Raw genomic sequence first — 113166 nt, forward strand, 5'->3', positions numbered from 1 at the left:
GGCGGTCGAGATCGTTCTGATCGGTGTACGAGGCACGCGGGGTGATCGGTGTGACGTACACCTTGATCCCGGCCTCGCGGAGCCGCCGGAAGACCGTGTCGTAGCTGTCGAGGATCGCGGCCGCCGTGCAGCCGTTGGCCAGGTCGTTCGTGCCGTAGTAGTAGATGACGCCCGTGACGCCGTGCAGCGCCAGCACATCGCGGTCCAGCCTGGCCGGCCCGTCCAGGCCCGCGAGCTCGCCGGGGGTGCGGGGGCACGCGTCGGAACTCGTCGTTCCGCTGATCCCCGCGTTGGCCACCGCCAGGCGGATGTTCGGCGGGAGTTCATCGGTGATCCGCCGCGCCAGCACATCGGTCCACCGCCGGTTCGTCCCGGTCTCCGTGCATCCGGGGCCGCAGTGGGTGCTGCCCACGCCGTCCACGACGGAGCTGCCGAAGGGCACGACCGTCCCCTTGAGGGCGGGGTTGCGGACATCGACGGCGCTGACCAGGAGGGTCGAGGTCACCGTCTCCGTGTAGGGGGCACCGGAGCGGTCGTCCGTATGGTCGCCGGAGTTCACCGGCGTCAGATAGTTGTCGCGCAGCCCCGTCACATGCTGTCCCGGGACGACCGGCCCGGGGACGAACATGCTGACCGCCACGTTCTGTTGAGGGTGCGTCAGCAGCCGGGTGGCGTCGCTCCACACCTCGCCGCCCGGCGGGATCGTGACCGCGCGTCGGCCCTTGAAGGTGACCGGTACGGTGCCGCCGACGATCGCCGCTCCCTCCCCGCCGCGGCCCACGGTGACGCCGTCGACCGTGAGCGGCGTCCTGCCGAAGGTGTTCTGGACCCGGATGCGCAGTGCGTCGCCACCCTGGCTGAGGTGGGTGATCATCCGTACGGACTGGTGGGTCAACGTCCTGGTGGCGAGGGCCTGCTGGGACTGGGCCCAGGAGGTGAACCAGGAGCGTCCGGCCTGCGCGGCGCCGCTCGCGGACGCTGGCCCGGACTCCGATAGGGCCGTCGACACGGAGGAGGACGCGGAAGAGGAAGAGGACGAGAAAGAGGACGCGGAAGACATGGCGGAGGGCACGGAATCCGTGAAGCCGGCCATGGTGAGGACGAGGGCCATCGAGACGACGACGCGCTTCACGTCGCTGGTGCGCGGTCTGAACATCGGCGCGATTCCTTCCCGGTCCGCGGCCGGGAAGGCCACGCTGCGTGACATGGGGGAGTACCGAGGGCGGCGCGTGACTGTCGGGACGGCTGGGATCAAACCACCTGATCGTCCCCGAAGAGGCTCCGCCGCGCCAGCGTCGTGACAGGATCCGCCGCGACGGCCGCCTGCGGAGGCCCGCCGGGCCGTGTCGGTTACTGTCCATGCGGTCATCACATGAATGGGTACGGGTGGCGCGGCAGGCCCGCGCTCCCGAACGAGACCACGAGGAGCGCCACATGGGCGTGCACGACTTCGACGTCACCACCGCGGACGGCACCAGCCGCCGGCTCGCCGACCACGCGGGGCGTGTCCTGCTGATCGTCAACGTCGCCAGCAAGTGCGGACTGACGCCGCAGTACGAAGGACTGGAAGCCCTTCACCGCGAGTTCGGGGCGCGCGGTCTCGATGTCCTCGGCTTCCCCTGCAACCAGTTCGGCGGCCAGGAGCCGGGCACCGACGCGGAGATCCAGGAGTTCTGCTCCGTCACGTTCGACGTCACCTTCCCCGTCTTCGGGAAGGTCGACGTCAACGGCCCCGGGGCGGCACCGCTCTTCGCCCATCTGCGGAGCGAGGCGCCCGGCGACTTCGGCCCCGCCAACGGCTTCCTGTACGAGCACGTCAAGAACAGCCGGCCCGAGGCGATCGGCACCGACGAGGTCAAGTGGAACTTCACGAAGTTCCTCGTCGGCAGGGACGGTGGCGTGCTGCGCAGGTACGAGCCCACCGTCACGCCCGAGGAGATCCGCGCGGACCTGGACGGGCTCCTGCTCCCCGCCTGAGCCGAGGGCCCCGAACCCCGGAAATCAGAAACTCCGAAACAGCGCCTTCACACAGGAGGCGTCGGCGGGAAACAGGCCGTTCCTACCCTTCCACGTCATGGATACGGGCCTGTATACGCCGCCGGACACAGGGCCCGCCGTACCGGACGGTGCGGCGGCGCCCCCGCACCGTGAGCGGGTTTACGCACGGCTGCGCGAGGACCTGCTGGCCGGCCGGATCGGGCCGCGCGAGCGGCTGGCCGAGGTGCGGCTGGCCGACCGGTTCGGGGTCTCCAGGACGCCCGTACGCGAGGCGATGGCGCGGCTGCTGGCCGACGGTCTGATCGAGCGGGCCGACGGGGGGTTCTTCCCGACCGTGCCCAGCCTCACGCAGTTGCGGGATCTGTACGAGCTCAGGGCCACCCTGGAGCTGCGCGGCATGGCGCGGGCCGTCGAGGACGGCTCCGTACGGCACGATCCCGGCCTCCTCGACGCGGAGCTGCGGCGCTGGTACGCGCTGCGGGCGGACCCTCCGCCGCCGGATGCCCGGTTCGTGGTGCTCGACGAGGAGTTCCACACCGCCCTCTCCCGGGCCTCCGGCAACCCGGCGCTGACCGAGGCCCTGGTGACGGCCTCTCAGAGGATCCGTCGGGTACGGATGTACGACTTCCTCAGCGAGGACCGGGTCGCGTCGACCATCGCCGAGCACATCGAAATCATGGAACTGGTGCGGGACGGCCGCCTCGACGAGGGATACCGGGCGCTGCACAGCCATGTCGGTGGCTCCCTGGCCGCCGTGATGGAGCGCGCCGAACGGGCCCTGACCCAGATGGCCCTCCACGCGGACCGTATCTGACCCCGCGCCCCCCCACACATCGCCCCAGCCCCAGCCCCAGCCACACCCGTACCCGTACCCGCAACCGCACCCGCACCCGCACCCGCACCCGTCCGCTCCCCGCATTTCCCCGCAGCACCCCGCACCACCCCCCACCCACCTCACTCTCCCCAGGAGGCGCGGCATGAGCAGCGAGCCACAGCTCATAGCTCCCACCAGTGACCAGGAGCCACCCACCGCACGGCCGGGCGGCGATCAGGCGGCCGGCGAGACGCTGGAGGACTACACCCTCCGGTTCGCCCCGCGCAGCTACCGCCGCTGGACGCCGATGGTCGTGGCGACCACCGCGCTCGGCGGGATCGCCTATCTCGCGGACTTCTCCATCGGCGCCGGTATCGGCCTCACCCACGGCACCGGCAACGCGCTGGCCGCGATCGCCGTCGCCGCGGCCGTCATCTTCATCACCGGTTTCCCGCTCGCCTATTACGGCGCGCGGTACAACATCGACCTCGACCTGATCACCCGCGGCTCCGGTTTCGGCTACTACGGGTCCGTCCTGACCAGCGTCATCTTCGCCAGTTTCACCTTCATCTTCTTCGCCCTCGAAGGCTCGATCATGGCGCAGGGGCTGAAACTCGGCTTCGGACTGCCGCTGTGGGCGGGGTACCTGGTCTCGACGCTCATGGTGATCCCCCTGGTCATCTACGGGATGAAGGCGCTCAGCAAGCTCCAGGTGTGGACGACTCCCGTGTGGCTGCTGCTGATGGCGGGGCCGCTGATCTATCTGATCGTCACCGACCCCGGCACGGTGGACCGCTGGCTGGCCTATGCGGGGACCGACGGCGACGGGGGCGTCAACACCGCCTCCGTGCTGCTGGGGGCCGGGGTGTGTCTGTCGCTGATCGCGCAGATCGGCGAGCAGATCGACTATCTGCGCTTCATGCCGCCCCGGACCGACGCCAACCGCCGCGCCTGGTGGACGGCCGTGGTCATGGCCGGTCCCGGGTGGGTGGTGCTGGGCGCGCTGAAGCAGGCGATGGGCGTCTTCCTGGCCGTCTACATCCTCTCCGAGGTGGGCCCGGTGGCGGCCACCGAGCCCATCCAGCAGTTCCGGGGCGCCTTCGACGCGATGATGCCGTCCTGGCTGGTGGTCCCGCTGGCCGTGGTCCTCGTCGTGATCAGCCAGATCAAGATCAACGTCACCAACGCCTACTCGGGCTCGCTGGCCTGGACCAACTCCGTCACCCGGGTCTCGAAGCACTACCCGGGCCGGATGGTCTTCGTCCTGGTCAATCTGGCGTTCGCGCTGATCCTGATGGAGGCCGACATGTTCAGCTTCCTCAACAGCATCCTGGGCTTCTACTCCAACTGCGCCATCGCCTGGGTCGTCACCGTCGCCACCGACATCATGATCAACAAGTATCTGCTGAAACTCTCCCCGCACGCCCCCGAGTTCCGCCGGGGCATGCTGTACGCCGTCAACCCGGTGGGCGTGGTCTCCTTCGTCGCCGCCTCCGGGCTCTCCATCGCCATGTACTTCCACGCGCTGGGCGACACCCTCCAGCCGTACTCGCCCGTCGCCGCCGCGCTGATCGCCTTCGTCCTCACCCCGCTGATGGCCGTGGCCACCAAGGGCCGTTACTACCTGCGGCGCGCCGACGACGGGATCGACGAGCCGCTCCTGGACGCCGAGGGCAACCCCAGCGGGACCGTCCACCCGTGCCATGTCTGCCGCCAGGAGTTCGAACGGCCCGACCTGGCCGCCTGCCACACCCATGGCGCGATGGTCTGCTCGCTGTGCCTGAGCACCGACAAGATCGGCGACCACGTCCTTCCCGCCGACCCGGTGGCCGGACGGGCCGGATAACCCGGGGACGTCCGGGTGAACGCGGTCAGCTCTGCCCCGCCTCTCAGCGCTCCCGGCCGTTCCCGGGGCGCACGGTGGGGGCGGGGGTGAAGGTCACCGGGAGGGTCGTCAGACCGCGCGCCCACGGGGAGGGCCGCCGCGTCAGCGATTCGGCGGGGACGGCGAGGTCGAGATCGGGGAGCCGGTCGAGCAGCACCTCGATGGCCGTACGGGCGATGACCTCGGCGATCTCCTGCGCCGGGAACGGACAGCGGTACTCACCGTGCCCGAACGAGAAATAGGCGTTGTTGCCACCGGTGAGCGCCGAGCCGTGGGTGCGTACCTGCGGATCGTTGTTGGCGGCGGCGATCCCGAGGAGCAGCATGTCGCCCGCCTTGACGGGGCGGTTGCCGAGGGTGGTGTCGCGGGTGGCCCACCGGCCCACGGCGTTCTGCGCGGGGGTGTCCTCCCAGAGGACCTCGTTCATGGCGTCGGCGACGCTGTGCCGGCCGCCGGAGAGCGACGTGGCGAAACGCTCGTCGGTGAGCATCAGCCGCAGCGAGTTGCCGATCCAGTCGGCGGTCAGTGTATGGCCCGCGATGACCAGCACGATCAGGTCGTGAAGGGCCTCCTCCTCGGTGAAGCCGGCGGTGTTGCGCAGCAGCCGGGAGGCGACGTCCGGAGGACCCGCGCCGTCCTTCTTCCCGTCGAGGAGCGAGGCGGTCGCTTCAAAGAGGTATCGCTGCGCCGCCTGGGCCAGTTCGCCGCCGTCGGCCAGATCGATCGCGGCGGCGGCGAGACCGGGCCCCTGGTCGTCCGGGTAGCCGTAGATCCTGGCGAGGACCCGGACCGGGAACGGCATCGCGTACCGGGGGATGATGTCCGTACCGCCCTCGGCGCAGAAGCCGTCGATCAACTCGTCGGCGAGCTGTTCGGCGAAGCGTCGGAGCATGAACGGGTCGACCGCCTCCAGTGCGTCGCTCACCATCGCGGCCCGTTCGCGGTGGCGCTCACCGGTCGTGTAGAGGATGGACGGCTGCCCGCGGCCGATCAGCGGCGCCAGCGGCCAGTCCTCGGGGACGCGGTCCCACTGGTTCCACACTTCGGAGTCGCGGCTGAAGAGCACGGGGTCGCCGGTGACCTGGTGCAGTTCGCGGTAGCCGAGGACCAGCCACGCGGGTATGCCGCCTTCCAGGAGTACGGGGGCCACGGAGCCGTGGTCCCGCCGCATCTCGCGGTAGAGACGGCTGGGTTCGGTCTGGAAGCGAGGGCCGCTCAGCGGCACGGCGGAGTCCGCGTGGTCCCCAACGCCCCGGTGCGCGGGGCACCCGGGCGGTGGGGCGGTCGCCCCGGCGTTCCGGGCGGTGGGTTCGGCCGGTGTCATCGCTGTCGTGCCTCCGAGGTCGGGTACGTCGGAGGCGGTACGCCACCGGCCGGTGCGACCAGCGGTTCAGGGGCCGGGAGGCCGGTTGACGCTGATTCGCACGGTCATCGTGGCCCTCCGTGTGTCCCCGGCACTATAAGGGGTCCCCGTTTCCGGCCAGGGGGGATCTCGGAGGGACCGGACCATTCCTGGCGACCGGCGACCGGCGACCGGCGGCGCGCGCTACGCCGTCGCCGCCGCGGCGGCCCGGCCCGCCTGACGGCCGGAGAACAGGCAGCCACCGAGGAACGTGCCCTCCAGGGACCGGTATCCGTGCACCCCGCCCCCGCCGAACCCGGACACCTCACCGGCCGCGTACAGCCCGGGGACCGGTGTGCCCGACGCGTCCAGCACCCGGCCCAGGAGGTCGGTCTGGAGCCCGCCGAGGGTCTTGCGGGTGAGGATGTTGAGCCGTACGGCGATCAGCGGGCCCGCGCTCGTGTCCATGATCCGGTGGGCGGAGGCGGTACGGCTGAGGGTGTCCCCGGGGTAGGCGAGGGCGTTGCGGATCCCCATCACCTGGGCGTCCTTGGTGTACGGGTTCTCGATCTCGCGGTCCCGCGCGTCGATCTGGCGCTTCAGGCCGGCCAGGTCGATGAGGTTGTTCCCGGTCAGCCGGTTCATGCCGGCGACCAGTTCGGGCAGGGTCGTGGCGACGACGAAGTCGACACCGTTCTTCTTGAACTTCTCGATCGGCTCGGGGGTCTGCCAGATGCGCGAGAGGAGCTTCAGGATGTCCTTGTTGGTCAGGTCCGGGTTCTGCTCGGAGCCCGACAGGGCGAACTCCTTCGCCAGGATCTTCTGGGTCGTCACGAACCAGGAGTAGTCATGGCCGCTCGCGGTGATCGACTTCAGGGTGTTGAGGGTGTCGTAACCGGGGAAGTCGGGGGCGGAGAAGCGTTTGCCGGTGGCGTCGAACCACAGGGACGAGGGTCCAGGCAGGATACGGATGCCGTGGTCGGGCCAGATCGGGTCGTAGTTGCGCAGGCCCTCGGTGTAGTGCCACATCCGGTCGGGGTTGACGATCCGTCCGCCGGCCTTCTCGGTGATGGCGAGCATCCGGCCGTCCACGTAGGCGGGCACACCGGTGATCATGTTCTTGGGCGGGGTGCCGAGGCGGGCGGGCCAGTTCCGCCGTACGAGATCGTGGTTGGCGCCGATCCCGCCGGAGGTGACGATCACCACCGGGGCGCGGAGTTCGAAGTCACCGACCACGGTGCGGGAGGTGGCCTTGCCGCGGGGGGCGGTGCTCGGCTCCAGGACCGCTCCGCGTACACCGGTGACGGCGCCGCCGGTCCGTACCAGCTCGTCGACCCGGTGCCGGAACCTGAACGTCACCAGGCCGGCGTCGACCGCGGCCCGTACCTTCTTCTCGAACGGCTCGACCACGGCCGGTCCCGTGCCCCAGGTGACATGGAAACGGGGCACCGAATTGCCGTGCCCGTCCGCGAGGCCGCCGCCGCGCTCGGCCCAGCCGACGATGGGGAACCAGCGCACGCCCAGCCCGTACAGCCAGGACCGCTTCTCCCCGCCGGCGAAGTCCACGTACGCCTCGGCCCACTGGTGCGCCCAGTGGTCCTGGCCGCGCGGGTCGGACACGCCCCGGTCGAAGCCCGCCGCGCCCTGCCAGTCCTGCCAGGCCAGTTCGGGGGAGTCCTTGATGCCCATGAGCCGCTGCTCGTCGGAGTCCACGAAGAAGAGGCCGCCGAACGACCAGAACGCCTGCCCGCCCAGATTGGACTCGGGTTCCTGGTCGAGGAGGAGTACCTTCCGCCCGGCCGCGGCCAGTTCCGCCGTCGCGACCAGCCCCGCCAGACCGCCGCCGACGACGATCGCGTCCGCGTCCGAGGACGCGGCTGAGGCGGCGAAGGCAGGCAGGGGCTGGGAGAAGGCGGCGGCGCCGGCGATCACCCCGCCCGCCACCGTGAGCGCGTGACGTCGGCTGAACAGGGCCGGGTCCGCGGGCTTCTCCGACTTCTCCGTGCTCTCCGGCTTCTCCATGGGGGGCCTTCCGAAAGGGGACGCGGGGGAGGTGTTGCCACGATGGCCCTGCTGTTACCGTGCGGTAGCTCACAGATAATCAGGTCGCCACAGAAGTGCGGTAGTAGCCGGGAGCCAACGCATCCGCCCCGTCGTTGTGGCCCGGCGACAGTGCGCCGCGACGGTGCGCCACGACAGCGCTCCGCGACCGTGCTCCGACGGAGAAGGGCGAGGCTCATGACGGTCACCCATCAGCGCGAGCCGGTCACCGAGATCCTGCGGGCCATGGCCGTCGACCCGGCCGTCTGCGGCGAACTCGTCCACGCGGCGCGGAGCCGTTCGCCCGAGGTGGCCGACCTCGCCGAGGCGGAGAGCCACCGGCATGTGTCCGCCCTGGTCACCGCCGCGGGCCAGTGGTTCGCCACCCTCGACCGGGTCGAGGAACAGAGCTTCGCCGCCGCCCTGCTGCTCGGCGCCGACCGGGCCGGCCAGGCCGTCCCGGTGACCGCCGTCCTGCGCGGCGTGCAGGCCGCCCTCACCCGCGCGGTGGAGATCACCGTCGACCGGAGCAGGGCCGCCGGGGTCCCCGACGGCCTGGTGCTCTCGGCGGTCCTGCTGCTCAAGGAGTACGGCGACGCCGTCGAGCGCCATGTGGTCCACGGATACCGCACCGCCGAACAGCGCGTGCCGCACCCGGCGGGCGGGGTCCGGGCGCGAGCGCTGCGACAGCTCCTGGCGGGCGGTCCGCCGCCGTCCGCCGAGGAGTTGGCGCGGGCCGGCATCCGGCCGGACAGCGCGCGCCACTGCCTCGTCGCGGACGCCACGGGCCCCGCGCGCGGCCTGTTGCTCGCCTCTCGGTCCGTCGCCCCGTGCGGCGACTTCCTGCTGGTCGAGGGGCGTCTGGTGGGGTTGTGCCCCCGGCCGCCGCGCGGCGAGGAGATCCCGGCGGGCGCCCTCGCCGTGGTCTCACCGGCCGTACCCCCGGACGCCCTGCGCCCGGTGTACCGGCTCTGCGTCCGCGCCCTGGACATCGGCGGCCGGCGCGGATGGCGCGGAGTGTACGAACTCACCGACCTCGCCGCCGAGATCGCCCTGGCCGACCAGCCACTCCTGGGCGCCTACCTGACCCGCGAACTGCTCGGATCCCTTGATCCCTCGGACGACTTCCACCGTCAACTCGCCCTCACCGCACTGACGTTCCTGGACCACGGGCGGCGACTCGACCAGACGGCGGCGACCCTGTTCACCCACCCCAACACCGTCCGCTACCGGCTCGGCAGGCTCCAGCAGATCACGGGGGAGTCGCTGACCGACCCCCGGCACGACGGCCGGCCGGGGCCGCTGGCCACCCTGCACTGGTGGTGGGCGCTGACCACCTGGCTGAGCCCGCCCCCGGACACCCGGTGAGGGGTCACGGACGCCCGGGGGAAAGCCGGCCGAGAGAGTCGAGCGCGTCGCGGGCGGCCGTGGTCCAGTGCGGGGCGCCGGCCTCCCGCGCGACCGCCAGCGCCCGCCGGTAGTGGTCCGCCGCCCGTTCACGCTCCCCGCACGCGAGAGCGAGGTCGCCGAGGTGCCGAGCCACCGGGCCGAGACAGAGCAGCCCGCTGGCCGCCCCCGCCAACTCGCCCTCGGCGGGCCGCAGTCGGTCGTACGTACGCGCCATCACCGGCCGGTCCCCGACCTCGACGGCGGCCCGGGCGAGCAGACACAGCCGGGCCTCCAGGAGCAGATCGGCGGGTGATTCGGGAACGGCGCGCACGGCGGCCCGGGCCGCGTCGCGGCGGCCCCCGGCGAGCAGGGCCAGCGGACGGACCCAGGGCGCGTACGGACCCCACTCCGCGTCCTGGTCCACCTCCGCCCGCCCGTCCGCCTGGAGGCGCAGACACAGCAGCGCGAGCGGGAGAACGCCCTCCGCCAGGCCCGGCATACCGCTGCCGGCCAGGGCCCGGCCGCCCGCACGGTACCCGGCCTCCGCCTCCTCCCGCCGCCCCGCGACGGCCTGCCGCAGAGCGGCGTACCACTGGGTGAACACGCCCGCGAGAGGGATGCCGTACCGCTCCGCGAGCCGGTCGGCGGCAGCCGCGTGCTCGTCGGCCGCGTCGAAGTCGGCGAGCGCGGAGCGGGCCTGGACAAGGATCAGACGGCCCAGCACCTCGAAGGTCACCAGGCGGTGCCGGGCGGCCAGTTCGACGAGCTCCGTGCCGATCCCGGCGCGTTCCGGCGCCAGACCGGCCCGCTGGAAGGCGTGCAGGAAGCGGCCGTTGAGGGCGAGGCCGAGCAGCGCCGGGTCGCCCAGACGGCGCGCGAGGGCCTCCGCCTCCCGCGCCGCCCCGGGGCCCCGGTCGACGGGGACACCGCGCAGCTCCTGAGCGAGGGTGCCCAACAGCCGTGCGCGCCGCGCGACTTGGTCCTCGGGCAGCGCGGTCAGGGTGCGCTCGATCGTCCCGGCGATCCGCCGGGACAGCTCCTCGTCGTCGTTGCGGGTCCAGATCGCGGGCACGTCGAAGGCGCCGAGCACCTCGGCGGTGAACGCCGGATCGCCCAGCGCCTCGGCCGTGGCGACCGCCTCCGCGCGGTGCGTCCGCGCGGACTCCAGGCCTCCGGTCACGGCCAGTGCGCGCACCATGCCCATGACCGCCTCCAGCCGGCCGCGTACGTCGTCCCCGTCGCCCCGGTCATGGGCGGCGACCGCCTGCCGCCACAGCCGTACCGCCTCGTGCGGGGCGAACCCCCGCTCCGCCCGCACGGCCGCCGCCCGGGCGTAACGGGCGGCCCTGGCCGCCGTGGCCCGGGTCCCGGCACGGCCGAAGTGATGGGCGAGGGAGGCGGTGTCGTCGGGGCGCAGGCGCTCGACCGCCTCGGCGACCGCCGCGTGCCAACGCGCCCGGCGCGGCCCGGAGATGTCGTCGTACAGCGTGTCGCGCACCAGGGCATGGGCGAACCGCGTCCGCCCCGGCCCCTGTTCGGCGAGGAACCCCGCGACCAGCGCGGACTCCAGCGCGTCCAGCACCACGTCCTCGTCCGTCCCCAGGGCCATCAGCACCTCCACATCGACGTCCGGGCCGGCCAGCGCCGCCTGCCGCAGCACCGTCCGGGCCGGCCCCGGCAGCCGCGCCACCCTGTGGCGGATGACGTCCCGCACCCCGGCGGGTACGGCGTCCAGCGCCGCGCGCCCCTCGGCGTCGACCAGCCGCGCCAGTTCCCGTACGAAGAAGGGGTTGCCGCCGCTGCGCCGGTGGATGACCCGCGCGGTCCGGGCGTCCACGTCCCCCTGGACGACGGTACGGACGAGGGCGTCCGTGGCCTCCTCGGGCAGCCCGCCCAGGTACACCCGGACCGGTTCCGCGCGGGCGAACCCGGCGAGCGCGTCGGTCAGGCCGGGGAAGATCTCCGTGGCCCGGTAGGTGCCGACGAGCAGGACAGGACCCGCGACGGACTCCGCGACCAGGGCGGACAGTAGATCCAGGGTCTCCTCACCCGCCCGGTGCAGATCGTCGAGGACCAGGAGTACGGGACCCCTGTCCGCCACCGTACCGAGATACGAGAGCGCCGCCCGGTGCATACGGAAGCGGGCGGCGGCCCGGGCCGAGGCCGACGCGCCGTGCGTACCGGCGCCGTCCGGGACATCCGGGACATCCGGGACATCCGGCGGGGGGCCGGCTCCCGAGGCGGCCAGGGCGGTCACGATCCGGGACCACGGCCAGCCGCCCGGCGCCCCGTCGTGTTCCGGGCAGGCGCCCCACGCCGTGGTCCACCCCCGCGTCGTCAGCGTGTCGGTCAGCGCCTCGGCGAGCGCGGTCTTCCCGGCGCCGGGATCGCCGGAGACCAGGGCCAGGGCGAGCCCGCCGCGCCGTACGGCCGTCGCGGCGGCCTCCTCCAGCAGGGCCAACTCCCGGGCGCGGCCCACGAACGGCCGTCCGTACGGCGCCGCCGTGGCCCGAGGCGGCACTCCATGCGGGGCGCGCGGTGTCACCCCGGGCGGGGCGCCGCTTCCGCCTCCGGTCGCTCCGGGCGTCATGAGACGGGGGTCCTGGGCGAGGATGCCGGCCTCCAGTGCGCGCAGCCCGGGGCCCGGGTCCACGCCCAGCTCCCCGGCCAGCGTCCGCCCGGCCCGGCGCAGTACGGCGAGGGCGTCGCCCTGCCGGCCCGAGCGGTACAGCGCCAGCGCCCACAGCCGCCAGGCGTCCTCGCGCAGCGGATGGGCCCCGGCGTGGGCCGCCAGATCCGGTACCGCCTCGGCGGCCCGCCCCAGCTCCAGCAGCGCCTGCGCGCGCCGCTCCACGGCCAGCAGCCGCAGTCCGTCCAGGCGGGTGATCTCCCCGCGCGCCCACCCCTCGTCCGTGAACTGCGCGTACGCGGGACCGCGCCAGAGCGCCAGCGCCCGGTCGAGACGGGTCAGCGTCTCCCCGGCCTTCCCCGTCGTCAGCAGCGAACCGGCCGCGCCCGTCACCGCCTCGAACCGCCAGGCGTCCACCGCGTCCGGGGCCGCGCGCAGCGCGTAGCCGGGGGAGACCGTCACCAGCAGCCGCGCGGGGGCGCGGGGCGGCCGGTCGGGCTCCAGGGCGCGGCGCAGCGCGGAGACGAACGTCTGGATCGCCCCGGCCGCGCCGTCCGGGGGCCGCTCCCACAGGTCACCGGCGAGCCGGTCCACGGGGACGACCCGGCCCCGCGCGATCAGCAGCCGGGCCAGCACCGCCCGGTGCCTGGGCCCTTTCAGGGCGAGCGGTCCGTGCCGGTCCGACGCCTCCAGCGGGCCCAGCACCCCGAAGGTCACCTCCGGTGGGGCCGCCTCGCTGGTCATCCCGCCAATGTAGCGGGCCACCGCCCGTACGCCCTGGTCAGCGGTTGGTCAGCGGTTGCTGACCGGTTGCTGATCGGGGGCCCGCAGGCTGGCCCCGTACACGCCGACCCCGTACACAGCTCACCGAGCGGAAAGGGCCGCACCATGGAGCCCCAGCCCCAGCCCCAGCCCCGGATCCCCGGATTCGACTACCAGCGCGTCACCGTCGCCGAAGGCGTCTCCCTCAACGTCGCCGTGGGCGGCTCAGGAAGCCCCGTCGTGCTGCTGCACGGCTTCCCCCAGACCCATCTCATGTGGCGCCACGTCGCCGCCGACCTGGCCGCCGACCACACCGTCATCTGCCCCGACCTGCGGGGGTACGGAGACAGCGACAAGCCCACCGACACCGACGGGCTGACCTACTCCAAGCGCACGATGGCCGCCGACACCGTCGCCCTCGCCCGTGCGTTCGGCCACGAGCGGTTCGCCCTGGCCGGCCATGACCGGGGCGCCCTGGTCGCCGTACGCGCCGGTCTCGACCACCCCGACGCGGTCACCCACCTGGCCTCGCTGGACGTCCTGCCCACGCTGGACATGTGGGACGTCCTGCACGGCACCTCCGCCGCCGTCGGCTTCCACCTCTATCTGATGGCGCAGCCGCCGGGCCTGCCGGAGGTGCTGATCGGCGCCGCCCCCGACGCCTTCTTCGGCCACTTCCTGGACATCTGGGCCCGTGACCCGGAGGCGATCCCCGCCGACATCCGCGCCGCCTACCTGAAGGCGTCCCGTGAGGCCGTCGTCCCGATCGTCGCCGACTACCGGGCCTCGGCCGCCGTCGATGTCGCACACGACCGGGCCGACCGCGCGGCCGGCCACCGGCTGCGCATGCCGGTGACCGTCCTCCAGCAGGACTGGGGCGCGGCCCTCGGCTTCGACGCCGCCGCGCTGTGGGAGGCGTGGGCCCCCGATCTGGATCACTCCTCCGTCGCCCTGGGCCACTTCATGGCCGAGGAGGCCCCGGCCGAGGTCGTCAAGGCGCTGCGGGCCCTCCTGGCCAGGTAGGTCCTCCGCGCGGATCCGCGCAACAGCACCGTAGGGAGGTGGCAATGTGCGGGAAACGAATTCAACAGAAAGTTGATTCGCTCCCGCCCGCCACCATCCACTCCGGAGGCACCCGTGTCCCAGGGAACCGCTCCGTCCCCCCATCCCGTCGACCGGATGCTGCCGCCCGGCAAGCTGGGGCTGCTCGGGCTCCAGCATGTACTGGTGATGTACACGGGCTGCGTGACCGTGCCGCTGGTCTTCGGTGCGGCGGCGAAGCTCGACACATCCACCATCGGGCTGCTGATCAACGCCGATCTGCTGGTGGCCGGTCTGATCACGCTGCTCCAGGCGCTCGGCGTCGGCCGGATCCTCGGCGTACGCCTGCCGGTCGTCGCGGGCGCCACGTTCACCGCCGTGACCCCGATGATCCTGATCGCGGGCGAGTACGGCATGCAGGCCGTCTACGGGTCGATGATCGCCGCCGGGGTCTTCGGCCTGCTGGTCGCGGTGCCCTTCGCACGCGCCGTACGGTTCTTCCCGCCCCTGGTCAGCGGGTCCGTCATCACCGTCATAGGGCTCTCGCTGATAGGCGTCGCCGCCGGCCTGATAGCGGGAGCGGACCCGACGGCCCCGGACTACGCCGCTCCGAGCCATCTCGCGCTCGCGGGCGGCATCGTCCTGTTCATCGTGCTGATCGGCCGCTTCGGCCGGGGCTTCCTCGCCCAGTTGGGCGTGCTGCTCGGCCTGGTCGGCGGAACGGCCGTCGCGGTGTTCATGGGGCTGACCGACTTCTCCACCGTCGGGGACGCCGACTGGTTCGGGGTCGCCGCGCCCTTCCACTTCGGCGCCCCGGAGTTCCCGGTCGCTGCCGTCATCTCGATGTGCGTGGTGATGCTGGTGACGTTCACCGAGTCGACCGCCGACATGCTCGCCGTCGGGGAGATGACGGGCCGCCCGCTCACCTCCCGCGACCTGGCCAAGGGCCTGGCCGCCGACGGGGTGTCCGGTGTCCTCGGCGGGGTCATGAACGGCTTCCTGGACACCGTCTTCGCCCAGAACGTGGGGCTGGTCGGCATGACCAGGGTCCGCAGCCGTTACGTCGCCGCCGTCGCCGGAGCCATCCTGATCCTGCTGGGCCTCGTGCCCAAGCTCGGTGAGGTCGTCGCCTCCCTGCCGGGCCCGGTGATCGGCGCGGCGGGGCTGGTCATGTTCGCCACCGTCACGGCCGTGGGCATCAACACCCTGCGCAAGGTGCCCTTCGACGGCACGAACAACCTGCTGATCGTGGCCGTGTCCATCGGTGTCGGCATGCTCCCGGTCGCCGCCCCGACGATCTACCACGCCTTCCCGAACTGGTTCCAGATCATCGCCGGCAGCGCCATCACCAGCGCCACGCTGACGGCGTTCCTCCTCAACCTGCTCTTCCACCACACAGGCGTCAGGGGCACCCCGGACGGGACCGCTCCCGTACCCGAGGAGGAGACCACCGGGCGGGTGACCGACCCCCTGACGGTACGGGCGCCGGCGCGGCCGGGGGAGCGGGGGTGAGGAGGATGCTGATCGCGTTGGCGGCGACGATGGCCCCGATGCTCGCCCACTCCGCGGCGTGCAGTGTCTGGCCCAGCACGATCCCCCCGACCACCGCGGCCAGCACCGGGTTGACGCTCATGAAGAGCCCGAACGTCCGGGCCGGCACCCGCCGCAGGGCGAACAGGTCCGCGAGGAGCGGTACGGCCGAGGAGAGCACCCCCGCGATCACCGCGCACCCCACCGCCCCCATGGACGGCGGACGGTGGATCACGACGGCGAGACCGACGGGCAGGAACAGCAGCCCGGAGAGCCCGGCGGCGGCCGCCGCCCCCTCGGTGCCCGGCACCCGCCGCCCCACGGTGCGGTTGAGCAGGATGTACGAGGCCCAGCAGGCGGCGGCCAGCAGCCCGAGGCCGATGCCGAGGTAGTCGGTGGTCGGCCGGGGACGCATCAGGGTCGCCACGCCCGCGGTGGCGAGCACCGCGCAGAGTATGTCCACCCGGCGGCGCGAGGACGCCAGCGCGATGGAGAGCGGCCCCAGGAACTCCAGGGTGACCGCCAGCCCCAGACCGATCCGGTCGACGGCGCTGTACAGCGACAGGTTCATCGTCGCGAACACCACCGCCAGCAGCAGTACGGGCCACCACTGGTGCCGGGTGAACGAGCGCAGCCGGGGCCGGCCGACGGCCAGCAGCAGGATCGCGGCGACGTACTGACGTACGGCCACGACACCCACCGGGCCCAGGACGGGGAAGGCGAGCGCCCCGACCGCCGCCCCCGTCTGATTGGACAGACCGCTGCCGAACATGGTGGCGACACCGGCCGTACGTGTGGTTGCTGACGACATGAACCGATCGTCCGCCCGCCGGCCTCTTACGTAAAATGAATGAACGAGACAACTTATGCGCGAATGTAATAAGTGAGTGAGCGAGCGGACGAGGGCCCGGATGAACGTGGAACTACGACAGCTCCGCTGTCTCGTCGCCATCGTCGACGAGGGCAGCTTCACCGGCGCCGCCACGGAACTGGGCCTCTCGCAGCCGGCCGTCTCCCGTCAGCTCGCCGCTCTCGAACGCGAACTCGGGGTGCTGCTGATCCGCCGTACCACCCGCGAGCTGACCCCGACCGCGACCGGGCTGCGCGTCGTGGCGCACGCCCGGCGGGTGCTCACCGAGGTGGACGACCTGGTCGGCGAGGCCACCGAGGGCCACGCCCAGCTCAGGATCGGCTATGCCTGGTCGGCGCTGGGCCGCCACACCCTGGCGTTCCAGCGCCGCTGGAGCGGTACCCGCCCGGAGACGCGGCTCCATCTCGTACGGACCAACTCGGCCACCGCCGGCCTGGCCGAGGGCGCCTGCGATCTCGCCGTCGTACGCAAACCGCTCGACGGCGACCGGCGCTTCGACTCCGTCATCGTGGGCCTGGAGCGGCGCTACTGCGCCATGGCGGCGGACGACCCGCTGGCCAGGCACCGCTCGATCCGGCTCGCGGACATCGGCGGACGCACCCTGCTCGTCGACCGCAGGACCGGCACCACCACCACGGAGCTGTGGCCGCCGGAGTCCCGTCCGGTGGCGGAGGCCGTTCACGACGTCGACGACTGGCTCACCGCCATCGCCACCGGCCGCTGCGTGGGGGTGACGGCGGAATCCACCCGCGACCAGTACCCGCGCCCCGGCGTCGTCTACCGCCCGGTCCGCGACGCGGAGCCCATCGCCGTACGCCTCGCCTGGTGGTCGGACGCGCCGCACCCCGCCACGCGGGCCGCGATCGAACTGCTCACCGATCTGTACCGGACGGACTGAGCACGGGCCCGGGCACTCGTGGCCCGGGCCCGTGCTCAGTCCGTCCGGCGCCTCAGTGGTCGGCGCAGCAGGGGGTCGGGTCCGGCACCTCGAAGGGGACCAGGACCCCGCCCGCCGCCTCCATCACCGTCAGGACCAGCCGCCCCTCCCGCCACTCGGGCCGGAGATGGTCCCGGGTCAGGATCCGGCGCGCGCCGTCCGGCGGCCCGGCCGCGCCGAGCAGCGCCACCTCGTCCACGGCGGACACCGCGAGCAGTTCGGCCACACCCACCGTGCCGGTGAGCGCGCCCGCGCCGGGGAAGAGAACCGCCCGGCCCGCGCCGTGGAGCGTCCGCTCGGCCACCGCGTGCGCCGCCCCCTCGGCCAGCTCCGCCGGGCCGTGGCGCCGCTCACCGAAGGCGAGCCCGAGCGCTTCCGGCTCCGTACGGCGGGTCAGCGCCCACCACGCCTCGGTGGCTGTGGCCGCGTCCGGCAGGGTGAGCGAGAGCGCCAGGTGCGGCCGTCCGGCGCGCACCGCGTGCGTACCGACCGACGCGGTGTCCGGCAGGGCCAGTTCACCGGCGAGCGCCCGGGCCAGGTGATCGGCGTCGCCCAGACCGGCCGTGGCCGCGTCGACACCGATCACCGTCGCCGCTGTCATGCGGGCAGCACCCAGATCGGATTGGAATAGAACCACAGGTCGCGCCACGGGTCGGCGTCGCCGACGACGTCGAGCGCGGGCCCCGCGGGGTCGACGGAGGCACCCCGCGCGCCGACCGCGGAGCGGTTGCCGTCGGTACCGCGCAGCCGGACGTAGAGCGGCCGGTCCACCCGTCCCAGGGAGTAGGTGAGCCGGACGGTGCCGGTCGACTTGTCGACGTCGTACGACGAGACGACCTTGGCGGTCGGCGCGGTGAACGTGTCCTTGTCCTTCACCTCGCCCGTCATATCGCCCTGGATCACATCCACCCGGGCCAGCTTCGGCACGAACTGCGCCCAGTTCGCGCCGGCCGCGAGCGCGATGTCGACCGTCAGTGTCACGTTCGTGCCGCGCCGTACGTGCAGGGCGCCGCCCAGCGTGGCCCAGCGCCCGCCGCCCGCGACCCGGGCGTCGAGGCCGCTGATCAGACCGCCGTGGTCGACCCAGACGCGCCCGGCGCGGATGCCGTCCATGACCGCCGCGTACGAGAAACCGTCGGAGCCCACGTGCGTACGGCTGTACTGGCCCGGCCAGAAGTCGCCCTCGGTGAGGTCGAGCCCGCCCCGGTAGACCGGGTCGGTGTGCTTGCCGTTGGCCGTGAAGTCGGAGTCGGGGCCGCCGCGCTTCGCCGTGTCCGCGTACACGTTGTGCGAGTCGGAGTTGGCGGTGATCCACCACGGCCTGCCCTCGGCGAGCAGGCTGTCCCACAGACCGCCCACCGTGGCGGTCATCCAGTCGAACCCGCCCCAGGTGCGGTAGCTCTCCAGCGGATAGCCGGCGAAGGAGCCCGCGCCCGGGCTGCCGTCGTACAGCCCCCGCGCGCGGCCCATCCCGGTCGGCGCCGCGATCCCCGCGGCCTGGTGGCCCGGCGCACCCTCGAACCCGACGGCGATCTGGTGGTTACGGGACGTGGCGTCACGCCAGGCGCGGATCTCGTGCGGGGAGTCGATGCCCTTGCGCGACGGGTGGTTGGCGAGCATCAGGGCGTCCCGCACCTTGCGCCGCTGGACCTGCTCGGAGAGGAACGAGAGGCCGGCGATGGCCAGTGCCTCGTTGGCCGGGGTGGAGTCACCGGCGCCGCGCACCGAGCCGTCGAAGGAGGTCTCGAACTCCTTGAGGACCGCGACCTCGTTCCGGCCCGGGTGGACGAAGACCGTGCCGTGCTCGGCCGCCGGGATGTTCCACTCAAGCCCCTGGAAGACCAGCGTGTCGTCGTACGCGGCACGGGCCTCCTTGATGTCCGGGTTGACCTTCTCCACACCGATCTTGGCGTGTGTCCCGGAGCCGTGGTCGGTGATGACCATCCAGTCCAGGCCATGCTTGGCGCCCTGCCGCACCTGGTCGACGACCCGGTACTTGCCGTCGCTGCTGTACTGCGTGTGGATGTGGTGGTCACCGGCCAGCCACAGGAAGCCGCCCTTGCGGTTCGTACGGGAGCCGCCCGGTCCGCCCCGGCCCGTGGCGTACGCGGGGGAGCCGGCCACCGCGCCGCCCGCCACACTGCCCGCGGCGAGCCCGGCGCCCAGCAGCCCCGTGTTGCGGAGCATCGAGCGGCGGGAGAGCTGGTCGGGGGTGAGGGCTTCGTCGGGCACCGAGGTGTCGAGCGCGGGCGGCAGCGCCGTGCTCGCTTCGTGCGCGTGGGAGTGCGCGTGCGAGTGAGGGTGGTGGTGCCCGTGGCCCATGGAAGCTCCTGTGTCCGGTTGTTGCCGTTGTGACAGAGAGGTTCCGGGTGAAACATGAACAGTGGGCGATCCAGGGATGATCAGTGGGCGGCCGCCGTACGGCGGGATGACGCGCCCCGCGGCTCCGGACACCCGAATCGGCAACTGCCCTTGTGCGGCAGGCCACTTGACCGTACATGATGACCCTCCGCAGGACCGTTGCCCGTACCTCGCGCACCCGTACCTTTCTCGCCCCCGCACCCTTCTCACCCCCAGGAAGGCCCCCACATGCGTACTCCGATACGGAGACTGGCCGGCGTCCTCGCCGCCGGCGCGCTGGCGCTCACCGGCCTCGCCGTCACCCCGGCGACCCAGGCCGCCGCGGCCCCGGCGGCCGACTCCGGCACGCTGAAGGTCCTCACGTACAACATCGCCGGGCTCCCGCTCGGCCTCGGCCAGAGCGACCCCGAGACCAACACTCCGCTCATCGGGCAGCGCCTGGGCCCGTACGACATCGTCAACGTCCAGGAGGACTTCAACTACCACGCCTCGCTGTACGCCAACGACACCCACCCGTACCGCACCGCCACCAGCGGCGGCGCCGCCTTCGGCGACGGCCTCAACACCCTCTCCGACCACCCCTTCGAGGACTTCGAGCGCGTCCGCTGGAACGACTGCACGGGCACCGACTGCCTCACCCCCAAGGGCTTCTCGCTCGCCCGGGTCCGGCTCGCCGAGGGCGTCTTCGTGGACCTCTACAACGTCCACACCAACGCCGACACCACGGACGCCGCGCTGGCCGCCCGGCGCGCCAACATCGTCCAGCTCTCGTCCTTCATCCGGACGTACAGCGAGGGCAACGCCGTCGTCGTCATGGGCGACACCAACACCCGCTACACCCGCACCGGCGACAACATCCGCACCCTCGTCTCCGAGAACGGCCTCACCGACGCCTGGGTGAAGCTGGTACGCGGCGGCTCCGCCCCTGCCCTCGGCAGCGACGCGCTGGTGTGCGACACCGTCGCGCCCACGCAGACCTGCGAGGTCGTCGACAAGGTCCTCTACCGGAGCGGCCCACTGGTCGGTCTCGACGCCACCACCTACACCAACGCGTGGCGCGCGTTTCTCGACGGCGCGGGCAAGCACCTCTCCGACCACTACCCCCACGCCGTCGACCTCACCTGGTCACAGCCCGCGAACCGCCGTGCCTCCGACTTCTTCGGCGGCCCGCACGGCACCGCGTTCAACGACGCCCGCGCCCTTCCGGCCACCCCCGCGCCCCGCACCCTCACCCTGCGCGGCGGAGCCCGGCTCGACGCGGTCGGCCTCACCCTCGACGGCGGTACGGTGCTGAGCCACGGCGGTACGGGCGGCACCGCCTCCTCGCTCACCCTGGCCACGGGCGAACACCTCACCTCGGTCAAGCTGACCCAGGGCCAGAAGGACGGCCGTACGCGGATCTTCTCCGCCGCGTTCACGACGGACCGGGGCCGCACCCTCGCCGCCGGCACCGCCACCTCGGACGCGGTGACCTACACCGCGCCGTCGGGGTGGCGGATCGTCGGCTTCACCGGCCGCTCCGGGGACGGGATCGACAAGCTCGGCGTCGTCTACGCGCCCCAGTAGTCGTGCGCCAGTAGTCGCGCTCACGTCGTCGCGCTCACGTGGTCAGGAGCCGGCGGCCGGGTCCTCCGCCGTACGCAGCCGGACCCGGCGGACCGGGACGAACGCCGCGGAGTCCACCGACGCCCGGGTCCTGGCCGCCGCCAGGCCGTCCCGTACCGACGCGTCGACGTACACCCCGTCGGCGCGGCCCAGGGGCAGCACCCGGATCTCGACGCCGTGCTCGACGGCCTCCGCGGCATGCCGGCGCAGCCCGATGTCCCACTCCGGGCCGTACCAGAAGTGGTCGGCGACGAGGCGCCCGTCGATGTAGGCGCGGGCCACGTCGCCGGTGTACGTGAGCCGCAGCAGCACCTCTCCGCCCTCGTCGAACGCCGCGCGGGGGACGGCGATCCGGTGGACCGCCGCCTCCGCGAAGTCGGCGTCCACCGGCGCCGAGGCGCGGCGGTGCGGGCCGCCCTCACGGGCGGGCGGCGCCACGGCCTCGGCGCGTACGCACGCGACGGCGGTGGCCCCGACCCCGGCCTGGGCCACCGATGCCGTCCAGGTGGTGAAGACGCCGTCGGCGCGGGGCCCGGAGAGGCCCGTCCTACCGTCCGCGGGTGTGTGGAGCCCGGCGGCGGGCGCGGGCGCCAGGGAGAGGGAGACGGTCTCCGCCTCGGTGGGGACCCGCAGTTCGCCCCCGTCGGCCAGCACGGCGTCGTCGCAGAGCACCAGCCGCTCCGCGTTCCAGATCCGGACCCGCTGGAGACGGCGCCCCTGCTCCTCGGTGAGGAAGAGCAGCCGGACAGGACCCTCGGGCCCGGTGACGGTCACCACCGCGTCCGTCCCGGGCCCGGTGACCGTCACCACCGCGTCCGTCCCGGGCTCGGGGATCCCCACCACCGTCCGGCCGTCGCGCGTGGCGCTCGCGGCCGACGCCGACACCGAAGCCCCGGCGGGCAGCGGGAACTGCGGGGCGATCCCCGCCGTGGCGGCGAACACCGCGGTCGCCACCCCGTCGATCTCCAGCCGGGTCAGCGGCTGCGCGCTCACCCAGTCGAGCCGTACGCCCGGCCCCGCCTCGTACCCGAGCGGCCACACGAAGTGCGCGCCGGACGGCACGGTCACCGGCGTGGCCGGAACCTGTCGCGTACAGCCGTCGAGTTCGACGCGGAAACGGATCCCGTGGTGGTCGGGAAGGGGTTCGTGGGGCTGGTGGTTGTTGACGAAGAGGAAGCCCTCCGTACCGTTGGAGCGCACCGCCCAGCGGAGCGTGGACCGGTCGTCGAGGCCGGCCGGACACGTGTCGGGCAGCCGCAGCGGCATGTCCGCGAGCCGCGCCCCGGAGTCCTGGATCAGCAGATGCTGCGCGCGCAGCGCGTGGAACGAGGGGCGCACCTGCCCGAACTCGCCCAGCGGCGCCTGGAAGTCGTAACTGACCGACGGCAGGTCGTTGGGGTAACCGGTGGCGTGCGACTCCTGGTTGGGCAGCGCGAGATCCAGCCGCTGCGAACAGCCGTGGTACAGGTAGTACCCCTGCCAGACCGAGCCGCTGCCGAGCTTGGCCAGCGCCAGCGCGGAGACGTCCGCGGTCCGCACCAGGGGCCGCCGGTGGTACGCGACGGCCATGCCCGAGCCGAGCTCACAGGTGAGGTAGGGGTAGCGCCGGTCGTCCGGCGCCCCGTGGCTCGCCCGCGTCGCGGAGCGCAGATCGGCGCCGATGGTGGGGTCGTCCCTGACCGGGGTGAAGAAGTAGTGCCGGCGCATCTCCCGCGCCCACCCGTCGTGCGCCTCCGCCCAGAACGCCTCCGGGTAGCCGCCGTACACCGGCAGCAGGACATCGCGCGGGAGGTCGGCGGCGTCCCACCCCGTGGCCGTCCACAAGGGGGCGGCGATGCCCGCGGCCTCCGCGGCGCGGCGCAGCGTCGCCAGATGCGCGGGTGCGTCGTACAGCTCGTTCTCGATCTGTACGGCGATGACGGGGCCGCCCTCGTCGTACGAGAGGCCGCGCAGCTCCCGGCCTATCCGGGCGAAGTACCGCTCGACGAGCGCCAGATAGGCCGGATCGTCCGTGCGCGGGACGCAACCGGCGCCGTCGAGCCAGTCCGGGAAGCCGCCGCCCCGGCACTCACCGTGCGACCAGGGGCCGACACGGACGGCGACGGATAGCCCGAGGCCGCCGCAGAGCAGGACGAAGCGGCGCAGATCACGGCCGCCGTCGAAACGGAAGGTCCCGCGGCTCTCCTCGTGCTGGTTCCAGAAGAGGTAGGTGGCCACGGTGTCCACCCCGCCGGCCCGGATCTTCAGCAGCTCCTCGCGCCACTCGGCGGCCGGATAGCGGCTGAAGTGGAATTCCGCCATCACCGGAAGCCAGGGGACCCCGCCCCGCAGGATCCTGCGGCTGTCGGGGACCAGGGGTCCGTGGACGCCGTCGCCGTCGCCCTCCGGGCTGCCCATCGACAGGTGGCCCGACGGTCCGGGCGGGGGAGCGTGCAGGTCATGGGCGTGCAGTGACAACACGACGAACGGCTCCTGCGTCGGTGGACGGCGGGGAAGATCGCTTCATGGTCGGCACGGCTCAGGGCCGTGTCAAGAAGCACTCCTCACTCGGGCCCACCACGGGGGGAGCGGCACATCTGGCCAGTATCAGTCTTTCCTGATCCGCTGCTCTGTGATCCAGGTGTGATGTTCATGTGATCCACCTCGTCTTCAGATCGCCGCCACAGGGTGTTACGTTTCTCGATGTCACGAGTCCCAGCGACAAGCCCCGGCTTGCTGGGCGGCAACCCTCCTTTCTGCGGTGGGGTGCCCCGGGTGATGACACGGCTCCACGCGCACACCGATGTGCCGGGAGCAAGCGCGGACCTGTCAGCCAGGTCCAGTACCTGGGACGGGAGCACGAGATGACAGCGGACGCGGTGCCTCACAGAGCGTCGTCATGGTGCCCCGTCCAGCGGCCCCCGCTCGACGAGCGGCCGGCGAACCATCACCCACGGGCCGGCGCGCCGTACGACGCCACCCCGCACCGAGGAGCCCTTCCCTCATGAGACCTGCCCTGTCACGCCCTCGCGGGCGACGCTCCCTGCTCGCCCTCGCCTCGGCCGTCACCGTCCTCGCCGCCGTCGCCGGCTGCGGTGTCGACACCGGCGGCTCCGGAGACGGCGGGTCCGGTGCCAAGGGGGAGCAGATCACCGTCACCGCGTTCGCCGGCCCCTGGGGTGAGCTCTTCAAGAAGTCCTTCGTCGCACCCTTCGAGAAGGACACCGGCATCAAGGTGAACCTCGTGTACGGGGCCGACTCGGCCTGGCTCACCAAGCTCCGCGCCGCGGGCGGCAAGGACGCGCCGTTCGACGTCGTCGCCCTCACCCCCGGCTCCCTGCACCAGGCGGTCGGCGGCGGTCTCCTCCAGCCGCTCAAGACCGGCGACCTGAAGAACTGGAAGCAGCTCGACCCGGTGCTCACCCAGCAGTCCACGGTCGACGGCTCCTCCTACGGCGTACCGCTGACCACCGGCTCCAACGGTCTGCTCTACCGCACCGACAAGATCAAGCAGGCGCCCCGGGACTGGACCGACATCTTCGACAAGAAGTACTGCGGCCATGTCGCGCTGCCCCCGCTGACCTACAACGCGGGCCTGGAGTTTTTCTCCGCGCTGGTCTCCCAGGACGGCGGCAAGCTCTCCAACCCCGCCGACGTCGACAAGGCGTTCAAGAAGCTCGCCGCGCTCAAGGGCTGCGTCTCGGCGTACCCGGCGGACGCGGGCAGCGTCTCCACCGTCCTGCAGAACGGCGACGCCTGGATCGTGCCCTTCTGGGACGGCCGTGCCTTCGCCATGGCCGAGGAGGGGCAGCCGATCGGCTTCAGCTACCCCGCGTCCGGCGCCGTCGGCGCGCTGACCTCGTACTACGTGCCCAAGGGCAGCGCGCACACCAAGGCCGCCTACACGTTCCTGAACTACCTCAGCGCCGCCCAGCACCAGAAGCCCTTCGCCGAGGGCACCTTCTACGGCGCGGGCAACGACACCATCGACTACAGCCCCGGCTTCAAGGACAAGGTCAAGTACGGCGAGGCCGTCTACAAGACCTTCACCTGGGTCGACTACAAGACGGCGACCCCCAAGCTGAACGAATGGCAGCAGCGGTGGAATCAGATCTTCAAGTGACCGGGAAGCGGCACGACACCGGCGGCGGGACCGCCGCGCACATCGACATCGAGGGTCTGGCCGCCGGGTACGAGGGGCAGCGCATCCTCGACGTCGACCGGCTCTCGATCCGGCGCGGCGAGTTCCTGTCCGTCCTCGGCCCCAGCGGCTGCGGCAAGACGACCCTCCTCAACAGCCTGGCGGGGTTCGTCCGCCCCACCGCGGGCCGGATCACCCTGGACGGCACCGACCTCACCGACGTCCCCACGCACCGCCGGGGGCTCGGGCTGGTCTTCCAGAACTACGCCCTCTTCCCGCACATGACCGTCGCCGGGAACGTCGCGTACGGACTCAAGGTGCGCCGCACCGAGCGCGCCGAGCGGGACGAACGCGTCGCCGAGGCGCTGCGCCTCGTCGGCCTGGAGGCGTACGCGGACCGCAGGCCGAAGCAGCTCTCCGGCGGCCAGCAGCAGCGCGTCGCCGTGGCCCGCGCGCTGGCCACCCGGCCCGCGGTGCTGCTGCTCGACGAGCCGCTGTCCAACCTCGACGCCAAGCTGCGCCGCGAGATGCGGGTGGAGCTGCGGGAGCTCCAGCAGCGCCTCGGCATCACCATGGTCTTCGTCACGCACGACCAGGAAGAGGCGATGTCGCTCTCGGACCGGATCGCCGTGATGAACGGCGGCCGGGTCGAACAGCTCGGTACCCCCACCGAGGTGTACCGGACGCCCGCGACCCGCTTCGTCGCCGAGTTCATCGGCGCGGCCAACATCCTTCAGGGCACCGGCGCCCCCGACGGGACGCTCCACCTGGGCGGGGTCGGGCTGGACTCCGGCCTGGCCACGCTGCCCGACGGGGAGACGGTCACCCTCGCCGTACGCCCGGAACGCGTCACGGTCCGCGCCGTCGAGGCCGACAGCGACAGTGACAGCGGCGCCGGTGCTTCGGCCACGGCCGAGCGCGGCTCCGGGATCGTCGGCTACCGGGCGTTCACCGGTGAGGCGTGGCAGGCGCAGATCGTCGTCGCCGAAGGCGTCGTGGTCAACGCCAGGACGGCCGAGGAACCCCCGGCCGTCGGCGCGCGCGTCACCTTCGGCTGGTCCGCCGCCGACGTCATCGTCCTCGGGCCCGCGGAGGGCCCCGGGGGAGGCGCCGCGGCCGGGGGAGCGGCCGAGGCGGTCGCCGGGGACGCCACGAAGAAGGAGGCGACGCCCGGATGAGCGCGCCCGCCGCCCGCGCGCCGCGCCGGCTGCGCGGGCTGCTGCCCGTCACGCCGGTCGTGGTCTTCCTGCTGGCCCTGTTCGTGGTCCCGCTCGTGCGGGTCCTCGCGCTCAGTTTCCATCCGTCGGACGCCAACGGCTACCCGCTCGACGGCTACTCGTTCACGCAGTACCGCAGGGTCTTCACCGAGTCGTTCTTCTCCGAGTCCCTGTGGCAGAGCCTGTTCACCTCGCTGCTGGTCACCGTCCTGTGCGTGCTGCTCGGCTTCCCCGCCGCGTACGCGCTGGCCCGCGCCCGCAAGGGAGTGGTGCGCACCCTGCTGTTCGTCGCGGTCGTCTCCCCGCTGCTCACCAGCGTGGTCGTCCGCAGCTACGGCTGGGTCGTGCTCTTCTCCGCCAACGGCGTGGTCAACCGGACCCTCGTCGGCCTCGGCATCCTGGACCAGCCCGCACCGCTGCTGACCAGCTACGTCGTGGTCGTCGTCTCCGTCACCCATGTCCTGCTGCCGTTCGCGATCCTGCCGCTGACGACCGCGCTGGGCGGCATCGACGACAATCTGGCCCGCGCCTCGCGGAGCCTGGGCGCCGGGCCCGTACGCACCTTCTGGAAGGTCACGCTGCCGCTCAGCCTGCCCGGCATCACGGTGGGCGCCACCGTCGTCTTCCCGCTGGCCATGGGCATCTACATCACCCCGCTGCTGGTCGGCGGCGCCAACCAGCCGCTCGCCGGGCTGCGCGTCTACAGCCAGATCACCAGCGTCTTCGACTACCCGGTGGCGGCGGCGCTCAGCCTCACGCTGCTCCTGCTGACCCTGGTGGGCGTCTCCGCCCTCGGCACCGGATTCCGCTTCTGGGAACGGAGACTCCATGGCTGACCCGGCCGTCGACCGTACGCACGACCACCCCGCCACCGACGCCCCGTCCGCGCGGAGTGGCGCGAGGACCGCCGCGCCCACGAAGGGGGGTCCGCCGAGGGGGAAGGGTGCGGGCCGGGGCTCCGTGCTGCTGCGCCGCGCCGGGCGGACCGCGGTGGCGCTGCCCGCCGTCGCCGTCTTCCTCTTCCTGCTGGCGCCGCTCGCCGTCCTGGCGCTCAGCTCCCTCAACTCCACCAGCTCCCTGAGCTTCCCGCCCAGCGGGCTCTCCCTGCGCTGGTACTCCGAGGTGCTGTCCTCCTCCGACTGGCTGGTCTCCTTCCGGCTCAGCGGGGTCCTGGTGCTGCTCGTCGTCCTCACCACCGTGACCATCGGCACGCTCGCCGCGTACGGCCTGGTCCGCGGCGACTTCCCCGGCCGCGGCCTGCTCTCCGGGCTCGCCCTCGCGCCGCTGATGGTCCCCGAGATCATCATCGGTCTCGGCCTGCTCTACTACTTCCAGGGCCTCGGACTGGTCAACACCCTCCCCGGGCTCTGGCTGGCGCACTCCCTGGTCGCCCTGCCCTTCGTCATCCGTACGGTGATGGTCAGCGCCCAGGCGCTCGACCCGACCCTGGAACGCGCGGCGGCCACGCTCGGCGCCGGGCGGGCCCGTACCTTCCTCACCGTCACCCTGCCGCTGCTGCGCCCCGGCATCCTCGCCGGAGCGGTCTTCGCCGCCGTCACCTCGCTCGGCGAGGTCGCGGTCTCCGCGCTGGTCTCCGGCTCCAACACCACCACCGTGCCGGTCCGTATCTTCTCGGCCGTCCAGTTCCAGCTCGACCCGTCGGTGGCCGCCGTCTCCACGCTCCTGATGCTGGTCAGTGTGCTCGTCCTGGTGGCCGTCGACCGGTTCACCAACTTCTCGGAGGTGCTCTAGACCGTGCCCGCTGACCCCACCGCCGCAGCCCCCCGCGCCCGCGTCGGGATCGATGTGGGCGGCACGTTCACCGACTTCGTCCTCGCCGTCCCCGGCGAGCGGAGCGCTCCGCTCCACCACAAGGAGCCCAGCACCCCCGGCGATCCGGCGCGCGCCGTCGCCGACGGGCTCGCCGCCGTCCTCGACCGGGCCGGGCTGCGCCCCACCGATCTCGCCGCCGTCACCCACGGCACCACCATCGGGCTGAACGCGATCATCCAGCGCCGCGGCGCCCGGATCGCCCTGGTCGTCACCGAGGGCTACCGGGACATCCTGGAGATCGGCCGCAGCCGCATGCCGTCCTCCTTCGACCTGCACGCCGCCAAGGAGGAACCGCTCGTCCCCCGGGACCGGATCGTGGAGATCCCCGCGCGGCTCGGCCCGGACGGCCGCCCCGTACGCGTCCCCGACGACCGCGAACTGGCCAGGGTCGCCGAGGAACTGCGCGCCACGGACGCCGAGGCCGCCGCCGTGCTCGTCCTGCACGGCCACACCGACCCCGCCTTCGAGGCGGAGGTCACCCGGCGGCTCGCCGCGCTCGTCCCCGAACTGCCGCTCACCTCGTCGGCCGCGATCTGGCCAGAGGTCCGCGAGTTCGAACGCGCCCTCGTCACCTGCCTCAACGTGTACATCCAGCCGCTGATGCGCCGCTACTTCGACCGGCTCGAAGCGCTCCTCGACGGCCTCGGCGTCACCGCCCCCGTCTACATCGCCGGGTCCAACGGCGGCTCCCTCAGCCTGCGTTCGGCCGCCGAGCGCCCCATCGAGACCGTGCTCTCGGGACCGGCCGCCGGCGTCACCGCCGCGACCCGGCTCGGCCGCGCCGCCGGGATCAGCCGGCTCGTCACCTTCGACATGGGCGGCACCAGCAGCGACATCGCCGTCGCCGTCGACGGCGAACCGGAGTTCGCCACCCACACCACCATCGGCGGACTCCCGCTGATCCTGCCCGTCGTCGCGGTCAACGCCATCGGCGCGGGCGGCGGCTCGGTCGTACGGGCCGACACGTACGGAGCCCTCAAGGTCGGCCCCGCGAGCGCCGGCGCCGACCCCGGGCCCGTCGCCTACGGCCGCGGCGGCACCCGCCCCACCGTCACCGACTGCTATCTGCACACCGGCGTCATCGACCCCGCCACCTTCCTCGGCGGCCGGATGACCCTCGACGCGCCCGCCGCCGCCCGCGCCCTGGGCCTGGTCGGCGACGAACTCGGGTTCGCCACCGCCGACCCCGGCGCGGCGGCGGACCGGGCGGCCGACGGCGCGCTGCGGGTCGCCACCGCGGGCATGGCCGTGGAGCTCCAGAAGACCCTCGCCGGACGCGGCCTCGACCCCGCCGAGTTCACCCTCGTCCCGTTCGGCGGCGCGGGCCCCACCCACGCGGCCGTGCTCGCCGAGGAGGTCGGCATCCGCGAGATCGTCGTCCCGCACGCCGCCGCCACCTTCTGCGCGCTCGGCGCGGTCGGCGCCGACCTGCGCCGCGACTTCGCCCGCAGCCTGCGCCGCGACCTCGACGACACCACCGTCGCCGCGCTCCGCGACATCCTCGCCGGACTGGAGGAACGCGCCCGTACCTGGCTCGCCGAACAGGGTCCGGAGACCGCGCCGCCCGTCCTCACCCTGGCCGCCGACATGAGCTACACCGGCCAGGCGTACGAGCTGCGCGTGGAGCTGTCCGGCGAGCCGACCCTGGCCGCCCTCACCGAGGCGTTCCACCAGGAGCACGAGCGGCTCTACGGCTTCCGCGACGCCACCGCCGCCGTACGGCTCGGCACCGCCCGCCTCGCCATCAGCGCCGCGGGCCCCGATCTCGCCACCGTTCCCGCCGAGGCCGCCGCGGACGACCCGCCGCCCGCGCCCGTCGGCCACCGCACCGTCCTGCTCGCCGGGGACCGCGTCACCGCGGACGTCCACCGGCGCGACGGGCTGCGCACGGGACACACCCTCGCGGGACCGGCCGTGATCGAGCAGGACGACACCACCGTGCTCGTGCCGCCCGGCTGGTCGGCCACCGTCGATCCGCTGGGCAACCTCCGGCTCCGGCACTCCTGACCACCACAAGGCAAGCCACGGCAAGGCAAGGACGCACCCGACCATGAAGCTCGACCCGGTCACCCTGGAGATCATCGGCAACAAACTCGGCGCCCTCACCGAGGAGATGTGCCTCACCCTCCAGCGCACCAGCCGCTCGCTGTACGTCAAGGAGACCGCCGACTTCTGCTGCGCGCTCGCCGGACCCGACGGCGCCTTCACCGCCTACCCGCGCGGCATCGGCGTCTCCGGCTTCGTCGGACTCGACGTCCGTACCGCCGTCGACCACGTGGGCCCCCTGGAGCCCGGCGACGTCATCATCACCAACGACCCGTACACCTCGGGCGGTCTGGCCACCCATCTCACCGACATCCAGCTCATCGAGCCGTACTTCCACGACGGCGAGATCATCGGCTACGGGTGGGCGTTCATCCACTGCTCCGACATCGGCGGACGGGTCCCCAGCAGCCTGGCCCCCACCAACCACGAGATCTACCAGGAGGGTCTGCGCATACCGCCGGTCAAGCTCCTGCGGGCCGGTGAGCCCAGCCGTGACATCGCCGCCCTCCTCCAGGCCAACAGCCGCACCCCCGAGGCCAACGACGGCGATCTGCGCGCCATGCTCGCCGCCCTGCGCACCGGCCGCGAGCGGCTGGCCCGGGTCGTCGCGCAGCACGGCGCCGCCGATGTCGCCGCCGCCCACACCGACCTCGTCGACCACACCGCCGACAAGGCCACCGCCGCGCTCGCCACCCTGCGGGACGGCAGCTACCGGTTCACCGACTACCTCGATGACGACGCCGTCTCCCCGGTGCCCGTCCGGATCTCCGTGACCGTCACGCTCGACCGGGGCGCCCTGCACCTCGACTTCACGGGCACCGACCCCCAGGTCGACGCCGCGTTCAACATCGCCAGCCACGGCCGCGCCCACGCCTGGATCACCACCCGCGTCCTCGCCCTGATCTGCACGCTCGACCCGGGCATCCCGCTCAACGGCGGACTGATCAGGCCCGTCTCCGTCACCGCCCCCGAGGGCTCCGTCGTCAACGCCCGGCCGCCCGCCGCCGTCGGCATCCGGCACGCCACCGCCTCCCGCGTCAACGACGCGCTCGGCGGGGCGCTCGGTCTCGCCGCGCCCGAGGTGATGCCCGCCGCGAGCAGCGGCCTCGTCGTCCCCGTCGTCGTCGCGGAGAGCGCGCCCGGCGGCGGACAGAACGTCCAGGTACTCGAACCCATGGTCGGCGGCACCGGCGCCCGTGACGGCGCGGACGGCGTCGACGGCCGCGACAGCGGCATCTCCAACCTGGCCAACAACCCCGTGGAGACCGTCGAGACCGAGATCGGCGCGGAGATCGTCCGCTACGCGCTGCGCCCCGACTCCGGTGGCCCCGGCCGCTGGCGCGGCGGCTCCGGCCTCGAACTCGTCTTCCGCGTCCTCGGCGACGACTCCCGACTGCTCGCCCGCGGGCTGGAGCGGATGCGCTTCCGCCCCTGGGGCACCGCGGGTGGCGGCCCGGGCGCCCCCGCCGAACTCGTCATCAACGAGGGCCTGCCCGGCGAACGCCGGCACACCAAGATCGACATGGTCGCTCTGCGCCGCGGCGACACCGTCACCCTGCGCACCTCGGGCGCGGGCGGTTACGGAGACCCTTTCACCCGCGACCCGGGGGCGGTGCTCGGCGACCTCCGGCGCGGACTGGTCACCGAGCGGGCCGCGGCGGCCTCGTACGGGGTCGCCGTCACCACCGGACCCGACGGCCGCCCCGTACTCGACGAGGCCGCCACCGAGGAGCTGCGCCGCACCCCGCCGCCGGCCCCGCTCACCGGGGCCGGCCCCGAGCGCGCCGCCTGGGACGCGGTCCACGACACCGAGGCCGCCGACCGTCTGATCGCGGCGCTCTTCCGCCTCCCGCCGTCGCGCCGCTACGCCCGCCGGGCCGCCGTCCACACGGCCGTGCTCGACGTGCTCCCCGAGGGCTTCCCCTCCACCGCCGCCTCCGCCACGGAACTGGCCGAGGCCCGTACCGTGCTGCGCCGCCACACCGACGCGCTGGAGAAGGAAGGCGCGATCTGATCCGTTCCGCCGGTCCGCGCCCGCGGACAACTGTCGCTATGCTGCGGCCCCAAGCGCTCATTCGAAGCAGTCAAACGAACAAGCGCGGGGTACGGGGAGCGGCGGCGGTACGGCAAGGGGGCAGGCGGACATGCGGGAGCCGGTCGAACTAAGGCGGCAACGGATCCTCGCGGCGGTGGAGTCGCGCGGCGCGGTCAGGGTCAGCGTGCTCGCCACCGAGCTGGAGGTCTCGGTGGTCACGGTGCGGCGGGACGTCGAGGAGCTGACCCGGGCGGGCAGGCTGCGGCGCGGCCACGGCGTGGCGCGCGCGGTGCGGACCGTCGAGGAGACGGAGGCCGCCCCGGCGGCGCGCAGGACGGAACAGCCCGCCGAGGGCGGCGCCGTCGCCCTGGTGGTGCCGGAGCGCCACTCGTACCTGTACGAGGCGGCGTACGGCGCCAGGCCGGTGCTGGAGGAGGCCGGGTTCCGGGTCGCCCTGCACATCGCCCCGCAGGTCCCCGGCGCCGAACGGCCGCTGGTGGAACGGGCGCTGGCGGACGGGGCGCGGGGGCTGCTGATCGCCCCGAGGTGGCGCAGCGCGGCGGTCGAGGAGGCGGACCACGGCTGGCTCGCCCAGGTGGGGGTGCCGACCGTCCTGATGGAGCGGCGGCCCCGCCCCGGCAGCGCGCTGCACGCCCTGGACGTGGTCTGTTCCGACCACTGGTACGGCGTGCACCTGGCCGTCGACCATCTCGTCGCCCTCGGTCACCGCCGTATCGTGCTGGCCGCCCGCGACGACAGCCCCACGGCGCGCAGCGTCCGCGCGGCGTTCGCCGACGTGGCCGCCGCCCGGCCGGAGGTGACGGACTGGTCGGTGGCGCTCTCCTCGCCCGACGCGGTGGCGGTCCCCGTACCCGCGTCCCCGGGTACGGAGGCGGCTCCGCACGACCGCACCCCGCTGGACCTCGCGGGGCTGCTGCGCGAGCGCGGCGCCACCGCGGCGCTGCTGCACGGCGACGTGGACGCGCTGATGCTGGTCCAGGGCCTCGCGGAACAGGGCGTACGGGTGCCGCAGGACTGCTCCGTGGTCGCGTACGACGATGTGGTCGCCGCGCTGGGCTCCACCCCGCTGACCGCGGTGGCCCCGCCGAAGGCCGAGGTGGGCCGGGCGGCGGCCGAACTGCTCGTGCACCGGCTCACCCGGCCGGCGGGTACGGCCGGCCCCGTGCGCAGGATCGACCTGCTGCCGGAGTTGAAGGTACGCGGCTCGACCCGGCCTCCGGCGGACACCCGGCCTCCGGAGGACACGTGGGCCCAGGCGCCGGCGTCGGCCGACGAGCGGGCCGACGAGCGGACCCGGACCCCGCCGCCGATCCCCGTACAGAAGTGAGCGTTTGACCGTTTCAACTTTCTTCTGAGCGATCTATTGACCAATTGTGATCAGCCGATCAGGATTCCCCGTGTCTCGAACCGGAGCCGCGGGAGGCCCCCATGCCTGGTCGACAGAGCCGTCGATCCGTGCTGGCCACGATCGCCGCACTGCCCCTGACAGGCGCCCTGGGCGCCTGCACCGGGGGCGGCGCGGACAGCCGATCGGGCAGCACGAGCACCACCAGCGGAAAAGCCACGCACCTCACCTTCTGGTCCGCGCTGCGCGGCAGCCAGCAGGTCGTGGACGCCTTCAACAAGACCCATGACACCATCCAGGTCGACTTCCAGCAGATCCCCGGCGGGGACGCCGGCGGTTACGCGAAACTCAGCAACGCCGCCCGCGCGGGCAACGCCCCGGACATCGCCACGCTCGAATACCCCCAGCTCCCCGGCTTCGCCATCGACGGCGTCGCCCGGGACATCACCGGCCTGGTCAGCGACGGTCTGCGGGCCAAGCTGCTGCCGCAGGCGCTGAGCCTGACCACCTTCGAGAAGCGGATCTTCAGCCTGCCGCTCGACGTCGAGCCGATGGTGATGCACTACCGCGTCGACCTCTTCGAGAAGTACGGGCTCGACATCCCGCGCACCTGGGAGGAGTTCGAGTCCCTCGCGAGAACGGTGCGCCGCAAGGCCGAAGGCCGCCGCCTCGTCCTCTTCCCCACGGACGGCTTCACCCAGTTCGCCGCGTACTCCTGGCAGGCCGGCGCCCAGTGGTTCGACACCGCGCGAGGCGCCTGGAACGTCTCGCTCGCCGACGCGCCCACCCGCCGCGTCGCCGCGTACTGGCAGCGGCTGATCGACGACGACCTCGTCTTCACCAACGCCGTCAACAGCAGGCAGAGCGACGCCCAGATCGGCAACGGCCTCGTCCTCACCCGGCTCACCGGGGCCTGGGACGCCGGTGCGCAGATGAACGCGCGCCCCGGCCAGAAGGGCCTGTGGGCGATCGCCCCGCTCCCGCAGTGGGACACCGGCCGGCCCGCCGTCGGCACCCACGGCGGCTCGACCTTCGCGGTCACCAAGGACAGCCGCCACCCGGAGGCCGCCATGGAGTTCATCGAGTGGCAGATCTCGCACCCCGACGCGCTCCGCGCCCGGCTCTCCAGCGGCACCAGCAGCCAGTACCCGGCCGCGCCCGGCCTGGTCGCCGTCGGACGTGAGGCGTTCGACCGCGCGTACTACGGCGGCCAGGACATCTACACCCTCTTCGAGCAGCAGGCCCACACGGTCCGCGACGGCTGGATCTGGGGCCCCCGGTCCAGCGCCACCGGGCGCGTCATGCAGGACGGGTTCGCCCGGGCGAGCGGCGGCAAGGGCTCGCTCATCGCCTCGGTGCGCGAGGCACAGCGAGGCACCATGCCGGATCTCAAGGCCCTCGGTCTCGCGACCACCGAGGACAGCTCCTGAGCGAGGACAGCACCTGAGCGAGCGCCGCCCCGCCCCACCCCGCCCGTCCCCGCACCAGAGAGGCAGGTGACCTCCCTCCCATGACCAATCCCCTGACCAACCCCGCGCCCAGCCCGCTCGCCGCCCCCGCGTCCCCGGCGTCCGGCACCACGCCACGGTCCACCGCGAGCGGCGCCCCCGGCAGCCCCGCGACCGCCGCCCGCGGCGGCCGGAAGTCGGCCCGGCGCCGTGAACTCGGCGCGTGCGCCCTCCTGATGGCCCCTTTCTTCGTCCTCCTCGTGACGGTCTTCCTGATCCCGGTAGGGACCGCCGTCCGGCTGAGCTTCTTCAGCGACGACCAGCCCGGCCTCGGCTTCGGCCCGGAACGTACCGTCTTCGTCGGACTGCGCGGCTACGCCGCCGTCCTGACCGACCCCACCTTCCTCGGCGGCCTCACCACCGTCGTCCTGTACTGCGTGATCTACATCCCGCTGATGGTGATCGCCGCCCTCGCGCTGGCGCTGCTGCTCGACTCCGGGGTGGTACGGCTGCGCTCCTGGGCCCAGCTCGGACTCTTCCTGCCGCACGCCGTGCCCGGCATCATCGCCGCCCTCATCTGGCTCTACCTCTACACCCCCGGCATCAGCCCGATCATCGAAGCGTTCGGCAAAGCCGACATCACCATCGACTTCCTCGGCGTCAACACCGTGCTGCCGTCCATCGTGAACATCGCGCTCTGGAGCAACCTCGGCTACAACATGGTCGTCTTCTACGCCGCGCTCCAGGCCGTACCGCGCGAGGTCGTCGAGGCGGCGGTCGTCGACGGCGCGGGACCGGTCCGTACCGCACTCCAGGTCAAGACACCGCTGGTGCGCTCCTCGATCGTGATGGTGGCGATGTTCACCCTCATCTTCGCCCTCCAGCTCTTCACCGAGCCGATGCTGCTCAGCCAGTCCACCCCGATGATCAACTCGCGTTTCTCGCCGAGCATGTACATCTACGACGCGGCGTTCATCCGCAACAACTACAGCCTGGCCGCCGCCGCCTCCGTGGTCCTGCTCGTCTTCACCGTCGCCCTCTCCTACGGCGTCACCCGCTGGACCAACCGCGCCGACGCCCCGGAGGAGGCCACCCGATGAGCACGACCACCACCACCGCCCCGCGCACCCCCCTGCCGGCCGTCACCCGCGGCGGCCCCCCGCGCCCCCGTCTCCTCGGCCGCGCCGTCGTCAACCTCGTCGTCGGCGTCTCCGTGCTCTACACCCTGCTGCCGGTGGCCTGGCTGGTGCTCGCCGCGGGCAAGAACCGCGACGCCCTGTTCAGCAGCGATCTGCTCTCCCTCGGCGACTTCTCCTTCGTGCAGAACCTGAAGGACCTGTTCGCCATGGACGGCGGGCTGTACGGGCGCTGGTACGGCAACAGCCTGCTGTACGCGGTCGTCGGCGCCGCGCTCGGCTCCCTGATCTCCATCGCCTGCGGCTACGCCTTCGACAAGTACCGCTTCCCCCACAAGGAGAAGCTGTTCGGACTCGTCCTCGCCGCCGTGATGGTCCCGCAGACCGTCCTCGCGCTGCCGCTCTACCTGATGGCCTCCGGCGCCGGCCTGGTGAACACCTTCTGGGCCGTCTTCATCCCCGTGCTCTTCAACCCCTTCGGTGTCTACCTCGGCCGGATCTTCAGCCAGGGGTACGTACCGAACGAAGTCCTCGAAGCGGCGCGCGTCGACGGCGCGGGCGAACTCACCACCTACGTACGGGTCGCCCTGCGGATGCTCGGCCCCGGACTCGTCACCGTCTTCCTGTTCCAGCTCACCGCCATCTGGAACAACTTCTTCCTCCCCATGGTGATGCTCTCCGACCAGGACCTGTATCCGGTGAGTCTCGGCCTGTTCACCTGGAACAGTTCCGCCTCCGTCTCCCCGGAGTACTACCCCGTGGTGATCATGGGCTCGCTGCTCGCGGTCCTGCCGCTGATCCTCGCCTTCGCCCTGCTCCAGCGCTTCTGGAAGTCCGGCCTCACCGCGGGCTCCGTCAAGTAGCCGCCCCGGGGAACAGCCGCCCGGCCGGGACCGCCGTCCCGGACCACCCCTACCAGGAGAGAGATGCCCCCCACCCCGACCGCACGCCCCCGTCCGCGCGCCGCGCTCGCCATGTCACCGCGGGCCGCGGCGGCCGTCCTCGATCCGGAGAGCCTGGCCGCCCTCGGCACGGTGTGCGCGCTGACACCGCCGCCCGTCCTCGACGACTTCACCACCGACCGGGCCCGCGCCACCCTCGCGGACGTGGAACTCCTCGTCACCGGCTGGGGCTGCCCGCCGCTGGACGCCGCGGCCCTCGCGGCGGCGCCCCGACTGCGCGCCGTCGTCCACACCGCGGGCACCGTCCGCGGCCATGTCACCGAGGCGTGCTGGGAGCGCGGCATCGAGGTCTCCTCGGCCGCCGCCGCCAACGCGCTGCCCGTCGCCGAGTACACCGTCGCGATGATCCTGCTCTCCGGCAAGCGGGTCCTGGAACGCGCCCGCGCCCTGCGCGCCACCCACGACCGCGGCGACTGGCTGCGGACCCCCGCCGGCCTCGGCAACTACGGCCGCACCGTGGGCATCCTCTCCGCCTCGCTGATCGGCCGGCGGGTGATCGAACTGCTCCGCCCGTACGATCTGACGATCCTGCTGCACGACCCGTACGTGTCCGACGCGGAGGCGACCGCGCTCGGCGCGCACCCCGTCGGACTCGGTGAACTCTTCGCACGCGGCGACGTGGTCAGCGTCCACACTCCGCTGCTGCCCGCCACCCACGGCCTCGTCAGCCGCGAACTCCTCACCTCCATGCGCCCCGACAGCGTGCTCGTCAACACCTCGCGCGGCGCCGTCGTCGACCAGGACGCCCTCACCGACGTCCTGCGCGCCGGACGCGTCCGGGCCGTCCTCGACGTCACGGACCCCGAGGTCCTGCCGCCCGAACATCCCCTCTGGGCCTGCGAGAACGCGGTCATCACCCCGCATCTCGCGGGCTCGCAGGGCAACGAACTGCGCCGGCTCGCCGATCTGGCGGTCGGCGAGGTCACCCGCTGGGCGGCGGGCGACGGCTTCGACCACCCCGTACGACGTGAAAGGCTGGCATTCCTCGCATGACCGAACACCACGGCACCCCCGCCCCCGGCGGACCGGCGTTCGCGCTCCCCGCCGACGACCGGGCGCTGAGCCCGCACACCGGCTACACCCGGGCCCACTGGGAGGCCACCGCCGACGGACTGCTGCGCGCCGCCTGGCGCTGGGCCACCCCCGGCAGCGCCCTGCTCGACCTGCCGGGCCGCCCCTCGGGCTCCGGGGTGCGCTCCGACGGCCTCGAAGGCTACGCCCGTACGTTCCTGGCCGCCGCGTTCCGGGTCGCGGGCGCGGGCGGCAAGGACCCGCACGGCTGGCTCGACCGGTACGCGGACGGGCTTGCGGCGGGGACCCGTACCCCCGGGCGGGACGACACCGAGTCCTGGCCGCTGATCCTCGACCACTACGTACAGGGCCAGCCCATGGTCGAGTCCGCGTCCGTCGCCCTCGGGCTGCGGCTGACCGCGCCCTGGCTCTGGGACCGGCTGGATTCCGGCGTCCAGGACCGCGCCGAGGAGTGGCTGCGCGGCTCCCTGCGCCACACCCCGGCGCCCAACAACTGGTATCTCTTCCCGTACTCGGTGGCCGGGTTCCTGGAGTCCGTCGGCCGCGGCGACGCCGAGACGGCGCGCGCCAGGGAGCGGGCCCTCACCCTGCTGGAGGGCTGGTACCAGGGCGAGGGCTGGTACGCCGACGGCGACAGCCGCGCCTTCGACCACTACAACGGCTGGGCCCTGCACCTCTACCCGATGCTCGACGCCCATCTCGCGGGCGACACCGGGCAGTTGGCGCACCACGGCGCCCGGCTCCGTGCCCACCTCGACGGCTTCTCCCTGCTCTTCGGCGCGGACGGCGCGCCGATACACTTCGGCCGCTCGCTCTCCTACCGGTTCGCGGCGGGCGCGGCGGTCGGCCTCGGCGCCGTCACCGGACACACCCCGCTCGCGCCCGGGGTGTCGCGACGGCTGGTGAGCGGGGCGCTGCGGTACTTCCTGGACCGGGGGGCGACCGGCGACGACGGGCTGCTGAGCCTGGGCTGGCACGGCCCGCACGACGCCACGCTCCAGCACTACTCGGGCCCCGCCTCGCCGTACTGGGCGTCCAAGGCGTTCGTCGCGCTCCTCGCCCCCGAGGACCACCCCCTGTGGACGGCGCCGGAGGAGCCCGCGCCGAGCGAGGGCCCCGACCGGGTGCTGGCCCTGCCCGTACCGGGTCTGCTGGTCCAGTCGACCCGCGCGGACGGGATCGTACGGCTCCACAACCACGGCAGCGACCATGTCCGCCCGCACGAGGGCGAGGCGGGAGTGGCGGACGATCCGCACTACAGCCGGCACGCCTACTCGACCAGGACCGGCCCCACGGCCGCGGCCAACGTCGCGGACAACCAGGTGGTGCTGGAGGTCGCGGGCCGGCTCAGCGGACGTCGCCGGATCCACCCGCTGGGCGCCGGCGGCGGCGACGGCTGGGGCTGGGCGGCCTCCTGGCACCGCCCGGTCTTCACCACGGGCGCGCCCATGGCGCCGGGGCTGCGGGTGGAGAGCGTCACGGTCGCCCGGGGACGGTACGAGCTGCGGGTGCACCGGGTGGTGGGCGCCCCGCCGGGCGCCCGGGTCCGGCAGACGGGCTGGGCGACAGGACCCGACGAGGACGTACGGTCCGACCTGCACGGGCTGTACGGCTGGGAGGCGGCCCCGGCCGAGCGACGGGCCCCGCAGGGAACGGCGTTCACCCGCTGGGCGGTGGTGCCGGAACTGACCGCGCCGGCCGAGGGCACGGCGCTGTTCGCCGCCCTCGCCACGCTCACGGCGGAGCCCGACGCGGCCCCGCCGGCCGGTGCGGTGAGCGGAGTGACCGTGGACGGGGGGACGGTCGAGGTCCGGTGGACCGACGACGGTTCGCGGACCCGGATCGCCTTCGACCCGCTGACGGTCGACCACGGCTGAGCAGGTCCCCCCGTCCCGTACCTGCCTCGCCCCGTCCCGCCCGGCCGTGTCACCGGCCGGGCAGGGCGGGGGAGTTACGGGGAGTCAGGCGTTGACGAGATCGAGGTAGCGGGCCCAGTCCCAGTACTTCCCGGGGTCGGTGTGCGTGGCTCCCGGCACCTCGCTGTGCGCGATGATGCGCTCCCGTGTCCTGGGGATGCCGTACCGGGCGCAGACGGCGGCGGTGAGCGCCGCCGACGAGGCGTACAGCGCGTCGGTGAAATAGGCGGGCTGATCGACCCACCCCTCGTGCTCGATACCGATGCTGCGGGTGTTGTAGTCCCAGTTGCCGGCGTGCCAGGCGACGTCCTTCTCCCGTACGAACTGCCCGACGTACCCGTCCGCGGAGGCCACCATGTAGTGCGCCGAGACCTTCTTGGCCGGGTTCTGGAAGATGTCCCTCGCGTCCGGGAAGGTCTCCTGCGTCACATGGATCACGACGAAGTCGACGGAGTACTGCGTGGGGCGCGAGGCGACGGTGTAGTTGGACGTGCTGGCCGGGATCCAGTGGGTCGGCGGATAGGCGACGGCGGCGCGGTGGCCCGCCGGGCCGGCCGCCTCCGCCGCGCCGGCCGCCGGGGCGTGCGCGGCGCTCGCGGCGGTGAGTCCGAGGGCGGCGGCGCCCAGATACGTACCGGATCTGAGCAGCGAGCGGCGGGACGGGGTGGGGCCGTGGGCTTCCATGGAAGTCTCCCGAAATCCTTGTGCCGTGGGGGGAATTGACGCGCGTAGCGGGATTCCCCTCCATGCTGACCGGCCGACAGGTGCATGCCAATCACTCGATGGCAAAGAAAGAGAACACCGGTCGGTCTGGACCTCTGGCAGGCGCTGCGCGTCCCCGGGCGCGGTGCGGCGGACCGGCCCGCGCCCACCCTGCCGGGACCCTGCCCGCCGCCGGCGAACGCCACGCGGCCGGCGCCCCACGATGGCCCGTACGAGGGTCCGGGCGCCCCCATGTTCGTATCGCACCCGGACTCGTCGCGATACGTAATACTCTCCCTATGGGATCGAGGATTACGCGCCCGAGGGGCGGAGCGCGCGGCGCGGCCGTGGAGATCAGACGGGCGACCGCCGGGGACGCCAGGCGGCTCACCAAGCTGGTCCGGGGCTCCCACGCCTACCGGGGCCCCTACGCCTCGATGGTCGCCGGATACCGGGTGGGCCAGGACTACATCGAGACCCACGAGGTCTACGTGGCCACCGGCGAGGACGGCCGGGTGCTCGGCTTCTACGCGCTCGTCCTCGACCCGCCGGAGCTGGACCTGATGTTCGTCGCGGACGACGCCCAGGGCCTCGGCATCGGGCGCCGGCTCGTCGGGCATCTCACCGGCCGGGCGCGCGAGGCGGGGCTCGACGCCGTACGGGTGGTCGCGCACCCGCCGGCCGAGGGCTTCTACCGCAGCGTCGGCGCCCTGCGGACCGGCACCGTGGCCGCGCGCCCGCCCGCCGTGCCGTGGGACCGCCCCGAGATGGTGCTCCCGGTCGGCCCCGGCGACGGCGTCACGGCACGGGAGGGCCGGTGATCGCCGTCCCGTCCGCCGCGTAGGGCCAGGCGTTGATGACGCATCCCCGCAACCCCTTGATCTGCTGCATCATCGCGGGAGCGGGCTTTCCGGCGCCCGGGCAGGTCTCGTGGTTGTGCCCGAGGTAGTGGCCGACCTCGTGGTTGACGATCAGCGCGCGGTAGGACGGTATGTCGCGGGCGTAGGCCGGGGTGGCCAGCCGCCAGCGCTTGAGGTTCACCATCACATGCCGGCCCACATTGCAGTTGACCTCGCCGCCGGTGTCCAGGTTGTACTCGCCGCAGACCCGGTCGACGGTGTCCGGCGTCGCGAGCTGGACGACGAAGTCGGCGGTGTCGCCCGCGATCCGCCGGAATCCGGTGGCGCCGTCGGCCGTCCAGCCGCGCGGGTCCGCCAGGATCTCGTCCACCTCCGAGGCGACCGCCTCGGCGGACTCCTTGAGCCCGTTCTCGACGGAGACGGAGTAGGTCACGATCCGCCCGCCGCCGACCGAGCCGGTACCCGCGCCCGCCGTGGAGAACGTGCCAGGACCGGACTTCGGGATTCCGTTGGACGACGTCGACGAATCCGAGGAATCCGACGACTCCGACGACTTCGCGGACTCCGATGTCGGCGGCTTCGCCGAGGGATCGGTGTCCGCGCCGGCTTCCGGTGTCTTCCTGGCGGAGGCAGACGCGGAGGGTGCGCCGGGCGAGTCCGTGTCCGCGGGTGAGGACGCCTTCTGCCGCGCGCTCGCCGTGGACTCGCTCCCGCCGCCGACGAGTTCCGTCACGAAGAGGCCGACGGCCGTCAGCGCGGCGAGCGCGGTGAGTCCCGCGACGAGCGGTGCCTTGCGGGCGGGCCCGGCGTGGGCGGATCCTTTCGAACGGCGACGCCTGCCGCGCGGCCGGGCATGGGAAGAGCGAGGGGTCATGGAAGAAGAGGCTGTGGCGGCGGTGTGCGCAAACCTGGACCAGGAGATAACGAATGCGTAACGCCCCGGTGGGGGAGGTTTCATATGATCGTCGCGTAACAATCGCCCCGGCCGGCCCCCGCGCGGCGGGCACGCCACCCGGACGTACGGATACTGTCGGCATGCCACGTGTCCTGCTCATCGAAGACGACCCCGCCGTACGCGAGGGCGTACAACTCGCCCTCCGCCGCCAGGGCCACGACGTCGAGGCCGTCGCGACCGGGGAGCTCGGCCTCGAACAGCACCGCCGGTTCCGTCCCGACGTCGTCGTCCTCGACCTGATGCTGCCGGGGATGAGCGGCCTCGACGTGTGCCGCAGGATCAGGGCCGGCAGCCAGGTGCCCATCATCATGGCCACCGCGCGCGGCGACGACGTGGACGTCATCGTCGGACTGGAGGCGGGAGCCGACGACTATGTCGTCAAACCCGTCCAGGCCCGCGTCCTCGAAGCCCGGATCCGGGCCGTACTGCGCAGGTTCGGCGTCCCCGCCGACACCGACGCCGCGCGGATCGAACGCCACGGGGACCTGGTCATCGACCGCGCCGGACTCGACATCACCCTCGGCGGCGAGCCCGTCTCGCTCGCCCTGTCCGAGATGCGGCTCCTGCTCACCCTCTCCGCCTCGCCCGGACAGGTCTTCAGCCGCCAGCAACTCCTCGAAGCCGTCTGGGAACACAGCTACCACGGCGACATCAGGCTCGTGGACGCCTGCGTGAAGCGCCTGCGCTTCAAGATGGCCGAGCCCTCGGGGGCGCCGCGGTTCGTCCAGACCGTACGCGGCTTCGGCTACCGCTTCCGGTCCCCCTGAGCCCTGGGCCTCCGGGCCCAGAGCCTCCGAGCCCCGCGCGTCCGAGCCCCGAGCCTCCAACTCCCGAGTCCCGAGCCCTGATCCTGAGACCTCCCGATGAGACTCCCCGGAATGCCCCCCCTGATGTCCCGGATCCGCCTGATACCGCGGGTCCGCGGACTGCGCGTCCGCCTCGTGGTCGCCTTCACCCTCGTCGCCGTCGCGGGAACCCTCACCAGCGGTGCGCTGACCTTCCGCGAGGCACGCACCGGCGTGCTCCAGCAGAGCCAGGACACCGTGGTCAAACAGTTCCGCGAGGGGGTGAACGGCTCCGCGCCCGGGCTCAGACTGCCCGCCGAGCGATCGGAGTTGGAGTGGTTCACCGACGAAGTGGCCAAAGCCGGCCGCTCCGAGGGCTGGCGGGTCCTGACCGTCTACCGGAACGTACGCGTCACCTCCTCCCCGGACGACACCTTCGGCGAACTCACCCCCGAACTGAGCCGGGCGGCGCTCACCGAGTCCGCCACGGTCTTCCAGCGGGTCCCCACGGAGAACACCTCCGTCCTCGTCGTCGGCCTGCCCGTCACCTACGGCACCCCCGAGAGCGGAGCGCGCCACCACTCCGGCCTCGCCGTCTTCCTGATCGTCTCGCAGAGCGACGAGGAGGCGTACGTCAACGCCCTGGTCTCCGCCGTCCAGCGGGCCACGCTCCCCGCGCTCGGCCTCGCCGTGCTCCTCGCCCTGCTGGCCGCGCGCGGCGTGCTGCGTCCCGTACGGGAGCTGCGGCGCGCCGCCCGGTCCATGGCCGAGGGCCGCTTCGACACCCGGCTCGCGGTCCACGGCTCCGACGAACTGGCCGACCTCTCCCGTACGTTCAACGAGACGGCCACCGCGCTGGACCACTCCGTCGCGGAGCTGCGCCGGATGGAGGCCCGCGCCCGCCACTTCGCCTCCGACGTCTCCCACGAACTGCGCACCCCGCTGGCCGCCATGGCGGCCGTCACCGACGTGCTGGACGAGGACGCCGACGGGCTCGACCCGGACACCGCCACCGCCGTACGCCTCATCAGCCAGGAGACCCTCAAACTCGCCCGGCTCGTCGACGACCTCATGGAGATCTCCCGCTTCGACGCAGGGGCGGTCGAACTCCAGTGGGACGACATCGACCTCGCCGAGTCCCTGCGCCGTACGCTCGCCGCCCGCGGCTGGACGGAGACCGTGGAGACCGAACTGCCGCCCCCGGACGCCCTGCGCGGCCGGGTCGACGCGCGCCGTCTCGACGTCGTCGTCGCCAACCTGGTCGCCAACGCGCTGCGCCACGGCGAACGCCCCGTACGGCTACGGCTGTACGCCTCCGACGGGTGGGCCGTCGTCGAAGTGACGGACAGCGGCCCCGGCATCCCCGACGACGTCCTGCCGCATGTCTTCGAACGGTTCTACAAGTCGGACACCGCCAGGACGCGCACCGAAGGCAGCGGTCTGGGGCTCGCCATCACGGCGGAGAACGTCCAGTTGCACGGAGGCACCGTCCGGGCCGCGAACCGGCCGGAGGGCGGCGCCGTCTTCACCGTCGAGATCCCGCTGCCGACCGACCCGGCCGAGCCGTTCCCCGTACCCCGTGACCGCCGTCCGGAGGACCGATCATGACCCCGACACCCCGGCGGCGCCCGGCCGCCGCGCTGCTGCTGGTGCTGGCCGCGCCGCTCCTGCTCGCGGCCGGCTGCCGGATCCCCGGCACCGGCGTCGTCCAGGCAGGCGAACCGGCCACCGGCGTGCGCCCCGTGGTCCTGCTCTACCTCGTCAAGAACGACGCCCTGTATCCGGTGGCGCGCTCCGCCGATGTCACCTCCACCGATGTCGACACGGCCGTCTCCCTCGCGTTGCGCGGCCCCCAGCCCGCCGAGACACGCGGCGGGGTGACCACCGAGCTGCCGCGGTCCGACATCCGGCCGCGGGTCGTCGTGGACGGAGACCGGATCTCGGTCGAACTGCCGCGGCAAGGCCCCCTCACCCCGCTCGCCGTGGACCAGCTCGTCTGCACGGTGGCCGCCGCCCGGGCGCTGGAGGCCCCGGACGCGGCCCCGGCCGTGACCGTCGTCGACCGGGCGGGGCGGCGTACGGTCACGGCCGCAGAGGCCCGCTGCCCCACCGGGGACAGCTCCTCCGACGCGTTCCGGCCCGAGGAGACCCCGGCCCCGAAGACCGAGGAGCCCGCGGCCCCGGAGGCCACGGGGTCCCCGGTCCCCGAGACCACGGAGCGCGAACCCTCGGTGCTGGGGGCCCCGCCCCCGGCGGGCGCGGCCCCCGGCGAGGGCGGGTCCTACTGACCCAGCAGGGTGTTCATCCGGGTGATCTCGGCGGTCTGCGAGGTGACGATGGCGCCGGCCATCTTCCTGGCACCCTGGTGGGCGCCCCGGGACTGTTCGGTCCTGGCCATCTCGACCGCGCCCTCATGGTGCTCGACCATCATCCTCAGGAACGCGGTGTCGAAGGTCTTGCCGGACGCCTTCTCCAGCTCCGCCATCTCGTCGTCGGCCATCATCCCGGCCATGGAGTGGCCGGAGTGTTCCGCGCCTTCCGCCGCCGGCGCGTCCTTCGCGGGTACGTCCTCGCCCCAGGCCGTGAGCCACTCCGACAGGGTCCTGATCTCCGGGTCCTGGGCCTTCCTGATCTCGGAGGCGAGTGTCCTCACCTCCGCGGACGAGGCCCGGCCGTCGGCGAGATCGGCCATCTCCACCGCCTGCCGGTGGTGCGGGATCATGCCCTGGGCGAAGGACACGTCGGCGGCGTTGTGCGCCGAAGCCGACGTGGAACCCGACGGCGAGCCGGACGGGGCCGCGCCGTGGCCGGAGTGCTTGGCGGTGGACGCGTCCTGCCCACCGCAGGCCGCGAGAACCAGGACGGCGCCCACGGCGGCGGCAGCGGCGGCGGCCCGGCGACGGGCCGGGAAACGGTACGAGGTCATGCTGGAACAACTCCTGTGCGTGAAAAGGGACAGAGGCATGCCGGACGCGGGCACGCCTATATGCGCAGGAGTTGCAGTTCGCTCAGTGAGGGAGGGGCCCGGTCGCCCGGCGCCGCCCCCGGGCCCTGGCGCGCGACGACCGCCGGAGTCCGCGTGACGGCGGACGGGCCCGGCAGCAGCGGCGCGCCGAGCGCGGGACCGGTACTGGTACCGGCCGCGGCACAGGTGGCGTCCGCGTGGTCCATGTGCCCGCCGCCGTCATGGGCGGGCGGTGCGCAGACGGGGGCCTCGGCCGCCGTGGCGAGGGCGGAGGCGGACGGCGGCGCGGCGTGCGCGCCCAGGGCGGGGACGGGCCCGAGGCCGTGCATGGCCAGCAGCCCGGCCGTCACCGCAAGCACCAGCGCCAGCAGGACACGCACCCCGAAGGGGCCGTGCTCGCTGTGCGGGGGCCGTCTCATGGGGCCATCGTAGCCACAGCCCCGTGGCCGTCCCGAGGCGGTGCGCACCCGGCGGCGCGGCGCGGGTGACGGAGCGTCAGCCCCGGGGGCCGTGTCACGCGGACCGGTCCGTCTTCTTCTCCCGCGACAGCAACCACAGCAGATACACCCCGCCGAGGGCCCCGGTGACGAGCCCCACCGGGATCTGGAAGGGGGCGAGCACCCGCTGCGCCAGCAGATCGGCGGTCGCCAGGATCAGCGCCCCGGTCAGCATGGCCGACCCGATCGGGGGACCGGGGGAGCGGGTGATCCTGCGGGCGAGCTGCGGGGCCGCCAGCGCGAGAAAACCGATCGGGCCCGCGACGGCGACGGCCGTACCGGCGAGGGCGACGCCCATCAGCAGACAGAGCACCCGTATCCGCGTGACGTTCACGCCCAGCGCCCCCGCCGTGTCGTCGCCCATCTCCATGAGCCGCAGCGGCCGGCCCAGCGCCAGGGTCGCCACCGCGAGCACCGGCAGCGCGAGCGCCAGGGGTGTCACCTGCGGCCAGGAGACGGCGTTGAGGCTGCCGAACGTCCAGGCCTTCGCGCTCTCCGCGGACTCCAGATCGGCGCGCGTGAGCAGGAAGTCGTTGACCGAGGAGAGCATCGCGCCGACGGCGATCCCGGCGAGGACCAGCCGGTTCCCGGAGACCCCGCGCGACGCGGTGAACGCGTAGACCACGACCGCCGTGCACAGCCCGCCGAGCACCGAACCGGCGCCGACCCCCACCCCGGCCGAGCCGCCGCCCGCCAGGATGACGACGAGGGCGCCGCTGGTGGACCCGGTGGTGAACCCGATGACGTCCGGGCTGCCGAGCGGGTTGCGCGACAGGCTCTGGAAGAGCGCCCCGGACAGTCCGAGCGCCGCCCCGACGAGGAGCGCCGCGCAGACCCGCGGCAGCCGCTGGCCGACCACGATGAACCGGTCGGTGGCGGAGCCGCCCCCGGTGAACAGGACATCGGCGATGTGCGCGGCATCGATCCGGTACGTACCGGTGAACAGGGTGAGCGTCCACACCGCCACGCAGCACACCAGCAGCAGGGCCAGCACGGCGGCCGTACGGCCCGAGTAGCGCAGGGTGATCCCGCGCGGCAGCCGCGCCACCCGCGTGGCGGCGGTCCGGGGCGCGGCGCTCACGCGGTGACCTCCCGGCGCCGTACGACCAGCCACAGCAGCGCGGGAGCGCCGATGAACGCGGTGACGATGCCCACCTCGATCTCCCCCGGCGGCGCGATCACCCGCCCCGCGATGTCACTGACGAGCAGCAGGATCGCGCCGCCCGGCAGCGCGAAGGCCAGCAGCCAGCGCAGGTCGGGCCCGAGCAGCAGCCGCAGCACATGCGGTACGACCAGCCCGACGAAGCCGATCGGACCCGCCGCGGCGGTCGCGGCGCCGCACAGCAGCATGATCGAGACGAACCCCGCGGCACGTACCCACGGCACCCGCAGCCCGAGCGCGGCGCCCGCCTCGTCCCCGAGCGCCAGGGCGTTGAGGGACGGGCCGAGCACCAGCGCGACGACGATGCCCACCAGCACGAAGGGGACGGCGGCGGTCAGCGCCTCCGTACCGCGGTTCTCCAGCGATCCGACCACCCAGAAGCGGTACGAGTCGAACGCGGAGGAGTCGAACATGGTGAGGATGCCGGTACAGGCCCCCAGGCTCGCCGACAGCGCCGCCCCCGCCAGCACCAGCCGGGTGTGATGGTTGCTCCGGGTGGCGCCCGAGGTGAGGGCGTACACCAGCAGCGCGGCCAGCACGGCGCCCGCGAAGGCGAACCAGATGTACCCGGACACGCTCGTCACATGGAACGCGGCGATGGCCGTCACCACGGCGAACGAGGCACCGGAGTTGACCCCCACGATGCCCGGTTCCGCCAGCGGATTGCGGGTGATGGCCTGCATGACGACCCCGGCGAGCGCCAGCGCCGCGCCCACGGTGACCGCGAGCGCGGTACGGGGCAGCCGCAACTGCCGGACGATGATGGCCTCCGGGCTGCCGTCGTCGTGGAGCAGCACCCGCCCCACGGTGTCCAGCGGGACACCACGCGCGCCGGTGCCCAGGCTCACCAGGAGCAGCAGGACGACCAGGCCGAGACAGACCACCAGCGCCGCGAACCGCCTGCCGCCCCTCGGCCGCGCGGGTCGCGTCGCACCGGTCGGTGCCGGTTCGGCCGCCGGAGCGCCGGTCCGGTCCGTACCTCCCGATATGTGATCCATCGCATGACTGTCGTCCCTACTCATCCACACTTAGGAGAGCCTAAGCTAATCGATCGTGTACCGCTTCCGTGATCTCCCTCTCACCCGTCTGATCAGCGGCGTTGCCCTGTCGGGCGCCCTGCTGCTCACCGGCTGTTCCACGGCCTCGACCGTGTCGTCGGACAGCAGTCCGACCGGCGAGCCGTCGGCCGCCGCCACCCACACCGCTCCCCGCACCGTGCCCAAGGGCATGGGAAGCGGTAAACCGGACGGCGAGTTCCCGCGTACGGTCGGCCACTTCGAGGGCAGGACCACCATCAAGGCCGCGCCGAAGAAGGTCGTGGTCATCTCCACCGGCCAGGCCGACGCGCTGCTCACGCTCGGCACCGTCCCGGCCGGCTCGACCCGGGGCGACGGGGCCGACCTCGTACCCCAGTACCTGAAGGACGACTTCCCCGAGGACGCCGCCGCGCTGGGGAAGGTCGTCGACGTGGGTTCGCGGGTGGATCCGAATCTGGAGACCATCGCGAACATCAAGCCCGATCTGATCCTGATGAACGTCGCGGGCAAGAACGCCAAGAGCCTCTACAAGGCACTCAGCGCGGTCGGGCCCACCGTCGCCACCCAGGGCACCGGGCTCTACTGGAAGCAGGACTTCCTGCTCGCCGCCGACGGGCTCGGCAAGGCCGACCGGGCGCGCACGTACCTGGACCGCTTCCACACCGACGCCGCCGCGCTGGGCGCCTCGCTCGACAAGCCGGTGACCGTCTCGTTCCTGCGGCTGAACGGGGACCGTCTGCGCGTCTTCGGGGTGCCGTCGTTCACCGGCAGCATCGCCGAGGACGCCGGGCTCGGCCGGCCCGAGAGCCAGCGGTTCGACAAGACCTCGCAGAACATCAGCAACGAGCAGCTCGACCGGGCCGACGCCGACTGGCTCTTCTACGGGGTCCAGGGCGACGCGGCGAAGTCCGCCGAGCTGACCGGGGCGCCGCTGTGGCCGACGCTCTCCGCCGTCGCCGGCAAGACCGCGATCCCGGTCGACGACGACGTCTTCTACCTCAACACCGGCCCCACGGCCGCCCGTGACGTGCTCACCGCCCTCAAGAAGCACCTGACCTGACCCGCGCCTCCTACGAAGGGGCCGGTCCCGTCGGTACGTACCGACGGGACCGGCCCCTTCGCGTGGTCGTACGGGGCGTCAGCCCACGAAGATCTCGGTCACCGACCAGATGGCGAGGCCGAGCATGCACAGACCGCCGATCCGCTGCACGGTCTTCAGCGGGACGCGGGTGGCGATGAACCGGCCCGCGAGCAGGGCCAGCGCGGAGACGGACATCAGCGCGGCGGCCGACCCGATGGCGGTCGACCAGGTGCCGTTGCTCGCGGCGAGGTTGGCCGTGGTGATCTGGGTCAGGTCGCCCCACTCGCTGATGAAGACGGCCATGAAGGCGGTCGAGTAGACCGGCCAGAAACCGGTGACGGTCTTGGGCTCCGTCTCCTCGTCCTCGTCGTCGCCCCCGCCGCGCAGCAGCATGAAGGCGCCGAGGGCGAAGAGCAGGGCCGAGACGAGCTTGACGATCCAGTCGGGCAGCAGCCCGATGAGGCTGCCCGCGCCGATGGCGATGGCGACATGCACGATGAACGCGGTCGACGTGCCGAACCACACGTAGAGCGGACGCATGCGCGTGCCCATGGCGAGGGACGCGAACATGGTCTTGTCGGGGAGCTCCGCGAGGAAGATCAGACCGAAGGCGGTGAGGATCGCCAGGGGATCGAGAGACATTCCGGGTGGCTTTCTCTGGGGGCCGGGCCCGGGTCTTCGCGAAGCGCCGTATCGGAGCCAGGAGGACCACTCGGCCCGGCACGACGGTGGTGCCCGCGGGACGCGGACATGTCAGTGCCTGACCGAAGGTCTCGCCCGCCCGCCTGATCGGCGGGCCCGGCCACCGGGAACCCGGGGGTTCCAGTGTGTCGACGACCGGTTCGCGGGGCTACTCCCCTTCGCAGGCTCCCACCGTACCCCACCCGGGACGCGGGGCGCGTGGCGGCCCGGGCGGGGCCGTACGCGCGAACGGCGCGGCGTACGTGTGAACCGTGCGGCGTACGGGGCCCCGTACGGCCCTGTCCGCTGGCTCGCTCCCCGGGGCTGCCGTGTAGTGGGTCCTGCGGTCGCGTTCGGGCGGGCGCCGTGCTGCCCGTGGGGCGGCCTGATCCGAGGAGTTCTGAATGAAGAGCAACACCAGGGCAGTCACCGCGATGGCCGCGGCCGTACTCTGCGCGGCCGCCCTCGCAGGATGCTCCGGCAGTGACAGCGCGTCGGAGGCTGCCCGGGAGGAGGCGCCCGCAGAGGCCGCCGCCTCCGCGTCCATGTCCATGAGCGCCTCGCCGTCGGCGATGCCCTCCGAGCTGGAGGGCAAGGTGAACGCGAAGGACCTGGCGCCGTACGGGAAGATCCTGGTCAACGGCCGCGAGCGGACCCTGTACCTCTTCGCGGCGGACAAGACGAAGGAATCGACCTGCACCGGGGACTGCGCGAAGGTCTGGCGCCCCGTGCTGGTCACCGGCGCAGTCGAGCCGAAGGCGGGCACCGGCGGGGTCAAGCAGAGCCTGCTGTCCACCGTCACCCGCACCGACAACACCAAGCAGGTCACCTACAACGGTCACCCGCTCTACACGTACAAGGCCGACCAGATGCCGGGAGACGCACGCGGCCAGGACCTGACCGAGTTCGGCGCCAAGTGGTACGTCGTCGACACCGAGGGCAAGAAGGTCACCACCCTGCCGCCCAGCCCGAGCACGAGCCCGAGCGGAAGCATGAGCCCCAGCGGGAGCATGAGCCCCAGCGCCGGAATGAGCGCCGCCCCCAGCCCCAGCGCCAGTTACTGATCCCGCCGACGGGCCCGACAGCTCGGAGAAGCCATGCCGTTCCCGGGCGCCGGGCGCCGGTCGCATCCGGCCGTCGCACTCGCCGCCGTCCTCGTGACCACGCTCGTCGGCTGTTCCGGTGGCGCCGGTGGTGAAACCTCGTCCGCGTCGCCGTCCCCGTCCGCGTCAGCGGGCGGATCGGCGCGGGTGACGATCGACAACTTCGCCTTCGCGCCCGCGGCCCTGACCGTGGCCCCGGGGACCGAGGTCACCGTGGTCAACAAGGACTCGGTCGCCCACACCCTGACCGCCACCCCCGGCAAGGCGTTCGACACCGGGACCATCGGCCCGGGGAAGACGGCCACCTTCACCGCACCGGGCAAGGCCGGCGCCTACCCGTACACCTGCACCATCCACCCCTTCATGAAGGGGAAGCTCACGGTCCGCTGAGTGCGACCGGCCGACGGCAAGCCCCCGCCACCACGCGTACGCGGTGGACGGGGGCTCGGGGTGTCCGGGGTTTCTCGGGTTCCGGGTTTCCCGGGGACTGCGGGTGGGCCGGGTCAGCGGCCCGGGCCGCGCTTGCCGCCGCGGGTGCCCTTCTCGTCCTGGTCGGTGTCGTACTCGATCTGCTCCTTGCGGACCTCCGCGGAGACCTCCCGCTGCTCGGTGACCTTCTCGGTCTCCATGCGGACGCGTTCGACGGGGATGGACTCCTTGCTGATCACCGGCTGGTCGGCGTGGAGCGTCACCTCGGTCTGCGCCTCACCGATCCGCATGTCACGGACGGAGGTGCGGTCCTCGGGCGAGATGGCCTCGTGGACCACCCGGACCTCCTCGTGACTGAGCGGCACGGAGGTGGTGACGTTCTCCGTCACGACGACCTTGCGCAGCCGCGCGTGGCCGACCTCGCGCTCCTCGGTGGTGACGTGGAGCTCCTCCTCGGAGCGGATGAGTTCCTCGCCGTGCTTCTCGCCCGTGCGCATGTCGCCCAGGTCGGCGCCGCGTGTCGCGGACCCGGCCATGGCCGGTCCCCGCGTCCCCTCCGGCGTGGCGGCGCGGCCGGTGGACATGCCCGAACCCGTGGGCATGCCGGTCCCCGCGCGCGTCCGGCCGCCGGCCGCCGTGCCCATGCCCGCGGCGGTGCCGATGCCGCCCGCGGCGGTGAGCCCGTAGTGCTGGTAGAGCTGCTTCTCCTGGCCGGGGTCCAGATGCTCGTCGGCGTCGAGGCGCGGTGCCTCCTTGACCGTGTCCTTGGCGTACGGAACGTGGATGTCCTCGCCGGCGCGCCGGGCGCCGGACAGCGGAACGAGGCTCTCCTTCATCCCGAACAGGCCGGTCCTGACGGTGACCCACTCCGGGTGGCCCGTGCGGTCGCCGACATAGACCTGACCGATGCTGCCGATCTTGTCGCCGTCCCTGTCGTACACGCTCCTGCCGTTCAGACTGCTCGGGTTGTTGAACACGCCTTCGGCTGACATCAGCGATCACTCCTCGCGTGGGGGAAGCGCGTCTGCGGGATGAGGCCCCTCACGGTCAGGCGCGCACGACTCCATCGCGCATCCGTACGGGTCCTTCGGCAACCGGAGGCGGTCGGCGGGACGGTGGCGGCAACGCCCGTTGCCCAGTCCGGACCGCGTTCCCGGGGGTCGGCGCCCCGACCGCGCTATCCGCCATTCGGGTGAACGGCGGGCGGGGCGCGCGGCGGTGAACGGGCGGGTCCGCGCCCCGTCCGCGCGCGCTCCGCCCACCCCCTCCGTCATCCTGGAGACCGACGGCCGATGTGCCGGCCGGACGTGACGTACGGAGAGCGGGCCCATGTCTGTGGAACGTATCGGCCTCGTGGTCCACCAGGGCCGCCCGGCCGCGCTGGAGACCGCGCGTACCGTCCACGCCTGGTGCGACGCGCACGGCGTCCCCTGCACCGAGATCGACGTGTGGCGGGACCACGAACCCCGCCACGGCGGTCAGGAGGAGGCGTCCGCCGCGGGTCACCCCGATCTCGTGGTCACCCTCGGCGGCGACGGCACCTTCCTGCGCGGCGCGCGGATCGCCGCCAAGTGCGACGCCGCCGTCCTCGGCGTCGACCTCGGGCGGGTCGGCTTCCTGACCGAGGTACCGGCGGAGCAGGTCGGCCGCGCGCTGGACGCCGTCCACCAGGACCGGGCGGCCATCGAGGAACGCATGACCCTCACCATGCGCGCCTCCCGTCCGCCGGCGATGCCCTCGGAGGTGGCGGCGCTCCTGCGCCACGGCCGGGGCCCGACACTGCCACCGCCCCATGTACGGGCCGGGGCCACCGGTGAGGGGTGGGGCGTGCCCCTGGACGTCATCGCGCTCAACGACGTCGTCCTGGAGAAGCTCTCCCGGGACCGCCAGATCGCCCTGGGCGTCTACGTCGCGGGCCGGCTGCTCGCCTCGTACTCCGCCGACGCGGTCATCGTCGCCACCCCGACCGGCTCCACCGCCTACAGCTTCGCGGCCGGCGGGCCTGTGCTCTCCCCGCACATGGACGCCGTGGTGTTCACCCCCGTGGCGCCGCACATGACGTTCGACCGTACGGTCGTCGCCGCTCCCGACGAGTCCGTGGCGCTGCGGATCCTGCCGCACTCCGGGGAGGTGGCGGTCAGCATCGACGGCCAGTTGCGCGGGGCGCTGCATCCGGGGGACTGGGTCGGGGTCTACGGGGCCACCTACCGGCTGCGGCTGGTCCGGCTGGGTCCCACCGACTTCTACACCCGGCTGCGCGAGCGGTTCCGTCTCACCGACGCGCCCGCCACGGCGGCCGACGGCCAGGCAGCCCCGCTGTTCCGGCCGGACAGCCCGGTCCCGGACGACCTGGCCCATCTGCGGCTGCCGCCGCCACCGGGGGAGCACGGCGGCTGACGGCCGGTCCGTGGCCGTATGTCCCTGGCCGTACGCCCGTGGCTTACGTCCCTGGCCTTACGGGGTGTGCCGGGCCCGAACTCCGGCCGTCCGGGCGGTCAGTCGAGCCAGTGGCGGCGGCCCAGGGCGATCAGCCGGAGTCTGCGGCGCGCCGCGGACGCCACCTGTGCCTCCGCCTCGACCCGTGCCTCCGCCTCCGGCCCGGTTCCGGGGTGCCGCTCCGCCGCGTGCAGGAACGCGGACGCCGTCATCACCATCTGGTCGACATAGACGTCCGCCAGCATCCGCAGATCCTCCTGACCCCATCCGGCCGACACCGGCTCGGTGGCGAGTGCGGCGGCCACCTCCTCGGAGAAGCGGCGCAGTTGGGCCGAGATGGCCTCGCGCACGGACCGTACGCCGCCGTGCCGCTCGCGGGCGATGAAGCGGACATGGGCGGGGTGCGCGCGGACGTACTCCGCCATCACCCCGACCGTGCGGTCGATCCGTTCCTCGTCGCCGTCGGCGGCGACGAGGACGGTGCCGATCGTCCCGTGCAGGCTGTCGAGCGCCTGCTCGACCAGGGCCACCCCGAGGTCGGCCGGGTCGCGGAAGTGCCGGTAGAAGGCCGTCGGGGCGACACCCACCGCGCGGGTCACCTCCCGCAGCCCGAGGCTGCTCAGGCTCTGCTCCTCCAGGAGCAGCAGCGCCGCGTCCAGCAGCGCCTGACGGGTCTTCTGTTTCTGGGCCTGCCGGACGCCCGGGGTGTGACTCATGCCATTCAGTAAACAACCGTTCTCCGGAAAGGAGAACCTAGACTGGGCAGTCAGTGCACAACTGTTCTCGTAAAGCTGTTACCCGAATCGCTCCACCAAGGAGGCATTTCATGATCTTCCTCGTCGCGGCTCTCCTCCTGATGGGGGTGGTGCTCGGCACGGTGGCCCATGTCCCGCCGCAGGTCGCCCTGTTCGCCGCCGCTGTCATCGGGGGCTGGCTGCTGCTGTTCGCCGCCCGGGAGTTCCGTGCCCGCGGGCGGCGGTACTGATGCCCGCGGAGCGCCGGCGTGACGCCGACGGCATGGCCGTCGCCTCGTTCGTCCTCGGCCTGCTCGGTCTGCTCGTGCTGAACCTCGTGCTCGGCCCCATGGCGATCGTCCTGGCGGCCCTCGCCCTGTGGCGCGGCACCACACGCAGGGGTCGTGCCGCCCTCGGGCTGTTCCTCGGCGTCGCCGACCTCGTCGTCCTCGCCGTGCTGGTCGGTGCGGACGGCACGGTGTCCTGGGGCCTCGCGGGCTGACTCGCCGACCTCCCTCCCTCCCTCGCTCCGACGGCTGCCTGTCGGCCGTCCATCACCGACAAATAAATCCCCCTGGACAAAAAAAGTTGTCGGTGGGATGGTGGAGCCATGTGGGACGTGACGGTGATCGAGGACGCGGCGGCGGCAGCCGCCTCGCTGGACCCCATGAGGGCCCGGCTGCTGGCCGAGCTGGCCGCGGGACCGGCGTCGGCGACGATGCTGGCCGGCCGGGTCGGACTGCCCCGGCAGAAGGTGAACTACCACCTCAAGGCATTGGAGCGGCACGGGCTGGTCGAGCTGGCCGGTGAGCGCAGACGCGGCAATGTCACCGAGCGGATGATGCGGGCCACGGCGGCCTCGTACGTCATCTCGCCGCTCGCCCTGGCGGCGGTCCAGCCGGACCCGGCCCGCTTCCGCGACCAGCTCTCCGCACGCTGGCTGCTCGCGGTCGCCGCCCGGCTCGTACGGGACGTGGGCAGCCTGATCACCGGCGCCGCCACGGCCCGCAAGCGCCTCGCGACCTACGCGCTCGACGGCGAGGTCCGCTTCGCGACCGCGGCCGACCGGGCCGCGTTCGTCGAGGAGCTGACCCGGGGCGTGAGCGCGCTGATGGCCAAGTACCACACCGAGGACGCCGAGAACGGCCGGGACCACCGGATCGTGCTCGCGCTCCACCCCACCGTCAAGACCACCGGCTCCGACACGGCGGAGCCCGTGTCCCCGGTGGCACCCCCCGCCCCGATCGGGGAGGCTTCATGAGCGAGAAGGAGTACGCCACCATGTCCGAGGAATTCGAGATCGTCCGCGAGTTCGAGACCGACGCGAGCCCCCAGGAGGTCTGGCAGGCCATCACCACCGGTACGGCGGGATGGCTGTGGCCCATGGAGTACGAACCGCGCGAGGGCGGCGCCGCCCCGTTCGGCGGCACGATCACCGCGTGGGAGCCGGGGAAGCGGCTGACCGCCCGGGTCGAGGACGTCGAGGGCATCACCCAGCAGACCCGCAACCAGCTCGACCATGTCATCGAGGCGCGCGAGGGCGGCGGATCCTGGGTGCGCTACGTGCACAGCGGCATCTTCGTCGACGACTGGGACAACCAGTACGACGGCGCCGCCAGGCACAACACCTTCTACATCCACACTCTGGGTCAGTACCTGCGGTACTTCACCGGACGCGCCGCGGTCTTCTCCGCCGCCGACGGGCCCGCGGCGGCCGGGGCGCCGGACGCGCTCGACACGGCGAGCCGGGCGCTCGGCCTGCCGGACGACGCGGGGGAGGGCGCCGCCGTACGGGTCGACCTGCCCGGCGTGGGCCCGGTCGACGCCGTGATCGACTACCGCGACCCGTACTTCGTCGGGTTGCGCACCGACACCGCGATGTACCGGTTCTTCGGCAGGAACCACTTCGGCGCGACCGTCGGCGTCAGCGTCCACGACTTCGCCCCCGGCGCCGACGCCGAGCGGACCGGAGACACCTGGCGGACGTGGCTGGACGGCGTGTACGCGTAGGCCCGTGTGCCCCGGCTCCGGCGGCCCCGTCCCGTGGACGTCGGCCGGTGCACCTCGGCCCGTGCACCTCGGACCTGTACGCCTCAGCCCGGCGCCGGGGCGTGCCGGGTGCGGGTCCACTCCCGCAACCCCTCGGCCGGCCAGGTGTTGACGACCCGGTCCGCCGGGACACCGCACTCCTCGGCCCGCGCACAGCCCAGGAGCTGCCAGTCGAGCTGCCCCGGCGCGTGCGCGTCGGTGTCGACGGCGAAGAGGACCCCGGCCGCGACCGCCTCACGCAGCAGCCGCCGGGGCGGGTCGAGACGCTCGGGCCGGCTGTTGATCTCCACCGCCGTGCCGGTCTCGGCGCAGGCGTCGAACACCGCCCGCGCGTCGAACTCCGACTCGGGCCGGCTGCCGCCCGTACCCCGGTCCCTGCGGGTACGGCCGATGACCAGGCGCCCCGTGCAGTGGCCGAGCACGTCGGTGCGCGGATCGCGTACGGCGGCGATCATCCGCCGGGTCATCGAGGCGGCGTCCATCCGCAGCTTCGAGTGGACGGACGCCACCACCAGGTCCAGCCGGTCGAGGAGTTCGGGCTCCTGGTCGAGCGAGCCGTCGGCCAGGATGTCGCACTCGATGCCGGTCAGCAGCCGGAACGGGGCCCATCGCGCGTTCAGCTCCGCGATCACGTCGAGCTGTTCGCGCAGCCGCTCCGCCGACAGGCCGTTCGCCACGGTCAGCGTGGGGGAGTGGTCGGTGAGGACGGCCCACTCATGGCCGAGCGCCGCCGCCGTACGCCCCATCGCCTCGACGGAACTGCCGCCGTCGGACCAGTCGGAGTGCAGATGGCAGTCGCCGCGCAGCGCCGCGCGCAGCGCGTGCCCGCCCTCGGCGAGCGGCGTCCCGGCCTCCCGTTCCAGCCGCTCCAGATACTCGGGTACGGAACCCGCCACCACGGCCTGCACCACCTGTGAGGTCCTGGGGCCGATACCGCGCACCCGGCCGAGTGTGCCGGCCGCCGCGCGCCGCGCCACGTCGTCGGGGTCCATGCCCGCGACGGTCGCGGACGCGGTACGGAACGCCTTGACCCGGTAGGTGTCCGCCCGCGAGCGCTCCAGCAGGAAGGCGATCCTGTCCAGCGCCTCCACGGGATCCATGGGCGCCCCCGGCTGTCGGTGGTGTTCCGTCCGTTCCGCGCCCGGGTCCGTTCCGTACGCGCGCCTTCATTGTCGGTGCGGCGGGCGCGCCGTGCATCTCGCCCGGGCGGGGAACGACACCTCCCGCCCGGGAGAACACGGTGAGGCCCCGCGAACGGAGGACGTCGCGGGGCCTCACACGGGCCGGGTCAGGGGCCGACCAGGTCAGGACGGCGAGTGGTGCGGGTGAAGCTGTGGTGCGGGTGGTGCGGGTGGTGCGGGTGGTGCGGGTGGTGCGGGTGGTGCGGGTGGTGCCAGGGGGCGCTCGGGTCAGCCCTGTGCGGAACGACGCCTGCGCGCGGCCCACATGATGCCCGCTCCGGCGACCAGCACGACACCGGCGGCGCCGGCGATCAGCGGGGTGGAGCTGGAGGCACCGGTCTCGGCGAGGTCGTCACCGGCGGGGCTCGGCTGCGACGACGGAACCGCGGCGGCCGAGGTGCTCGCCTCACCCGACGGGGCAGGCGCCTCGGTGGGGGGCGTGTCCTCGCCGGGCGTCGCCTCGGGGGCCGACTCCGACGGGGCCGGCGGCGAGCTGGGCTCCTGCGGCGGGGTGGACTCCGCGGGCGGCGGGGTCGACTCCTCGCCCTCGCAGACCGGGGCGGTCTTGGTCTCGTCCTTGGAGAACTGGTCGCCGTCGGCGGCCTTCACGACCAGACGGACCGTCAGCTCGCTTTTGTGCGCGGGCAGGTCGAGCTTCTTGCTGAAGTTGTTACGGAAATTCTCCGTGGGCAGCAGGTCCTTGCCGTCCACGGTGACCGTCACGGTGTTCTTGTCGCTTTTGCCGTAGGCGGTCAGGTTCAGACTCACCTCGGAACACGTCACCGACCAGGTCGGCGTGTGCGCGAACGCAGGAGCCGCCGACAGGCCGACGCCGAGGGCGCCGGTCGCCGCGACCGCTATGAAGGCGCTTCTGCGCCGCCATGATCTGCTGAATTGGGTCACAAAATCCTCCGCTATAGCCGCGCCGCCCACGATGACGGCGCGCGCGCACAGTACCGCCATCCGCGCGGGACCCAACAATCGCCCCACCCAACTCACGCTCTCCGCACGCTCCGTGGACCTGCGCGGACGTCGAGGACCGGCCAGGGCGCCCGCGCGGAGGCGGGGCGGGGCGACGACGGCGGCAATCATGATCGCAAACCGGAAGGATGGCCCGATCATGCCGTCATCACTGCTTTCGCCCGTCAATACGGGGATGTGGACCGGTGGGCCGGCGCTTCCTCGCCCTCATTCACGACGACACGTCACGCCGTTGGTAAATATTCCGTCAATAATTGGCCAGGAGCTTTCCGTTGCTCGGGAAACGGCGAATCCCGCCGGGCGGACGGCCGATTGAAGTCGGCTCCCGCGCATTCCCTTCCCCCGTTCGCGGCCGGTTCCCTATCGCCCGCGCCGCATGACCTTTCGCCGTACCCAATGCCAGGCCGCCGTCAGCCGGGGATGACGCTCCCGATCCTCCCGGGAGGCCCGGTCCAGCTCCTCCATCAGCCGCCGGGAGCGATGCTCCAGGTCCAGCTCGTCCAGGATCCGGTCCAGTTCGGCCAGGAGCGCGCCGTGGAGCTGCCACTGCCCCGGGTCGCGCCGCATCTCCGCCAGCAGCAGCCCCGCCAGCCGCTCCCGGCTCGTCCGGGCCGCGTCCAGATCCTCGGCGAGCCGCGCCTCGGCGGTCTCGGCGCTCCGGGTGACATCCGTGGTCACCATGACGGCGAAACTCACCACCGCGTCGGCCACCCCGGCCAGCAGATCCTGCAGCGCCGCCCCCACCTCCGGGGTGAACAGGGCCTCCCGCTCGCGCTCCTTGGCGAGATCGGTGAGTGTTCTGGCCAGCACCCGCAGCACCACCGTGCAGATCTCCAGGGTGTCCAGGCCCGTCCGCAGCACCACCCGGTGCAACAGCCCCTCCTTCACCCGGGGGTTGAGCCGGACACTGTCCTCCGCCTGGCGCAGCGCCGCGTCCACCTCGCTGATGTCGTGGTCCAGCCGGCGTGCCTCGTGCAGCCGCGAAGCGGCGCGCTCCACCGGGACGGCCTCCGTCAGCCCCTCCCCGATCCGCAGCAGAAGCTGGCGCATCCGGCGGGCGAGGCCGTCCATGGACTCGCCCGCGGTGGCGACCCACACCGGCGGTGCCAGCAGGAAGTTGAAGAGCAGCCCCACCACCGCGCCGATCAGTGTCTCCAGCACCCGGTCCCACGCGGTGGACGCCACCCGCGGCACCCCGAGCACGAGCATGGCGCTGATCGCGACCTCGGGCACGAACTCGCTCACCCGCACGATGCGTCCGACGACGAGCGAGGCGAGGATGATCAGCCCCAGACTCCACCAGGTCAGCCCCACCAGCACACTGAACGCACTGGCCACCAGCACGCCGGTCACCACGGCGTTCACCCTGCGGATACCGGTGGTCAGGGTGGAGTAGAGCGTCACCTGGACGACGAGCAGCGCGGTCAGCGGGGCGGTGAGCGGCGCGGGCTCGCTGCTCAGCCACACCGCGACCACATAGGCGATGGTCGCGGCGGCGGTCGAGCGCAGCGTCTGGGCGACGATGGGCTCCCGGCGCCGCTTCATGAGCTCCGCGACCGGTCCGCTCAGGGATACTCCGACATCACGCACGACCCCTTCCTTCCCCCGCGGAGCCCGGCCGGACCCGCGCCGGTCCTCCGGATGGGCCGGGTGGACGAGCGGGCCCGCGACGCGCTCCGGTGACCCGCGGTTGTGCAGGACAGGGAAGGATGGGGTAGACACCTCTTCAACGGGTCGACCGGCATTGGGCCGCGCGGCCGCTCACATCTCCGAACGGTTGTGCATGCCTTCTTCACCGTCCCGCCAGGATCCGGTTCAGGACTCCACCGCGGGCGCCGCGCCGAGCGCGCGGCCACAGCACCACGGCATCTTCCTCGAACCCCGCTACACCGTCGAACTGCCGCCGCACGAGGGCGAGGGCGACGAGGAGGCCCCCGTGGAGAGCTTCTTCGACCGGCCCGCGGCCACCCGACGCCGTACCCTCACCCCGCGCAGAAACTGAGTTGCCCCTCCCGGCAGGCTCCGCCCCGTCACACCGCCCGGACGGGCCAGGTGGTCACCCGGCCCGTCGGCCGTCCGTCCACGACCGCAGGGCGTCGGCCGCCGCCTCGTCGACGGGCCAGACGATCCGGTAGTACTTCAGCGCCTCGTCCTGTGCGACCAGCCGCATCCCCACCGCCGTCATCACGCGCTGCGACGCGATGTTGTCGTGATCGGCGTCCCCCTGGACACGGCTGACCCCGCCGGCCCGCGCGAACCGCAGCAGTCCGCGCAGCGCCTCGGACGCGTACCCCTGACCATGGGCGGAGGGGATCAGGCCGTAGCCGATCGTGACGGTGAGATCCTCGTCGGGGACGCCGTGGAAGCCGAGACCGCCGATCGCGCGTCCGTCCGCGCGGCGGCGGATCTCGTACGCGCCGAAGGGCCGCGGATCACCGGTGATCGAACACGTCGTCAGAAAGCGCCGGGCCCCCGCCATGTCCCCGTCGGTGGGGTATCCGGGCGCCCACCCATCCCCGTCCGCGGGCTCGCCCGCCGCCACCCGCTCGGCTTCGAGCACGCTCAGCGGATGGAGTACCAGCCGCTCCGTCACAAGATCGTCCATGACGGCAGACGTATCACGGGTCCCCGGCGTGCCACAGGCGTTTCACACGATGTGCGGGCACCGGCCGGCCGGCCTTCGCGCCGGTTCGGCAGGCCGTACGTCAAGGGCGCGTCAACGTCCGCCGGGCCCGCGGCAGGGCCCCGTCAGGACCGCGGCAGCCTCCGCCACGACCGGGCCCGCGGGGTGCACGCTGGAGTCGAGGGCCGCCGGCCCGGCGGCCCCGGTTGCGCCGGACCTCCGCACCGGCAGGCACGGTGAGGTGAACCATGCGCTGTCCGCTCCGTGACCGCGTCGCGCTCGGCGCGGCGCTGCTCGCGCCCCTGGCGACCGCGGGGGTGCTGGTGCCGTTCCGTACGGGAGTGGCGAGTACGAATCTGGCGCTGATCCTCGTCGTGGTCGTCGTGGCGGTCGCCGCCCTGGGCAACCGTGTCGCGGGCGCGCTCGCCGCGCTCTCCTCGGCCGTCTGGTTCGACTTCTTCCTCGCCCGGCCGTTCGAACGCTTCACCGTCACCAGCACGCGCGACCTCACCACGGCCCTCCTGCTGCTGGCCGTGGGGCTCGCCGTCTCCCAACTCGCCGCGCGGGCCCGGCGGCTGCGGGTCATGACCGTGGTCGACGCGGGGCTCCTCGCCCGGATCCACGACACCGCCCGGCTGGCGCGGACCACCGGCTCCTCCGCCGCCGTGGTCGACCAGGTCGGCCGTCACCTGGTCGAGATCCTGCGACTGGAGAACTGCCGGTTCGAGTACGGGAGCCTGCTCGGGCACCCGGCGCGGCTGGAGCAGGACGGCACCGTCGTCGTGGACCGCGAGCCCTGGGACCTGGAGGGACGCGGCTGGCCGGCCGGGGAGATCGAACTCCGGGCGGCGGCGGGCGGCCACTACCAGGGCCGCTTCATGCTCCGGCCCACGCCGGGGATCGTCCCCACCCGGCAGATCCGGCAGGTCGCGGTGACGCTCGCCGACGATGTCGGCGCGGCACTCGAAGGGGCGGGCCCGGTCCTGGACTAGAGCGTGTTTCGAGAGTCCCGCCGGGCCTGACGGGTGGCCGCCGGCGTCCGGTCGGCGGCGAGCGCCGCGACGAGCGCGGCGTGGTCGGCCCGGTTCCGGTCGGCGTAGCGCAGCGCGAAGTCCGCCAGGGCGCGGTCGAAGGTGTCCGACCCGCCGAGGTAGTGCGCGATGGCGATCCGGTCCCCGGAGCGGGCGTGTGCCCGCGCCAGGGCCCCGCCGCACAGCTCCGCGTACGTACGCAGCAGGGCCGGCGCCATGCCCTCGACGACGGCGGGCCCCTTCATGTCCCGGAGCCGGCGCCAGTAGAAGTGGCGCCCCTCGGACCCCGTGACCCAGCCGAGGAAGACGTCGCCCGTCGCCTGGAGCAGCCGCTGCCCCGCGACCACCCGCCGGCCCTGGTGGGGGTAGACGCTCTGCTGGACATGCGGTTCGAGCACCGACCGCTCGGCCTCCTTGATCTGGAGGAGCAGCGGATCCCCGGCGTCGCGCCCCTCCAGCAGCACGACGAAGCACCGCGTGCCGACGCTCCCGACCCCCGTGACCTTGCGGGCCACGTCGACGAGGCGGAACCGGTCGAGAAGCACCCGCTGCTCCTCGGGGAGCGTGCTGCGGTAACCGATGAAGATCCGCCGGAGCATCGCGGTGTCGAGGGGGCCGACCGGTTCGAGCAGCGGCGGATCGTGGATGATCCGGCGGTGCCCCTCCGCCGTGCCGGTCAGCTCCTCCACCGCCCGCAGCGTGGTGCGCTGCCGCGACGCAGGCGCCTCGGCGCGCCCGCGCCGGGCCGCCCTGACGAGCGGGCGCAGGGCCGCGGTGCCGATCCGCTCGTACCAGACGGCCAGTTCACCGAGGCGGGCCAGCCGTCGCATCGACGTGCGGTACGCCCCGGCGGCGGCCCGCGCCGCGTCCCGGGCGTCCGACGCCGGGGCGCCCTGGTCGAGGGCGGCGACCACGACGCTCGCCGCGAGCCGCTTCACATCCCACTCGAACGGGCCGGGGAGGGTCTCGTCGAAGTCGTTGAGATCGAAGAACAGGGCGCCGTCGGGTGCGGCGAAGACGCCGAAGTTCAGCAGATGGGCGTCGCCGCAGAGCTGCACGGTCAGCCCCGTACGCGGCTGGGGCGCCAGATCGGCGGCCATCACGGCGGCGGCGCCGCGCAGAAAGGCGTACGGGGACGCGGCCATCCGCTCGTGGCGCAGCGGCACCAGTTCGGGGACCCGGTGCGTGGCCTGCCGGGCCAGGACGGCGAGCGGGTCGAGCCGGTCGGCGCCCGGTATCCACAACCCGTGCGAGGACCGGGACGCGTCCTTGCGGGCCGCCCTGCCGCGCTCCGCCCGGTCGGCGGGAGTGGTCATGACGCCCCTCTCCCCGTGGTCGGTGCCGTGGCACGGCCGGTCAGCACGAGCATCCCGCCCCGGCGGCCGGGCAGCCCGGTGCGACAGCCGTTCGAGTGATCCGGCGGTCCGCGTCGATCCGGGCCGCCGGGCGGTGCGCGGAAACGGTTTGCCCCGTCCGGACATTTTTGCGGTTTCGCGCGCATTCGCGGAACGCGGCGTGTCGGCCCGTGGTGCGTGGCATGCTCGATAAGCGCCCTTACCGGTGACAACACCGCGTGTTCCCGGGGCGATTCGGGGAGGTCGGATGGATCCGGGCCGGAATTCCGCGGACACGACGTCGTCATCGTCTGCCCGTACGAGAGCCAAGGAGACCCGCACGGACCACACCCGCACGGACCAGGACCGTACGGGTCAGGACCGCAGGGCCGCGCGCCGGGAGCGGCTGCTGGCGACCGCGACCGACCTGTTCACCACCCGCGGCTACCCGGCCACCTCCATCGAGCGGATCTGTGCCACCGCCCATGTCTCGATCCGCGCGTTCTACGAGGAGTTCGAGGGCCGTGAGGCGCTGCTGATCGCGCTGCACAACGATGTCGCGCGGGCCGGCATGGAAGCCGCGCTGACGGTGCTCAGCGACCCCGGGATGGAGTCGGCGGGAGCCCGCGCCCGGATCTCGGCCCTCACCCGTGCCTATCTGGACGCCGTCACCGTGGAGCCCATCGCCACCCGGATCGCGTTCGTCGAGGTCATCGGGGCGGGCCGGGCGGTCGAGGAGCACCGGCTGCTGTGGCGGAGCCTGTGGTCCGACTTCCTCAGCGGGGAGGCGGAGCGCGCCGTCGAGCGGGGCGAGGCCGTGCGCCGGGACCACTCCCTCGCCATCATGGCGCTCATCGGGGCGATCAACGAACTGGTGGCGCACTGGGCCCGCGACGCCACCGCGTTCCCCCGGGAGCTGCTGGCCGAAGAGCTCGTCCGCCACGCCCTCGCCGCGCTGGGCATCCCCACCGACGACATCCCCACCGGCGGCATCCCGGCCGACGACATCCCCACCGGCGGCATCCCGGCCGACGACATCCCCACCGGCGGCCCCCTCACGGACGAAGGGAAATGACGCGATGACCGGACTCTGGCACCAGGTGCTCCACACCATGTCCCAGCCAGGGGCGTCCCCCGACGACGACCTGCTGGCGCAGGCCGCCGCGGACATCGCCCTGCGCGACCACCCGCACCCGCCGGCCGACGCCGAGGTGGTCCTGGGGATCGCGCGTACGGAGTTCGCCGCGGTCCTCAGCCCGAGCCAGGCCCAGGCCGCCCTGGACCGGGCCCGCAGACTCTCCTCGCAGCACGGCGCCGCCACCTGAGACCGCGCGGCGCACGGTCCGCCCCCGGGCGGATAGCCTGAGGGCACGATGAACCGTTTGACGACACCCTGGGGCGAGTTCGGCCTCACCCGATTTCCCGAACATCCCCGCGAGACGCTGCGCGCGTGGGACGCCGCCGACGAGTACCTGCTGCGGCACCTCGGGGAAGGGGAAGGCGGACAGGAACGCGACGGCGGACCGGCGGGTCCGGCCGGGCTGTCCGGCACCGTCGTGGTCGTCGGGGACCGATGGGGCGCGCTCACCACCGCGCTCGCCGGCCACCAGGAACGGGACTCCAGCGCCCTCGTACAGATCAGCGACTCGTACCTCACCCAGCAGGCGACCCGCGCCAATCTGCGCCGCGCCGGTCTCGGCACCGACGCCGTACGGCTGCTGTCCACCCGCGACACGCCGCCGGAGCGGATCGACGTCCTGCTCGTCCGCGTTCCCAAGAGCCTGGCCGTGCTGGAGGACCAGCTCCACCGGCTGGCGCCCGCCGTGCACCCGGGAACCCTGGTCATCGGCACGGGCCGGGTGACCGAGATCCACACGTCCACCCTGAAGCTGTTCGAACAGATCCTCGGCCCCACGAAGACCTCCCTCGCCGTCAAGAAGGCCCGGCTGATCTTCTGCACCCCCACGCCGGGGCGGGTACGGACCGCCAGCCCCTGGCCGCGCAGCTACGCGCTGCCCGAAGGGCTCGGCTCCGTGTCGGGCCGTACCGTCGTCAACCACGCGGGGATCTTCTGCGCGGAACGGCTCGACATCGGCACACGGTTCCTGCTGCGCCACCTCCCGCGGAGCCGCGGACCCGAGCGGGTGATCGACCTGGGCTGCGGCAACGGGGTCATCGGCACCGCCGTGGCGCTGGACAACCCGGACGCCACGGTGACCTTCATCGACGAGTCGTACGCGGCGGTGGCGTCGGCCGAGGCCACCTTCCGCAAGAACGTCGACGCCGCGACGCCCGCGGAGTTCGTCCTAGGCGACAGCCTGACCGACGTACCGGCCGAGTCGGCCGATCTCGTCCTGAACAATCCGCCGTTCCACACGCACCAGTCGACGACCGACGCGACGGCGTGGCGGATGTTCACCGGGTCGCGCGCGGCGCTGCGGACCGGGGGAGAGCTGTGGGTCATCGGCAACCGGCACCTCGGCTACCACACCAAGCTGCGCAGGCTCTTCGGCAACTGCGAGACCGTGACGAGCGATCCGAAGTTCGTCATCCTGCGGGCCGTCAAACGCTGAGGCGCGAAACCCGGCCACGCGGTTCCTTCTCGATGCCCTCTCATCTGCGAGGAAGCATCATCTGAAGAATTGTAAATGCGAGGCACTCCGGCCTATCTTGTCGCACATGCAGTCCTACACGATCGGTCAGGCGGCCCGGCTCCTCGGGGTGAGTCCCGACACCGCGCGCCGGTGGGCCGACGCGGGCCGGGTCGCCACCCATCGCGACGAGGGCGGACGGCGTCTCATCGACGGCCGCGCGCTGGCCGCGTTCTCCGTCGAGGTCGCCCAGGGCGGCGCCGACGAGGACGAGGTCGCGTACACCTCCGCCCGCAACGCCTTCCCCGGCATCGTCACCGCGGTCACCCTCGGCGATGTCGCGGCCCAGGTGGAGATCCAGGCGGGACCGCACCGGCTGGTCTCGCTGCTGACCCGGGAAGCGGTCGAGGAACTGGGCCTGGAGGTCGGCGTACAGGCCACCGCCCGGGTGAAGGCCACCAGCGTGCACATCGACCGCGTCTGATCCGTGCCGACCGCGTCCGGACGTCCCGGCGACGCGGCCGGTCCCGGCGCTTTTCGCCGCCCGGCGCCTTTCCCCGCCTCGCGCCCTTCTCCGCCCCACCGCCAAGGAGCCCTCTGATGTCTCTCGCCCTCACCCGCCGCCGCGCCGCCACCGCGCTCGTGACCGCAGCCCTGCTCCTGCCGCTGGCGGCCTGCGGCGGCAAGGACGACGCGTCGGACAGTGGCACCGGAGCCACGGACGGCGCGTCGTCGAGCGGCGCCCCCAAGGCTCAGCTCACCGTGCTCGCCGCCGCCTCGCTCACCGACGTCTTCAAGACGGCGGGCGCCGCGTACGAGAAGGCCAACCCGGGCACGAAGCTCACGTTCTCCTTCGCCGGTTCGCAGGAACTGGCCGCGCAGGTCAACCAGGGCGCCCCCGCCGACGCCCTGGTCACCGCCGACACCAAGACCATGGACGGACTGAGGGGCGACACCGGCACCCCGACGGTCATCGCCAAGAACCGCCTGGTCATCGCCACCGGTGAGGGCAACCCGGAGAAGGTCGAGAATCTGAAGGACCTCGCCGACCCCGAGCTGAAGGTCGTCCTGGCCGCCCCCGAGGTGCCCGTCGGCCGCTACAGCAAGCAGGTGCTGGACGCGCAGAAGATCGATGTGAAGCCGGTCTCGCAGGAGCCGAACGTCCGCGCCGTGCTGAGCAAGGTCGAGCTGGGCGAGGCCGACGCCGGCATCGTCTACAAGACCGACGCCGCCACCGCGACGGACAAGGTCGACGCCGTCGAGATCCCCGACGCGCAGAACGCGATCGCCCAGTACCCGGCCGCCACCCTCAAGACGTCCAAGAGCGCCGACGCCGCCGCCGCGTTCGTCACCTGGCTCAGCGGCCCGGAGGCGCAGAAGATCCTCCAGGCGGCCGGTTTCCAGAAGCCGTAGCGGCAGCAGCCGCCACGACGCGCCGCCACACCGCCGCGCCGCCGCCCGGACCGGTGCGGCGGCCTCGGCGGCGCGTCGTGGCCCCGTCGACCCGTTCCCACCCGATCCCAGCCGTTCCCACCCGATCCAGCCCGGGGAACCCGATGAGCCGCTCCCGTATCCGTGGGCTCCGCGCCCCCGCCGCCCTCGCGCTACCCGCGCTGCTCGCCGTCGCGTTCCTGCTGCTGCCCCTGATCGGGATCCTCGCCAGGACCACCTGGAGCGAGCTGGGCACCCATCTCACCAGCCCCGGCGTGGTCCAGGCGCTGAAGCTGTCGCTGCTCGTCTCCTTCTCGGCGCTCGCGCTCTCGCTGCTGCTCGGCGTGCCGCTGGCCTGGCTGCTGGCCCGGGTGGACTTCCCCGGCAAGACCCTCGTCCGCGCCCTCGTCCTGCTGCCCATGGTGCTGCCGCCGACCGTCGGCGGTGTGGCGCTGCTCCTCGGCTTCGGCCGGCGCGGGCTGCTCGGGCCCTTCCTGGAGGACACCTTCGGCATCACCCTGCCGTTCCACACCTCGGGCGCGGTGGTCGCCGCGACCTTCGTCGCGATGCCGTTCCTCGTCATCAGCCTCGAAGGCACCCTCGCCGGGCTGCGGCCCGCCTACGAGGAGACCGCCGCGTCGCTGGGCGCCTCGCCCGTACGGGTCTTCCTCACCGTCACCCTGCCGATGGTCGCGCCGGGGCTCGCCGCGGGCGCCGCGCTGACCTGGGCGCGCGCGCTCGGCGAGTTCGGCGCCACGATCACCTTCGCCGGAAACCTGCCCGGCACCACCCAGACCCTGCCGCTCCAGGTCTATCTGCTGCTCCAGGACTCGCCGGAAGCCGCCACCTCGGTCTCCCTGCTGCTGCTCGCCATCGCCATGGCCGTCCTGATCGCGCTGCGCGGTCGCTGGACCGGCCATACGGCCGACCGCACACGCGGGCGCGGTCCGCTGCCGGACGGTGACGGTACGGGGGCCCCCGGGAACCCCGCACCGGAGGCGCCGCAAGAGCTGCGAGCGCCGGAAGAGCCGCCAGAGCCGTCGGAGCAGTGGCCGCTGCACGCCGAGGTGAGCGGCTTCAACCGGCTCACCCTGGACGCGGAGCCCGGTACCACCATCGCCGTCGTCGGACCCAACGGCGCCGGCAAGACCACCCTGCTGCGCGCGCTCCTCGGACTCACGCCGCGCGCCCACGCGGAGCTGCGCCTCGGCGAACTGGACGTCACCGCCCTGCCGCCGCACCGCCGAGGCGTCGCCTGGGTCCCGCAGAACGGCGCGCTCTTCCCCCATCTCAGCGCCCTCGCCAACACCGCGTACGGGCTGCGCGCCCACGGCGTACCCCGCGCCGAGGCCCGCCGCACCGCACAGCGCTGGCTCGACCGGCTCGGCGTCGGCCAGCTCGCCCACCGCAAGCCCCACCAGGTCTCCGGCGGGCAGGCGCAGCGCGTCGCCCTCGCCCGCGCGCTGGCCGCCCGGCCCCGGCTGCTGCTGCTGGACGAGCCGCTGGCCGCGCTCGACCAGACCACCCGGGCCCAGGTACGGCACACCCTGCGCGGCCATCTCGACGGCTTCGGCGGGGTCTGCCTGATCGTCACGCACGATCCGGTCGAGGCGGTCTCCCTCGCCGACCGGGTCCTCGTACTCGACGAGGGGCGCGTCCTCCAGGACGCGCCGCCGGCCGAGGTGACCCGGCACCCGCGCTCGCCGTGGGTGGCCCGGATGCTCGGCCGCAACGCCTGGCCCGGCGCCTTCGGCCCGGACGGGTTCGCCCTCGACGCGGGCGGCCGGCTGGTGGTCGCCGAGCCGCTGCCCGACGGCTCGCGGGCCCTGGCGATCATCGCTCCGGAGGCCGTCTCCGTCCACCGGGAGCGGCCCGGCGGCAGCCCGCGCAACGTCTGGCCCGGCACGGTCAGGGAGATCACCGCCCTCGGCAGCAGACTGCGCGTCCTGATCACCTCGGACCGGGCCCCGGACCTGGTCGCCGAGATAACCCCCGAGGCGGCGGCCGAACTCCGCCTGGCCGAGGGGGTCCCGGTCTGGACCGGAGTCAAGGCCACGGAGGTCACCCTCGTACCCCTGTGACCCGTACGCCACCGGACCCTTCACGCCGTACGAGCAGGGGAGCGAGCGTTGTTACTGCGTCAACTGGAGTATCTGGTCGCCCTGGCCAGGGAACGCCACTTCGCCCGGGCGGCGGCGGCCTGCTACGTCTCCCAGCCCTCGCTCTCCGCCGGTATCCGCAAACTCGAACACGAACTGGACGTGCCCATCGTCCGCCGTGGCCGCCGCTTCGAAGGGCTCACCCCCGAGGGCGAACGGGTCCTGCTCTGGGCGCACCGGATCCTCGCCGAGCGCGACGCCCTGCGCCACGAACTCTCCGCGATGCGCGGCGGCCTCGCCGGGACGCTGCGGCTGGGCGCCATCCCCACCGCGCTCACCGCCGCCTCGCTGCTCACCACCCCCTTCGTCGAACGCCACCCGCGCGCCCGTGTCTCCCTCGACTCGCTCTCCTCGCGCGACATCGCCCGGAAGCTGGCCGCGTTCGAACTCGACATCGCCCTCACCTATCTGGACGACGACAGCCTGGGGCAGGTCCGCAGAACCCCGCTCTACGAGGAGCGCTATCTGCTCCTCACCCCGCAGGACGGCCCGCTCTCCGGCCACCCGGTCGCCCGCTGGGCGAGCATCGCGGAGCAGCCGCTCTGCCTGCTCTCCCCGCAGATGCGCAACCGCCGGATCATGGACGAGTACTTCGCCGCCGACGGGGCGCCCGCCGTCGCCCCCGCCATCGAGACCGACTCGGTCGCCGGACTGTACGCGCACCTCACGGCCGGCCACTGGTCCAGCGTCATCTCGCACGCCTGGCTGCACATGTTCGGCGTCCCCGACGGGATGCGGGTGATCCCGCTGGAGCACCCGGCGCACGGCCCCCGCGTCGGCCTGGTCATCGCCGACCGCACCCCCGAACCCGTTCTGGCCAGGGCCCTTCTGGAGACCGCCAGACAGGCCGGCGTACGGGAAGCGCTCGACCGGCTCCTCGACACCCATCTGCGCCCGGCCGCCCCGCCCGGACCGGGGCGGCAGCGGCGCCCGGCCGGGGAGCTCCCCGACGGGACGGCCAGCGCCGGATAGCCGTGTCCTATCCCGCCATAGGAAAGTTCGCTTTGACCGTGGTCACCGGGCCCCGGGAAGGTGGAGACACCTTCCCGCTGCAACGGATGAGGAGCCGCAGTCATGGCAAAGGTGCTGTGTGTGCTGTACGACGACCCGGTGGACGGCCGGCCGAAGTCCTACGCCCGGGACGGCCTTCCCCGTATCGACCACTACCCCGGCGGCCAGACCACCCCGACCCCCCGGGCCATCGACTTCACCCCGGGCGAACTGCTCGGCAGCGTCTCCGGTGAACTGGGGCTGCGCGGCTTCCTGGAGTCCCAGGGCCACACCCTGGTCGTCACCTCCGACAAGGACCGGGACGGGTCCGTCTTCGACCGGGAACTGGTCGACGCCGACGTGGTCATCTCGCAGCCGTTCTGGCCCGCCTATCTGACGGCCGAGCGCATCGCGAAGGCCGAGAAGCTGAAACTCGCCGTCACCGCGGGCATCGGCTCCGACCACGTCGACCTCGACGCCGCCATCGCCAAGGGCATCACCGTCGCGGAGGTCACGTACTGCAACAGCATCAGCGTCGCCGAGCACGTGGTGATGATGACGCTGTCGCTCGTACGGAACTACCTCCCCTCCCACCAGTGGGTCCTGGACGGCGGCTGGAACATCGCCGACTGCGTCGCCCGCTCGTACGACCTGGAGGGCATGCAGGTCGGCACGGTCGCCGCCGGCCGGATCGGCCTCGCCGTCCTGCGCCGTCTCGCCCCCTTCGACGTGGGGCTCCACTACACCGACCGGCACCGGCTGCCCGAGTCCGTCGAGCGGGAGCTGGGCCTCACCTGGCACGCGAGCGCGGCCGACATGGTCCCGCACTGCGACGTCGTCACCATCAACGCGCCCCTCCACCCGGAGACCGAGGGCCTGTTCGGCGACGAGCTGATCGCCACCATGAAGCGCGGCGCCTACCTCATCAACACCGCCCGCGCGAAGATCGCCGACCGGGACGCCATCGACCGCGCGCTGCGCGGCGGACAGCTCGCCGGGTACGCCGGTGACGTCTGGTACCCGCAGCCCGCGCCCGCCGACCACCCCTGGCGGACCATGCCGCACCACGGCATGACCCCGCACATCTCCGGCTCCTCGCTCTCCGCGCAGGCCCGTTACGCGGCGGGCACCCGGGAGATCCTGGAGTCCTGGTTCGCCGGTACCCCCCTGCGCGACGAGTATCTGATCGTCGACAAGGGCGGCCTGGCCGGGGTGGGAGCCCACTCCTACTCCGTCAACAAGACCTGACATTCCTGTCGTTCCGTCAGGAATGTCCTGAAGGGCCCTGTCCGACACGCGATCAGCCGTCCCCGCCGCGCTCCCGGCCGGGGACGGCTGTGCCGTCCCCGAACACGGGCGCGGCACACTGGTGCGGTGTCCACACTTCCTCACCAGGTACCCCACGGATCCACGGCGGGCCACATGGTCGTCTGCGGCGACGACACGCTGGCCCACCGGCTGGCGGGCGAGCTGCGCCATGTCTACGGCGAGCGGGTCACGCTGGTCGTGCCGCCCGTACGGGCCTCCCGGCGCCCGCCCGCCCCGGTCGCGGGGTCCGGCAGAGCCTCGGCCTTCTTCGGCCGGATGTCCGCGGCCATGGCCCGTACGGCGGCGACCCTGCCGGACCCGGCGGGCGACGACCCCGGCGGAGCGGGGAGCGGGCCGCGGGTCCTGGAGACCGACGAACTCGACGAGGACACGCTCGTGGAGGCCGGGGTGACGGAGGCGGCGGCGCTCGCCCTCGTCCACGACGACGACGAGACCAACATCCGGGCCGCGCTCGCCGCCCGCCGCCTCAACCCCCAACTGCGCCTGGTCATCCGGCTCTACAACCGCAAGCTCGGCCAGCACCTCGAAGAACTGCTCGACCAGGCCGCCGCCGTCGCCGTCCCCGGCCTCGACGCGGCGGCGCCGGACGCCACCACCACCGTCCTCTCCGACGCCGACACGGCCGCCCCCGCGCTGGCCGCCACCGCCGTCGCGGGCACCAGCAAGGTCATCCGCGCCGACGGTCTGCTGCTGCGGGCCGTGGAACGCAACCCGCCGGGCCCCGGCCAGGTCGCCGACCCCGGTCTGTGCACCCTCGCCCTGCTGTCGGCCACCACCAACGACCCGGCGGGCACGGAGGGTTCGGAGAACAGCGGTCAGGAGGCGCCGCGGCTGCTGCCCGACGACGAGAGCGCCGCCGCCGCCACCGGCCGCGGTACGGTCGTCCTGGAGGCCGTGTCCCACGCCGGACCCGATCTGCCGCCGAGCCGGCTCGCCGGCCGGGGCGCCCCGCTCGCCTCGCTCTTCTCCCGCCGGCTGCGCTGGTCCTTCGCCGGGATCATCGCCGCCGTACTCGCGCTGGCCGTCGCCTCGTGGATCGCCACCGGCGTCCGCCCGCTGGGCGCCCTCTACCTCACCCTGCTCGATCTCTTCGCCATCGGTGACCCCGCGGTCGGCGAGCCCGTGAACCGGCAGGTCATGCAGCTCCTCGCCATGGTCACCGGGATTCTGCTGCTCCCCGTGGTGCTCGCCGCGGTCCTGGAGGCCCTCGGCACCTTCCGTACGGCCTCGGCGCTGCGCCGCCCGCCGCGCGGTCTGTCCGGCCATGTCGTCCTGCTCGGCCTCGGCAAGGTCGGCACCCGCGTCCTGGTCGGCCTGCGCGAGCTGGGCATCCCCGTGGTCTGCGTGGAGGAGGACCCGGAGGCGCGCGGTATCGCGCTCGCCCGCAGTCTGCGGATCCCGACCGTCCTGGGCGACGTCACCCAGGAGGGGGTGCTGGAAGCGGCCAAGATCGAACGGGCGCGCGCCCTGCTCGCCCTCACCAGCGTCGACACCACCAACCTGGAGGCCGCGCTCTACGCCCGCTCCGTCGCCCCCGACCTGCGGGTGGCCCTGCGGCTGTACGACGACGACTTCGCGACCGCCGTCTACCGCACCCTGCGCGCCGCCCACCCCCGGGCGCTCACCCGCAGCCGCAGCGTCTCCACCCTGGCGGCCCCGGCCTTCGCCATCGCCATGATGGGACGCCAGATCCTCGGGGCGATCCCCGTGGAACGCCGGGTGCTGCTGGTCGCCGCCATCGATGTCGCGGGCCACCCCCGGCTGGAGGGGCGCACGGTCGCCGAGGTGTTCCGGCCCGGTGCCTGGCGGGTCATCGCGCTCGACACGGCGGAGCCGGGGGACCGGGCGCCGGATCTCACGGACACCCGGCCGGGGCCCGAGGGGCGGCGCCCGCCCGGGCTCGTATGGGATCTGCACCCCGGCTATGTGCTGCACGCCGGGGACCGGGTGGTCCTCGCCGCCACCCGGCGCGGCCTCGCCGAACTGCTCGGGCGGCAGTACGCCGCCAGGACCGGGCCCGCGCCGGATCCCGGCCGGCGCGGCTGACCGGGGACGACGGGGCCGACCGGGGATGCGACCCGGCCCGGAGGGCACGAGAATGGGCCCACCGGACGAACGAGGAGGCGGCATGAACGAAGAGTCCGCTGAGCAGCCCTTGATCGAGAGCGCGACCCCGGACCGGCTGCTGCACACCGGAGCCTGCGACGAGGTGACGGCCGAGGATCTCGCACTCGCCTCCGGCCGCGATCTCACCCCCGAGAGCCTGGACTGGGCCCGGCGCCGACTGGCCGAGCGGGGACGGGCGGCCATCGAGGAACAGCTCCCGTGACGAGCCGGCCGCTCCCGTACGGCGTCGGCTGAGAGAAGCGGCCGTACCGGGACGCCCGTACGGGAGCGCCGTACGAGAGCCCCCGGGCCGGTGCGCGTCCATGTGCCCGAGCGCGCCCCACCGTGAAGACGCGGTGGGGCGCGCCGTCACGCCCGGCGCCTCCTTCGTGCCCCGGTCTTCCGGCCCCCTCGCCCCGCCCGTCGCCCCGGTGATCGTGTCCGTAGGCCCGATGTCCTCCCGCTCGTCACCGAACTCCCTTACGCTGCCTCTCTGTTGACATGCCCAAGACATGCATGCCGAGAGGAACCAAGGGATATGGCAAAGCTTCTCCGTACGACCCTGGCGGCCGGCGCCGCCGCCGTGCTCGCCCTCGTCACCACCCCCGCCGGGGCCGCCGACACCGGCCAGTTGTCCTACCCCTCCGGTACCGGGGTCGGTGTCCACAACGCGTACGAGAAGGCCACCTTCCCCTACTTCGCCGACGCCCTGGACTCCGGCGCCGGCATGCTCGAACTCGACGTGTGGACCAACGTGTACGGCGCCTCCTGGCGCGTGTCGCACTCCAACCCGATCGGCAACGACAACAACTGCGTCAACGCGGCCGTCCCGGCCGAACTGCGCACCAAGACCCGCAACCGCGACCTGCCGGGCTGCCTCGCCGACATCAAGGTCTGGCACGACGCCAACCCGGGCCACCGCCCCGTCGTGCTCAAGCTGGAGATGAAGGACGGATTCCAGGGCCAGGGCGGCCGAGGCCCCGCCGCCCTCGACGCGCTGCTGACCGCCAAGCTCGGCGACGCCCTCTACCGCCCCGCCGATCTGGCCGGCGGCCACGCCGATCTCGACCAGGCGGCCCAGGCCGGCGCCTGGCCGACGCGCGCGCAGCTCGCGGGCAAGTTCATCGTCGAACTCATCCCGGGCACGGTGGAGGAGCAGAACCCGCTCGACACCCTGTGGACCGACCGGGAGTACGCCACCTACCTGCGCGACCTCAAGGCGGCCGGCAGGCTGGGCGAGGCCGCGGCCTTCCCCGCCGTCCACAAGGCCGCGGCAGGTGATCCCCGCACCCGGTACACGGACGCGACGATCAGGCCCTGGTTCGTCTTCTTCGACGGCGACGCCGCCACGTACGCGAACGGCACCATCGACACCGCCTGGTACGCCCAGCGGAACTACTTCCTGCTGATGACGGACGCGCACAACGTGGCGCCCGCCATCGACGCCACCAGCCCCACCGAGCAGCAGGCCCGCGACCGGCTGGCGCTGCTGGCGCAGCGCGACGCGAGCCTGATCTCGGCGGACTGGCACACGCTGCCGGCCGTCCTCGCGTCGGTGGTCCCGCGCGGCACGGCGGCCCCGTAGGCACACCGCTCCCGGGGCGGCGGGTCTCTCAGCCCGGCCGCTCCGGGTCCCGGCCGTGGGCCGCAAGCACCGCGCCGATCGTGTCCGCCTCCTGGGCCGTCTTGTCCTCGCGGTAGCGCACCACCCGCGCGAAGCGCAGCGTCACCCCCGCCGGATAGCGGGACGACCGCTGAAGTCCGTCGTACGCGATCTCGACGACCAGTTCGGGACGTACGGTCACGGTGAAGCCGTCGTCCCGCAGCGCCAGTTCCCGCAGCTTGCCCGTCTGCCACTCCAGCATCGCGTCCGTCAGCCCCTTGAACGTCTTGCCGAGCATCACGAACGAGCCGTCGTCCCGCCGCGCGCCCAGATGCAGGTTGGAGAGCCGGCCGGTCCGTCTGCCATGGCCCCACTCGGCGGCCAGCACCACGAGATCCAGGGTGTGCACCGGTTTCACCTTCAGCCAGCCGGCGCCCCTGCGGCCCGCGCTGTACGGCGTGTCGAGCGCCTTCACCACCACCCCCTCGTGCCCCCGGTCCAGGGTCTCCCGGAGGAACGTCTCCCCGGCGTCGTCGGGGACCCCGGAACCGCCCGGGACGACGAGGCGCCGTACCCGCATCGGCTCGGGCACCAGCCGCGCCAGCACCTCGTGCCGGTCCGCGCAGGGCAGATCGAGCAGATCCTCGCCGTCGGCCGCGAGGACGTCGAAGAAGACCGGCGACAGCGGCACCGCCGTCGCGGCCGAGGTGACGTCCGTACGTGACCCGACCCGGCCGGCGACCTCCTGGAACGGCCTCGGCCTGCCCCGCTCGTCCAGCGCGATCACCTCCCCGTCCAGCACGAACCGGTCCCCGTCCAGCCCCAGCGCCGCCGCGCTCACCTCCGGCAGCCGGTCGGTGATCTCGTCGAGCGTGCGCGTGAAGATCCGTACCGTGGACCCGCTCCGGTGCACCTGCACCCGGATCCCGTCCAGCTTCTCCTCCACCACACACGCGCCGAGCCGCTCGACCGCCTCCGCCACACTCGTGGCGCTCTGCGCGAGCATCGGCAGTACGGGATGGCCCACCGTCAGCAGGAACTCCTCCAGCACATGCGGACCCTCCGCCAGCAGCCGCTCGGCCACCGGCTGCAGCGAGCCCGCCAGCATCACCGCCCGCCGTACCGCCGCGGGGGAGGCGCCCGACGTCTGCGCGAGCGCCTCGACGGCGACCGCGTCCAGCGCGCCCTGCCGTACCTCGCCGGAGATCAGCCCCACCAGGAACCGCTGTTCCTCCGCGGTGGCCGCCCCCAGCAGCTCCCGCACCAGCCGCCGCCGCTCCCCCTGCGCGCCGGCCCCGGAGACCGCCGCGAGCGCGGTGAACACGGCGTCGGTGCCGTGCACGGTCAGCGTGGCCCGGTCCGCGGGCGGCGGCGGGTCCTTCAGCGCGTTCCAGCCGACCCCGATCCGCCCCTGGGGCAGCCGCCCCGCCAGATAGGGGATGACGACGGGCACGTCCCGCGGCCCGGCCGTCCGGAAGACACCGGCCAGCAGGGAGATCTTCCGGGTCCGCGCCGAGCTCTCGGCGACCTCCCGGGAGACACGGGCGAGCGGTGCCAGCAGCATGCTGCCATCGTGCAACGCCCGACGCGGCTCCGCCCGTCAGGAGCCCGTCCCGCCGCCCCGGCGTCTCCCCGGCGGCGTACGGCCCCGCCCGCGCCCGGCGATAGCCTGTGCGCACCCCCGGTGGACCACCGGGGCGGTGGCACGGGGCAGGGGAGGCGTGGCGGTGGAGACGACCGGGGCAGGGACGGCGGGGACGACAGGCTCAGCGGCCGGTCCCGGGCTGTCCGGGCCCGACACGTGTCCCGCCCCGTACACACTCCAGGCCAGGGCCGCCATACTGGACGGGCCGGGGAGGGCGCAGCGAGGGTGACGGGGGGACACGGCACGCGATGGCGGACAGCATGCTGATCCAGGGCCGTTACCGGCTGCTCGATCTCATCGGACGCGGCGGGATGGGCGAGGTCTGGCGGGCACGCGACGAGTCCCTCGGCCGGCAGGTCGCGGTCAAATGCCTCAAGCCGCTCGGCCCGCAGCGCGACGACTCCTTCACCCGGATCATGCGCGAGCGGTTCCGCCGCGAGGCCCGGGTCGCCGCTGCCCTCCAGCACCGTGGCGTCACCGTCGTCCACGACTTCGGCGAGTACGACGGGGTCCTCTACCTCGTCATGGAACTGCTGGAGGGCCGCAACCTCAGCCAGCTCCTGGAGGACCACGGGAACGTCCTGCCGGTGGCCGACGTCGTCGACATCGCCGAGCAGGTCGCGGACGCCCTCGCGTACACCCACGAACAGGGCATCGTCCACCGCGATCTGAAGCCCGCCAACATCATGCGGCTCACCAGCGGCGCGGTGAAGATCTGCGACTTCGGCATCGCGCGCCTCGGCCACGACATCGGCTTCACCTCGCGCCTCACCGGTACGGGCATCGCCATGGGGACCCCGCACTACATGTCGCCCGAACAGATCGGCGGCGGCCCGGTCGACCACCGCAGCGATCTCTACTCCCTCGGCTGCGTGCTGTACGAGATCGCCACCGGCGCCCCGCCCTTCGACCTGGAGGACGCCTGGTCGGTGCTGGTCGGCCACCGCGACACCATCCCCGAGGCGCCCAGCGGCCACCGCTCGGAGCTGCCCGCGTTCTTCGACGGGATCGTCCTCGACCTGCTGGCCAAGACCCCCGAGGAGCGCCCCGCCGACGCGGGCGACCTCCGGCGGCGGATCACCGCAGCCCGCGTCGGTACGGGACTCGGCGTCGGCCTCGGCGGCTACGGCCATCCGGCGCTCGGCGGCCCCGGGGCGGTCACGGCCGCGTACTCCCCCGGCGGGTACGGGACGGGGCGCCCCGACGGCGGGCCCCTGCCGTCCTGGACCCGCTCCATGACCACCGGGCACAAGGCGATCGGCCCGGCAGACCTGCGGCCCACTCCGCCCGACCCCACCGCGGGGCTGACCGGCGAGTGGACCACCCCCGCCGACCCGCGCGCCGGGCACCCCCGGCCGGCCGCCACGGGGCGGCCCACCCCCTCGCCCGACCAGCTCGCCGTCCTGACCGGCAGACACAACGCCGGTCTCAGCCTCGGCCGGCTCGGCCGGTGGGAGGAGGCGGGCGAGGTGCACCGCGCGGTCGCCGCCGAGCGCGAGCACGCGCTGGGCCCGGACCACCCGGACACCCTCGGCAGCCGCTACGAGGTCGGCTTCACCCTCAGCAGGACCGGCCGTACGGCGGACGCGCTGCGCGAGTTCACCCGGGTCGCGGAGGGCCGCGAGCGGGTCTTCGGCCCGGACCACCCGGAAACGCTCGCCGCGCGCCAGGAGACGGCGTACGTACTCGGCCAGCTCGGCCGGCACTTCGAGGCCCACGAGGTCTTCGCGGCGGTCCTCGCCTCCCGCGAACGCACCATGGGCCCCGACCACGCCGACACCCTGCGCTGCCGCCACAACCTCGCCTACAACCTCGGCCGACTGGGCCGGCTCGACGACGCCCACCGGCTCGCGGGCGACGTGGCCGCCGCGCGCGCCAGGGTGCTCGGCCCGGGCCACCCGGACACCCTGATCAGCCGGTACGAGGTGGCGTACGCGCTCGGGCAGCTCGGCCGCTGGCCCGAGGCGCTGACCGCCTACCGCGAGGTCGCCGCAGGCCGCGCAGAATCCCTCGGCGCCGACCACCCCGACACCCTCGCCGCCCGCTACGAGGTCGGCATCAGCCTCGGCCGGCTCGGCGAGAGCACGGAAGCGCTGGAGCTCTACCGCGCGCTGGCGGAGGACCGTACCCGGATCCAGGGCGCGCACCACCCCGAGACGCTGCGCGCCCGGCACGGCTTCTGCGTCAACCTCGGACGTCTCTCCCGCTGGGAGGAGGCGCTCGCCGAGTCCCGTGACGTCTGCGCGATCCGCGAACGCGTGCTGGGCGCCGACCACCCCGACACCCTCGTCAGCCGCCGGGAGGTCGCCGTCGGACTGGGCTGGCTCGGCCGCTGGTCCGACGCCCTCTCCGTCTACCGGCAGGTCGCCGACACCCGCGACCGGGTGCTCGGCGCCACCCACCCCGACGCGCTCGCCAGCCGCAACGACGAGGCCCACTGCCTGGAACAGCTCGGCAGGGGAGCGGAGGCGGTGCAGCTCTACCGGCAGGTGGCGGCGCTGCGCCAGCAGCACGGCGCGCGCGGGTACTGACGGCGCGCGCTCCCCGTACCCCCGGGCCTTCGGGTACGTCATCTCCGCGTCACCTCCGCGCCCGGTCTGGCCCCGAGATCATCCGCGTGTTACCAAGGGCCATGCCCGCACACGCCTCGTACGACGCCGTCATCGTGGGCGGCGGCCACAACGGCCTGGTCGCCGCCGCCTACCTCGCCCGCGCCGGACGCTCCGTCCTCGTCCTCGAACGGCTCGGCGCCACCGGGGGCGCCGCCGTCTCCAGCCGCCCCTTCCCCGGGGTGGACGCCCGGCTCTCCCGTTACTCGTACCTGGTCTCCCTGCTGCCCGACACCATCGTGCGGGAGCTGGGGCTGCGCTTCGCCGTACGCAAACGCACCGTCTCCTCGTACACCCCCCTGGGCGACGGCGGACTGCTGGTCGGCGGGGCCCGTACGCGGGACTCCTTCGCCGCGCTGACCGGCTCGGACACGGAGTACGCGGCGTGGCGGGAGTTCTACGCGACGACGGCGCGCGTCGCCGGACGGGTCTTCCCCACCCTCACCGAACCGCTGCCCACGCGCGCCGCGCTGCGCGAGCGGATCGGCGACGAGACCGCCTGGCGGATGCTGTTCGAGGAGCCGATCGGCGCCGCGATCGAGGAGCGGTTCGACCACGACCTGGTCCGGGGCGTCGTCCTGACCGACGCCCTCATCGGCACCTTCGCCGACGCCCACGACCCGTCCCTCGTACAGAACCGCTGCTTCCTCTACCACGTGATCGGCGGCGGGACCGGCGACTGGGACGTCCCCGTCGGCGGCATGGGCGCGCTCACCGACGCCCTGGCCGACGCGGCACGGGCGGCGGGCGCTGAGATCGCCACCGGGCACGAGGCGACCGCCGTCGAGACCGACGGGACGCACGCCGAGGTCACCTACCGGACGGGCGACACCGAAGGCGTGGTGGCGGGCCGGCAGATCCTCGTCAACGCCTCGCCCCAGGCCCTCGCCGCCCTCCTCGGCGAGGAGCCGCCGGAGGCGGCGGAGGGCGCCCAGCTCAAGGTCAACATGGTGCTGCGCCGGCTGCCGCAACTACGCGACCGGTCCGTCGACCCCCGGGAGGCGTTCGCCGGCACGTTCCACATCGCGGAGGGATACGACCAGTTGGCCACGGCGTACGCACAGGCGGCGGCGGGCGCGCTGCCGAGCGCCCCGCCGTCCGAGATCTACTGTCACACCCTCACCGATCCGTCGATCCTCGGACCGGAACCGGCCGCGCGGGGCTACCAGACGCTGACCCTGTTCGGACTCCACACGCCCGCGCGGCTGTTCGCCCACGACAACGACGCGGCGCGCGCGGAACTCCTCACGGCGACGCTCGCCCAGCTCGACGAGCGGCTGGCGGAACCGATCGCCGACTGTCTCGCCCTGGACGAGGACGGCCGCCCCTGCGTCGAGGCGAAGACACCGCTCGACCTCGAACGCGAACTCCGGCTGCCCGGCGGCCACATCTTCCACCGCGACCTCGCCTTCCCCCACACCGACGGCTCCACCGGCCGCTGGGGCGTGGCGACGCAGCACGCGAACGTCCTGCTGTGCGGCGCGGGCGCGGTACGCGGCGGCGGGGTCAGCGGGGTGGCGGGCCACAACGCGGCGATGGCGGCCCTGGGCCGGTAGCCGCCGGCCCGGCCCCGGACCTGGCGGGGGTCAGTCCACCGAGGGCGCCCAGCCGGCCGCCGTGATCCGCGCCGCGTCCTTCCCCCGTGCCTCGTCGAAGAGCGTACGGCCGCTGTCCTCGACCCGCAGGCCGGTCACGTACACGCCCCGCCCCACGTACAGCCGGTCCGTCGTGTACCGCCAGCGCAGCACGGTCTCCCGCCCCCGCCACGCCCCGAGTTCCGCGGTCAGCCGGTGCCAGACCCGCCCCGACCAGCCCGTCACCGAGCCCGCCGGGCGCTCCCGCGGCTCCTGCCCCGCCGTCACGGTGGTGAAGGGCACCGGCCGCCAGCTCCGCCCGCCGTCCCCGGACGCCTCCAGGAACAGGGCGTCGGCCTCCGGTTCCGTGTCCCACCACACGGAGCAGCGCAGCCGTCCGCGCCCGGAGGCCGGAGTGAGCGGGGGCAGGGTGAGCGTGGCCGTCGTCGCGTTCGCCATCCCCCCGAACCAGGCGGTACGGCGTCGGGGCGGCCCGACCGCCACGGCACGCGCCATCCGGTCGGCGGTGGCCACGCGCGGCGCGCTGCCCGAGCGCCAGTTCCGCACCGGATGGACGGAGTTGCCGAGCACGATCAGGAACGAGTCGGTCGTCGGGTCGAGGACGAGGCTGGTGCCGGTGAACCCGGTGTGGCCCGCCGTGGCGGGCGTGGCCATGGCGCCCATGTACCAGTGCTGGTACAGCTCGAAACCCAGCCCGTGGGCATCGCCCGGGAAGGCCGTGTTGAAGTCGGTGAACATCAGCTCCACCGACTCGGGCCGCAGGATCCTCGCCCGGCCGTACACACCGCCGTTCAGGAGCGTACGGGCGAGGACCGCCAGGTCCCAGGCGCGGGAGAAGACACCGGCGTGCCCCGCGACACCGCCGAGACTGTACGCGTTCTCGTCGTGCACCTCGCCCCACACCAGCCCGCGGTCCAGCCCCGACCACGGCGGGCGGGCGTCCTCGGTGGCGGCGATGGAAGGGCGCCAGGACGGGGGCGGGTTGTAGCGCGTGCGGCGCATCCCGAGCGGGTCGGTGATCTCGTCCCGGAGCAGTACGTCCAGGGTGCGGCCGGTGATCCGCTCCAGGACGAGCTGGAGCGAGATCAGGTTGAGGTCCGAGTACCGGTAGACCGTGCCGGGCGGGTCCGCGGGGACCTCGTCCCACAGGAGCTGGAGCTTGCCCTCGTGGGTCGGGGCCGTGTAGAGCGGGATCCACGCGCGGAACCCGGAGGTGTGCGTCAGCAACTGGCGCACCGTGATGTCCCGCTTGCCCGCGGCCCGCGCGGCGTCCGTGCCCGCGAACTCCGGGAGGTACGCGACGACGGGCCGCTCCAGCTCCAGCGCGCCGCGCTCGATCTGCTGGACGGCGAGGATCGAGGTGAAGAGCTTGGAGACCGAGGCGAGATCGAAGACCGTGTCCTCGGCCATCTCGATCCGCCGCCCGGCGGGCAGCTCCACCCCCGTACCGGTCGTCTCGTCGTACGCCGCGTAGCGCACGGCGTGACCGATCGGCCGGTGCAGGGCCACCGTGGCGCCGCGCCCCGCGAGCAGGACGGCGCCCGCGTACCAGGGATGGACGGGGGAGGGGCCCAGGAACGTCTCGGCGGCGGCGACCAGCGCGTCCAGCTCCCGCCGGATCAGCCCGGCCCGCTCGGCGGAGCCGCGGCGCAGCGTACGTCCGGCCGGCCCGGGGCCGTTCGGGGAGGCCTCCCGCGCACGGGCGCTCTCGGCGAACGGGACCGGCGCCACCGCGAACGCCCCGCCGAGGGCCAGCACCCCGCCGCCCAGCCTGCGTCGGCTGATCCGACCACCGGCCGCTTCCTCCGCCATGGAAAGGCCCTCCCCTGAAAGTGTCTTCCGGGATTGAACGTGTCTTCCGAGATCCGGATCGAGTGCTGAAACATTCTTGCGGGACCCCGCCGGTGTCAACCCTCCGGGCCCGGATGGCTCCGGGCGGTCACCGGGCGGACCCACGCCACCTCTGGCAGCGTGAGGCGCATGAGTACGAGCCTCGGCGTCCGGTCCCTGCTGTCCCAGTGGACCGTGGTGGTGCCGCTGCTCGCGGTGGTCGCCCTCGTACTGAGCTGGGGGCGCGGCCTGCCGGGGTTCGCGGTCGGCCTGGTCGCCCTCTGCCTCGCCGGCGCGGTGCTCGCGGCCGTGCACCACGCCGAGGTCGTCGCCCACCGGGTGGGGGAGCCGTTCGGATCGCTCGTCCTCGCGGTCGCCGTCACCGTCATCGAAGTGGCGCTCATCGTCACCCTGATGGTCGACGGCGGCGCCAAGAGCGCCACCCTCGCCCGCGACACCGTCTTCGCCGCCGTCATGATCACCTGCAACGGGATCCTCGGCCTGTGCCTGCTCGTCGGCGCGCTGCGCAGCCGGGTCGCCGTCTTCAACGCCGAGGGCACCGGCACCGCGCTGGCCACCGTCGCGACCCTGGCCACCCTCACCCTCGTCTTCCCGACCTTCACCACCAGCAAGCCGGGGCCGCAGTTCTCCCCGGCGCAGCTCGGCTTCGCCGCCGTCGCCTCGCTCGTCCTGTACGGGCTGTTCGTCGCCGTGCAGACCGTGCGTCACCGCGACTACTTCCTCCCCGTCACGCAGGAGGGCGACGTACAGGAGGAGGACGCGCACGCCCCGCTGCCCACCCGCCGCGCGACCACCCTGAGCCTGGTGATGCTGGTGGTGGCGCTGATCGCCGTCGTCGGGGACGCCAAGGCCGTGTCCCCCACCATCGAGTCGGGCGTCGCGTCGGCGGGGCTGCCGCAGGCCGTGGTCGGGGTCGTCATCGCCCTGCTGGTCCTGCTGCCGGAGACCCTCGCCGCGGTACGGGCCGCCCGCCGCGAGCGGGTCCAGACCAGCCTCAACCTGGCCCTGGGCTCCGCCATGGCGAGCATCGGGCTGACGATCCCGGCCATCGCGCTCGCCATGATCTGGCTGGACGGCCCGCTCGTCCTCGGGCTGAACGCCACCCATATGGTGCTGCTCGCCCTCACCGTGGTGGTGGGCGCGCTGACCGTGGCGCCCGGCCGGGCCACCCTGTTGCAGGGCGGGGTCCATCTCGGGATCTTCACCGCGTTCGTGTTCCTCGCCATCAGCCCCTGACGCCCCGCCGGGAGCGCGCCCTTATGTCGCGCGCGGGCCCCCCGGGCCCCGTAGGTCGACGATCCGCTTGATCTTGCCCACCGAGCGCTCCAGGGTCTCCGGATCGACCACCTCGACCGACACCGACACCCCTACCCCGTCCTTGACGGCCGCGGCGATCGACCGCGCCGCGTCCGCGCGCTGCTCCGGCGTGGCGGACGCCCGCGCCTCCGCCCGTACGGTCAGCGTGTCCAGCCGCCCCTCGCGGGCCAGCCGGAGCTGGAAGTGCGGGGCGACCCCCGGGGTGCGCAGCACGATCTCCTCGATCTGGGTGGGGAAGAGGTTCACCCCGCGCAGGATCACCATGTCGTCGGTCCTGCCGGTCACCTTCTCCATCCGGCGGAAGACCCGGGCCGTGCCCGGCAGCAGCCGGGTGAGGTCCCGGGTCCGGTAGCGGATCACCGGCATCGCCTCCTTGGTCAGCGAGGTGAAGACCAGTTCGCCCTCCGTGCCGTCCGGCAGCGCCTCACCGGTGAACGGGTCGACGATCTCCGGATAGAAGTGGTCCTCCCAGACGGTGAGCCCGTCCTTGGTCTCCAGACACTCCTGCGACACCCCCGGGCCCATCACCTCCGACAGCCCGTATATGTCGACCGCGTCGATCGCGAACCGCTCCTCGATCTCCCGCCGCATCTCCTCCGTCCACGGTTCGGCGCCGAAGATCCCCACCTTCAGGGAGGTGGCGCGGGGATCGACGCCCTGGCGCTCGAACTCGTCCAGCAGCGTGAGCATGTACGACGGGGTCACCATGATGATCTCGGGCCGGAAGTCCTGGATCAGCCGCACCTGACGCGCGGTCATGCCCCCGGAGGCGGGGACCACCGTACAGCCGAGCCGCTCCGCGCCGTAGTGCGCGCCGAGCCCGCCGGTGAACAGGCCGTAGCCGTACGCCACATGGACCGTGTGCCCGGGGCGCCCGCCGGCCGCCCGGATCGAGCGGGCCACCACGTCGGCCCAGGTGTCCAGATCCCGCTGGGTGTACCCGACGACGGTCGGCAGGCCCGTCGTACCGCTGGACGCGTGCAGCCGCCGTACCTCCGACCGGTCCACGGCGAACATCCCGAACGGATAGTTGTCCCGCAGATCGGACTTGGTGGTGAAGGGGAAGCGGGCCAGATCCGCGAGCGAGCGGCAGTCCTCCGGGCGCAGCCCGGCCCGGTCGAAGGACCGCCGGTAGAAGTCCACGTTGTCGTACGCGTGGCGCAGCGTGGACCGCAGCCGTTCCAGTTGCAGTACGGCCAGCTCCTCGCGGCTGAGCCGTTCCGCCGCGTCCAGCAGAGGGTTCATGGCGCTCTCCCTGGTCCGTCCGGCCGCGCCGGCGGCCCCGGCAGCCTGGCGACCGATCATTCGGTTGATCGTCCGGAGCCAGTAACGCAGGAGCGTCCCGCGAGCGTCAAGGGACGCGGCGCCGCTGCGCCCTGACGGGGGGCACGGGGTCCGGACGCCAGGCCGGCGGCCCCCTGCCGCGGTCTGTCCCGCACCGTCGGTGGTGGATAGTCTGGCCCGGGACGACGCAGCGGGAGGAGCAGGACGTGGCTGAGAGCACCACCACCCAGAAGCCGCTTTCGGGCTGGGACAAGCCGGAACTCGATCTGAGCGGCGCGGACTGGCAGTCCAGCAGCCAGGGCGCCGGCGACGTGCAGATCGCGTTTGTCGAGGGCTTCATCGCCATGCGCAACAGCGGCCGGCCCGAGAGTCCTTCGCTGATCTTCAGCCCGGCCGAGTGGCGCGCCTTCGTGGTCAACGCGCGCGACGGGGAGTTCGACCTCACGTGACGTGACGCGATGGCCGGCCGGTCCGCCCGGACCCAGGGCGCCGGGCCCGCGTTCCCGGTCCTCACCCGGCTCCTCCGGAGTGGCGCGAACCCGTACCATGGTGGGATGTCCTTTCTCCGCCGCCGCAGCGCCGCCACACCCGCGGGCCCGGACTTCGACGTCCTGGCCATGGACCCGGGTGACTGGCCCGGCAATCTGGGCGCCGGTCTGCTGCCCGCCCCCGACGGGAGCTGCCAGGGGGTCTTCCTCCGGTACGACCTGTTCGGCGGCCGCGGGCCCGCGATGATCATCGGAAATCTGCCGGAGGGCTCCCCGGCCCGCGAGCTGGGGGAGGGGCAGATCCCCTTCGAGGTGGCACAGCTCCTGCTCGCGCTGGAGAACGACGAGCCGGTCGAGGTCATCGGCGGCGAGGACATGCCGGTGATGCAGGGGGACAACCTGCTGATCGTGCGCCGGCTCAAGCTCTCCGAAAGCCGGATCTCCTGCGTGCAGTTCGACCGCAGCGACAACGTCCTCGTCACCATCGCGAGCTGGGACCGGCCGATCACCGACGATCTCTACGCGCTGCTCAAGCCCCTGCCCGCCGAACTGTTCCAGCAGGGCTGACCCCAGGGGGACCGTCCACTTCACGCCATGCGTGAGGTGGGCCGTCCGCTCTCTTGCCGGATGAGTCATCGGACTTTTAACGTGACTGGCCATGACTCCTGGGATGAGCCGCAGAACCACGATCGCCTCCGTACTGGGTGCAACAGGGGCCCTGGTATGGGGAGTTCCGGCGATGGCCGAGACGCCCGCCGGGGCCGACCCGTCCGATGAATCAACGCTCTGGTACCGGAGCCCCGCCGCCGACTGGGAGCGCGGGTCCCTGCCCATCGGCGGCGGCGCCCTCGGCGCCGGAGTGCACGGCACCCTCGCCACCGAGCGGCTCACCCTCAACGAGAAGACCCTCTGGACCGGCGGTCCGGGCTCCGCGGAGGGCTACCACCACGGCGACTGGACCGAGCCGCGCCCCGGCGCCCTCGCCTCCGTACAGCAGCGCCTGGACAGGGAGGGGCGGCTCGACCCGGACACCGTCGCCGCCGAACTCGGCCAGGCCAGGAGCGGGTACGGCGCCTACCAGGTCCTCGGCGATCTGGAAGTGACCGTGGCCGGGGCGCCGGACGCCCCCGACGCCTCCTACCGCCGCTCGCTCGACATCAGGAACGCCGTCGCCGCCGTCTCGTACAGCCATCAGGGCACCGCGTACACCCGGGAGTACTTCGCCTCCTTCCCCGGCCGGGTGATCGCCGGACAGTTCGCCGCCGACCGTCCGGGCGGGACCGACCTCACACTGCGCTACACCTCCCCGCGCACCGACTTCACCACCACCGCGAGCGGCGACCGGCTCACCGTGCGCGGCGCGCTCCAGGACAACGGGCTGCGCTTCGAGGTCCAGATCCGCGTCCGTACGCAGGGCGGCACCGTACGCGCGGGGGAGGACGGCACCCTCACCGTCAGCGGCGCCGACCGCGCCTGGTTCGTCCTCGCCGCGGGCACCGACTACGCCGACACCGGCCCCGCCCACCGGGGCGAGGACCCGCACACGGCCGTCACCCGCGCCGTCGACCAGGCCGCGACCCGCCCGTACGAGGCGCTGCGCGCCGCCCATGTACGGGACCACCGCGCGCTCTTCGACCGGGTCTCGCTCGACCTCGGCGGCGACCTCCCCGACCTGCCCACCGACCAGCTCCTCGCCGGATACACCGGCGGGAACTCACCCGCGGACCGGGCGCTCGAAACGCTCTACTTCCAGTACGGCCGCTATCTGCTCATCGCCTCGTCCCGCCCGGGATCGCTGCCCGCCAACCTCCAGGGCGTCTGGAACAACACCACCAACCCGCCCTGGTCGGCGGACTACCACGTCAACATCAACCTCCAGATGAACTACTGGCTCGCCGAGGTCACCAACCTCGCCGAGACCACCGCCCCCTACGACCGGTACGTCGAGTCACTGCGCGCCCCCGGCCGGCGCAGCGCCCGCCGGCTCTTCGGCACGGCCGGCTGGGTCGTCCACAACGAGACCAACCCGTACGGGTTCACCGGGGTCCACGACTGGCCCACCGCCTTCTGGTTCCCCGAGGCCGCCGCCTGGCTCACCCAGCAGCTCTACGACCACTACCGCTTCAGCGGGTCCACCCACTACCTGCGCGCCACCGCCTACCCGGTGATGAAGGAGGCCGCCGAGTTCTGGCTCGCCAACCTCAGGACCGACCCGCGCGACGGCACCCTCGTCGTCACCCCCAGTTACTCGCCGGAGCACGGGGACTTTACGGCGGGCGCCGCCATGTCCCAGCAGATCGTCCACGACCTGCTCACCAACACCCTGGAGGCCGCCACCACCCTCGGGGACGCCCCGGCCTTCCGCACCCGGCTCCAGGACACCCTCGAACGGCTCGACCCCGGGCTGCGCGTCGGCTCCTGGGGGCAGCTCCAGGAGTGGAAGGCCGACCTGGACAGCCCCACCGACGACCACCGCCACGCCTCCCACCTCTTCGCCCTCCACCCCGGCCGGCAGATCGAGGCGGGCAGCGCCTGGGCCCAGGCCGCCCAGATCTCGCTGACCGCGCGCGGCGACGGCGGGACCGGCTGGAGCAAGGCATGGAAGATCAACTTCTGGGCGCGGCTGCGGGACGGCGACCACGCCCGCACCATGCTCGCCGAACAACTCGTCCACTCCACCCTCGCCAACCTCTGGGACACCCATCCGCCGTTCCAGATCGACGGCAACTTCGGCGCCACCTCCGGCATCGCCGAGATGCTGATCCAGAGCCACCACGGCCCGATCGAGATCCTGCCCGCCCTTCCCGCGATCTGGCCCGAGGGACGGGTGACCGGGCTGCGGGCGCGCGGCGGCGCCACCCTCGACATCACCTGGTCGGGCGGGCGCGCCACGCGGCTCGTGCTGCGCGCGAGCCGGACGGGGGAGCTGACCCTGCGCAGCACCCTGCTCCCCGGCGGGGAGCGGACCTTCCGCGCCACCGCGGGCCGTACCTACACCTTCCCAGCGCCACCGGACCTGCCCTGACCGCGTGACACGCCGTCCGGTGGCGACGCACCCCCTGCGGAACCCGCCGGTATCCCGCAGGATGGACGCACGTACGGGGGCCGGTGAGCGAAGGGACAGCATGGACAGCAACGCTCTGACGCCCGAGGTCCTGCGGGAGCTGCGCGCGCCGCGCCCGTACCCGGCCGTGTCCCTGACGATGCCCACGCACCGCCGCGACCGCCACAACGAGCAGGACACGGTACGGCTGCGCAACCTCCTCGCGGCGGCGGGCCACCGGCTGGACGCCGACCCGGGCCTGGACCGCAGGACCCGGGCGGCCGTCATGGAGCGGCTCACCGCGGCCGTCGCCGAGGTCGATCTGCGCCACGCGCTCGACGGACTGCTCGTCCTCGCCGACGCCCGCGAGCACCGGATCTGGTACCTCCCGCGCGAGGTGCCCGAGCGCGTCGTGCTCAGCGACACGTACCTCACCCGGAACCTCGTGGCCGCCACCGCGCAGTCCCGGCCGTACTGGGTGCTCGGGATCGCCGCCGACCGGGCCACGCTCTGGAGCGGTTCCGGCGAGTCGGTGCACGAGCACCGTGCGGACGGCTTCCCGATGGTGCCACCGGAGGAGAGCTGGGACGTCGAGCGCGAGGAGCGGGTCGGGAACATCCCGAGCACCTTCAGCGACGAGGAGACCCGCCGCTTCCTGCGCACCGTCGACCACGCCATGGGCACGGTTCTGGGGCGCCGCCCCCGCCCGCTGCACCTGGTCGGCCTCGCCCCCGCGCTCGCCCTGCTGGCGGAGGCCGGCAACGCCACCCACAAGGCCGTCGGACGGCTGGTCAAGGGCGGCCTCACGGACGGCCCCGCGCGCGTCCTGCTGAAGGAGATCGGCCCCGTGGTCGAGGACCACGCGCGCCGCGAGAAGACCGAGGTGCTGAACCGTCTCGAGGAGGCGAAGGGACGGCGCACCTTCGCCGCCGGGCTGGACGAGGTCTGGGAGTCGGTACGGGAGAAGCGGGCCGATCTGATCGCGCTCGAAGAGCACTACCGGCGTACGGTCCGGGTCCAGGACGGCCATCTCGTCCCCGTCGACGAGGCGTCCGCCGCGTCCGCCGCCGATCCCGGCGTACGCGACGACATCGTGGACGAACTGGTGGAGGGGGCGCTCGACGGCGGCGCCCACGTGGTCTTCCTCCCGGACGGCACGCTCGCCGGGCACGACCGGATCGCCGCCGTCCTGCGCTACTGACCGGAAGGTACGGGCGTCACCGGCTCCCCCGTGGCCCGCGACGCCCGTACGCCTCCCGTCCCCCCGTTCCGGCCGCGGTCAGCGACCCGCCGGACGCACCTCGACATCGGCCGCCTTCACAAACGCGACCCGGTGCCCGAACTGGATTTCGTAGTACTGCTCCGTGCCCCGCACCACCCGGTGGGAGGCCGGGTCGAAGGTGGCCGAGTAGTAGTACTCGCCGGGCCCTTTGCCCCCGGTCACGTACCGCTGGCCGGCGAGCAGTTTGTACGGCAGCGGGGAGACCGTCTGGACCGGCACGCCCGCCGGGTACGCCGCCGCCTCCGGGTAGGCCCGCCCGTACACCGGCACCTCAGCGAGTCCGGCCCTCGGCGTCAGCACCGGCGCCTTCGCGCCCACCGCCGCCGGCTTCGCGCGGGGATCGAGGAACCACGCCTTCTGGCCGAGGTACCAGATCGCCGTCCAGTCGCCCTGCCGCCCGGCCACCGCGTACCGCTGGCCCGTCGACGCGCGGGCGCCCGTGTCGTTGACGTCCGCCGTCGAGTCCTGGCCACCGGGGCGCAGCCCGGCGTCCTTCACCAGCGGGGCGTTCTCGTTCGGCGCCGTCCGCAGCCGTACGGCGCCGGAGCCGTGCGGGGCGCACGCCGTGCCCGCGCTCTCGCACCCGGTGTACGGCGGCGTGCTGGCCGCGTAGTCGGGCCGGATCGTCACCACGGAGGGACGGGCGCCCCCGCTCGCCCGCAGCGGCTCGCCCAGCAGCTCGAAGTAGTGCGCCCAGTCCCAGTAGGGGCCCGGGTCGGTGTGCATCCCGGGGATCGTCGACGCGGTCGTGCCGGGCACGTTGTCATGGCCCAGGATGTGCTGCCGGTCCAGCGGCACCCCGTACCTCTTCGACAGATAGCCCACCAGCCGGGCCGAGGCGCGGTACATCGACTCCGTGTACCAGGCGTCCGGCGCCGCCAGGAAGCCCTCGTGTTCGAGCCCCACCGACGTGGCGTTGACGTACCAGTTGCCCGCGTGCCAGGCGACGTCCTTGGTCGGTACGTGCTGGGCGATCAGCCCGTCGGACGAGCGCAGCGTGTAGTGCCACGACACGTACTCCGGGTCCTTGATCAGCTTGAGCGTGGTGTCCCAGGACCCCTCGGTGTCATGGATGACGATGAACTTGATCTTCTGGGACCCCGGGCGGTCCGCCAGATCGTGGTTGCCGTAGTCCCCCTCGCCGAACTCCTCGTACGGAGCCGGGACCCAGGTGCAGGAGACCGTGCGCGGGCACTCCGTGCGCGCCGCATCGCCCGCCCGCAGCCCGAGCCGGGAGAGCTGCCCGGTGTCGGGGGAGACCTCGGGGCGTGCGGTCAGCGCCACCCGCTGGCCGCTGTCCGTGGTGCGCCGCTCACCCGCGCGGATCACGTCGTACACGTCACGGGCGTATGCGGCGGCGGTCGTGGAGTCGTCCGCCCCGGAGAACCGGGCGACCGCGCCGTACCAGTGGGCCGGGTCCGCGCTGAGCGGCTCGCCCAACTCCCGCTGGGCGGCGGCCAGCAGCGCGGCGCCGCCCCGGACATTGGCGGCGGGGCTCGTCCGCAACTCCTCGGCGGACAGCCCGGTCAGCCCCGCCGCGCGGTCCAGGGTGCGCAGCCGCGCGGGCAGTTCGGCGGTGGCCGGCAGGGCCACGCGGGCGGGCGCCGTCAGCGGGCGGGAGGTGTCGCCGCGCGCGTCCTCCGTCCCGTCCGAATGGTGCGGGGCCTCGGCGAGCGCGGTCCTCGCGTCGGTGAGGTGCATCGGGCCGTAGCCGCCGGTCACGCTCGGCGCGCCGCTGTGCGTGTCCCAGCGGGACTGGAGGTACGAGACCCCGAGCAGCACGCTCGGCGGCACCTGGTACTGGTCGGCCGCCGCCGCGAACTCACGCTGCAGGGCGGCGGGTTCCGGCCGCTCCGCGGTGGCGGAGGGACCGGCGGAGACGAGCGGCAGCAGCAGCGCGGCGGACGCCACGACACCGCCGGCCCGCAGCGCGCGCCCGCGGTTCGGTCTCGGCCGTGGGGGGAGAGAACCTTGCAATGCAGCCTCCAGTGACGGGTGGTGCGCTACGTCGTGCCGGTCCGATGCGTCTCCCAGAGGTATCGGCTCCCGGACGATCCGTCAATCGGGCCCCGAAGCAACGATTTCGCACGTCAGCGCGCGTTTCGCGGGGTTTCCCCGCGGCGGCGCCCCGGCCTGCGACGCGTCAGTGGAATGTACCAATGAATGTATACAGCGGGCGTGAGCGGGGGAGGGCCGGCCGCCGGCCCGCGGTCGCCCCGCGGACCTGGACGACCCCGGGAGCGGCGGGCCGGGAACGGCGGGACCCGGTCGGCGAGTGCCGGCCACCGCGGTCAGCGCGTACCGACCGCGGCCCGCACCGCCCGCCGCGCCATCGCGCAGTCGTCGTGCAGCCGCCGCAGCAACAGCCGCTGCTCCTCACCGGTCGGCGCGCCGCCCTGCTGCGCCGCCGCGGACGCGCCGGGGCCCGCCGGGGGCGCCTCCCGCATCGCGCGCTGCGCCGCCGTCTCGTACATCCGGATCTCCCGGGTCAGTACGAGCATCAGGTTGACGAGGAACGCGTCCCGTGCCACCGGCCCGCTGGCCGCGGCGAGCTGGCTGATCTGACGGCGCGCCACCGGCGCGTCCCCGAGCACCGACCAGAGCGTCGCCAGGTCGTACCCGGGCAGATACCAGCCCGCGTGTTCCCAGTCGACGAGCACCGGACCCGCCGGTGACAGCAGGATGTTGGAGAGCAGTGCGTCACCGTGGCAGAACTGGCGCATGTTCTGCCGGGCGCCCGCCAGGCCGTGCAGCAGCTTCTGGAGGTCGCCCAGATCCCGGTCGGTGAACAGCCCCAGCTCGTGGTAACGGGCGATCCGCGACGCGTAGTCGAGCGGCGCGCCGAACAGATCGGCCTGCGGACGCCAGGTGTTGAGCCGGGCGATCGCGCCGAGCGCGGCCCGCAGGTCCGCACGCGGCGGCGCCTCCGTCGGGTGGCGGGTCAGCGCCGCGGCGCGGCCGGGCATCCGCTCGATGATCAGCGCGCAGTTCTCCGGGTCCGCCGCGATGAGCCGGGGCACCCGGACCGGCGGACGGTTCCGGACGAACGAGCGATATGCCGCTATTTCATGACGGAATCGCTCGGTCCAGACGGGTGAGTGGTCCAGCAGACACTTGGCGACCGCGCTGGTCCGCCCCGTGGTCCCGACGAGCAGGACGGACCGGCCGCTGCGGCGCAGTACCTGAACGGGCTTGAACTCGGGGCAGATCCGGTGAACCGCCGTGATCGCCATGCGCAACCGTGCGCCCTGGGGGCCGGACAAGTCGAGTCTCCCGCTGAGCGTCTGGGTGACCGTCCCCGCCCTCAGCCGGGTCCGCCCCGCGTGGGTGGGGTCGAGATACGGTCCGCTGCCCGGGGTGACCGGACGCCCGGACCGGGACGGGGCGGACACGGAGGACGATGCTGTGTACATGGGCGATACAGATCCCTTCGTGTGCCGACGAGTTACGGCGCCTTCCCGCCCCGGCAGCCGTGAGGCACCCTGGGGAGTACGTCCGGTTGCCGGGCCGGGGTGGCGCGTTCCTACTCGACACCGGCGAACGGGTGGCACACCATCTGGCGCACCCTGGCGAACCCTGGCGAATAGTCGCCAGGTATCTGACTGAGCGTTACTGTCAAGTCAGCCGAGAACCTGGGGGCTTGACGTGAGCGGTGAACCCAACACCCGTCTATCGGATCTGTTCGGCCTGGCCGGCTGGTCCAAGGGCGAACTCGCACGGCTGGTGAACCGGCAGGCGGCGGCCATGGGCCACCCCCAACTGGCCACCGACACCTCGCGGGTGAGGCGCTGGATCGACATGGGGGAGACCCCGCGCGATCCGGTACCGAGAGTGCTGGTCACGCTGTTCACCGAGCGGCTCGGTCGTGTCGTGACCATCGAGGACCTCGGGTTCGTACGGAACGGACGCGCGGGGAAACGACGGGACTCCGGGAACGCGGACAACCCCGACGCCCTGCCCTGGGCGCCCGACCGGACGGCAGCGGTCCTCACCGAATTCACGGGAATGGACCTCATGCTCAACCGTCGCGGCATGGTGGGCGCGGGTGCAGCGCTCACCGCAGGAACCCTACTCACCAGTGCCATGAACGACTGGCTGCACTCCGACCCCGCACCCTCCGCCGGCCCGCCACACGCCGACGATCACCTGAACGCCGAACCCGCCGGGTTCGACCGTTACGAGGCCGCCCCCATCGGGTCCCAGGAGATCGAGGCACTGGAGCGGTCCGTCGAGGTGTTCCGTGCCTGGGACGCCGCCCGTGGCGGCGGACTCCAGCGCAAGGCTGTCGTGGGCCAGCTCAACGAGGTGGGCGGCATGCTCGCCTACCGTCACCCCGACCATCTCCAGCGGCGCCTGTGGGGCGTCGCCGCCAACCTCGCCGTCCTCGCGGGCTGGATGTCCCACGACGTCGGCCTCGAACCCACCGCCCAGAAGTACTTCGTCATCGCCACCCACGCGGCGCGTGAGGGCGGCGACCGTCCCCGGGCCGGTGAGGCGCTGTCCAGGGCGGCCCGTCAGATGGTCCATCTCGGCCGGCCCGACGAGGCCCTCGATCTGATGAAGCTCGCCAAGTCGGGCTCCGGGGAGGAGAATCTGCCCCGTACCCAGGCCATGCTCCGCACGATCGAGGCATGGGCCCAGGCCTCGATGGGACGCGGCCAGGCCATGCGCAGAACCCTCGGCGAGGCGGAGGACCTCTTCGTCTCGGACAAGGGGGACGTGCCGCCGCCCTGCTGGATGCAGATGTTCGACGAGGCGGACCTCCACGGTATGGAGGCGCTGGCCTTCCGTACCCTCGCCGAGCACGACCCGAAGGCGGCGGCCATCGCGCAGGGCCACGCCAAGAAGGCGCTGGAGCTGCGCGGCGGCGGACGGCAGCGGTCCAAGATCTTCGACTACATCTCGCTGGCGTCCGCCTGCTTCATCGCGGACGATCCGGAACAGGCCGACCGCTACGCGCGGCTCGCGCTGGTGTCGATGGGGGAGACCTCCTCGCACCGCACCTGGGACCGGCTGCGGGAGATGTACCGGCTCACCGGCCAGTACGCGGGGTACGAGAAGATCGAGGAGCTGCGCGAGGAGATCAAACTCGTGATGCCGAAGAGGGCCGGACTCGGCAAGGCCGACATCTGAGGACCTGAGCCCCCGGACACTCCCTGATCCTCCACGACCTGACGGCCACGACCCGACGGTCACGGCTCCACGGAAGGAATCCACGAAGGCCGGAACCGGCGCTGCTCAGCGCGTTCTCCCGCCGATCCTGGCGGCCATCACACAGGCGTCGTCCGAGCGTCCGGCCATGCCGAACTCCTCGTCGATCGCCCGTACCCACTCCTGCGCGGTACGGTTCCCCGCCATCCGGGGCGCCAGCGCCAGGAGACGTTCCCGCTGCGTCCCGGTGCCGTCACCGTCGCGGGTCAGCCCGTCGGTGTGCAGCACCAGCACGTCACCGGGGAGCAGCCGGATCTCGGCCTGCTCGTACCCGGCACCCGAGGTCGCGCCGAGCAGCACGCCGTCCGGCGGGGTGAGCGCGCGCCCCGTCCCGTCGCGGAACAGCAGCGGGGCGGGGTGCGCCGCCTGCGCCCAGGAGAGCGCCCCGGTCGCCGGCTGGTAGCGGGCGCAGAGCGCGCTGCCCAGCACGGGCTGTTCCGTGATGTTCAGAAGCTGGTTGAGATGGCCCAGCAGGGCCCCCGGCTCGATGCCCGCCACGGCCATCCCGCGCAGCGCGCCCAGCAGCATCGCCGTGGAGGAGGCCGCCGCGACGCCGTGCCCGGTCAGATCGCCCAGCGTCAGCAGGGTGTCGCCGCCGGGGAGTTCGAGCGCGTCGTACCAGTCCCCGCCGTTCAACGGGTTGGCCTCGGACGGCAGATGGCGCGCGGCCAGCTCCAGCGCGCCCGGGCCGTGCTGCGACAGCCGCAGCGCGCCGCGCCACGACGGGACGACGGCCTCCTGCAACTCGGTCACGAGCCGGTGCTCGGTCTGGGCGATGTGCTGTGCGCGCTGGACCGACCGGCCGCTCTCGCGCACCGCGCGCTCGCTCCTGCGCAGGGCGCTGACATCGCGCAGCACCGCCCACAGGGAGGCGGTGCAGCCGTCGGCGTCCACCACCGGCTCGCCCGTCAGATGCACCGTACGGACCTGGCCGTCGGCTCTGACGACGCGCAGTTCGCCGTCGATGGGCTTCCCGTCGATCAGACAGTCCGTCACCATGCCGGTGAGCAGGGCCTGGTCGTCGGGGAAGACCAGCGAGGGCACCTCGTCCAGCGTCATCGGACCGCGCTCCCGCGCCCGGCCGAGGATCTCGTACATCTCCGCCGACCAGTTCACCTCGTCGGTCAGGAGGTTCCACTCGGCGCTTCCGACCCGGCCCGGCGCCGGGGCCGGGCCCTCCGGCGGGTCCTGATGGAGCCCCGTGCCGGTGGTCGCCGTGCCCATGGCACATGCCGGGGGTGTGCGCCACTGTCCCCGCGGGGGATCGTCCGGGGAGGGACGGCCGTCCGGAGCGGCACCGTCCTCCGCGGGGCAGTTCTCGGTGCGGCCGTCCGCCGGGAGACTCTCCGGCCGGCCGGCCCTGAGCTGGTCCAGATGCACGCCCAGATCTTCCAGTTGGTGCACCGCGAGATCGCAGAGCGCCCGCCGCCAGCGCCGCAGGGCCTCGTCGTCGTCCACCGCGCTGTCCTGGCGCACCGCCGCCATGTCCCCGCGCAGCGCGCGGGTCCTGGCGATGAGCGCGTCCACCGTCTCCCGCTCGACAGGCTGCGGGACGGGGTGGTCCGCGAACAGGGGGGACGGCATCTCGTACTCCGATACGGGCGCGGCACGGCCTGGTCTGGATGGTGGACCGTTATGACTGTTGCACAAGCGCCCCGTGCCCGTAAGGCATTTGGCAACACTCGATCCGGTGGTGCTTCTGGCATATGCCGCAGGCTGGTCGATACCCGTCGCGGCATGCGCGGCGGCGGCCCGGGTCCGTCAACGCGCCGCCGGCGGTTCCTCGACGGCCCGCTTCAGGTTGCGCAGCGTGGTGGCGATGTTGCGCCGCTGGAACGCGGCGAAGGTGTGGCCCCGGGTGGCGATCCGGTCGAAGGTGTTCGCCACGAGGTCGGGCCAGGAGCGCCGGTCGTCCGTCCAGGTCTCGGTGACCCGGGTGCCCTCCGGTACGGCCTCGAAGCGGTACTCCCAGGTGGCGATGGGGCCCCGCAGCCGCGGCGTCCGTACGCCGATGGCGTGGACGCGGAAGGCGAACCGCTCGCCGGGGTCGGCGGCGGTCACCGTGCACCGCGTGGTCCAGCGGGCGGGACCGCGCCTGTTGTGGCCGTCGAAGACCGTTCCGACCCTGGTCTCCCCGTCGCCGCCGCGCACGGTGGCCCCGAGGTTCTCCGGACTCCACCGGCCCATCAGCGCCGGTCTGCTGACCTGGGCGTAGACCGCCGCGGGAGGGGCGGCGACGACGACGGAGCCGGAAACGGTGAGGGTGCGCGGCATGGGAACTCCGATCCTGGACCCCGACAGTAACGCGGACGCCGGATACCGGGCGCCGGGGGCGCCGGGCGCCCGGCGGTTCAGACGACGGGTATCCGGTGCAGGCCCACCAGGACGCGCCAGATCCGGGTGGCGATGGTCTCCGGGGTCTCCTCGATCAGCCCGTGCAGCCAGTCGGCCAGCACCCCGGCGAAGGAGGCGGCCACCGCCGAGGCGATCAGATCGGGCTCGGGCGCCCCGGCCAGGGCGCGTTCGGTACGGCTGCGCTCGCGCAGTTCACGGTGGAGCAGCTCGCCCAGCGGGCCACCGCCCCCCGGCCGCAGCAGCGTCCGGTAGAGCGCGGCGTGCGGCACGAGGCCGGTGAAGAACGTGGTCAGCGCGGGCGGTGGCACCCGCGGATCGGGCGTGCCCCGCCAGGCGTGCAGGGCGTCCACCGCGTCCCGTACCACCTCCGCGCACGCGTCGACCGCCAGCGCCTGGAGATCGGGGTAGTGCAGATAGAACGTGGCCCGGCCCATCCCGGCCCGGCGCGCCAGGGCCGCGACGCCGAGCTCTTCGAGCGGGCCCTCCGCGCACGCGTCGAGCAGCGCCTGCCGCAGCCTGGCCCGGGTCCTGGCCGTACGGGGATCGCCCGCCGGATCCCCGGTCATCCCGCCGCCAGGACGACGGCCAGCGCTATCGCGCCCGGCAGCGCCTGGGCGAGCAGGATGCGCCGGTTCGCGGTGATCCCGCCGTACACCCCGGCGACGACCACACAGCTCAGGAAGAAGATCTGCGCCCGGTACCCGGTGGGGTCGGCGGCGATCAGGCCCCAGACCAGGCCGGCGGCGAGAAAGCCGTTGTACAGGCCCTGGTTGGCGGCGAGGGGCGCCGTCGCGCGTGCCATCTCGGCGTCGAAACCGGAGAGTCCGCGCCCCGGCGCCCGCTCCCAGAGGAACATCTCCAGCACCAGGATGTACGCGTGGAGCGCGGCCACCAGGCCGACCAGGACGTGCGCGGCTGTCTGCATGATCGGGAACTCCCGTGGTGGCGACGACTGTTGGACATGTGTCCAGGAATTATAGACACATGTCCAGCAGCGGGCCGTCCAGCAGCGGGCCGTGCGGCAGTGGTCCGTGCGGCAGTGGTCCGTCCAGCGGTGGGCTCATGCCGGCCGTGCGGCGGTCACCAGATCGACTCGACCCACTCCGGGTGGTCGATGAACGGGTTCCGGTTGTGCTGGTACTGGTTGTATATGACGTCGTTGCGGCGCTTCTCGAAGGTGTCCGGCGGGTCCTCGTCGCTCCACTGCTTCAGCACCGACAGCTTCCCCATCGCGGGGCTGGAGCCGTTGTTGACCTTCTCGTTGGGTTCGAGGTCGGGCCAGGAGTCGTCGCCCTCGTACCGGACGGCCATGTAGAGGAGCATCCGGGCGACATCGCCCTTGACCGCGTCGCGCGGCTCGAAGGAGTCCGAGTCGGTGTAGTTGCCCGGCGCGCCGGAGACGGAGCTGCCGCCGTTGTCGAAGTCCTTGTTCCCGCGGATGGAGTTGACCGTGACATCCTCCGGGCGCAGGTGGTGGATGTCCGTGCCGGGACCGGTCGCCTCGCCGAAGCCGCCGTGGGACTTGGCCCAGACGTGCTCCCGGTTCCAGTTGCCCGTGTTGCCGCCGTTGCTCGACTTCGAGATCGACTTGCCCGTGTACAGCTCGATCACGTTCGAGGGGTTCGCGGGGTCCTGGTCGGTGTTCTTGAGCGCCTCCCAGACCGCCGCGTACGAGATCTTCGACTGGTCCTTGACGATCGTGTGCAGGGCGGACTTGAGCGCGGTGCCGGTCTTGCCGATCGCGCTCTGGTAGTACGTGTCGTCCAGTGCTGCCGTGGCCGCGGTGGACGGCACCGTCGCGGTCGCGGCCGTCGTGGCGGCGCCGGACCGGGACGGGGTGGCCGCCGGTGCGGCGGCGGCCGTGGTGGCGAGTACCGCGGTGGCGGCGCCGAGCGCCAACAGCGCGCGCCGGGTGGGGAGATGGCGACGGGACATGGGGGAGCTGTCCTCTCCGGGGGGCCGTCGCGGCACGCGGCCGACAGGGTGGGGGCGGGTGCCGCGTTGGGCATGAGGAAACGGTTCAGCGGGAGTTTTCCACAGCTCCTGTGCGGGCGTGTGAACGCACCGTGTCAGTCATGTGCAGGTCAAGTTGCCGGATGGATCAATGGGTGCCGACGGTGGGGGAGTTGGCGATCGCGCGGCCCCGTTGCTGCTGGTTCGGCGGGATTTGCCGGGCGGGCGCCGCAGGTCTGCGCGCTTTGGTCCATACCAACTCCTTGACGCCTGCCCGCTCCCTGCTTTAAATCAGTGACGGACAGAACCCCCGGGGTGGCCCTTCCCGTACGCCCGCGCGTGCGCCATTCGGTGGTGATTTGTCATGCTCATGCCCCCACATGAAGTGATGTGATGCCCTGTGCGAATCTCCCTGGCACGCCGAGCGGCGCAGTGCGCGCTCGCTCTTCTCTGCTGTACCGGTGTGCTGACGGCGGTGCCCGCCTCCGCCGCCGCGCCCGACGCCGGCGCGGCCCCCGCCGCCGCGGCGGCCGTGACCTTCAACGACGACTTCAACGGTCCCGCGGGATCGGCGGTCGACGGCGGTAAGTGGCAGATCGAGACCGGCGACAACGTCAACAACCACGAACGGCAGTACTACACGGCGGGCAACAACAACGCCGCCCTCGACGGCCAGGGCAATCTGGTCATCACCGCGCGCAGGGAGAACCCCGGCAACTACCAGTGCTGGTACGGCCGGTGCGAGTACACCTCGGCCCGGCTCAACACCTCGGGGAAGTTCACCTCGACCTACGGGCATGTCGAGGCGCGCATGAAGGTCCCGCGCGGCCAGGGCATGTGGCCCGCCTTCTGGATGCTCGGCAACGACATCGGCAGCGTCGGCTGGCCCAACAGCGGCGAGATCGACGTCATGGAGAATATCGGCTCCGAACCCGGCACCGTCCACGGCACGCTGCACGGCCCCGGCTACTCCGGCTCGGGCGGCATCGGGGCCGGCTACACCCTCCCGGGCGGCCAGGCGTTCGCCGACGCCTTCCACACCTTCGCCGTGGACTGGGCCCCCGACTCCATCACCTGGAGCGTCGACGGCAACGTCTATCAGCGCAGGACCCCCGCCGACCTCGGCGGTCGCGCCTGGGCCTTCAACAAGCCGTTCTTCCTCATCCTGAACCTCGCGGTCGGCGGCTACTGGCCGGGCGACCCCAATGGCAGCACCCCCTTCCCGGGCCAGCTCGTCGTCGACTACGTGCGCGTGACCACGGGCGACAGCGGACCCGGCGGTTCGACGGGCACCATCACCGGGCTGGGCGGCATGTGCGTCGACGTGGCCGGGGCGAGCACGGCGAACGGCACGCCCATCCAGCTCCACAACTGCAACGGCGCCGCCGCTCAGCGGTGGACCGTCGGCTCGGACGGTACGATCCGGGCCCTCGGCAAGTGTCTGACGGTGAAGGACAACAGCACCGCCGACGGCGCGCAGTTGCAGCTCTGGGACTGCAACGGCGGTGGGAACCAGCGCTGGGGGATCTCCGGCGCGCAGGACATCGTGAACGTCCAGGCCGACAAATGCATGGACGCCACCGGCAACAGCTCGGCCGACGGCACCCGGCTCCAGATCTGGACGTGCGCGGGCACCCCGAACCAGAAGTGGACCGTCAACCGCTCCTGAGCTCCACAGCCAAGAGGGCCCGGCGGCCCGCCTGAAGAGGCGGGCCGCCGGGCCCTCTCGCGTCCGCCCGGAACCGTACGGACCGCCCGGTTCCATGAGGGCCGGGACCGGTTCCGTGGGAGCGGGGGGCCGGTTCGGGTTGAGGGGCGCTCGGGTCAGGAGGCCGGCTCCACCTCCAGGAAGCGGCGGCGCCGCGGGCCCCGGTAGAGCAGGGCCTCCCAGCCCAGCGGCGTCAGCGCGGCGGCGCACTCCGTCAGGGCGCGTTCCTCCTGTCGCGCGGCCCCGCCGCCGTGCGGACCGAGCCACTCCACCCGTACGGTGCCCTCCCGCTCGCCGGGCGTCACGCGGTACCCCGTGGCGGTCCGCTCGCCGGAGGCGTCCACGGCCGACGCGGTGAAGGGGGCCGCCTCCAGCGCGAGCGCGACCGCCCGGACCGGGCGGCTCCGTTCCCAGGGCGCGGGGGTGGCCGCGGGGTCGCCGGGCCCGGTGTGGGTCAGGCGCCTGATCTGGAGCAGCCCCTCGAACGCGGTCCGCACCTCGGCCGCCCGCTCCTGGGGTGCCGTGGTGACCGGTGGGCCGTCGCCCGTGGCCACCTCGAACCCGCCCGGCCGTTCCGCTCCGCCGTCGACCGTCATCGCCGCTGCCCCGCCGTTCCTCGCGTCGCGTCCGTGGTCCGCCCCGGCTCCCGGGGGACCGTCCGCCCGATGTTCTCAGCCGGACGGGTCCGTGCGGGAGGCGCGCCGCCCCGGCGGACGCGGGCGGGCATGACGAGACCCCGACCGGACGGGGGGACGCCGGTCGGGGTCGTTCGAGGAAGGGTGCGGATGGCGGTCGCCTCGCGGCGGTGGGCTCCATGGGGCTTCAGCCGAACGATCTTCCCCACAGGCTGTTCTCAGGTGGGCCCGGGGACTCAGTTCCACCCACACCCTCACACCCTTCAACGGCGGGCCCGCACGGAATGTTCCCCCGGGCCTCTTCCCCGGAGGTGAAGGGGCCTCCGGGCCTCGCGCCAGGCTCCGCGCCAGGCCTCACGCCGGCCCCGTACGCCACTATGCACCGCGTGTATACGCCGTATGTATAGTGCGAGGCGGTTCATTCGCCACCACCGGTGCCCCTCGGGTGCGCCGGCTCTCCGCCGTGCCGTGAGCGGGCCCGGTGCTGCCCGCGCACGCCCGGTCATGGGGTCGGCCCGCCCCGAGAAAGAGGATTTGTCATGTCTTGGTACACATCGGTGTTCGGGAAGCGTGCCTGTGCCGCCGTCGTGACGGCCACGTCACTGACGCTGATGCTGGGCGGCTGCACGTCGTACGACCGCTACTCCGCCGAGGACGCCAGGAAGGACGCGAAGGAGGGGGCGGCCCTGACGCCGGGCGCCGTCGACTGTGCGAAGGCCCGCTGCATAGCCCTGACCTTCGACGCGGGCCCCTCGGCGTACACACCCCAACTGCTGGACACCCTCAAGAAGGAGAAGGTCCACGCGACGTTCTTCCTGCTCGGCAGGGACCATGTCGTCGAACACCCCGATCTCGTGCGCAGGATCGCGGACGAGGGCCACGAGGTCGCCAACCACACCTGGTCGCACAAGATCCTCACGGAGCTGGACGCCGACGGTGTACGCGAGGAACTCACCCGTACCCAGGAAGCCGTCGAGAAGATCACCGGCCACCGCCCCACACTGATGCGCCCGCCGCAGGGGCGGACCGACGACCGGGTCTCCGAGGTGAGCCGCGAGCTCGGACTCGCGCAGATCATGTGGAGCGCCACCGCCAAGGACTACTCCACGAACGACTCCGCGCTCATCGAGAAGCGCATCCTCGACCAGGCGGACAAGGACGGCATCATCCTGCTGCACGACATCTACCGGGGCACCGTGCCCGCCGTTCCCGGCATCATCGAGACGCTGAAGGAGCGCGGCTACACCTTCGTCACGGTCCCCGAGCTGCTGGCCCCCGGTGTCGCCGAGCCCGGCAAGGTCTACAAGCCCTGACGGGACCCGCTCTGCTGGCGGGGGCGGGGGACCGGCCGTACGGTGAAAAAAGTAAGGGATCTCCAGGAGACCTGTGCGGTCGGACAGGCGGCGTGATGGCGAACAGTGAAGCGGGTTCCGGCAGCCTGATCTGCGGCCATCTCGCGGACGTCGAGGAGGTGACCCCGGACAGCGAGGACAGCTGCCCGGAGTGTGTCGCCCTCGGGGACGTGTGGGTGCATCTGCGGGAGTGCCAGACCTGCGGTCACATCGGCTGCTGCGACTCCTCCAAGAACAAGCACGCCACCGCCCACTACACCGCGTCGGGACATCCGCTCATCCGTTCGTACGAACCCGGCGAGGGCTGGTGGTGGTGTTACGAGGACGAGGTTGTCTTCGAGGTCGAGGGAGTGGGTCCGGAGCGCCCGGCCTGACAGGAACGTCCGCCGACTCTCACCCTCAGGTCCAGGGTGAGAGTCGGCGGACGTGCCCTCTCCGGTCAGCCCGAGGTGACGGTGAAGAGCGCGCCGTCCGGATCGCGCAGTGTCGCCTCCCGCAGTGAGGTCTCCCGTAGTGAGGTCTCCCGCAGGTCCGGCGCCACGTTCCCGGGCGCGACCAGCGCGCCCCCGCCGTTCAGGGCCGCCGCGACGGACCCGGACACCTCGGGAACCCGGAAGTAGACATGCCAGCGCGGCCGCATCAGCGGATCCGGTGTGGCCTGTACGGCGCCACCGCGGATCTTGGCGACGATCTGCCCGTCCTGGCGCAGCACCGCGTGGTCCTCCTCGTGGACGAGTGTGAAGCCGTCCTCCTTCTCCGGCGCCCAGCCGAGGACCTGACCGTAGAAACGGGCGGCGTCCAGGGTGTCGCGCGTCCGCAGCTCCAGCCAGGCGGGCGCACTGCCCCGGCCCACCGTCCAGTCGGAGCGCACCGCGCCCTCCCAGATCCCGAAGGCCGCGCCGTCGGGATCCGTCGCGAGCGCCGCGCGGCCGGAGTGGAAGGCCAGCGGCCCCACCGCGACTGTGGCGCCGCGCTCCCTGATCCTGGCCGCCGCCTCGTCCACGTCGCTCACCGCGAAGTACGGCGTCCATGACACGGCGACCTGGAGCGACGAGGCGAGCGCGCCGATACCCGCGACGGCCATCCCGTCCGAGAGCGCGACGGTGAAGTCCTCGCCCAGCCCCGCGGGCCGGTACGTCCAGCCCAGCACGTCACCGTAGAACGTCTGAGCGGCGGGCAGTTCCCGCGCGAGCAGACTCACCCAGCATGGAGCGCCGGCCACCGTCTGTGAGTCCATTTTGTCCCGCTCCACACCGCTCACTCCGCCCTCGTCAGACACGTCTTGCTCATACGTATTGCCGCTGTTCGGTGTCTCTACTCTGCCAGGCCGCGCGCAACTTGAACGCCGCGCGCGGCCCCAACCGGGAGCAGGCGTACGAGGTCAGGCCGGTGACGTCAGGCGTGTGACGTCAGTCATGTGATGTCAACGGGTGGCGGCGGCGAGGGCCGTGTCGGCCTTCGCCGCGGTTGACTGCCACAGCGTGGTGACCGGCTCCCAGACCCGGACGGTGCCGGAGGTGCCCACGGAGGCCGCGTCGAAGCGCGTGCCGTGGTGCGAGGGATCGCCCGCGACGGTGAGGAACGTGACGGTGCGCGACTCCTCGGCGGCCGGGTCGAGCGTCCGCACCGCGGCGAACGCGGAGCCACCGGCGGCCAGTCGGTACGGGGCGCTCGACGCCGGCGGCACGGGCTGCGCGGCGCCGTCCAGGTCCCCCAAGGTGACGGTGGGGATCCGGTCGACGGTGCAGGCGGCGCCGCCCTTGTTGGTGACGCTGATCCGGACCACGTGCGGGGTGGCGCCCTTGGCCGCGGTCACCGCGACGGCGCCCTCGCGGCAGACGGCGACGGCCGCCGGGGACGCGGCGGGCGCGGCGACGGCGGCCGAGGCGCCGGTGGCGACCGGGAGCAGGACGAGAGCGGTGGCCGCCGGGGCGACGAGGGCAGGACGGATACGCATGGTGTGTTTCCCCGTTTCGGTCGGTCTGTGGGTCTGTGGATCTGTAGACACCTGAACGGCCACGGTGGTTGTGCCGGTCACCGATGTCCGTCACAGAGCCTCCGCGGTCCTGCCGCCCGGATGGCGGTGGCGCCAGAACCAGAACACACCGGTCGAGACGAGCGCCCAGCCGGCCAGCACGGCGAACGGGAAGACGTGCTGCGCGTCCCCGAAGTACACCGCCGTGTGCTGGGCGTTGACGGAGGCGCCCGGCGGCAGCCAGCGCCCGATCTGCCCCAGCGCCGACGGCAGCAGCGGCCAGGACACCGCCCCGCCGGAGGACGGGTTGCCCAGCAGCACCATCAGCCCCCAGGTCGGCAGCATCGCCCACCGCCCCATCAGGGTGTTGAACATGGTGAACACCATCCCGGACGTGAACATGGTGAACGCCAGGATCAGCCACGACTCGACGAACGGCAGATGGAGCGCGCCCAGCCACCAGTCCACCACCGAGGCGATGGCGAAGGCGCCGAGCAGCGCGTACATCACGGTGAAGGCGATGCGTTCGCCCGGGTTGAGCCCCCGTGCGTGGACGCTCAGTTGGATGGCGCCGACAAAACCGATGATCACGGCGGCGAGCGAGATGTAGAAGAGCGCGAGCCCGCGCGGATCCCCCTTCTGGAGCGGCTTGACGTCACTGATCCGTACGGGCACACGGACGGCGCGGCCCACCGCGGGCGCCGTCTCGGCGAGCACCTGCGCCACGGACGCCCCGGCGGCGCCGGCCACGGCGAAGTCGACGCCGGTGCCCCGGAACGTCAGGACCGCGAACACCTCCTGCTGCTCCACCCCGTGGCGGGCGGCGGCGTCCGTGGGATAGGGGTGGAGTTCGAGCGACGCGTTGAGCGCCTTCTCCATGCCGTCCACGAAGGCGCGGGCGTGCGCCGTGTCGGTGGGACCCACCACGGCGGCGGGGATACGGCGCGGTGTCGGGTTCGCCATGTTGTACGTGTACGAGCCCGCGAAGAGGCCGGCCGCCGCCGCGAGGATGAACATCAGCACGACGGCGGGGAGGAAGGGGGACGCGGTGAAGGCGCTCCAGCGCTCCGCCGCCGTCCTCCCGCGCCGGGGCGCGTGGTCGGGATGGGGATCGGGGTCGGGATCGGGGTCGGGGTCGGGGTCGTGATCCACGTCCATGAAAGCACCGTAAACCACGTATATCGGTTGGGCTCAGCGCAGCAGAAGCTGAAGGCCCCCGAGAATCGTCGCCCCGATCACCAGCCGCTCGAAGAGCCGTTGGTCGATCCGGTCCACACAGGCCTTGCCTATGAGGGCGCCCGGTATGACGAACAGTACGAGCGCGGCGTCCAGCAGCAGCGACGGCCCGTCGACCAGCCCGAGCCCCACACTGAAGGGCAGCTTGGACACGTTGACGATCAGGAAGAACCAGGCGGAGGTGCCGAGGAAGCCGAGCTTCTGGAAGCCCGCCGAGAGCAGATAGAGCGACATGACGGGGCCGCCCGCGTTGGCGACCATCGTGGTGAAGCCGCCGAGCACACCGTACGAACGCGCCTTGATGCGTCCGGTGGGAGCCCCGGACGCATCACCCCCCGCGCCGCCGCCGTCCGTACCTTCGCCGTCCGTACCGTCGGCGCCTGCCGCCTCGGCCTTCGCCGCCTCGGCCTCCGACTCCGCCTTCTTCCGTGTGGCGCGCCGCCGCCACACCGTGACCCCGGCCATCAGCAGCAGGATCGCGCCGATCGAGGTGCGGACGGCGGCGTCGTCGGCCCAGACCAGGAAGAGCGTGCCCAGGACGACCCCCGTGGCGACCGCGGGGAACAGCCGCCACAGCGTCGGCCAGTGGGCGTGCCGCCGGTAGGTGAGCACCGCGATCACATCGCCGGCGATCAGAATGGGCAGCAGCACACCTGTCGATTCGCGCGCGGGCAGCACGGCGGCGAACACGGCCAGACTGACCGTGTTCGCGCCGCTCACCGCTGTCTTCGAGAAGCCGACGAGTGTCGCCGCCGCGGCCAGCGCGGCCAGTCCCCACCAAGAGATGTCCATTGCGGCAGCGATGCTATGCCCCGGGCTTCACGGACCGTCGGGCGGGGACGGCGACGGACCGGTCAGACGGGGACCGGCCCCCGGGCCGGCCGCTCCAGCCGGCCGCCCCGCACCAGCGCGCCCACCGCCGTGGCGCAGCCCAGCCCCGTGACGGTCAGCACGGACCAGGGCAGCCAGCGGGCACCCTGGCGCTCCGCGAGATCCCACAGCGCGCCGGTGGCGAGGTTGCCCAGGGTGATGCCCAGGCCGGAGACGGTGTGGTAGAGGCCGTAGTGCGTGGCGACCAGCCGGTCGCCGGAGAGCGCGACCACCGTGTCCATCTCGAACGGGTAGACCACCGCGCTCCCGACGGCCAGCGCGACGACCGCCGCCACCAGCGCGGCGACCAGCCCCCACCGCGCCGGGCGCCCGTCCCCGGCGGGGACCAGCGTCAGCGGCAGGAACGCCAGTCCCATGACAGTCAGCCCCCGCACCAGCGCCCCGTGCGGGCTCCAGCGCCGCGTGGCCCACTCGGTGAGCCGGAGCTGCCCCGCCACCGTCACCACGGCCGAGATCACGAACAGCGCGCCGGTGGCCTTCCCCGCGGCGGGGCCGAGCGCGTCGGACGCCGCCAGCGGCAGCGCCAGATAGACCTGGAACGTCAGCACGTAGGAGCCGATCATGGCGACCGAGAACAGCAGGAACGGCCGGTTGGCCAGCACCTCGCGCCACGGTGCCGTCAACCCCGTGCGCCCGTCCGCGTCCCTCCCGCCGCCCCGGGCCGGCAGCGCGCGCCACTGGAGCGCTGTCAGCACGGCGAAGATCACCGCGGCGACCGCGCACACCAGCCGGAAGTCCGCGGCGAGCAGCAGCAGACCGACCGGTGGGCCCAGCACCATGCCCGCCTGGTAGTAGACGTTGAAGGTCGCGAAGGCGGCGACCCGCCGGTCACCCGCCTCCGCCGCGAGATAGGCGCGCACCGCCGGGTTGAAGAGCGCCCCCGCGAACCCGGTCGCCGCCGACGCCACGATCAGCGCCGGCAGATGGTCCGCCCAGCCCAGCAGCGCGAAGCCCGCCGTACGCAGCAGACAGCCGGCCATGATCGGCGCCTTGTAGCCGAACCGGTCGGCGAGCGTGCCGCCGACGAGGAACATGCCCTGCTGGGAGAGGTTGCGCACGCCGAGCACCAGACCGACCGCCCACGCGGCCAGCCCGAGCCCACCGGCGAGATGCGCGGCGAGATAGGGCATGAGCATGTAGAAGGCCAGGTTGATGGCGAACTGGTTGGCCATCAGCAGCCGCGCCGCGGGGGAGAAGGAGAGCGTGCCCGCCCACAATCCCGCGACCGGGTTCCGCCCCGCCGTCGTCGTACGGGCGCCACCCGACCGTGTTTTCGGCGTCTCCCGCGTCTCCCGCGTCTTCGGTGTCTTCGGTGTACTGCGCTCCCTCATCGGGCGTCCTCCGTCGTACCGGTCAGGCCGTCCGTGCCCGTGTTCCGGGTACGGGCGGGCTCCGCCAGCGGATCCACCACCGTCGTGCACCGCGTCCACCGGGTGACCGTCCGCGCGCCCGGATGCGCGATCTCCTGCGGCTCCTCGGCGGGGCGCGCCCCCAGCAGCCCGTGCTCACGGCAGTACGCGTCGTCGAACACCGTCCCGACGTAGCGCTGCGGACCGTCGGGGAACACCGCCACGATCCGCTCCTCCACCGGCCCCACCCGCGCCAGCCAGCGCGCGACCAGGGCCACCGCCCCCACGCTCCACCCGCCGGTGGCATAGCGGGCCCGCGCCAGCAGCCGCGCCGCCCCGACCGCCTCGGGGGCGGCCACCCAGTGCACCTCGTCGAAGAGGCCGTACGCCACGTTGCGCGGATGGATGCTGCTGCCGAGTCCCCGCATCAGCCGGGGCGCCGCCGGCTGGCCGAAGATGGTCGACCCGGTGGAGTCGACGCCCACCACCCGCAGGGCGGGGAGGCGGTCGCGCAGCACGGACGCGATCCCGGCGGAGTGCCCGCCCGTGCCCACACTGACGACGAGCGTGTCGATGTGTCCGAGCTGGGCCGTCAGCTCCTGGGCGAGCGGCCGGTACGCGGCCACGTTGTCCGGGTTGTGGTACTGGTCCGGACACCAGGCGTCGCGGTGCGCGGCGAGAAGTTCGGCCACCCGCAGCCGGCGGGCCTCCTGCCAGCCGCCCACCGGGTGCGGTGTCCGTACCAGCTCGATGTCGGCGCCGTACGCGGTCAGCAGACCGGTCATCAGCGGCTCCATGCCCGGGTCGGTGACCACGGTGACGGGATGGCCGAAGACCACCCCGGCCAGCGCCAGCCCCAGACCCAGCGTGCCCGAGGTGGACTCCACGATCCGCGCGCCGGGGCGCAGTGTGCCGCGCTCCCGGGCGCGCGCCACCATGTACAGCGCCGTACGGTCCTTGATCCCGCCGGGGTTGTGGCCCTCCAGCTTGGCCCAGAAGCCCCGTCCTGCGGCCGTGAACGGCGCGCCCACCCAGAGGATCGGGGTGTCGCCGACGAGTCCCGCCGGACTCCGCACGGGCGGCGCGGACGGGCAGGGGGGATGGCCGGGGAGGGGGTGTGCGGTGATGACGGGTGCGTCGAGTGGATTCATGTGCGCGCTCTCCTGCGGCCGGACGCGCGCGGCGCCCGGTCCTGGTGATGGTTCACGGAACGGTCGGTGAGCCGTCGGGGCCGTGGACGGCGCGGGCGCGGGCGCGTCGGCGCCCGGCCCGCCGTCACCGGCCCGTGGCCGTCGTCAGTTCCGCCACACCCCGAGCGCCGCGCGCCGACGGTGGTCCGGGTCCGCGCCGGCGGGGGCACAGGCGTGGACCGGGTACGCGGGCGGGGCCACCATGTCCCGTACGGCCGAGTCCGCGGCCAGGGTCCGGTCGGCAGGGGGCGCGGCGGACGCGTCCGTACGCTGCGGCAGCACGCTCGGCTCGTCCGCGTCGGCGCAGGACGCCGCCCCGTGCGAGGCCCGTCCCGCGCAGCCGGCCACCGGGAGCGCGGGCTGCGCGGCCGACGGCTGCCCGGCCGACGGCTGCCCGGCGGACGGCTGCCCTTCGAACGGCTGGGACGCCAGGACCGCCCGGCCCGCCGGGACCCCCGCCGACGGTGCGGCGGAGACCGGACCGTGGGCGCAGCCCAGCACATGCACCAGCGCGGCCAGCACGGCGATCAGCACGGCCCAGGCCCTCGGGCATGCCCTCGGCCCCCTGCTCGCCCCGCCGCACGCACCGCTCATGTCGCGCAGCGTATGTGATCGGTCACCTGTTGTTCTCATCGGCCCCGCCGGGAATCACCCGCCAGGTCGCGCGGAGGCCGCTCCAAGACCCGCCCGAGGGGGTCCGGTGGCGCGCCCGCGTGCGTAGGCTTTCGCGCGGACGGTGACGGAGGGGGCGGGGCCGGTGGTGGAGCCGGTGGTGGAGGACGGCATCGGATGGCTCCTGGAGCCGTACCTGGTCGACTGTGTGACCTTCGCGCGTGACATCGGCCCCGGCGAACTGGTCGCCCGCCTCGGCGCCCGGCCGACCGGACCGGCCGGGCCCGCCTCCGTGGCGGAGGCCCTGGACGCGCTCGCGGCGCCGGGCGTCGACGGTGTGGCCCGGGTCGGCCGGGCGGCGGGCTGGTCCTTCGCCGTCGAGTACGGCGACGCCGTCGGCCCCACCCCGGCCGGTCTGGCCGCCGTCTCGCACGG

Annotated in this window: 97 protein-coding genes and 1 riboswitch (2 of these 98 running past the window's edge); of the genes, 57 read left to right on the forward strand and 40 right to left on the reverse strand. The window is 73.0% G+C overall.

Annotated features, from left to right (window positions below; translation table 11 throughout):
* A protein-coding gene (locus tag ACIBJC_RS07105; RefSeq protein ID WP_399289061.1) for a GDSL-type esterase/lipase family protein crosses the window boundary here: on the reverse strand, positions 1-1156 show its 5' portion. It extends 245 nt beyond the left edge of the window; 1156 of the gene's 1401 nt are visible here — the first part of the coding sequence; its start codon is at positions 1154-1156; its stop codon lies off the left edge, out of view.
* A 278-nt stretch (positions 1157-1434) separates the two neighbouring features.
* Between ACIBJC_RS07105 and ACIBJC_RS07110 the strand changes: the two genes are divergently transcribed.
* The 3 genes from ACIBJC_RS07110 to ACIBJC_RS07120 all read left to right on the forward strand — a co-directional run bounded on the left by ACIBJC_RS07110 (position 1435) and on the right by ACIBJC_RS07120 (position 4658).
* Positions 1435-1977 carry a glutathione peroxidase gene (locus ACIBJC_RS07110; RefSeq protein ID WP_399289063.1) on the forward strand — a complete coding sequence of 181 codons (543 nt, stop codon included), beginning with the start codon at positions 1435-1437 and terminating at the stop codon, positions 1975-1977.
* 97 nt (positions 1978-2074) lie between these two features.
* Entirely contained in the window at positions 2075-2812 is a 738-nt protein-coding gene (locus ACIBJC_RS07115; protein WP_399289065.1) for a GntR family transcriptional regulator, read from the forward strand.
* 163 nt (positions 2813-2975) lie between these two features.
* The gene (locus ACIBJC_RS07120) at positions 2976-4658 is read left to right on the forward strand and encodes a purine-cytosine permease family protein (protein ID WP_399289067.1); all 1683 of its coding nucleotides are present in this window, start codon (positions 2976-2978) and stop codon (positions 4656-4658) included.
* 43 nt (positions 4659-4701) lie between these two features.
* Here the strand turns inward: ACIBJC_RS07120 and ACIBJC_RS07125 are convergent, their stop codons facing one another.
* The gene (locus ACIBJC_RS07125; protein WP_399289069.1) at positions 4702-6021 is read right to left on the reverse strand and encodes a cytochrome P450; all 1320 of its coding nucleotides are present in this window, start codon (positions 6019-6021) and stop codon (positions 4702-4704) included.
* Positions 6022-6243: 222 nt separating this feature from the next.
* A complete protein-coding gene (locus ACIBJC_RS07130; RefSeq protein ID WP_399289071.1) occupies positions 6244-8061 on the reverse strand; it encodes an FAD-binding dehydrogenase in 1818 nt (605 codons plus the stop codon).
* A 216-nt stretch (positions 8062-8277) separates the two neighbouring features.
* On the opposite strand from ACIBJC_RS07130, the gene ACIBJC_RS07135 reads away from it, so the two are divergent.
* Complete coding sequence (locus ACIBJC_RS07135) at positions 8278-9447, forward strand: PucR family transcriptional regulator (RefSeq protein ID WP_399289073.1); 1170 nt, start codon at positions 8278-8280, stop codon at positions 9445-9447.
* 4 nt (positions 9448-9451) lie between these two features.
* On the opposite strand, the gene ACIBJC_RS07140 is transcribed toward ACIBJC_RS07135, so the two are convergent.
* Complete coding sequence (locus ACIBJC_RS07140; protein WP_399289075.1) at positions 9452-12841, reverse strand: BTAD domain-containing putative transcriptional regulator; 3390 nt, start codon at positions 12839-12841, stop codon at positions 9452-9454.
* A gap of 144 nt (positions 12842-12985) precedes the next feature.
* Between ACIBJC_RS07140 and ACIBJC_RS07145 the strand changes: the two genes are divergently transcribed.
* Complete coding sequence (locus ACIBJC_RS07145) at positions 12986-13882, forward strand: alpha/beta fold hydrolase (RefSeq protein WP_399289077.1); 897 nt, start codon at positions 12986-12988, stop codon at positions 13880-13882.
* A gap of 156 nt (positions 13883-14038) precedes the next feature.
* Positions 14039-15412 (forward strand): nucleobase:cation symporter-2 family protein, encoded by a 1374-nt coding sequence (locus ACIBJC_RS07150; RefSeq protein WP_399289812.1) that lies wholly within the window; start codon positions 14039-14041, stop codon positions 15410-15412.
* On the opposite strand, the gene ACIBJC_RS07155 is transcribed toward ACIBJC_RS07150, so the two are convergent.
* On the reverse strand, positions 15303-16241 hold the full coding sequence (locus tag ACIBJC_RS07155; RefSeq protein WP_399289079.1) for an EamA family transporter: 939 nt from the start codon (positions 16239-16241) through the stop codon (positions 15303-15305). The genes ACIBJC_RS07150 and ACIBJC_RS07155 overlap by 110 nt on opposite strands.
* Before the next feature lie 100 nt (positions 16242-16341).
* Between ACIBJC_RS07155 and ACIBJC_RS07160 the strand changes: the two genes are divergently transcribed.
* Positions 16342-17199: a LysR family transcriptional regulator gene (locus ACIBJC_RS07160; protein ID WP_399289814.1), complete on the forward strand. Its 858-nt coding sequence runs from the start codon at positions 16342-16344 to the stop codon at positions 17197-17199.
* A gap of 52 nt (positions 17200-17251) precedes the next feature.
* On the opposite strand, the gene ACIBJC_RS07165 is transcribed toward ACIBJC_RS07160, so the two are convergent.
* The gene (locus tag ACIBJC_RS07165) at positions 17252-17839 is read right to left on the reverse strand and encodes a hypothetical protein (RefSeq protein ID WP_399289081.1); all 588 of its coding nucleotides are present in this window, start codon (positions 17837-17839) and stop codon (positions 17252-17254) included.
* The gene (locus ACIBJC_RS07170) at positions 17836-19560 is read right to left on the reverse strand and encodes a PHP domain-containing protein (protein ID WP_399289083.1); all 1725 of its coding nucleotides are present in this window, start codon (positions 19558-19560) and stop codon (positions 17836-17838) included. Before ACIBJC_RS07170 ends, ACIBJC_RS07165 begins: the two co-directional genes overlap by 4 nt.
* 279 nt (positions 19561-19839) lie before the next feature.
* Here ACIBJC_RS07170 and ACIBJC_RS07175 point away from each other — a divergent pair, with 279 nt between their 5' ends.
* The gene (locus ACIBJC_RS07175) at positions 19840-21165 is read left to right on the forward strand and encodes a jacalin-like lectin (protein WP_399289817.1); all 1326 of its coding nucleotides are present in this window, start codon (positions 19840-19842) and stop codon (positions 21163-21165) included.
* A gap of 42 nt (positions 21166-21207) precedes the next feature.
* On the opposite strand, the gene ACIBJC_RS07180 is transcribed toward ACIBJC_RS07175, so the two are convergent.
* Positions 21208-23664, reverse strand: a complete 2457-nt coding sequence (locus ACIBJC_RS07180; protein ID WP_399289085.1) for a beta-galactosidase — start codon at positions 23662-23664, stop codon at positions 21208-21210.
* 223 nt (positions 23665-23887) lie between these two features.
* A riboswitch (SAM riboswitch) is annotated at positions 23888-24010 on the forward strand.
* Positions 24011-24187: 177 nt separating this feature from the next.
* On the opposite strand from ACIBJC_RS07180, the gene ACIBJC_RS07185 reads away from it, so the two are divergent.
* From ACIBJC_RS07185 to ACIBJC_RS07240, 12 genes are all read left to right on the forward strand, one after another.
* On the forward strand, positions 24188-25306 hold the full coding sequence (locus ACIBJC_RS07185) for a PotD/PotF family extracellular solute-binding protein (protein WP_399289087.1): 1119 nt from the start codon (positions 24188-24190) through the stop codon (positions 25304-25306).
* Complete coding sequence (locus ACIBJC_RS07190; RefSeq protein WP_399289089.1) at positions 25273-26502, forward strand: ABC transporter ATP-binding protein; 1230 nt, start codon at positions 25273-25275, stop codon at positions 26500-26502. Before ACIBJC_RS07185 ends, ACIBJC_RS07190 begins: the two co-directional genes overlap by 34 nt.
* Complete coding sequence (locus ACIBJC_RS07195; protein WP_329825219.1) at positions 26499-27377, forward strand: ABC transporter permease; 879 nt, start codon at positions 26499-26501, stop codon at positions 27375-27377. Before ACIBJC_RS07190 ends, ACIBJC_RS07195 begins: the two co-directional genes overlap by 4 nt.
* Positions 27370-28293 carry an ABC transporter permease gene (locus ACIBJC_RS07200; protein WP_399289092.1) on the forward strand — a complete coding sequence of 308 codons (924 nt, stop codon included), beginning with the start codon at positions 27370-27372 and terminating at the stop codon, positions 28291-28293. Before ACIBJC_RS07195 ends, ACIBJC_RS07200 begins: the two co-directional genes overlap by 8 nt.
* Positions 28294-28296: 3 nt before the next feature.
* Positions 28297-30381, forward strand: a complete 2085-nt coding sequence (locus ACIBJC_RS07205) for a hydantoinase/oxoprolinase family protein (RefSeq protein ID WP_399289094.1) — start codon at positions 28297-28299, stop codon at positions 30379-30381.
* A 43-nt stretch (positions 30382-30424) separates the two neighbouring features.
* Entirely contained in the window at positions 30425-32434 is a 2010-nt protein-coding gene (locus ACIBJC_RS07210) for a hydantoinase B/oxoprolinase family protein (RefSeq protein ID WP_399289096.1), read from the forward strand.
* 130 nt (positions 32435-32564) lie between these two features.
* A complete protein-coding gene (locus tag ACIBJC_RS07215) occupies positions 32565-33803 on the forward strand; it encodes a substrate-binding domain-containing protein (protein WP_399289098.1) in 1239 nt (412 codons plus the stop codon).
* 101 nt (positions 33804-33904) lie between these two features.
* Complete coding sequence (locus ACIBJC_RS07220; protein ID WP_399289100.1) at positions 33905-35251, forward strand: ABC transporter substrate-binding protein; 1347 nt, start codon at positions 33905-33907, stop codon at positions 35249-35251.
* Between the two features lie 80 nt (positions 35252-35331).
* Entirely contained in the window at positions 35332-36369 is a 1038-nt protein-coding gene (locus tag ACIBJC_RS07225) for a carbohydrate ABC transporter permease (RefSeq protein WP_399289102.1), read from the forward strand.
* Entirely contained in the window at positions 36366-37268 is a 903-nt protein-coding gene (locus ACIBJC_RS07230; protein ID WP_399289104.1) for a carbohydrate ABC transporter permease, read from the forward strand. Before ACIBJC_RS07225 ends, ACIBJC_RS07230 begins: the two co-directional genes overlap by 4 nt.
* A 63-nt stretch (positions 37269-37331) precedes the next feature.
* A complete protein-coding gene (locus tag ACIBJC_RS07235) occupies positions 37332-38360 on the forward strand; it encodes a hydroxyacid dehydrogenase (protein ID WP_399289106.1) in 1029 nt (342 codons plus the stop codon).
* A complete protein-coding gene (locus ACIBJC_RS07240; RefSeq protein ID WP_399289108.1) occupies positions 38357-40276 on the forward strand; it encodes a DUF2264 domain-containing protein in 1920 nt (639 codons plus the stop codon). The genes ACIBJC_RS07235 and ACIBJC_RS07240 overlap by 4 nt, the downstream gene beginning before the upstream one ends.
* A gap of 84 nt (positions 40277-40360) precedes the next feature.
* Here the strand turns inward: ACIBJC_RS07240 and ACIBJC_RS07245 are convergent, their stop codons facing one another.
* The gene (locus ACIBJC_RS07245; RefSeq protein WP_399289110.1) at positions 40361-40999 is read right to left on the reverse strand and encodes an N-acetylmuramoyl-L-alanine amidase; all 639 of its coding nucleotides are present in this window, start codon (positions 40997-40999) and stop codon (positions 40361-40363) included.
* Positions 41000-41316: 317 nt separating this feature from the next.
* Here ACIBJC_RS07245 and ACIBJC_RS07250 point away from each other — a divergent pair, with 317 nt between their 5' ends.
* Positions 41317-41838, forward strand: a complete 522-nt coding sequence (locus ACIBJC_RS07250; RefSeq protein ID WP_399289112.1) for a GNAT family N-acetyltransferase — start codon at positions 41317-41319, stop codon at positions 41836-41838.
* On the opposite strand, the gene ACIBJC_RS07255 is transcribed toward ACIBJC_RS07250, so the two are convergent.
* Positions 41816-42751 carry a DUF3152 domain-containing protein gene (locus tag ACIBJC_RS07255; protein ID WP_399289114.1) on the reverse strand — a complete coding sequence of 312 codons (936 nt, stop codon included), beginning with the start codon at positions 42749-42751 and terminating at the stop codon, positions 41816-41818. The genes ACIBJC_RS07250 and ACIBJC_RS07255 overlap by 23 nt on opposite strands.
* Before the next feature lie 161 nt (positions 42752-42912).
* Here ACIBJC_RS07255 and ACIBJC_RS07260 point away from each other — a divergent pair, with 161 nt between their 5' ends.
* From ACIBJC_RS07260 to ACIBJC_RS07270, 3 genes are all read left to right on the forward strand, one after another.
* Positions 42913-43599, forward strand: a complete 687-nt coding sequence (locus ACIBJC_RS07260) for a response regulator (RefSeq protein ID WP_399289116.1) — start codon at positions 42913-42915, stop codon at positions 43597-43599.
* A 111-nt stretch (positions 43600-43710) separates the two neighbouring features.
* Entirely contained in the window at positions 43711-45225 is a 1515-nt protein-coding gene (locus tag ACIBJC_RS07265) for a sensor histidine kinase (protein ID WP_399289118.1), read from the forward strand.
* Positions 45222-45905 (forward strand): hypothetical protein, encoded by a 684-nt coding sequence (locus ACIBJC_RS07270; RefSeq protein WP_399289120.1) that lies wholly within the window; start codon positions 45222-45224, stop codon positions 45903-45905. Before ACIBJC_RS07265 ends, ACIBJC_RS07270 begins: the two co-directional genes overlap by 4 nt.
* Here ACIBJC_RS07270 and ACIBJC_RS07275 read toward each other — a convergent pair.
* The 4 genes from ACIBJC_RS07275 to ACIBJC_RS07290 all read right to left on the reverse strand — a co-directional run bounded on the left by ACIBJC_RS07275 (position 45899) and on the right by ACIBJC_RS07290 (position 49239).
* Entirely contained in the window at positions 45899-46543 is a 645-nt protein-coding gene (locus tag ACIBJC_RS07275; protein ID WP_399289122.1) for a DUF305 domain-containing protein, read from the reverse strand. The two genes, ACIBJC_RS07270 and ACIBJC_RS07275, sit on opposite strands and share 7 nt — an antisense overlap.
* 56 nt (positions 46544-46599) lie before the next feature.
* Positions 46600-47001, reverse strand: coding sequence for a DUF6153 family protein (locus ACIBJC_RS07280; protein WP_399289124.1), 402 nt, complete (start codon positions 46999-47001; stop codon positions 46600-46602).
* 94 nt (positions 47002-47095) lie between these two features.
* The gene (locus ACIBJC_RS07285) at positions 47096-48160 is read right to left on the reverse strand and encodes a FecCD family ABC transporter permease (protein ID WP_399289126.1); all 1065 of its coding nucleotides are present in this window, start codon (positions 48158-48160) and stop codon (positions 47096-47098) included.
* Complete coding sequence (locus ACIBJC_RS07290; protein WP_399289128.1) at positions 48157-49239, reverse strand: FecCD family ABC transporter permease; 1083 nt, start codon at positions 49237-49239, stop codon at positions 48157-48159. The genes ACIBJC_RS07285 and ACIBJC_RS07290 overlap by 4 nt, the downstream gene beginning before the upstream one ends.
* 55 nt (positions 49240-49294) lie before the next feature.
* On the opposite strand from ACIBJC_RS07290, the gene ACIBJC_RS07295 reads away from it, so the two are divergent.
* On the forward strand, positions 49295-50338 hold the full coding sequence (locus ACIBJC_RS07295; protein ID WP_399289130.1) for an ABC transporter substrate-binding protein: 1044 nt from the start codon (positions 49295-49297) through the stop codon (positions 50336-50338).
* A 78-nt stretch (positions 50339-50416) separates the two neighbouring features.
* Here ACIBJC_RS07295 and ACIBJC_RS07300 read toward each other — a convergent pair whose 3' ends face one another.
* Positions 50417-51001 carry a TMEM165/GDT1 family protein gene (locus tag ACIBJC_RS07300; protein WP_399289132.1) on the reverse strand — a complete coding sequence of 195 codons (585 nt, stop codon included), beginning with the start codon at positions 50999-51001 and terminating at the stop codon, positions 50417-50419.
* A gap of 443 nt (positions 51002-51444) precedes the next feature.
* Between ACIBJC_RS07300 and ACIBJC_RS07305 the strand changes: the two genes are divergently transcribed.
* Both ACIBJC_RS07305 and ACIBJC_RS07310 read left to right on the forward strand, forming a co-directional pair.
* Positions 51445-52104, forward strand: coding sequence for a hypothetical protein (locus ACIBJC_RS07305; protein ID WP_399289133.1), 660 nt, complete (start codon positions 51445-51447; stop codon positions 52102-52104).
* Between the two features lie 33 nt (positions 52105-52137).
* Entirely contained in the window at positions 52138-52533 is a 396-nt protein-coding gene (locus tag ACIBJC_RS07310) for a cupredoxin domain-containing protein (RefSeq protein WP_399289135.1), read from the forward strand.
* 113 nt (positions 52534-52646) lie between these two features.
* Here ACIBJC_RS07310 and ACIBJC_RS07315 read toward each other — a convergent pair whose 3' ends face one another.
* Positions 52647-53564, reverse strand: coding sequence for a DUF2382 domain-containing protein (locus tag ACIBJC_RS07315; protein WP_399289137.1), 918 nt, complete (start codon positions 53562-53564; stop codon positions 52647-52649).
* A 337-nt stretch (positions 53565-53901) separates the two neighbouring features.
* Here ACIBJC_RS07315 and ACIBJC_RS07320 point away from each other — a divergent pair, with 337 nt between their 5' ends.
* Complete coding sequence (locus ACIBJC_RS07320; protein WP_399289139.1) at positions 53902-54969, forward strand: NAD(+)/NADH kinase; 1068 nt, start codon at positions 53902-53904, stop codon at positions 54967-54969.
* 98 nt (positions 54970-55067) lie between these two features.
* On the opposite strand, the gene ACIBJC_RS07325 is transcribed toward ACIBJC_RS07320, so the two are convergent.
* Positions 55068-55724 carry a TetR family transcriptional regulator gene (locus tag ACIBJC_RS07325; RefSeq protein ID WP_399289141.1) on the reverse strand — a complete coding sequence of 219 codons (657 nt, stop codon included), beginning with the start codon at positions 55722-55724 and terminating at the stop codon, positions 55068-55070.
* Positions 55725-55834: 110 nt separating this feature from the next.
* On the opposite strand from ACIBJC_RS07325, the gene ACIBJC_RS07330 reads away from it, so the two are divergent.
* From ACIBJC_RS07330 to ACIBJC_RS07345, 4 genes are all read left to right on the forward strand, one after another.
* Positions 55835-55993: a hypothetical protein gene (locus ACIBJC_RS07330; protein WP_399289143.1), complete on the forward strand. Its 159-nt coding sequence runs from the start codon at positions 55835-55837 to the stop codon at positions 55991-55993.
* A complete protein-coding gene (locus ACIBJC_RS07335; RefSeq protein WP_399289145.1) occupies positions 55993-56244 on the forward strand; it encodes a DUF4190 domain-containing protein in 252 nt (83 codons plus the stop codon). Before ACIBJC_RS07330 ends, ACIBJC_RS07335 begins: the two co-directional genes overlap by 1 nt.
* 108 nt (positions 56245-56352) lie before the next feature.
* On the forward strand, positions 56353-57003 hold the full coding sequence (locus ACIBJC_RS07340) for an ArsR/SmtB family transcription factor (RefSeq protein ID WP_399289147.1): 651 nt from the start codon (positions 56353-56355) through the stop codon (positions 57001-57003).
* Positions 57004-57023: 20 nt separating this feature from the next.
* On the forward strand, positions 57024-57752 hold the full coding sequence (locus tag ACIBJC_RS07345; RefSeq protein WP_399289819.1) for an SRPBCC domain-containing protein: 729 nt from the start codon (positions 57024-57026) through the stop codon (positions 57750-57752).
* Positions 57753-57835: 83 nt separating this feature from the next.
* On the opposite strand, the gene ACIBJC_RS07350 is transcribed toward ACIBJC_RS07345, so the two are convergent.
* The 3 genes from ACIBJC_RS07350 to ACIBJC_RS07360 all read right to left on the reverse strand — a co-directional run bounded on the left by ACIBJC_RS07350 (position 57836) and on the right by ACIBJC_RS07360 (position 61498).
* A complete protein-coding gene (locus tag ACIBJC_RS07350) occupies positions 57836-58891 on the reverse strand; it encodes a PHP domain-containing protein (protein WP_399289149.1) in 1056 nt (351 codons plus the stop codon).
* 309 nt (positions 58892-59200) lie between these two features.
* Positions 59201-59875, reverse strand: coding sequence for an LAETG motif-containing sortase-dependent surface protein (locus ACIBJC_RS07355; protein WP_399289151.1), 675 nt, complete (start codon positions 59873-59875; stop codon positions 59201-59203).
* A 438-nt stretch (positions 59876-60313) separates the two neighbouring features.
* The gene (locus ACIBJC_RS07360) at positions 60314-61498 is read right to left on the reverse strand and encodes an aromatic acid exporter family protein (RefSeq protein WP_399289822.1); all 1185 of its coding nucleotides are present in this window, start codon (positions 61496-61498) and stop codon (positions 60314-60316) included.
* 238 nt (positions 61499-61736) lie between these two features.
* Between ACIBJC_RS07360 and ACIBJC_RS07365 the strand changes: the two genes are divergently transcribed.
* The gene (locus ACIBJC_RS07365) at positions 61737-61955 is read left to right on the forward strand and encodes a hypothetical protein (protein WP_399289153.1); all 219 of its coding nucleotides are present in this window, start codon (positions 61737-61739) and stop codon (positions 61953-61955) included.
* Between the two features lie 54 nt (positions 61956-62009).
* On the opposite strand, the gene ACIBJC_RS07370 is transcribed toward ACIBJC_RS07365, so the two are convergent.
* Positions 62010-62558: a GNAT family N-acetyltransferase gene (locus ACIBJC_RS07370; RefSeq protein WP_399289155.1), complete on the reverse strand. Its 549-nt coding sequence runs from the start codon at positions 62556-62558 to the stop codon at positions 62010-62012.
* A gap of 266 nt (positions 62559-62824) precedes the next feature.
* Between ACIBJC_RS07370 and ACIBJC_RS07375 the strand changes: the two genes are divergently transcribed.
* Entirely contained in the window at positions 62825-63568 is a 744-nt protein-coding gene (locus tag ACIBJC_RS07375) for a DUF4118 domain-containing protein (protein WP_399289157.1), read from the forward strand.
* Here the strand turns inward: ACIBJC_RS07375 and ACIBJC_RS07380 are convergent.
* Positions 63565-64923: a DUF2252 domain-containing protein gene (locus ACIBJC_RS07380; RefSeq protein WP_399289159.1), complete on the reverse strand. Its 1359-nt coding sequence runs from the start codon at positions 64921-64923 to the stop codon at positions 63565-63567. The genes ACIBJC_RS07375 and ACIBJC_RS07380 overlap by 4 nt on opposite strands.
* Positions 64924-65209: 286 nt before the next feature.
* Here ACIBJC_RS07380 and ACIBJC_RS07385 point away from each other — a divergent pair, with 286 nt between their 5' ends.
* From ACIBJC_RS07385 to ACIBJC_RS07435, 11 genes are all read left to right on the forward strand, one after another.
* On the forward strand, positions 65210-66016 hold the full coding sequence (locus ACIBJC_RS07385) for a TetR/AcrR family transcriptional regulator (RefSeq protein WP_399289161.1): 807 nt from the start codon (positions 65210-65212) through the stop codon (positions 66014-66016).
* Between the two features lie 4 nt (positions 66017-66020).
* The gene (locus ACIBJC_RS07390; protein ID WP_399289163.1) at positions 66021-66266 is read left to right on the forward strand and encodes a hypothetical protein; all 246 of its coding nucleotides are present in this window, start codon (positions 66021-66023) and stop codon (positions 66264-66266) included.
* A gap of 48 nt (positions 66267-66314) precedes the next feature.
* Positions 66315-67514, forward strand: a complete 1200-nt coding sequence (locus tag ACIBJC_RS07395) for a methyltransferase (RefSeq protein ID WP_399289165.1) — start codon at positions 66315-66317, stop codon at positions 67512-67514.
* Between the two features lie 106 nt (positions 67515-67620).
* A complete protein-coding gene (locus tag ACIBJC_RS07400; RefSeq protein ID WP_399289167.1) occupies positions 67621-68016 on the forward strand; it encodes a molybdopterin-binding protein in 396 nt (131 codons plus the stop codon).
* 116 nt (positions 68017-68132) lie between these two features.
* Complete coding sequence (gene modA, locus ACIBJC_RS07405) at positions 68133-68945, forward strand: molybdate ABC transporter substrate-binding protein (RefSeq protein ID WP_399289169.1); 813 nt, start codon at positions 68133-68135, stop codon at positions 68943-68945.
* A gap of 143 nt (positions 68946-69088) precedes the next feature.
* The gene (locus tag ACIBJC_RS07410; protein WP_399289171.1) at positions 69089-71044 is read left to right on the forward strand and encodes an ABC transporter permease; all 1956 of its coding nucleotides are present in this window, start codon (positions 69089-69091) and stop codon (positions 71042-71044) included.
* Positions 71045-71092: 48 nt separating this feature from the next.
* Positions 71093-72094, forward strand: coding sequence for a LysR family transcriptional regulator (locus tag ACIBJC_RS07415; RefSeq protein WP_399289173.1), 1002 nt, complete (start codon positions 71093-71095; stop codon positions 72092-72094).
* Positions 72095-72196: 102 nt separating this feature from the next.
* The gene (locus ACIBJC_RS07420; RefSeq protein WP_399289175.1) at positions 72197-73360 is read left to right on the forward strand and encodes an NAD-dependent formate dehydrogenase; all 1164 of its coding nucleotides are present in this window, start codon (positions 72197-72199) and stop codon (positions 73358-73360) included.
* A 174-nt stretch (positions 73361-73534) separates the two neighbouring features.
* Complete coding sequence (locus ACIBJC_RS07425; RefSeq protein ID WP_399289825.1) at positions 73535-75487, forward strand: NAD-binding protein; 1953 nt, start codon at positions 73535-73537, stop codon at positions 75485-75487.
* A gap of 82 nt (positions 75488-75569) precedes the next feature.
* Positions 75570-75770, forward strand: a complete 201-nt coding sequence (locus tag ACIBJC_RS07430) for a hypothetical protein (RefSeq protein WP_399289177.1) — start codon at positions 75570-75572, stop codon at positions 75768-75770.
* A gap of 315 nt (positions 75771-76085) precedes the next feature.
* A complete protein-coding gene (locus ACIBJC_RS07435) occupies positions 76086-77132 on the forward strand; it encodes a phosphatidylinositol-specific phospholipase C domain-containing protein (RefSeq protein ID WP_399289179.1) in 1047 nt (348 codons plus the stop codon).
* 28 nt (positions 77133-77160) lie between these two features.
* On the opposite strand, the gene ACIBJC_RS07440 is transcribed toward ACIBJC_RS07435, so the two are convergent.
* The gene (locus ACIBJC_RS07440; RefSeq protein ID WP_399289180.1) at positions 77161-78714 is read right to left on the reverse strand and encodes an ATP-dependent DNA ligase; all 1554 of its coding nucleotides are present in this window, start codon (positions 78712-78714) and stop codon (positions 77161-77163) included.
* 329 nt (positions 78715-79043) lie between these two features.
* Between ACIBJC_RS07440 and ACIBJC_RS07445 the strand changes: the two genes are divergently transcribed.
* Positions 79044-81326: a tetratricopeptide repeat protein gene (locus tag ACIBJC_RS07445; protein WP_399289182.1), complete on the forward strand. Its 2283-nt coding sequence runs from the start codon at positions 79044-79046 to the stop codon at positions 81324-81326.
* A gap of 101 nt (positions 81327-81427) precedes the next feature.
* Positions 81428-82960 (forward strand): phytoene desaturase family protein, encoded by a 1533-nt coding sequence (locus tag ACIBJC_RS07450; protein WP_399289184.1) that lies wholly within the window; start codon positions 81428-81430, stop codon positions 82958-82960.
* A 30-nt stretch (positions 82961-82990) separates the two neighbouring features.
* On the opposite strand, the gene ACIBJC_RS07455 is transcribed toward ACIBJC_RS07450, so the two are convergent.
* Positions 82991-84811 carry a serine hydrolase gene (locus ACIBJC_RS07455; protein ID WP_399289186.1) on the reverse strand — a complete coding sequence of 607 codons (1821 nt, stop codon included), beginning with the start codon at positions 84809-84811 and terminating at the stop codon, positions 82991-82993.
* 168 nt (positions 84812-84979) lie between these two features.
* Here ACIBJC_RS07455 and ACIBJC_RS07460 point away from each other — a divergent pair, with 168 nt between their 5' ends.
* A complete protein-coding gene (locus ACIBJC_RS07460; protein ID WP_399289188.1) occupies positions 84980-86086 on the forward strand; it encodes a calcium:proton antiporter in 1107 nt (368 codons plus the stop codon).
* Positions 86087-86107: 21 nt separating this feature from the next.
* Here ACIBJC_RS07460 and paaK read toward each other — a convergent pair whose 3' ends face one another.
* Positions 86108-87412, reverse strand: coding sequence for a phenylacetate--CoA ligase PaaK (paaK, locus tag ACIBJC_RS07465; RefSeq protein ID WP_399289190.1), 1305 nt, complete (start codon positions 87410-87412; stop codon positions 86108-86110).
* 245 nt (positions 87413-87657) lie between these two features.
* Between paaK and ACIBJC_RS07470 the strand changes: the two genes are divergently transcribed.
* From ACIBJC_RS07470 to ACIBJC_RS07485, 4 genes are all read left to right on the forward strand, one after another.
* Positions 87658-87900 carry a DUF397 domain-containing protein gene (locus tag ACIBJC_RS07470; RefSeq protein WP_399289192.1) on the forward strand — a complete coding sequence of 81 codons (243 nt, stop codon included), beginning with the start codon at positions 87658-87660 and terminating at the stop codon, positions 87898-87900.
* Positions 87901-88005: 105 nt separating this feature from the next.
* Positions 88006-88506 carry a hypothetical protein gene (locus tag ACIBJC_RS07475; protein ID WP_329825271.1) on the forward strand — a complete coding sequence of 167 codons (501 nt, stop codon included), beginning with the start codon at positions 88006-88008 and terminating at the stop codon, positions 88504-88506.
* Between the two features lie 172 nt (positions 88507-88678).
* Positions 88679-90964, forward strand: coding sequence for a glycosyl hydrolase family 95 catalytic domain-containing protein (locus ACIBJC_RS07480; protein ID WP_399289194.1), 2286 nt, complete (start codon positions 88679-88681; stop codon positions 90962-90964).
* Positions 90965-91064: 100 nt separating this feature from the next.
* On the forward strand, positions 91065-92183 hold the full coding sequence (locus tag ACIBJC_RS07485) for a chemotaxis protein (RefSeq protein ID WP_399289197.1): 1119 nt from the start codon (positions 91065-91067) through the stop codon (positions 92181-92183).
* A gap of 78 nt (positions 92184-92261) precedes the next feature.
* On the opposite strand, the gene ACIBJC_RS07490 is transcribed toward ACIBJC_RS07485, so the two are convergent.
* A complete protein-coding gene (locus tag ACIBJC_RS07490; protein WP_399289199.1) occupies positions 92262-94241 on the reverse strand; it encodes an N-acetylmuramoyl-L-alanine amidase in 1980 nt (659 codons plus the stop codon).
* A gap of 314 nt (positions 94242-94555) precedes the next feature.
* Entirely contained in the window at positions 94556-95677 is a 1122-nt protein-coding gene (locus ACIBJC_RS07495; RefSeq protein ID WP_399289201.1) for an aminoglycoside phosphotransferase family protein, read from the reverse strand.
* A 232-nt stretch (positions 95678-95909) separates the two neighbouring features.
* Between ACIBJC_RS07495 and ACIBJC_RS07500 the strand changes: the two genes are divergently transcribed.
* Entirely contained in the window at positions 95910-97397 is a 1488-nt protein-coding gene (locus tag ACIBJC_RS07500; RefSeq protein ID WP_399289203.1) for a hypothetical protein, read from the forward strand.
* Positions 97398-97502: 105 nt separating this feature from the next.
* On the opposite strand, the gene ACIBJC_RS07505 is transcribed toward ACIBJC_RS07500, so the two are convergent.
* The 5 genes from ACIBJC_RS07505 to ACIBJC_RS07525 form a co-directional block, all read right to left on the reverse strand.
* The gene (locus ACIBJC_RS07505) at positions 97503-99059 is read right to left on the reverse strand and encodes a PP2C family protein-serine/threonine phosphatase (RefSeq protein ID WP_399289205.1); all 1557 of its coding nucleotides are present in this window, start codon (positions 99057-99059) and stop codon (positions 97503-97505) included.
* Positions 99060-99236: 177 nt separating this feature from the next.
* Positions 99237-99749, reverse strand: a complete 513-nt coding sequence (locus tag ACIBJC_RS07510; protein WP_399289207.1) for an SRPBCC family protein — start codon at positions 99747-99749, stop codon at positions 99237-99239.
* Between the two features lie 77 nt (positions 99750-99826).
* The gene (locus tag ACIBJC_RS07515; protein WP_399289209.1) at positions 99827-100396 is read right to left on the reverse strand and encodes a TetR/AcrR family transcriptional regulator; all 570 of its coding nucleotides are present in this window, start codon (positions 100394-100396) and stop codon (positions 99827-99829) included.
* On the reverse strand, positions 100393-100755 hold the full coding sequence (locus ACIBJC_RS07520) for a DUF1304 domain-containing protein (protein ID WP_329825280.1): 363 nt from the start codon (positions 100753-100755) through the stop codon (positions 100393-100395). The genes ACIBJC_RS07515 and ACIBJC_RS07520 overlap by 4 nt, the downstream gene beginning before the upstream one ends.
* A 155-nt stretch (positions 100756-100910) precedes the next feature.
* Positions 100911-101765 (reverse strand): endonuclease I family protein, encoded by an 855-nt coding sequence (locus ACIBJC_RS07525; RefSeq protein ID WP_399289211.1) that lies wholly within the window; start codon positions 101763-101765, stop codon positions 100911-100913.
* A 481-nt stretch (positions 101766-102246) separates the two neighbouring features.
* Between ACIBJC_RS07525 and ACIBJC_RS07530 the strand changes: the two genes are divergently transcribed.
* Entirely contained in the window at positions 102247-103452 is a 1206-nt protein-coding gene (locus ACIBJC_RS07530; RefSeq protein ID WP_399289213.1) for a family 16 glycosylhydrolase, read from the forward strand.
* 155 nt (positions 103453-103607) lie between these two features.
* On the opposite strand, the gene ACIBJC_RS07535 is transcribed toward ACIBJC_RS07530, so the two are convergent.
* A complete protein-coding gene (locus ACIBJC_RS07535) occupies positions 103608-104087 on the reverse strand; it encodes a hypothetical protein (protein ID WP_399289215.1) in 480 nt (159 codons plus the stop codon).
* A gap of 578 nt (positions 104088-104665) precedes the next feature.
* Here ACIBJC_RS07535 and ACIBJC_RS07540 point away from each other — a divergent pair.
* Entirely contained in the window at positions 104666-105439 is a 774-nt protein-coding gene (locus ACIBJC_RS07540) for a polysaccharide deacetylase family protein (protein WP_399289217.1), read from the forward strand.
* Between the two features lie 95 nt (positions 105440-105534).
* Positions 105535-105852: a UBP-type zinc finger domain-containing protein gene (locus tag ACIBJC_RS07545; protein WP_399289219.1), complete on the forward strand. Its 318-nt coding sequence runs from the start codon at positions 105535-105537 to the stop codon at positions 105850-105852.
* Between the two features lie 65 nt (positions 105853-105917).
* Here ACIBJC_RS07545 and ACIBJC_RS07550 read toward each other — a convergent pair whose 3' ends face one another.
* From ACIBJC_RS07550 to ACIBJC_RS07580, 7 genes are all read right to left on the reverse strand, one after another.
* On the reverse strand, positions 105918-106715 hold the full coding sequence (locus tag ACIBJC_RS07550; RefSeq protein WP_399289221.1) for a VOC family protein: 798 nt from the start codon (positions 106713-106715) through the stop codon (positions 105918-105920).
* Positions 106716-106901: 186 nt separating this feature from the next.
* Complete coding sequence (locus ACIBJC_RS07555) at positions 106902-107435, reverse strand: DUF4232 domain-containing protein (RefSeq protein ID WP_399289223.1); 534 nt, start codon at positions 107433-107435, stop codon at positions 106902-106904.
* A gap of 90 nt (positions 107436-107525) precedes the next feature.
* Positions 107526-108611 (reverse strand): ABC transporter permease, encoded by a 1086-nt coding sequence (locus tag ACIBJC_RS07560; RefSeq protein ID WP_399289225.1) that lies wholly within the window; start codon positions 108609-108611, stop codon positions 107526-107528.
* A gap of 33 nt (positions 108612-108644) precedes the next feature.
* On the reverse strand, positions 108645-109481 hold the full coding sequence (locus ACIBJC_RS07565; RefSeq protein ID WP_399289227.1) for a sulfite exporter TauE/SafE family protein: 837 nt from the start codon (positions 109479-109481) through the stop codon (positions 108645-108647).
* Between the two features lie 62 nt (positions 109482-109543).
* The gene (locus tag ACIBJC_RS07570; RefSeq protein WP_399289827.1) at positions 109544-110752 is read right to left on the reverse strand and encodes an MFS transporter; all 1209 of its coding nucleotides are present in this window, start codon (positions 110750-110752) and stop codon (positions 109544-109546) included.
* A gap of 155 nt (positions 110753-110907) precedes the next feature.
* The gene (locus ACIBJC_RS07575; protein WP_399289229.1) at positions 110908-112080 is read right to left on the reverse strand and encodes a PLP-dependent cysteine synthase family protein; all 1173 of its coding nucleotides are present in this window, start codon (positions 112078-112080) and stop codon (positions 110908-110910) included.
* Between the two features lie 144 nt (positions 112081-112224).
* Positions 112225-112713: a hypothetical protein gene (locus ACIBJC_RS07580; protein WP_399289231.1), complete on the reverse strand. Its 489-nt coding sequence runs from the start codon at positions 112711-112713 to the stop codon at positions 112225-112227.
* A gap of 163 nt (positions 112714-112876) precedes the next feature.
* Here ACIBJC_RS07580 and ACIBJC_RS07585 point away from each other — a divergent pair, with 163 nt between their 5' ends.
* On the forward strand, positions 112877-113166 hold the 5' end (the start) of the coding sequence (locus tag ACIBJC_RS07585) for a DUF6461 domain-containing protein (protein ID WP_399289233.1). It continues 316 nt past the right edge of the window; 290 of the gene's 606 nt are visible here — the first part of the coding sequence; it begins with the start codon at positions 112877-112879; its stop codon lies off the right edge, out of view.

It is taken from the genome of Streptomyces sp. NPDC050509 (assembly GCF_044457965.1).
In the GTDB taxonomy this organism is placed as follows: domain Bacteria; phylum Actinomycetota; class Actinomycetes; order Streptomycetales; family Streptomycetaceae; genus Streptomyces.

Bases quoted from the DNA above. Each gene is read 5' to 3' on its own strand.
- ACIBJC_RS07160 (WP_399289814.1), top strand. From the start codon at position 16,342: ATGAACGTGGAACTACGACAGCTCCGCTGTCTCGTCGCCATCGTCGAC.
- ACIBJC_RS07340 (WP_399289147.1), top strand. From the start codon at position 56,353: ATGTGGGACGTGACGGTGATCGAGGACGCGGCGGCGGCAGCCGCCTCG.
- ACIBJC_RS07325 (WP_399289141.1), bottom strand. From the start codon at position 55,724: ATGAGTCACACCCCGGGCGTCCGGCAGGCCCAGAAACAGAAGACCCGT.
- ACIBJC_RS07250 (WP_399289112.1), top strand. From the start codon at position 41,317: ATGGGATCGAGGATTACGCGCCCGAGGGGCGGAGCGCGCGGCGCGGCC.
- ACIBJC_RS07360 (WP_399289822.1), bottom strand. From the start codon at position 61,498: ATGAAGCGGCGCCGGGAGCCCATCGTCGCCCAGACGCTGCGCTCGACC.
- ACIBJC_RS07245 (WP_399289110.1), bottom strand. From the start codon at position 40,999: ATGGAAGCCCACGGCCCCACCCCGTCCCGCCGCTCGCTGCTCAGATCC.
- ACIBJC_RS07110 (WP_399289063.1), top strand. From the start codon at position 1,435: ATGGGCGTGCACGACTTCGACGTCACCACCGCGGACGGCACCAGCCGC.
- ACIBJC_RS07115 (WP_399289065.1), top strand. From the start codon at position 2,075: ATGGATACGGGCCTGTATACGCCGCCGGACACAGGGCCCGCCGTACCG.
- ACIBJC_RS07425 (WP_399289825.1), top strand. From the start codon at position 73,535: ATGGTCGTCTGCGGCGACGACACGCTGGCCCACCGGCTGGCGGGCGAG.
- ACIBJC_RS07445 (WP_399289182.1), top strand. From the start codon at position 79,044: ATGGCGGACAGCATGCTGATCCAGGGCCGTTACCGGCTGCTCGATCTC.
- ACIBJC_RS07540 (WP_399289217.1), top strand. From the start codon at position 104,666: ATGTCTTGGTACACATCGGTGTTCGGGAAGCGTGCCTGTGCCGCCGTC.
- ACIBJC_RS07420 (WP_399289175.1), top strand. From the start codon at position 72,197: ATGGCAAAGGTGCTGTGTGTGCTGTACGACGACCCGGTGGACGGCCGG.
- ACIBJC_RS07125 (WP_399289069.1), bottom strand. From the start codon at position 6,021: ATGACACCGGCCGAACCCACCGCCCGGAACGCCGGGGCGACCGCCCCA.
- ACIBJC_RS07520 (WP_329825280.1), bottom strand. From the start codon at position 100,755: ATGCAGACAGCCGCGCACGTCCTGGTCGGCCTGGTGGCCGCGCTCCAC.
- ACIBJC_RS07375 (WP_399289157.1), top strand. From the start codon at position 62,825: ATGCGCTGTCCGCTCCGTGACCGCGTCGCGCTCGGCGCGGCGCTGCTC.
- modA (WP_399289169.1), top strand. From the start codon at position 68,133: ATGTCTCTCGCCCTCACCCGCCGCCGCGCCGCCACCGCGCTCGTGACC.
- ACIBJC_RS07135 (WP_399289073.1), top strand. From the start codon at position 8,278: ATGACGGTCACCCATCAGCGCGAGCCGGTCACCGAGATCCTGCGGGCC.
- ACIBJC_RS07230 (WP_399289104.1), top strand. From the start codon at position 36,366: ATGAGCACGACCACCACCACCGCCCCGCGCACCCCCCTGCCGGCCGTC.
- ACIBJC_RS07460 (WP_399289188.1), top strand. From the start codon at position 84,980: ATGAGTACGAGCCTCGGCGTCCGGTCCCTGCTGTCCCAGTGGACCGTG.
- ACIBJC_RS07155 (WP_399289079.1), bottom strand. From the start codon at position 16,241: ATGTCGTCAGCAACCACACGTACGGCCGGTGTCGCCACCATGTTCGGC.
- ACIBJC_RS07235 (WP_399289106.1), top strand. From the start codon at position 37,332: ATGCCCCCCACCCCGACCGCACGCCCCCGTCCGCGCGCCGCGCTCGCC.
- ACIBJC_RS07365 (WP_399289153.1), top strand. From the start codon at position 61,737: ATGCCTTCTTCACCGTCCCGCCAGGATCCGGTTCAGGACTCCACCGCG.
- ACIBJC_RS07210 (WP_399289096.1), top strand. From the start codon at position 30,425: ATGAAGCTCGACCCGGTCACCCTGGAGATCATCGGCAACAAACTCGGC.
- ACIBJC_RS07310 (WP_399289135.1), top strand. From the start codon at position 52,138: ATGCCGTTCCCGGGCGCCGGGCGCCGGTCGCATCCGGCCGTCGCACTC.
- ACIBJC_RS07455 (WP_399289186.1), bottom strand. From the start codon at position 84,811: ATGGCGGAGGAAGCGGCCGGTGGTCGGATCAGCCGACGCAGGCTGGGC.
- ACIBJC_RS07315 (WP_399289137.1), bottom strand. From the start codon at position 53,564: ATGTCAGCCGAAGGCGTGTTCAACAACCCGAGCAGTCTGAACGGCAGG.
- ACIBJC_RS07400 (WP_399289167.1), top strand. From the start codon at position 67,621: ATGCAGTCCTACACGATCGGTCAGGCGGCCCGGCTCCTCGGGGTGAGT.
- ACIBJC_RS07555 (WP_399289223.1), bottom strand. From the start codon at position 107,435: ATGCGTATCCGTCCTGCCCTCGTCGCCCCGGCGGCCACCGCTCTCGTC.
- ACIBJC_RS07170 (WP_399289083.1), bottom strand. From the start codon at position 19,560: ATGGGCCACGGGCACCACCACCCTCACTCGCACGCGCACTCCCACGCG.
- ACIBJC_RS07505 (WP_399289205.1), bottom strand. From the start codon at position 99,059: ATGCCGTCCCCCCTGTTCGCGGACCACCCCGTCCCGCAGCCTGTCGAG.
- ACIBJC_RS07525 (WP_399289211.1), bottom strand. From the start codon at position 101,765: ATGTCCCGTCGCCATCTCCCCACCCGGCGCGCGCTGTTGGCGCTCGGC.
- ACIBJC_RS07580 (WP_399289231.1), bottom strand. From the start codon at position 112,713: ATGAGCGGTGCGTGCGGCGGGGCGAGCAGGGGGCCGAGGGCATGCCCG.
- ACIBJC_RS07480 (WP_399289194.1), top strand. From the start codon at position 88,679: ATGGCCGAGACGCCCGCCGGGGCCGACCCGTCCGATGAATCAACGCTC.
- ACIBJC_RS07385 (WP_399289161.1), top strand. From the start codon at position 65,210: ATGGATCCGGGCCGGAATTCCGCGGACACGACGTCGTCATCGTCTGCC.
- ACIBJC_RS07260 (WP_399289116.1), top strand. From the start codon at position 42,913: ATGCCACGTGTCCTGCTCATCGAAGACGACCCCGCCGTACGCGAGGGC.
- ACIBJC_RS07560 (WP_399289225.1), bottom strand. From the start codon at position 108,611: ATGGACGTGGATCACGACCCCGACCCCGACCCCGATCCCGACCCCGAT.
- ACIBJC_RS07120 (WP_399289067.1), top strand. From the start codon at position 2,976: ATGAGCAGCGAGCCACAGCTCATAGCTCCCACCAGTGACCAGGAGCCA.
- ACIBJC_RS07475 (WP_329825271.1), top strand. From the start codon at position 88,006: ATGTCCTTTCTCCGCCGCCGCAGCGCCGCCACACCCGCGGGCCCGGAC.
- ACIBJC_RS07195 (WP_329825219.1), top strand. From the start codon at position 26,499: ATGAGCGCGCCCGCCGCCCGCGCGCCGCGCCGGCTGCGCGGGCTGCTG.
- ACIBJC_RS07300 (WP_399289132.1), bottom strand. From the start codon at position 51,001: ATGTCTCTCGATCCCCTGGCGATCCTCACCGCCTTCGGTCTGATCTTC.
- ACIBJC_RS07545 (WP_399289219.1), top strand. From the start codon at position 105,535: ATGGCGAACAGTGAAGCGGGTTCCGGCAGCCTGATCTGCGGCCATCTC.
- ACIBJC_RS07570 (WP_399289827.1), bottom strand. From the start codon at position 110,752: ATGGCCAACCAGTTCGCCATCAACCTGGCCTTCTACATGCTCATGCCC.
- ACIBJC_RS07550 (WP_399289221.1), bottom strand. From the start codon at position 106,715: ATGGACTCACAGACGGTGGCCGGCGCTCCATGCTGGGTGAGTCTGCTC.
- ACIBJC_RS07220 (WP_399289100.1), top strand. From the start codon at position 33,905: ATGCCTGGTCGACAGAGCCGTCGATCCGTGCTGGCCACGATCGCCGCA.
- ACIBJC_RS07215 (WP_399289098.1), top strand. From the start codon at position 32,565: ATGCGGGAGCCGGTCGAACTAAGGCGGCAACGGATCCTCGCGGCGGTG.
- ACIBJC_RS07390 (WP_399289163.1), top strand. From the start codon at position 66,021: ATGACCGGACTCTGGCACCAGGTGCTCCACACCATGTCCCAGCCAGGG.
- ACIBJC_RS07185 (WP_399289087.1), top strand. From the start codon at position 24,188: ATGAGACCTGCCCTGTCACGCCCTCGCGGGCGACGCTCCCTGCTCGCC.
- paaK (WP_399289190.1), bottom strand. From the start codon at position 87,412: ATGAACCCTCTGCTGGACGCGGCGGAACGGCTCAGCCGCGAGGAGCTG.
- ACIBJC_RS07275 (WP_399289122.1), bottom strand. From the start codon at position 46,543: ATGACCTCGTACCGTTTCCCGGCCCGTCGCCGGGCCGCCGCCGCTGCC.
- ACIBJC_RS07290 (WP_399289128.1), bottom strand. From the start codon at position 49,239: ATGGATCACATATCGGGAGGTACGGACCGGACCGGCGCTCCGGCGGCC.
- ACIBJC_RS07140 (WP_399289075.1), bottom strand. From the start codon at position 12,841: ATGACCAGCGAGGCGGCCCCACCGGAGGTGACCTTCGGGGTGCTGGGC.
- ACIBJC_RS07395 (WP_399289165.1), top strand. From the start codon at position 66,315: ATGAACCGTTTGACGACACCCTGGGGCGAGTTCGGCCTCACCCGATTT.
- ACIBJC_RS07410 (WP_399289171.1), top strand. From the start codon at position 69,089: ATGAGCCGCTCCCGTATCCGTGGGCTCCGCGCCCCCGCCGCCCTCGCG.
- ACIBJC_RS07450 (WP_399289184.1), top strand. From the start codon at position 81,428: ATGCCCGCACACGCCTCGTACGACGCCGTCATCGTGGGCGGCGGCCAC.
- ACIBJC_RS07225 (WP_399289102.1), top strand. From the start codon at position 35,332: ATGACCAATCCCCTGACCAACCCCGCGCCCAGCCCGCTCGCCGCCCCC.
- ACIBJC_RS07335 (WP_399289145.1), top strand. From the start codon at position 55,993: ATGCCCGCGGAGCGCCGGCGTGACGCCGACGGCATGGCCGTCGCCTCG.
- ACIBJC_RS07190 (WP_399289089.1), top strand. From the start codon at position 25,273: ATGGCAGCAGCGGTGGAATCAGATCTTCAAGTGACCGGGAAGCGGCAC.
- ACIBJC_RS07485 (WP_399289197.1), top strand. From the start codon at position 91,065: ATGGACAGCAACGCTCTGACGCCCGAGGTCCTGCGGGAGCTGCGCGCG.
- ACIBJC_RS07565 (WP_399289227.1), bottom strand. From the start codon at position 109,481: ATGGACATCTCTTGGTGGGGACTGGCCGCGCTGGCCGCGGCGGCGACA.
- ACIBJC_RS07270 (WP_399289120.1), top strand. From the start codon at position 45,222: ATGACCCCGACACCCCGGCGGCGCCCGGCCGCCGCGCTGCTGCTGGTG.
- ACIBJC_RS07370 (WP_399289155.1), bottom strand. From the start codon at position 62,558: ATGGACGATCTTGTGACGGAGCGGCTGGTACTCCATCCGCTGAGCGTG.
- ACIBJC_RS07240 (WP_399289108.1), top strand. From the start codon at position 38,357: ATGACCGAACACCACGGCACCCCCGCCCCCGGCGGACCGGCGTTCGCG.
- ACIBJC_RS07145 (WP_399289077.1), top strand. From the start codon at position 12,986: ATGGAGCCCCAGCCCCAGCCCCAGCCCCGGATCCCCGGATTCGACTAC.
- ACIBJC_RS07150 (WP_399289812.1), top strand. From the start codon at position 14,039: ATGCTGCCGCCCGGCAAGCTGGGGCTGCTCGGGCTCCAGCATGTACTG.
- ACIBJC_RS07430 (WP_399289177.1), top strand. From the start codon at position 75,570: ATGAACGAAGAGTCCGCTGAGCAGCCCTTGATCGAGAGCGCGACCCCG.
- ACIBJC_RS07165 (WP_399289081.1), bottom strand. From the start codon at position 17,839: ATGACAGCGGCGACGGTGATCGGTGTCGACGCGGCCACGGCCGGTCTG.
- ACIBJC_RS07535 (WP_399289215.1), bottom strand. From the start codon at position 104,087: ATGACGGTCGACGGCGGAGCGGAACGGCCGGGCGGGTTCGAGGTGGCC.
- ACIBJC_RS07515 (WP_399289209.1), bottom strand. From the start codon at position 100,396: ATGACCGGGGATCCGGCGGGCGATCCCCGTACGGCCAGGACCCGGGCC.
- ACIBJC_RS07330 (WP_399289143.1), top strand. From the start codon at position 55,835: ATGATCTTCCTCGTCGCGGCTCTCCTCCTGATGGGGGTGGTGCTCGGC.
- ACIBJC_RS07435 (WP_399289179.1), top strand. From the start codon at position 76,086: ATGGCAAAGCTTCTCCGTACGACCCTGGCGGCCGGCGCCGCCGCCGTG.
- ACIBJC_RS07280 (WP_399289124.1), bottom strand. From the start codon at position 47,001: ATGAGACGGCCCCCGCACAGCGAGCACGGCCCCTTCGGGGTGCGTGTC.
- ACIBJC_RS07440 (WP_399289180.1), bottom strand. From the start codon at position 78,714: ATGCTGCTGGCACCGCTCGCCCGTGTCTCCCGGGAGGTCGCCGAGAGC.
- ACIBJC_RS07255 (WP_399289114.1), bottom strand. From the start codon at position 42,751: ATGACCCCTCGCTCTTCCCATGCCCGGCCGCGCGGCAGGCGTCGCCGT.
- ACIBJC_RS07350 (WP_399289149.1), bottom strand. From the start codon at position 58,891: ATGGATCCCGTGGAGGCGCTGGACAGGATCGCCTTCCTGCTGGAGCGC.
- ACIBJC_RS07265 (WP_399289118.1), top strand. From the start codon at position 43,711: ATGCCCCCCCTGATGTCCCGGATCCGCCTGATACCGCGGGTCCGCGGA.
- ACIBJC_RS07130 (WP_399289071.1), bottom strand. From the start codon at position 8,061: ATGGAGAAGCCGGAGAGCACGGAGAAGTCGGAGAAGCCCGCGGACCCG.
- ACIBJC_RS07345 (WP_399289819.1), top strand. From the start codon at position 57,024: ATGTCCGAGGAATTCGAGATCGTCCGCGAGTTCGAGACCGACGCGAGC.
- ACIBJC_RS07320 (WP_399289139.1), top strand. From the start codon at position 53,902: ATGTCTGTGGAACGTATCGGCCTCGTGGTCCACCAGGGCCGCCCGGCC.
- ACIBJC_RS07510 (WP_399289207.1), bottom strand. From the start codon at position 99,749: ATGCCGCGCACCCTCACCGTTTCCGGCTCCGTCGTCGTCGCCGCCCCT.
- ACIBJC_RS07380 (WP_399289159.1), bottom strand. From the start codon at position 64,923: ATGACCACTCCCGCCGACCGGGCGGAGCGCGGCAGGGCGGCCCGCAAG.
- ACIBJC_RS07305 (WP_399289133.1), top strand. From the start codon at position 51,445: ATGAAGAGCAACACCAGGGCAGTCACCGCGATGGCCGCGGCCGTACTC.
- ACIBJC_RS07575 (WP_399289229.1), bottom strand. From the start codon at position 112,080: ATGAATCCACTCGACGCACCCGTCATCACCGCACACCCCCTCCCCGGC.
- ACIBJC_RS07200 (WP_399289092.1), top strand. From the start codon at position 27,370: ATGGCTGACCCGGCCGTCGACCGTACGCACGACCACCCCGCCACCGAC.
- ACIBJC_RS07495 (WP_399289201.1), bottom strand. From the start codon at position 95,677: ATGTACACAGCATCGTCCTCCGTGTCCGCCCCGTCCCGGTCCGGGCGT.